General features: G+C 74.2%; 101 protein-coding genes (2 of these 101 only partly in view). 52 read left to right on the top strand and 49 right to left on the bottom strand.

All coding sequences use genetic code 11. The features are described from left to right. From BTM25_RS25810 to BTM25_RS25800, 3 genes are all read right to left on the bottom strand, one after another. On the bottom strand, positions 1-519 hold the 5' portion of the coding sequence (locus BTM25_RS25810) for a cation diffusion facilitator family transporter (RefSeq protein WP_103565613.1). Its footprint begins 420 nt before the window's first position; the window shows 519 of its 939 coding nt (coding positions 1-519); its start codon is at positions 517-519; its stop codon lies beyond the left edge, outside the window. Between the two features lie 3 nt (positions 520-522). Further along, positions 523-1,026, bottom strand: a complete 504-nt coding sequence (locus tag BTM25_RS25805; RefSeq protein ID WP_235828655.1) for a GNAT family N-acetyltransferase — start codon at positions 1,024-1,026, stop codon at positions 523-525. 67 nt (positions 1,027-1,093) lie between these two features. Further along, the gene (locus BTM25_RS25800; RefSeq protein ID WP_103565611.1) at positions 1,094-1,777 is read right to left on the bottom strand and encodes a FadR/GntR family transcriptional regulator; all 684 of its coding nucleotides are present in this window, start codon (positions 1,775-1,777) and stop codon (positions 1,094-1,096) included. A gap of 246 nt (positions 1,778-2,023) precedes the next feature. Here BTM25_RS25800 and BTM25_RS25795 point away from each other — a divergent pair, with 246 nt between their 5' ends. Beyond that, on the top strand, positions 2,024-3,625 hold the full coding sequence (locus BTM25_RS25795; RefSeq protein ID WP_103565896.1) for a 2-isopropylmalate synthase: 1,602 nt from the start codon (positions 2,024-2,026) through the stop codon (positions 3,623-3,625). On the opposite strand, the gene BTM25_RS25790 is transcribed toward BTM25_RS25795, so the two are convergent. Next, a complete protein-coding gene (locus tag BTM25_RS25790; RefSeq protein WP_103565610.1) occupies positions 3,618-4,448 on the bottom strand; it encodes a LysR family transcriptional regulator in 831 nt (276 codons plus the stop codon). The two genes, BTM25_RS25795 and BTM25_RS25790, sit on opposite strands and share 8 nt — an antisense overlap. A gap of 69 nt (positions 4,449-4,517) precedes the next feature. Here BTM25_RS25790 and BTM25_RS25785 point away from each other — a divergent pair, with 69 nt between their 5' ends. Then, the gene (locus tag BTM25_RS25785) at positions 4,518-5,288 is read left to right on the top strand and encodes an SDR family NAD(P)-dependent oxidoreductase (RefSeq protein ID WP_103565609.1); all 771 of its coding nucleotides are present in this window, start codon (positions 4,518-4,520) and stop codon (positions 5,286-5,288) included. Positions 5,289-5,441: 153 nt separating this feature from the next. Here BTM25_RS25785 and BTM25_RS25780 read toward each other — a convergent pair whose 3' ends face one another. Next, on the bottom strand, positions 5,442-6,494 hold the full coding sequence (locus tag BTM25_RS25780; RefSeq protein WP_103565608.1) for a DNA polymerase domain-containing protein: 1,053 nt from the start codon (positions 6,492-6,494) through the stop codon (positions 5,442-5,444). 86 nt (positions 6,495-6,580) lie between these two features. Between BTM25_RS25780 and msrB the strand changes: the two genes are divergently transcribed. Beyond that, positions 6,581-6,982 (top strand): peptide-methionine (R)-S-oxide reductase MsrB, encoded by a 402-nt coding sequence (msrB, locus tag BTM25_RS25775; RefSeq protein WP_103565607.1) that lies wholly within the window; start codon positions 6,581-6,583, stop codon positions 6,980-6,982. A gap of 63 nt (positions 6,983-7,045) precedes the next feature. Here msrB and hemQ read toward each other — a convergent pair whose 3' ends face one another. From hemQ to hemE, 3 genes are all read right to left on the bottom strand, one after another. Further along, entirely contained in the window at positions 7,046-7,744 is a 699-nt protein-coding gene (gene hemQ, locus BTM25_RS25770) for a hydrogen peroxide-dependent heme synthase (RefSeq protein WP_103565606.1), read from the bottom strand. Continuing rightward, on the bottom strand, positions 7,650-9,146 hold the full coding sequence (gene hemG / locus BTM25_RS25765) for a protoporphyrinogen oxidase (RefSeq protein ID WP_103565605.1): 1,497 nt from the start codon (positions 9,144-9,146) through the stop codon (positions 7,650-7,652). The genes hemQ and hemG overlap by 95 nt, the downstream gene beginning before the upstream one ends. 79 nt (positions 9,147-9,225) lie before the next feature. Continuing rightward, positions 9,226-10,302: a uroporphyrinogen decarboxylase gene (hemE, locus tag BTM25_RS25760; RefSeq protein WP_103565604.1), complete on the bottom strand. Its 1,077-nt coding sequence runs from the start codon at positions 10,300-10,302 to the stop codon at positions 9,226-9,228. 350 nt (positions 10,303-10,652) lie between these two features. Here hemE and BTM25_RS25755 point away from each other — a divergent pair, with 350 nt between their 5' ends. The 3 genes from BTM25_RS25755 (at position 10,653) to efeU (ending at position 13,541) form a co-directional block, all read left to right on the top strand. Next, positions 10,653-11,267: a DUF3000 domain-containing protein gene (locus tag BTM25_RS25755; RefSeq protein ID WP_103565603.1), complete on the top strand. Its 615-nt coding sequence runs from the start codon at positions 10,653-10,655 to the stop codon at positions 11,265-11,267. A 19-nt stretch (positions 11,268-11,286) separates the two neighbouring features. Further along, positions 11,287-12,564, top strand: a complete 1,278-nt coding sequence (locus BTM25_RS25750) for a ribonuclease D (protein WP_103565602.1) — start codon at positions 11,287-11,289, stop codon at positions 12,562-12,564. 107 nt (positions 12,565-12,671) lie between these two features. Further along, a complete protein-coding gene (gene efeU / locus BTM25_RS25745; protein WP_103565601.1) occupies positions 12,672-13,541 on the top strand; it encodes an iron uptake transporter permease EfeU in 870 nt (289 codons plus the stop codon). Position 13,542: 1 nt separating this feature from the next. On the opposite strand, the gene BTM25_RS25740 is transcribed toward efeU, so the two are convergent. Then, positions 13,543-13,902, bottom strand: a complete 360-nt coding sequence (locus tag BTM25_RS25740; protein WP_103565600.1) for a hypothetical protein — start codon at positions 13,900-13,902, stop codon at positions 13,543-13,545. Positions 13,903-14,230: 328 nt separating this feature from the next. On the opposite strand from BTM25_RS25740, the gene BTM25_RS25735 reads away from it, so the two are divergent. The 3 genes from BTM25_RS25735 to BTM25_RS25725 are packed head-to-tail and all read left to right on the top strand — an operon-like array spanning position 14,231 to position 19,263. Then, on the top strand, positions 14,231-17,392 hold the full coding sequence (locus BTM25_RS25735) for an RNA polymerase sigma factor (protein ID WP_103565599.1): 3,162 nt from the start codon (positions 14,231-14,233) through the stop codon (positions 17,390-17,392). Between the two features lie 60 nt (positions 17,393-17,452). Next, positions 17,453-18,106 (top strand): response regulator transcription factor, encoded by a 654-nt coding sequence (locus BTM25_RS25730; RefSeq protein ID WP_103565598.1) that lies wholly within the window; start codon positions 17,453-17,455, stop codon positions 18,104-18,106. A gap of 8 nt (positions 18,107-18,114) precedes the next feature. Further along, complete coding sequence (locus tag BTM25_RS25725) at positions 18,115-19,263, top strand: sensor histidine kinase (protein WP_103565597.1); 1,149 nt, start codon at positions 18,115-18,117, stop codon at positions 19,261-19,263. Positions 19,264-19,324: 61 nt separating this feature from the next. Here the strand turns inward: BTM25_RS25725 and BTM25_RS25720 are convergent, their stop codons facing one another. After that, a complete protein-coding gene (locus BTM25_RS25720) occupies positions 19,325-21,037 on the bottom strand; it encodes an AMP-binding protein (protein ID WP_103565596.1) in 1,713 nt (570 codons plus the stop codon). Between the two features lie 226 nt (positions 21,038-21,263). Between BTM25_RS25720 and BTM25_RS25715 the strand changes: the two genes are divergently transcribed. The 5 genes from BTM25_RS25715 to BTM25_RS25695 all read left to right on the top strand — a co-directional run bounded on the left by BTM25_RS25715 (position 21,264) and on the right by BTM25_RS25695 (position 28,185). Further along, positions 21,264-22,466, top strand: coding sequence for a thiolase family protein (locus BTM25_RS25715; protein WP_103565595.1), 1,203 nt, complete (start codon positions 21,264-21,266; stop codon positions 22,464-22,466). After that, positions 22,463-24,577, top strand: a complete 2,115-nt coding sequence (locus BTM25_RS25710; protein WP_103565594.1) for a 3-hydroxyacyl-CoA dehydrogenase NAD-binding domain-containing protein — start codon at positions 22,463-22,465, stop codon at positions 24,575-24,577. Before BTM25_RS25715 ends, BTM25_RS25710 begins: the two co-directional genes overlap by 4 nt. A gap of 171 nt (positions 24,578-24,748) precedes the next feature. Then, complete coding sequence (locus tag BTM25_RS25705) at positions 24,749-26,278, top strand: amino acid permease (protein WP_103565593.1); 1,530 nt, start codon at positions 24,749-24,751, stop codon at positions 26,276-26,278. Between the two features lie 42 nt (positions 26,279-26,320). Further along, positions 26,321-27,670 (top strand): FAD-dependent oxidoreductase, encoded by a 1,350-nt coding sequence (locus BTM25_RS25700; protein ID WP_168212242.1) that lies wholly within the window; start codon positions 26,321-26,323, stop codon positions 27,668-27,670. Between the two features lie 149 nt (positions 27,671-27,819). Beyond that, on the top strand, positions 27,820-28,185 hold the full coding sequence (locus BTM25_RS25695) for a hypothetical protein (protein ID WP_103565591.1): 366 nt from the start codon (positions 27,820-27,822) through the stop codon (positions 28,183-28,185). Positions 28,186-28,223: 38 nt separating this feature from the next. Here the strand turns inward: BTM25_RS25695 and dxs are convergent, their stop codons facing one another. Beyond that, positions 28,224-30,149, bottom strand: a complete 1,926-nt coding sequence (gene dxs, locus BTM25_RS25690) for a 1-deoxy-D-xylulose-5-phosphate synthase (protein ID WP_103565590.1) — start codon at positions 30,147-30,149, stop codon at positions 28,224-28,226. Between the two features lie 153 nt (positions 30,150-30,302). Between dxs and idi the strand changes: the two genes are divergently transcribed. Further along, positions 30,303-30,878, top strand: coding sequence for an isopentenyl-diphosphate Delta-isomerase (gene idi / locus BTM25_RS25685; protein WP_103565589.1), 576 nt, complete (start codon positions 30,303-30,305; stop codon positions 30,876-30,878). A gap of 321 nt (positions 30,879-31,199) precedes the next feature. After that, positions 31,200-31,640: an ASCH domain-containing protein gene (locus BTM25_RS25680; RefSeq protein WP_103565588.1), complete on the top strand. Its 441-nt coding sequence runs from the start codon at positions 31,200-31,202 to the stop codon at positions 31,638-31,640. On the opposite strand, the gene BTM25_RS25675 is transcribed toward BTM25_RS25680, so the two are convergent. From BTM25_RS25675 to acnA, 4 genes are all read right to left on the bottom strand, one after another. Then, on the bottom strand, positions 31,637-32,212 hold the full coding sequence (locus tag BTM25_RS25675) for a mismatch-specific DNA-glycosylase (RefSeq protein WP_103565587.1): 576 nt from the start codon (positions 32,210-32,212) through the stop codon (positions 31,637-31,639). The two genes, BTM25_RS25680 and BTM25_RS25675, sit on opposite strands and share 4 nt — an antisense overlap. Continuing rightward, positions 32,209-32,931 carry a sulfite exporter TauE/SafE family protein gene (locus tag BTM25_RS25670; RefSeq protein ID WP_103565586.1) on the bottom strand — a complete coding sequence of 241 codons (723 nt, stop codon included), beginning with the start codon at positions 32,929-32,931 and terminating at the stop codon, positions 32,209-32,211. The genes BTM25_RS25675 and BTM25_RS25670 overlap by 4 nt, the downstream gene beginning before the upstream one ends. A 49-nt stretch (positions 32,932-32,980) precedes the next feature. Beyond that, complete coding sequence (locus tag BTM25_RS25665; RefSeq protein WP_103565585.1) at positions 32,981-33,919, bottom strand: aldo/keto reductase; 939 nt, start codon at positions 33,917-33,919, stop codon at positions 32,981-32,983. Between the two features lie 119 nt (positions 33,920-34,038). Next, entirely contained in the window at positions 34,039-36,804 is a 2,766-nt protein-coding gene (acnA, locus tag BTM25_RS25660; protein WP_103565894.1) for an aconitate hydratase AcnA, read from the bottom strand. 357 nt (positions 36,805-37,161) lie between these two features. Between acnA and BTM25_RS25655 the strand changes: the two genes are divergently transcribed. Next, positions 37,162-37,869, top strand: a complete 708-nt coding sequence (locus tag BTM25_RS25655; protein ID WP_103565584.1) for a PadR family transcriptional regulator — start codon at positions 37,162-37,164, stop codon at positions 37,867-37,869. Then, positions 37,866-38,366: a DUF1707 SHOCT-like domain-containing protein gene (locus tag BTM25_RS25650; protein WP_103565583.1), complete on the top strand. Its 501-nt coding sequence runs from the start codon at positions 37,866-37,868 to the stop codon at positions 38,364-38,366. The genes BTM25_RS25655 and BTM25_RS25650 overlap by 4 nt, the downstream gene beginning before the upstream one ends. On the opposite strand, the gene BTM25_RS25645 is transcribed toward BTM25_RS25650, so the two are convergent. The 4 genes from BTM25_RS25645 to edd all read right to left on the bottom strand — a co-directional run bounded on the left by BTM25_RS25645 (position 38,363) and on the right by edd (position 42,424). Further along, on the bottom strand, positions 38,363-38,974 hold the full coding sequence (locus BTM25_RS25645; RefSeq protein ID WP_146059151.1) for a response regulator transcription factor: 612 nt from the start codon (positions 38,972-38,974) through the stop codon (positions 38,363-38,365). The genes BTM25_RS25650 and BTM25_RS25645 overlap by 4 nt on opposite strands. 65 nt (positions 38,975-39,039) lie before the next feature. Further along, a complete protein-coding gene (eda, locus tag BTM25_RS25640; RefSeq protein ID WP_103565581.1) occupies positions 39,040-39,660 on the bottom strand; it encodes a bifunctional 4-hydroxy-2-oxoglutarate aldolase/2-dehydro-3-deoxy-phosphogluconate aldolase in 621 nt (206 codons plus the stop codon). Continuing rightward, a complete protein-coding gene (gene glk, locus BTM25_RS25635; RefSeq protein WP_103565580.1) occupies positions 39,657-40,613 on the bottom strand; it encodes a glucokinase in 957 nt (318 codons plus the stop codon). The genes eda and glk overlap by 4 nt, the downstream gene beginning before the upstream one ends. After that, on the bottom strand, positions 40,610-42,424 hold the full coding sequence (gene edd, locus BTM25_RS25630) for a phosphogluconate dehydratase (RefSeq protein WP_103565579.1): 1,815 nt from the start codon (positions 42,422-42,424) through the stop codon (positions 40,610-40,612). Before edd ends, glk begins: the two co-directional genes overlap by 4 nt. Positions 42,425-42,576: 152 nt before the next feature. On the opposite strand from edd, the gene BTM25_RS25625 reads away from it, so the two are divergent. After that, on the top strand, positions 42,577-43,692 hold the full coding sequence (locus BTM25_RS25625; protein WP_103565578.1) for an ROK family protein: 1,116 nt from the start codon (positions 42,577-42,579) through the stop codon (positions 43,690-43,692). Here the strand turns inward: BTM25_RS25625 and BTM25_RS25620 are convergent. Beyond that, on the bottom strand, positions 43,689-44,330 hold the full coding sequence (locus BTM25_RS25620; protein WP_103565577.1) for a mechanosensitive ion channel domain-containing protein: 642 nt from the start codon (positions 44,328-44,330) through the stop codon (positions 43,689-43,691). The two genes, BTM25_RS25625 and BTM25_RS25620, sit on opposite strands and share 4 nt — an antisense overlap. A gap of 174 nt (positions 44,331-44,504) precedes the next feature. Between BTM25_RS25620 and BTM25_RS25615 the strand changes: the two genes are divergently transcribed. Beyond that, positions 44,505-45,587 (top strand): baeRF2 domain-containing protein, encoded by a 1,083-nt coding sequence (locus tag BTM25_RS25615; RefSeq protein WP_168212241.1) that lies wholly within the window; start codon positions 44,505-44,507, stop codon positions 45,585-45,587. A gap of 67 nt (positions 45,588-45,654) precedes the next feature. Here the strand turns inward: BTM25_RS25615 and BTM25_RS25610 are convergent, their stop codons facing one another. The 3 genes from BTM25_RS25610 to BTM25_RS25600 all read right to left on the bottom strand — a co-directional run bounded on the left by BTM25_RS25610 (position 45,655) and on the right by BTM25_RS25600 (position 47,539). Then, positions 45,655-45,963, bottom strand: a complete 309-nt coding sequence (locus tag BTM25_RS25610) for a hypothetical protein (protein ID WP_205648267.1) — start codon at positions 45,961-45,963, stop codon at positions 45,655-45,657. Between the two features lie 152 nt (positions 45,964-46,115). Then, the gene (locus BTM25_RS25605) at positions 46,116-46,877 is read right to left on the bottom strand and encodes a nucleotidyltransferase domain-containing protein (RefSeq protein ID WP_168212240.1); all 762 of its coding nucleotides are present in this window, start codon (positions 46,875-46,877) and stop codon (positions 46,116-46,118) included. Beyond that, the gene (locus tag BTM25_RS25600; RefSeq protein WP_103565575.1) at positions 46,874-47,539 is read right to left on the bottom strand and encodes a nucleotidyltransferase domain-containing protein; all 666 of its coding nucleotides are present in this window, start codon (positions 47,537-47,539) and stop codon (positions 46,874-46,876) included. The genes BTM25_RS25605 and BTM25_RS25600 overlap by 4 nt, the downstream gene beginning before the upstream one ends. 85 nt (positions 47,540-47,624) lie before the next feature. On the opposite strand from BTM25_RS25600, the gene BTM25_RS25595 reads away from it, so the two are divergent. From BTM25_RS25595 to BTM25_RS25530, 12 genes are all read left to right on the top strand, one after another. Continuing rightward, entirely contained in the window at positions 47,625-49,211 is a 1,587-nt protein-coding gene (locus BTM25_RS25595; protein ID WP_103565574.1) for a glycoside hydrolase family 13 protein, read from the top strand. Between the two features lie 57 nt (positions 49,212-49,268). Next, positions 49,269-50,513: an ABC transporter substrate-binding protein gene (locus BTM25_RS25590; protein ID WP_103565573.1), complete on the top strand. Its 1,245-nt coding sequence runs from the start codon at positions 49,269-49,271 to the stop codon at positions 50,511-50,513. After that, positions 50,513-51,400: a carbohydrate ABC transporter permease gene (locus BTM25_RS25585; RefSeq protein ID WP_103565891.1), complete on the top strand. Its 888-nt coding sequence runs from the start codon at positions 50,513-50,515 to the stop codon at positions 51,398-51,400. Before BTM25_RS25590 ends, BTM25_RS25585 begins: the two co-directional genes overlap by 1 nt. After that, positions 51,397-52,221 carry a carbohydrate ABC transporter permease gene (locus BTM25_RS25580; protein WP_103565572.1) on the top strand — a complete coding sequence of 275 codons (825 nt, stop codon included), beginning with the start codon at positions 51,397-51,399 and terminating at the stop codon, positions 52,219-52,221. Before BTM25_RS25585 ends, BTM25_RS25580 begins: the two co-directional genes overlap by 4 nt. Positions 52,222-52,305: 84 nt before the next feature. Then, positions 52,306-52,647, top strand: coding sequence for a hypothetical protein (locus tag BTM25_RS25575; RefSeq protein WP_146059150.1), 342 nt, complete (start codon positions 52,306-52,308; stop codon positions 52,645-52,647). 433 nt (positions 52,648-53,080) lie between these two features. After that, positions 53,081-53,452 carry a DurN family substrate-assisted peptide maturase gene (locus tag BTM25_RS25570; RefSeq protein WP_103565570.1) on the top strand — a complete coding sequence of 124 codons (372 nt, stop codon included), beginning with the start codon at positions 53,081-53,083 and terminating at the stop codon, positions 53,450-53,452. Positions 53,453-53,490: 38 nt separating this feature from the next. Beyond that, entirely contained in the window at positions 53,491-53,733 is a 243-nt protein-coding gene (locus tag BTM25_RS25565; RefSeq protein ID WP_103565569.1) for a cinnamycin family lantibiotic, read from the top strand. 119 nt (positions 53,734-53,852) lie between these two features. Next, a complete protein-coding gene (locus tag BTM25_RS25560) occupies positions 53,853-57,053 on the top strand; it encodes a type 2 lanthipeptide synthetase LanM family protein (protein ID WP_103565568.1) in 3,201 nt (1,066 codons plus the stop codon). 2 nt (positions 57,054-57,055) lie between these two features. After that, complete coding sequence (locus BTM25_RS25555; protein ID WP_103565567.1) at positions 57,056-57,943, top strand: Nif11-like leader peptide family natural product precursor; 888 nt, start codon at positions 57,056-57,058, stop codon at positions 57,941-57,943. Positions 57,944-58,010: 67 nt separating this feature from the next. Further along, positions 58,011-59,852, top strand: coding sequence for an ATP-binding cassette domain-containing protein (locus BTM25_RS30835; protein WP_146059149.1), 1,842 nt, complete (start codon positions 58,011-58,013; stop codon positions 59,850-59,852). A gap of 189 nt (positions 59,853-60,041) precedes the next feature. Further along, positions 60,042-60,875, top strand: coding sequence for a phosphotransferase family protein (locus tag BTM25_RS25535; protein WP_103565566.1), 834 nt, complete (start codon positions 60,042-60,044; stop codon positions 60,873-60,875). Between the two features lie 83 nt (positions 60,876-60,958). After that, complete coding sequence (locus BTM25_RS25530; protein ID WP_103565565.1) at positions 60,959-61,222, top strand: TFIIB-type zinc ribbon-containing protein; 264 nt, start codon at positions 60,959-60,961, stop codon at positions 61,220-61,222. Positions 61,223-61,272: 50 nt separating this feature from the next. Here BTM25_RS25530 and BTM25_RS25525 read toward each other — a convergent pair whose 3' ends face one another. Genes BTM25_RS25525 through BTM25_RS25515 form a run of 3 tightly spaced genes read right to left on the bottom strand, consistent with a single transcriptional unit; the run spans position 61,273 to position 66,368 of the window. After that, positions 61,273-63,813 (bottom strand): polynucleotide kinase-phosphatase, encoded by a 2,541-nt coding sequence (locus tag BTM25_RS25525; protein WP_103565564.1) that lies wholly within the window; start codon positions 63,811-63,813, stop codon positions 61,273-61,275. Then, a complete protein-coding gene (locus BTM25_RS25520) occupies positions 63,810-65,177 on the bottom strand; it encodes a 3' terminal RNA ribose 2'-O-methyltransferase Hen1 (protein ID WP_103565563.1) in 1,368 nt (455 codons plus the stop codon). The genes BTM25_RS25525 and BTM25_RS25520 overlap by 4 nt, the downstream gene beginning before the upstream one ends. A 45-nt stretch (positions 65,178-65,222) precedes the next feature. Then, positions 65,223-66,368 carry a DUF3152 domain-containing protein gene (locus BTM25_RS25515; protein ID WP_168212239.1) on the bottom strand — a complete coding sequence of 382 codons (1,146 nt, stop codon included), beginning with the start codon at positions 66,366-66,368 and terminating at the stop codon, positions 65,223-65,225. A gap of 122 nt (positions 66,369-66,490) precedes the next feature. Here BTM25_RS25515 and BTM25_RS25510 point away from each other — a divergent pair, with 122 nt between their 5' ends. Then, positions 66,491-67,324, top strand: coding sequence for a TIGR02452 family protein (locus tag BTM25_RS25510; RefSeq protein ID WP_103565561.1), 834 nt, complete (start codon positions 66,491-66,493; stop codon positions 67,322-67,324). 34 nt (positions 67,325-67,358) lie between these two features. Here BTM25_RS25510 and BTM25_RS25505 read toward each other — a convergent pair whose 3' ends face one another. Continuing rightward, entirely contained in the window at positions 67,359-68,090 is a 732-nt protein-coding gene (locus tag BTM25_RS25505; protein WP_103565560.1) for a TetR/AcrR family transcriptional regulator, read from the bottom strand. 187 nt (positions 68,091-68,277) lie between these two features. On the opposite strand from BTM25_RS25505, the gene BTM25_RS25500 reads away from it, so the two are divergent. The 6 genes from BTM25_RS25500 (at position 68,278) to BTM25_RS25480 (ending at position 74,053) form a co-directional block, all read left to right on the top strand. Beyond that, entirely contained in the window at positions 68,278-70,002 is a 1,725-nt protein-coding gene (locus tag BTM25_RS25500) for an MFS transporter (protein WP_103565559.1), read from the top strand. 164 nt (positions 70,003-70,166) lie between these two features. Further along, positions 70,167-71,195, top strand: a complete 1,029-nt coding sequence (locus BTM25_RS25495; RefSeq protein WP_103565558.1) for a DUF1906 domain-containing protein — start codon at positions 70,167-70,169, stop codon at positions 71,193-71,195. A 95-nt stretch (positions 71,196-71,290) separates the two neighbouring features. Then, positions 71,291-71,416 carry a hypothetical protein gene (locus BTM25_RS30755; protein ID WP_268877689.1) on the top strand — a complete coding sequence of 42 codons (126 nt, stop codon included), beginning with the start codon at positions 71,291-71,293 and terminating at the stop codon, positions 71,414-71,416. Between the two features lie 78 nt (positions 71,417-71,494). Beyond that, the gene (locus tag BTM25_RS25490; protein WP_103565557.1) at positions 71,495-72,211 is read left to right on the top strand and encodes a CHAP domain-containing protein; all 717 of its coding nucleotides are present in this window, start codon (positions 71,495-71,497) and stop codon (positions 72,209-72,211) included. Between the two features lie 316 nt (positions 72,212-72,527). Continuing rightward, positions 72,528-73,472, top strand: a complete 945-nt coding sequence (locus BTM25_RS25485) for a hypothetical protein (protein ID WP_103565556.1) — start codon at positions 72,528-72,530, stop codon at positions 73,470-73,472. Between the two features lie 104 nt (positions 73,473-73,576). Further along, positions 73,577-74,053 (top strand): SRPBCC domain-containing protein, encoded by a 477-nt coding sequence (locus BTM25_RS25480; RefSeq protein WP_103565555.1) that lies wholly within the window; start codon positions 73,577-73,579, stop codon positions 74,051-74,053. Positions 74,054-74,060: 7 nt separating this feature from the next. Here BTM25_RS25480 and BTM25_RS25475 read toward each other — a convergent pair whose 3' ends face one another. Next, entirely contained in the window at positions 74,061-75,398 is a 1,338-nt protein-coding gene (locus tag BTM25_RS25475) for a class I SAM-dependent RNA methyltransferase (RefSeq protein ID WP_205648266.1), read from the bottom strand. Next, positions 75,391-77,439 carry an APC family permease gene (locus tag BTM25_RS25470; protein ID WP_103565554.1) on the bottom strand — a complete coding sequence of 683 codons (2,049 nt, stop codon included), beginning with the start codon at positions 77,437-77,439 and terminating at the stop codon, positions 75,391-75,393. Before BTM25_RS25470 ends, BTM25_RS25475 begins: the two co-directional genes overlap by 8 nt. 179 nt (positions 77,440-77,618) lie before the next feature. Between BTM25_RS25470 and BTM25_RS25465 the strand changes: the two genes are divergently transcribed. Continuing rightward, the gene (locus BTM25_RS25465; RefSeq protein WP_103565888.1) at positions 77,619-78,284 is read left to right on the top strand and encodes a potassium channel family protein; all 666 of its coding nucleotides are present in this window, start codon (positions 77,619-77,621) and stop codon (positions 78,282-78,284) included. Beyond that, positions 78,284-78,943: a potassium channel family protein gene (locus BTM25_RS25460; protein ID WP_103565553.1), complete on the top strand. Its 660-nt coding sequence runs from the start codon at positions 78,284-78,286 to the stop codon at positions 78,941-78,943. Before BTM25_RS25465 ends, BTM25_RS25460 begins: the two co-directional genes overlap by 1 nt. Here the strand turns inward: BTM25_RS25460 and BTM25_RS25455 are convergent. The 6 genes from BTM25_RS25455 to dut all read right to left on the bottom strand — a co-directional run bounded on the left by BTM25_RS25455 (position 78,940) and on the right by dut (position 83,708). Beyond that, positions 78,940-79,665, bottom strand: a complete 726-nt coding sequence (locus tag BTM25_RS25455) for a DUF3159 domain-containing protein (protein ID WP_407923409.1) — start codon at positions 79,663-79,665, stop codon at positions 78,940-78,942. The genes BTM25_RS25460 and BTM25_RS25455 overlap by 4 nt on opposite strands. 35 nt (positions 79,666-79,700) lie before the next feature. Beyond that, the gene (locus BTM25_RS25450; protein ID WP_103565551.1) at positions 79,701-80,108 is read right to left on the bottom strand and encodes an OB-fold nucleic acid binding domain-containing protein; all 408 of its coding nucleotides are present in this window, start codon (positions 80,106-80,108) and stop codon (positions 79,701-79,703) included. Positions 80,109-80,162: 54 nt separating this feature from the next. Next, complete coding sequence (locus BTM25_RS25445) at positions 80,163-81,491, bottom strand: ABC transporter permease (RefSeq protein ID WP_103565550.1); 1,329 nt, start codon at positions 81,489-81,491, stop codon at positions 80,163-80,165. Further along, positions 81,488-82,261 (bottom strand): ABC transporter ATP-binding protein, encoded by a 774-nt coding sequence (locus tag BTM25_RS25440; protein ID WP_103565549.1) that lies wholly within the window; start codon positions 82,259-82,261, stop codon positions 81,488-81,490. Before BTM25_RS25440 ends, BTM25_RS25445 begins: the two co-directional genes overlap by 4 nt. 139 nt (positions 82,262-82,400) lie before the next feature. After that, positions 82,401-83,210, bottom strand: a complete 810-nt coding sequence (locus BTM25_RS25435) for a DUF3710 domain-containing protein (protein WP_103565548.1) — start codon at positions 83,208-83,210, stop codon at positions 82,401-82,403. Between the two features lie 12 nt (positions 83,211-83,222). Continuing rightward, complete coding sequence (gene dut, locus BTM25_RS25430) at positions 83,223-83,708, bottom strand: dUTP diphosphatase (RefSeq protein ID WP_103565547.1); 486 nt, start codon at positions 83,706-83,708, stop codon at positions 83,223-83,225. A 167-nt stretch (positions 83,709-83,875) separates the two neighbouring features. On the opposite strand from dut, the gene BTM25_RS25425 reads away from it, so the two are divergent. Next, positions 83,876-85,141 carry a cytochrome P450 gene (locus tag BTM25_RS25425; protein ID WP_103565546.1) on the top strand — a complete coding sequence of 422 codons (1,266 nt, stop codon included), beginning with the start codon at positions 83,876-83,878 and terminating at the stop codon, positions 85,139-85,141. A gap of 4 nt (positions 85,142-85,145) precedes the next feature. Here BTM25_RS25425 and BTM25_RS25420 read toward each other — a convergent pair whose 3' ends face one another. Continuing rightward, positions 85,146-86,024, bottom strand: a complete 879-nt coding sequence (locus BTM25_RS25420; RefSeq protein WP_103565545.1) for a metal-dependent hydrolase — start codon at positions 86,022-86,024, stop codon at positions 85,146-85,148. Between the two features lie 250 nt (positions 86,025-86,274). On the opposite strand from BTM25_RS25420, the gene BTM25_RS25415 reads away from it, so the two are divergent. Continuing rightward, entirely contained in the window at positions 86,275-86,958 is a 684-nt protein-coding gene (locus BTM25_RS25415; protein WP_103565544.1) for a TetR/AcrR family transcriptional regulator, read from the top strand. Between the two features lie 7 nt (positions 86,959-86,965). Here BTM25_RS25415 and valS read toward each other — a convergent pair whose 3' ends face one another. After that, the gene (gene valS / locus BTM25_RS25410; RefSeq protein ID WP_103565543.1) at positions 86,966-89,482 is read right to left on the bottom strand and encodes a valine--tRNA ligase; all 2,517 of its coding nucleotides are present in this window, start codon (positions 89,480-89,482) and stop codon (positions 86,966-86,968) included. A gap of 93 nt (positions 89,483-89,575) precedes the next feature. Here valS and BTM25_RS25405 point away from each other — a divergent pair, with 93 nt between their 5' ends. Then, a complete protein-coding gene (locus BTM25_RS25405; RefSeq protein ID WP_103565542.1) occupies positions 89,576-89,869 on the top strand; it encodes a DUF4235 domain-containing protein in 294 nt (97 codons plus the stop codon). Positions 89,870-90,069: 200 nt separating this feature from the next. Here BTM25_RS25405 and BTM25_RS25400 read toward each other — a convergent pair whose 3' ends face one another. Then, entirely contained in the window at positions 90,070-90,918 is an 849-nt protein-coding gene (locus BTM25_RS25400) for a hypothetical protein (RefSeq protein WP_103565886.1), read from the bottom strand. Positions 90,919-90,938: 20 nt separating this feature from the next. Further along, positions 90,939-91,235 (bottom strand): DUF4193 domain-containing protein, encoded by a 297-nt coding sequence (locus BTM25_RS25395; protein WP_019631276.1) that lies wholly within the window; start codon positions 91,233-91,235, stop codon positions 90,939-90,941. 534 nt (positions 91,236-91,769) lie between these two features. Here BTM25_RS25395 and BTM25_RS25390 point away from each other — a divergent pair. After that, entirely contained in the window at positions 91,770-93,479 is a 1,710-nt protein-coding gene (locus tag BTM25_RS25390) for a serine/threonine protein kinase (RefSeq protein WP_103565884.1), read from the top strand. Positions 93,480-93,531: 52 nt separating this feature from the next. Next, a complete protein-coding gene (locus tag BTM25_RS25385; RefSeq protein ID WP_103565541.1) occupies positions 93,532-96,288 on the top strand; it encodes an ABC transporter substrate-binding protein in 2,757 nt (918 codons plus the stop codon). On the opposite strand, the gene BTM25_RS25380 is transcribed toward BTM25_RS25385, so the two are convergent. Both BTM25_RS25380 and BTM25_RS25375 read right to left on the bottom strand, forming a co-directional pair. After that, entirely contained in the window at positions 96,281-97,498 is a 1,218-nt protein-coding gene (locus tag BTM25_RS25380) for a sensor histidine kinase (protein ID WP_103565540.1), read from the bottom strand. The genes BTM25_RS25385 and BTM25_RS25380 overlap by 8 nt on opposite strands. Beyond that, complete coding sequence (locus BTM25_RS25375; protein WP_103565882.1) at positions 97,495-98,148, bottom strand: response regulator transcription factor; 654 nt, start codon at positions 98,146-98,148, stop codon at positions 97,495-97,497. Before BTM25_RS25375 ends, BTM25_RS25380 begins: the two co-directional genes overlap by 4 nt. A gap of 183 nt (positions 98,149-98,331) precedes the next feature. Between BTM25_RS25375 and BTM25_RS29815 the strand changes: the two genes are divergently transcribed. Further along, positions 98,332-98,496, top strand: a complete 165-nt coding sequence (locus BTM25_RS29815) for a hypothetical protein (RefSeq protein WP_168212238.1) — start codon at positions 98,332-98,334, stop codon at positions 98,494-98,496. Here the strand turns inward: BTM25_RS29815 and BTM25_RS25370 are convergent. Beyond that, a complete protein-coding gene (locus tag BTM25_RS25370; RefSeq protein ID WP_103565539.1) occupies positions 98,480-99,703 on the bottom strand; it encodes a DUF3089 domain-containing protein in 1,224 nt (407 codons plus the stop codon). The two genes, BTM25_RS29815 and BTM25_RS25370, sit on opposite strands and share 17 nt — an antisense overlap. Before the next feature lie 57 nt (positions 99,704-99,760). Here BTM25_RS25370 and BTM25_RS25365 point away from each other — a divergent pair, with 57 nt between their 5' ends. Continuing rightward, the gene (locus tag BTM25_RS25365) at positions 99,761-100,411 is read left to right on the top strand and encodes a TetR/AcrR family transcriptional regulator (protein ID WP_103565538.1); all 651 of its coding nucleotides are present in this window, start codon (positions 99,761-99,763) and stop codon (positions 100,409-100,411) included. Here BTM25_RS25365 and BTM25_RS25360 read toward each other — a convergent pair. Genes BTM25_RS25360 through BTM25_RS30830 form a run of 3 tightly spaced genes read right to left on the bottom strand, consistent with a single transcriptional unit; the run spans position 100,408 to position 103,345 of the window. Then, a complete protein-coding gene (locus BTM25_RS25360) occupies positions 100,408-101,217 on the bottom strand; it encodes an inositol monophosphatase family protein (RefSeq protein WP_103565537.1) in 810 nt (269 codons plus the stop codon). The genes BTM25_RS25365 and BTM25_RS25360 overlap by 4 nt on opposite strands. Next, positions 101,214-102,146 (bottom strand): ferrochelatase, encoded by a 933-nt coding sequence (locus tag BTM25_RS25355; protein ID WP_103565536.1) that lies wholly within the window; start codon positions 102,144-102,146, stop codon positions 101,214-101,216. Before BTM25_RS25355 ends, BTM25_RS25360 begins: the two co-directional genes overlap by 4 nt. Before the next feature lie 14 nt (positions 102,147-102,160). Further along, positions 102,161-103,345 (bottom strand): lytic transglycosylase domain-containing protein, encoded by a 1,185-nt coding sequence (locus BTM25_RS30830; RefSeq protein ID WP_328589680.1) that lies wholly within the window; start codon positions 103,343-103,345, stop codon positions 102,161-102,163. Positions 103,346-103,480: 135 nt separating this feature from the next. On the opposite strand from BTM25_RS30830, the gene BTM25_RS25345 reads away from it, so the two are divergent. Beyond that, entirely contained in the window at positions 103,481-104,791 is a 1,311-nt protein-coding gene (locus tag BTM25_RS25345) for a D-arabinono-1,4-lactone oxidase (protein ID WP_103565534.1), read from the top strand. A gap of 4 nt (positions 104,792-104,795) precedes the next feature. On the opposite strand, the gene BTM25_RS25340 is transcribed toward BTM25_RS25345, so the two are convergent. Next, complete coding sequence (locus tag BTM25_RS25340) at positions 104,796-105,722, bottom strand: hypothetical protein (protein ID WP_103565533.1); 927 nt, start codon at positions 105,720-105,722, stop codon at positions 104,796-104,798. A gap of 445 nt (positions 105,723-106,167) precedes the next feature. Between BTM25_RS25340 and sepH the strand changes: the two genes are divergently transcribed. Beyond that, a complete protein-coding gene (gene sepH / locus BTM25_RS25335) occupies positions 106,168-107,655 on the top strand; it encodes a septation protein SepH (RefSeq protein WP_103565532.1) in 1,488 nt (495 codons plus the stop codon). Here sepH and BTM25_RS25330 read toward each other — a convergent pair. Continuing rightward, positions 107,627-109,114, bottom strand: a complete 1,488-nt coding sequence (locus BTM25_RS25330) for a PH domain-containing protein (protein ID WP_103565531.1) — start codon at positions 109,112-109,114, stop codon at positions 107,627-107,629. The genes sepH and BTM25_RS25330 overlap by 29 nt on opposite strands. After that, the gene (locus BTM25_RS25325; protein WP_103565530.1) at positions 109,111-109,674 is read right to left on the bottom strand and encodes a PH domain-containing protein; all 564 of its coding nucleotides are present in this window, start codon (positions 109,672-109,674) and stop codon (positions 109,111-109,113) included. Before BTM25_RS25325 ends, BTM25_RS25330 begins: the two co-directional genes overlap by 4 nt. Before the next feature lie 137 nt (positions 109,675-109,811). Here BTM25_RS25325 and BTM25_RS25320 point away from each other — a divergent pair, with 137 nt between their 5' ends. Together BTM25_RS25320 and BTM25_RS25315 are read left to right on the top strand one after the other, a co-directional pair. Next, positions 109,812-110,786: an ATP-binding cassette domain-containing protein gene (locus tag BTM25_RS25320; protein WP_103565529.1), complete on the top strand. Its 975-nt coding sequence runs from the start codon at positions 109,812-109,814 to the stop codon at positions 110,784-110,786. Beyond that, the gene (locus tag BTM25_RS25315; RefSeq protein WP_103565528.1) at positions 110,783-111,619 is read left to right on the top strand and encodes an ABC transporter permease; all 837 of its coding nucleotides are present in this window, start codon (positions 110,783-110,785) and stop codon (positions 111,617-111,619) included. The genes BTM25_RS25320 and BTM25_RS25315 overlap by 4 nt, the downstream gene beginning before the upstream one ends. A 4-nt stretch (positions 111,620-111,623) precedes the next feature. Here the strand turns inward: BTM25_RS25315 and BTM25_RS25310 are convergent, their stop codons facing one another. Further along, positions 111,624-114,065, bottom strand: the 3' portion of a protein-coding gene (locus BTM25_RS25310) for a BTAD domain-containing putative transcriptional regulator (RefSeq protein WP_103565881.1). It continues 789 nt past the right edge of the window; the window shows 2,442 of its 3,231 coding nt (coding positions 790-3,231); its start codon lies beyond the right edge, outside the window — the gene reads right to left on this strand; it ends in the stop codon at positions 111,624-111,626.

Genomic DNA, 114,065 nt, shown 5'->3' with positions numbered 1-114,065 from the left:
CGTCAGGGCCACGGCGCCGACGGCCGCGACGACACCCACCGACGTCCAGACGTCGGTGAGCAGGTGTTTTCCGTCGGCCTCCAGGGTGATCGAGCGATGGCGGCGGCCCGCGCGCACCAGCAGCAGGCCCACCGCGAGGTTGAGCACGGACGCGACCGCCGACACGAGCAGGCCGACGCCCACCTGGTCGATCGGGTGCGGGTGCAGCAGCCGTTCCACGGCCGTGCCGGCGATCGCGACCGCCGCCACGAAGATCATCATGCCTTCGGCGCCCGCCGAGAAGTACTCGGCCTTGGTGTGGCCGTGCGGGTGCTCCTCATCGGCCGGCTTGCTCGCCCAGCGCAGCGCGCCGAGCGCGACCACGGCCGCGACCAGGTTGACGACGGACTCCAGCGCGTCCGACAGCAGGCCGACCGAACCCGTCACCAGGTAGGCGACGGTCTTCAGCGCGATCGTCGCGACGGCCGCCGCGACCGACAGCCACAGCAGCCGGAACAGCCGGCTCTCCGAACGGTCCATGGCTCAGCCCACGCCCGCGACCGTGCTGCGGCGCTCCAGGTACACGACGTCGCGCCAGACGGACCGGCCGCCGAAATCGTGCCGTCCCATCCGCTCGCGCACGCCGACGTGCCGGAAGCCGAGCCGTTCGTGCAGCCGCAGACTCGCGGCGTTCTCCGGGAAGATCCCGGCGAGGATCGACCAGATCCCGGCGCGCTCGCTGGAGTCGATCACCGCTTCGAGCAGCGCGCGGCCGACGCCCCGCCCGCACGCCTTCGGATGGACGTACACCGAGTTCTCCACGACGCCCTGGAACACCGCGCGGCCGGACGTGGGCGCGAGCGCGACCCAGCCGAGCATCTCCGCGCCGTCCAGCGCGACGAACCGGTGGTCGGGCAGTTTCCCGGCCGAGAACACGGGCCAGTCCGGAGCGGCGTCCTCGAACGTCGCGTTCCCCCCGTCGATGCCGTGCTGGTAGATCGCGAGCACGTCGGGGGCGTGCTCGGGAAGCATGGGCGCAATCTCCACGCCGTTCACTTTACGGAGGTCGGCGACCAGCGCGAACCCGGTGTCCAGACTGTGGATAACTCCTGCCTCACGCGTCCAGCGCGGCCAGCGTGCGGCGGAGTTCGGCCGTCAGGACGGCGCCCGCCGCGGCCGGGTCGCCCGCGCGGACGGCCTCGACCAGGTCCGCGTGCGCGGCGGCCCCGTGGACGGCGTCGTCGGCCCGCGCGTCGATCATCCGGACGAGGTCGAGCAGCCCGTCCCGCAGCACCGGGACGAACCCGGCGAACAGATCGGCGAGCAGCGGGTTCCCGGCCGCCGCGACGACCGCCGCGTGCAGCGCGATGTCGGCGTCGATGAACTGCTCGTCGGTGCCGTCCGCGACGGCCGCCGTCCGGGCCGCGAGGGCGCGGTCCAGCGCCAGGAGGTCGGCGTCCGTGCGCCGCCGCGCGGCCAGTTCCGCCGCCCCGACCTCGATCATCATCCGGATCTCGTAGACCTCGGCGACCGAGGCGCGGCGCAGCCGGTCCTGCCAGCCTTCGTCCGGCTCGGCGGCCAGCACGAACACCCCGGCGCCCTGCCTCGCGCGCACCAGCCCGGCCCCGGCGAGCGCGCGGATCGCCTCCCGGACGGTGGACCGGCCGACGCCGAGGTCGCGGGCGAGCGTCGTCTCGCCGGGCAGTTTCGCGCCGACCGGCCAGTGGCCCGCCGCGATCTGTTCGCGCAGGTGGGCGATGGCCTGTTCGACCAGCGGGCTGGGACGGAGCGGTGCCACCGGCGACCTCTCAGGTTGTCTGAGGAGCTGAGTTGTGCCTATCCTACCGGCGATGTCGCAGCGCGTTCTTCTTCTCGGTCGCCGCGGCGGGGCCTGAACCGACCGGCACCCCGCCGCGGGGTCCGGTGCTGCCGGTCGTCCGATCCGCCACGACCGCGAGGAAGAACCGTGTTCCCCAGCCTGCGCACCCCGGACGGGCCCGTCGCCGACGAAGCGCCCTTCTGGAATCCCCAGCGCGAGAGTTCCATGCCGTCCCACCGGTACCGATCGGTGTACGACCGCGTCCCGGTACCCGAGTTCGAGCGGGCCTGGCCGTCCCGGCGGCTGGAGGCGCCGCCGCTGTGGGTCCCGGTGGACCTGCGCGACGGCAACCAGGCACTGGCCGACCCGATGGACCCGGCCCGCAAGCGCCGCTTCTTCGACCTGCTCGTCACGATGGGCTTCAAAGAGATCGAGGTCGGTTATCCGTCGGCCAGCCGCGACGACTTCGCGTTCGTACGGCACCTGGTGGAGAGCGGCGCCGTCCCGGACGACGTGACGATCGTCGTTTTCACCCCCGCACGACACGACCTCATCGAGCGGACGTTCGCCTCGATCGAGGGCCTGCCGCGCGCGGTCGTCCACCTCTACACCGCGACGGCCCCGACCTGGCGGGACGTCGTCCTGCGGCGCGGGCGCGACGAGCTGCACCGGCTCGTCCTGGACGCGGCGGCGCTGGTCGCGCGGCTCGCCGGGGACCGGCCGGGCGTCCGGTTCGAGTTCTCGCCCGAGGTGTTCAACCAGACCGAGCCCGACTACGTCCTGAGCGTGTGCGACAGCCTGACCGAGCTGTGGGACGCGTCGCCGGACCGTCCCGTCATCCACAACCTGCCCGCCACGGTCGAGATCGCGTCCCCGAACGTGTACGCGGACCAGATCGAGTACATGCACCGCAACCTGGCCCGTCGTGACTCCGTCATCCTGTCGGTGCATCCGCACAACGACCGGGGCACGGGCGTGGCGTGCGCGGAGCTGGCCGTCCTCGCCGGGGCGCAGCGGGTGGAAGGCTGCCTGTTCGGTAACGGCGAGCGCACCGGCAACGTCGACCTGGTGGCGCTGGCGCTGAACCTCCATGCGCAGGGCGTCGATCCCCGGATCGATTTCTCGGACATCGACGTCATCCGCGCGACGGTCGAACACTGCAACCGGATCGGCGTGCACGAACGGCACCCGTACGGTGGCGACCTGGTCTATACGGCGTTCTCCGGAACGCATCAGGACGCCATCGGCAAGGGTTTCGCGCACCACGCCGAGCAGGCCCGCGCCCTGGGCGTCGCACCGGACGAAGCGCCGTGGAACGTCCCGTACCTGCCGATCGACCCGCACGACGTGGGACGTTCGTACGAGGCCGTCATCCGCGTGAACAGCCAGTCCGGAAAGGGAGGCGTGGCGTACGTCCTCGACACCGAGCACGGGTTCGACCTGCCGCCCGGGATGCGGGCCGAGGTGTCCCGGCGCGTCCAGGCGGCGGCCGACGAGAGCGGCGCGGAGGTCCCGGCGAAGGAGATCGGCGACCTGTTCCGCGCCGCGTACGTGGACGTCACCGGGCCGTTCGCGGTGGTCGGCGCCACGGACGCCTCGGTGACCGTGCGGATCGGCGACGCCGAGCACACCGGCACCGGGGACGATCCGGTCGCCGCGCTCGTCCGGGCCCTGCGCGCCGCCGGGACGGACGTCGAGGTCACCGAGCACGTCGTCCGCTCGGGCGTCGCCTACGCCGAGTGCCGCGTGGACGGCCGCACCGCCTGGGGCGCGGCCCCCGCGCCGCACGACGCCGTGCTGAACGCGGTGAACCGCCTGCTCAGCTAGCGGCGGCGACCTCGGCGGCGCACCGGACGAACGCCGCCAGCTCCGGCGACCGCGCGCCCTCGGCCCAGGCCAGGACGAGCGTCGTCGGCGGCGCGTCGGTCACCGGGACGGCCACCAGGTCCCGGCGGAGCTGGTCCTGAAGCGATTCCGGCACGACCGCCACGGCCCGGCCGAGCGCGACGAGCTGCGACAGGTGGCCGGTCTCGGTGACCTCGGGGCCGGTCGCGTCGCCGGGCGACCCGGGGTAGCGCGGGGCCGGCTCGCCGCGCAGGTCGTCCAGCCGGACGGCGGCGCGTCCCGCCAGGCGGTGGCCGGGCGGCAGCAGCACGACCTGCCGCTCGACCAGCAGTTCCTCCCAGGCCAGGCCGGTGAGGTCGTTGCGCGGACGGTGCAGGAGCGCGGCGTCGGCGCGTCCGTCGCGCAGCATCTCGGCCCGCTCGCCGAAGCTGAACCGGACGTCCACCGGGACGGCGCCGGGCTGCGCGCGGTAGGCGTCCAGGACGTCCCGCAGCAGTCCGCCGCCGTCCCCGCCGGGCTTCATCACGAGGACGAGCCCCGGCGCGGCGGCCCGCCGGGCGCGCCGCACGGCCGCGTCGGCCGCGTCCAGAACGGCGCGGCTCTCGCGCAGGAACACCGCTCCCGCGCCGGTCAGCGCGACACGACGGCTCGTCCGCTCCAGCAGCGGGACGCCCACCTGCCGCTCCAGCTTCTGGACGGCCCGCGACAGCGGCGGCTGGGCGATCCCGAGCCGCTCGGCGGCGCGGCCGAAGTGGAGTTCTTCGGCGACCGCGACGAAGTACCTCAGCTCGCGGATCTCGACCATACCTTCAAGGTATCAATCGGTTGCGGATCGGTGTTGGTGCGCGCAGCGGCCCGTGGTGGTCTTGGAGCCGTGATCAGACAACAGGTCGCGCTGGTGACCGGCGCGAACAAGGGCATCGGATACGAGGTCGCGGCGGGGCTCGCGGCGCTGGGCATGACCGTCCTGCTCGGATCGCGGGACCCCGTGCGCGGCGCGACGGCCGCCGCCAAGTTGGGCGACAACGTCCACCCGGTCGCGTTGGACGTCACCGACGACGCGTCCGTCGCCGCCGCCGCGCGGCTGGTCGCCGAGCGGCACGGCGCGCTGGACGTGCTCGTCAACAACGCCGGGATCTCCGGCCGCCACGCGTCGGCGCAGCCGGGCGGCGCGGACGTCGCCGCGCTGCGGGACGTCTTCGAGACGAACGTGTTCGGCGTCGTCCGCGTGACGGACGCGCTGCTGCCGCTGCTCCTGCGCTCCCCCGCCGGACGGATCGTCAACGTCGGCAGCGGCGTCGGCTCCCTCGCCCGGATGAGCGACCCCGCCGACTACCTCGCCCGGATTCCGGCGAACGTCAGCTATGCGCCGTCGAAAACCGCGCTCAACGCGCTGACCGTCCAGTACGCCAAGGAGCTGCGACCGCACGGCGTGCTCGTCAACACCGCCGACCCCGGGCCGTGCGCGACGGACTTCGCCGCCGGCGTCACCCACCACCTCACGGAAGGCTCGTCCGCCGCGCGGCACCCCGGCTTCTCCCGCACCGCCGCCGACGGCGCCAAGGTCGTCCTGCGGCTCGCCACCCTCGACGACGACGGCCCGACCGGCGGCTACTTCAACGAGGACGGTCCCGTCCCCTGGTGACCGGTCGCGCGTGCTCAGTGCTCCCGCGTCCAGTCGTCGGGGCGGGCGTCCAGCTCGACGTCCGGCACGCCGAGCAGGCGCGCGACGGTGGTGCAGTGCCCGGCGCTCGCGGCGGCCATCCGGGACGGCGCCTAGGCCCGGACCCGCGCGTCCCTAGTCGCGGCGGGCCTTGCTCGGCTGGACGCGGCGCGGCTCGCCCTCCATCTTCGGGTAGTTCGGCGGGTAGGGCATGTCGCCGAGGCCGTGGTCGTTCTCGTCCCGGTCGGCCATCGCCAGCAGCGGTTCGAGGGAGAAGGCGCGGTCGTCGATGGCGGCGTGGACGTCGCCCAGCTCGGCGAACCGGGCGGGCATCGTCGCGATCGTGAAGTCCTCGGTGGCGACGTCGGGCAGCTCGTCCCACGTCACCGGCGCCGACACCGTCGCGGCGGGCACCGGACGGACGCTGTACGCCGACGCGATCGTCCGGTCGCGCGCGTTCTGGTTGAAGTCCACGAAGATCTGCTCGCCGCGCTCCTCCTTCCACCACTTCGTCGTGATCTCGCGCGGCGCGCGGCGCTCGATCTCCCGGCCGAACGCCAGCGCCGCGCGGCGGACCTCGGTGAACGTCCAGCGCGGCTCGATCCGGACGTAGATGTGGACGCCGTGCTTGCCCGACGTCTTCACGAACCCGGTGTAGCCCAGCTCGTCCAGCAGGTCGCGGGCGGGGCCGAGCGCGACCCGCACCGCGTCGGCGAAGGTCGTGCCGGGCTGCGGGTCGAGGTCGATCCGCAGCTCGTCGGGACGGTCGACGTCGCCGGCGCGGACGGGCCACGGGTGGAACGTCAGCGTCCCGAGGTTGGCCGCCCACGCGACCACCGCGAGTTCGCCCGGACACACCTCGTCGGCCGACCGGCCGGACGGGAAGTCGATCCGCGCGGTCTCCACCCAGTCGGGCGCGCCCTTGGGCACGCGCTTCTGGTAGAACGCGTCCGCGTTGCGCCCGTCGGCCCGCGTCGCGAGCCGCGCGCCCTCGAACACCCCCGACGGCCACCGCTCCAGCGTCGTCGGGCGGTTCCGCGTGGCGCGCAGGATCCCGTCGCCGACCGCCAGGTAGTACTCCACCACCATCCGCTTGGTGAAGCCGTGCTCCGGGAAGTAGACGCGGTCGGGGTTGCTCACCTTGACGAGCCGATCCCCGACCGGGATCTCGATGAAGGGCGAAGCCATAACGGCACGTTAACCCACGGGTACGACGTTCCCCGGGACCGCCCTCGGCGGCGGCCCGCGACCGCCCGCGAGGTACCGTCGGACGCATGGAGAAGATCCGCAAGACCGACGCGGAGTGGCGGGCGCAGCTCAGCCCGGAGGAGTTCCACGTCCTGCGCGAGGCCGGGACCGAACGTCCGTTCACCGGCGAGTACACCGACACCAAGACCGTCGGCGTCTACCGCTGCCGCGCCTGCGGCGCCGAGCTGTTCCGCTCGGACGCCAAGTTCGACTCGCACTGCGGATGGCCGTCGTTCTTCGAGCCCTCGAAATCCGAGGCGGTCGTCCTCCTGGAGGACAGCTCGCTCGGCATGACGCGCATCGAGGTCCGCTGCGCCCGCTGTGACTCCCACCTGGGCCACGTCTTCCACGGCGAGGGCTACGAGACCCCGACCGACGACCGCTACTGCATCAACTCGATCTCCGTGACCCTGGAACCCGCCGAGTAACACCACCGCCCGCGCCGCAACGACCAGGCACGGTCAGCGGCGCGGGCGGGCGTGGGGCGGGGGTTACGGGAGGGACGCGATGAGTTCGCCGATCTCGCGGCGGCGGCCGGTGTAGAAGGGCACCTCCTCGCGGACGTGCAGGCGTGCGCGGGAGCCGCGCAGGTGGCGCATCAGGTCCACGATGCGGTGGAGTTCGTCGGCCTCGAACGCCAGCATCCACTCGTAGTCGCCGAGCGCGAACGACGAGACCGTGTTCGCCCGGACGTCGGGGTAGCCGCGCGCCATCTTGCCGTGCTCGGCGAGCATCGCGCGGCGCTCCTCGTCCGGCAGCAGGTACCAGTCGTAGGACCGGACGAACGGGTACACGCACACGTACGCGCGGGCCTCCTCCTCGGCGAGGAACGCCGGGACGTGGCTCTTGTTGAACTCGGCGGGCCGGTGCAGCGCCATCTGCGACCACACCGGGTCGCTGGCGCGGCCGACCGACGTCCGGCGGAACCGGGTGTAGACCTCCTGGAGGTCCTCGGCGGTCGGGGCATGCCACCAGAACAGGTAGTCGGCGTCGGCGCGCAGGCCCGAGACGTCGTAGGCGCCGCGCGTCACCACGTCCTTCTCGGCGGCCTGGTCCAGGACGGACTGGACCTCGGCCGCGTCGCGCTCGCCGAACTCACCGGGCGTCCTCACTCGGAAGACCGACCACATCGTGTAGCGGATGACCTGGTTGAGGTCCCGTGCCTTCGGCCTGGCGGGCTGCTCGCTCATGCTCGTCTCCTCGACGTTCCAGGAATTCCAGTATCCGCCCGGCCGCCGCCTCGGCGGACGCCACGCAGGCGGGGATGCCGACCCCGTCGTAGGCGGCGCCCGCGACGGCGAGGCCGGGCTGGGCCGCGACGGCCGAGCGGATCCGCGCCACCCGGTCGCCGTGCCCGACGTTGTACTGCGGGAGCCCGCCGCCCCACCGCGTGACGCGGGCGTCCACCGGCAGTTCGGTCACCCCGGACGTCCGGGCGAGTTCGGCGAGCGCCGCCGCCTTCAGCTCGTCGTCGCCGCGCTGCAGCGTCCGCTCGTCGCCGAACCGGCCGATCGAGCACCGCACCACGACGAGGCCGGGCGCGCGGTCGCGCAGGTGCGGCCACTTTACCGAGTTGTAGGTGACGGCCTTGACCTCGCGCCCCTCGACGGCGGGCACCAGGTACCCGCTGCGGGACGGGGCCTGCGGGAACGCGGTCGGCCGGTAGGCCAGCGTCACGATCGCCATGCTCGCGTACTCGATCGCCGACAGCGCGCGGGCGGCGCCCGGGACGTCGTCGGCCAGCAGCCGCGCGGCGGGCGCGGCGGGCAGCGCGAGCACGACCGCGTCGGCGGTGATCACCTCGGGGTCGCGCGCGGACCCGACGACGAGCCGCCACCCGTCCGGACGGCGGTGCAGCTCACGGACCGGCGCCCCGGTCCTGACGGTCCCGCCGGAGCGCTCCACGGCCGCGGCGACCAGCGGCGGCAGCGTGCCCATCCCGCCCGGCAGCGTCGCGAACACCGGGCCGGGGGACGCGGGCGCGGCGGCCCGCACGCTCCGCACGGCCGTGATCAGCGAGCGGTGGGCGCGGGCGGCGGACGCGACGGCGGGCATCGCGGACTCCAGCGACAGCAGGTCGACGCGGCCCGCGTAGACGCCGCCGAGCAGCGGTTCCACCAGCCGGTCCACGACCTCGCGGCCGAGCCTGGCCCCGACGAACCCCGCGACCGACACGTCCCGGCCGCGCCGGGTGGCGGGCAGCGCGAGGTCGAGCGGGACGCGGGCGAGCCCGGCCGCCGACAGCACCCCCGACGACGCGAGCGCGCCGAGGTCGGCGGGGACGCCCATCACCTGCCCGGCGGGCAGCGGACGCAGCGCGCCCCGGCTGAGGATCGCCGACACGGCCGTCCCGGGATGGACGAGATCCGCCCCGAGCGCACGCGCCAGCCCCGTTCCCTCGGGCCTGCGGGCGAGCATCGACTCGGCGCCCTCGTCCACGGAGAGCCCGGCGATCTCACTGATCCGCAGCTTCCCGCCGACGCGCGGCGAACCTTCCAGGACGGTCACCCGCACGCCCCGCGCGGCGAGCGACCGGGCCGCGGCGAGGCCCGCGATCCCGCCCCCGACGACGGCGACATGCGAGCTGGTCATGCCTCCACCCTCCCAGACGCCGCCGCGATCCGCGCACCGGGTCGCCGGCTGTGGATAACTTCACGGCGGCGGACGGACGTCAGCGGGCCGACAGCTCGTGGACCAGCTCGGTGAGCCGCGTCAGCTTGTCGGGGTCGGTGCCCGGGTGGACGCCGTGCCCGAGGTTGAAGATGTGGCTCTCGGCGGCCTGCCCCTTGGCCAGCACGCGGCGGGCGCGGCGCTCCACGACCTCCCACGGCGTGAACAGCGTGGCCGGGTCCAGGTTGCCCTGGAGCGCCTTGCCGGGGCCGACGCGGCGGGCGGCCTCGTCCAGCGGGACGCGCCAGTCCACGCCGACGACGTCCGCCCCGGCCTCGCCCATCATCGCCAGCAGCTCGCCGGTGTTGACGCCGAAGTGGATGCGCGGGACCCCGTACTCGGCCACCGCGTCGAAGATCCGCCGCGAGTAGGGCAGGATCGACGTCCGGTAGTCCACCGGCGCGACCGCCCCGGCCCAGGAGTCGAAGAGCTGGACGGCGCTCGCCCCGGCCTCGATCTGGAGCCGCAGGAACGTGATCGTGATGTCGGTGAGCCGTTCCATCAGCTCGGCCCACAGCTCCGGCTCCCCGTACATGAGGGCCTTGGTGCGGTCGTGGCTCTTGGACGGCCCGCCCTCCACCAGGTAGGACGCGAGCGTGAACGGCGCCCCCGCGAACCCGATGAGCGGCGTCGCGCCGAGTTCCCCGACCAGCCCGCGCACGGCCTCGGTCACGGAGTCGACGTCGCCGGGCTCCAGCGGGCGCAGCACCGACAGCCCGGCCTTGTCGCGGATCGGGTCGGCGAAGACCGGGCCGACGCCCGGCTTGATGTCCAGGTCGACCCCGACGGCAAGCAGCGGCACCACGATGTCGCTGAACAGGATCGCGGCGTCCACGCCGTAGCGGCGGACGGGCTGGAGTGTGATCTCCACCACCATGTCCGGGCGGCGGCACGCCTCCAGCATGGGCACGCCCTCGCGCACCCGCAGGTACTCGGGCAGGGCCCGGCCCGCCTGGCGCATGAACCAGACCGGGGTGCGGTCGGTGGCCTCACGACGGCAGGCCCGCAGGAAGGGGCTCTGCCGCAGGCTCTCGGACTGCGCGGGCGCGACGGTGGAATCGGCACGGTGATCTGCCACGCACCGATCGTCCCACGGGGCGGCGGGTGTTCGGGTACGACCCCCCGGCGCTGAACGAAGTTCCGGACACGCCGAGCGAAGTCCCGCATTCTGTCGTCCCGGCGTGCGAACGTGATGCGTGTCATAGCGAGGGAGGCCCCCGTGTTCCGCTTCACCTGCGGTGATAACCGCCCCGCGGCGCCCGGTCGGCGCCCCCTCGCACCCACCCCCCGCCCCCTGCCGTGCCACGCCGATCGGGCCGCGGCCTGACGGCCCGGTCCTTGAAACGAAAACCCCGTGTTGTGCCTGCATCCCCGCTCACTCCCCCGATGGCCCCGGCGGTCCGGCCCGTGCCGCCGCCCGGTGCGGCCATGACCCCGCCGACCCCGCCCCCGCCCGACCGCCGCCCCGCCGAGGCGGCCGTCCCCGACGAGTTCCGCCGCGCCGCCGACACGCTGCGCTCCGTCCTGGCCGGCCCGCCGCTGCGGCCCGAGCTGGACCTGGAGGAGATGCCCGCGCCCCAGCGCCTCGCCCCGTTCGCGGCGGCGCTGTCGGGCAGCGTGTGGCGCGACGACGACACCGAGGCCGCCACCGGGCGGCTGATCCTGCTGTACGACCCCGCCGGCCGCGACGGCTGGACGAACGGGTTCCGCGTCGTCGCCTACATCCAGGCCGACCTGGAGCCCGACATCGCCGCCGACGAGCTGATCGGCCCGGTCGCCTGGAGCTGGCTGCTGGAGGCGCTGGAGCCCGCCGGGTACGCGGGCGAGTCCGGGACGATCACCCGGGCCGTCTCCGAGAGCTTCGGCGACAAGGGCGGCGAGCCGTCCACGACCGAGCTGGAGCTGCGCGCGTCGTGGTCGCCCACCGGCGACGACCTCGCGGGGCACGTCGCCGCGTGGTGCGAGGTCATGTGCACGACGGCGGGGCTGCCCCCGGCGGGCGTGAGCGCCCTGCCGGACCGCGAGGGCGGTTTCGGGCGTTGAGCGACGTACGGTAGGAGACGTGGGTAGTACAGCGTCCGAGACCGATGCGGCCGGCGAGAGCACCGCGACGACGCCCGTCGCCGCGGCCGTCGAGGCCGTCCCCCTGCTGGAGCCGCGCGAGGGCGTCCCGCCGGTGCTGACCGCGCCCGCCGAGCTGGAGCGCGCCATCGCCGCGTTCGCGGCCGGGACCGGTCCCGTCGCGGTCGACGCCGAACGGGCCTCGGGCTACCGCTACGGCCAGCGCGCGTACCTGATCCAGCTCCGCCGGGCGGGCGCGGGGACGGCGCTGATCGACCCCGTCGCGCTGCCCGACCTGTCCGGCCTGGACGCGGCGCTGGCCGGCACCGAGATGGTGCTGCACGCCGCGAACCAGGATCTGCCGTGCCTGGCCGAGGTCGGGCTCGTCCCGCACCGCCTGTTCGATACCGAGCTGGCCGGGCGGCTGCTCGGCTACCCGCGCGTCGGGCTCGGGTCGATGGTGGAGAACGTCCTCGGGTTCCTGCTGGAGAAGGGGCACTCGGCGGCGGACTGGTCGACCCGTCCGCTCCCGGAGGACTGGCTGAAGTACGCCGCGCTGGACGTGGAACTGCTGGTCGAGCTGCGCGACGCGCTCCACGAGCAGCTCACGGCGTCCGGCAAGCTGGACTGGGCCGTCGAGGAGTTCGAGGCGATCCTGGAGGCGCCGCCGAAGGCGCCGCGCGCCGACCCGTGGCGGCGGACGTCGGGGATCCACCGCGTCCGCAACCGGCGGGCGCTCGGGATCGTCCGGGAACTGTGGGAGACGCGCGACCGCATCGCGCAGGAGCGCGACCTGTCGCCCGGCCGGGTGCTCCAGGACGCCGCGATCATCGAGCTGGCGACCAATCCCCCGCGCACCCCGGCGGAGCTGCAGGAACTGGCGTCCATGCGGAACCGGGGCGCGCGGCGGCACCAGTCGCAGTGGCTGCGCGCGGTCCACCGGGCGCGGGCGCTGCCCGAGCGGGCGCTGCCCGAGGCGAGCGTGCCGGGGGACGGTCCGCCGCCCCCGCACCGCTGGGCCGAACGCGACCCGGTGGCGGCGGCGCGGCTCACCGCGGCCCGCGCGGTCGTGACGGGCCTGGCGGACGAGCACGGAATGCCCGCGGAGAACCTCGTCCAGCCCGAGGCGATCCGGCGGCTGGCCTGGACGCCGCCCGCCGAGCCGTCGGCCGCGACGGTCGGGGACGCGCTGCGCGGCCTCGGCGTGCGCGGGTGGCAGATCGGTCTGGTCGCCGAGCCGCTGGCCGCCGCGCTGGCCAAGCCGTCGCCCGCGTCGTGACCTGTGACCAACGTCCTGTCGGTCCGGTTTGCCACTGGCCTTGCCCCGGCGCACAGTAATAAGGTTTGGTTTACCTAAGTCTGTCGTCCGGGGAAGGATCCGCGCCGATGCTCGGCAACTATCTCATCGGCCTGCGCGAGGGCCTGGAGGCCGCGCTCGTCGTCACGATCCTCATCGCCTACCTGGTGCGGACCGGACGCCGGGACGCGCTGCGGCCGGTGTGGGCCGGGGTCGGCGTCGCCGTCGCGCTCAGCGTCGGCTTCGGGATCGCCCTGTCGGCGGCGTCCGCGGAGATGCAGTTCAAGACGCAGGAGTTCTTCGGCGGGACGCTCTCGATCCTCGCGGTCGGGCTCGTCACCTGGATGGTCTTCTGGATGCGGCGCACCGCCCGGTTCATGAAGGCCGAGCTGGAGGGCCGCCTGTCGGACGCGCTGAACGTCGGGCCGGTCGCGCTCGCCGTCGTCGCGCTGCTCGCCGTCGGCCGCGAGGGGCTGGAGACGGCCCTGTTCCTCTGGACGAACATCAACAGCTCCGCCGACGGGTCCGCCGTCCCGATCACCGGGGCGCTGCTCGGGCTCGCGACGGCCGTCGTCATCGGCTACCTGCTGTACCGGGGCGGGCTCAAGCTCAACCTGGCGCGGTTCTTCACCTGGACGGGCGCGGCGCTGATCGTCGTCGCCGCCGGGGTGTTCGGGTACGGGTTCCACGACCTGCAAGAAGCCGACGCCCTGCCCGGCCTGACGTCGGTCGCGCTGCGGCCCGGCCTGTTCTTCGCCGACTACGGGACGTTCGGGGACTGGGTGCAGCACCTGCTCCAGGGCGTCCTCAACGTCACGCCGCAGATCACGTGGCTCCAGCTCATCATGTGGGCCGCCTACCTCGTGCCGGTGATGACCGTCTTCCTGTGGAAGTCGGGGTCGTCGGCGCCCGAGCGGCGGCCCGCCGCGCAGCGGACCGAGAGCGCCGCGTCGTCCTGACCTACAGGTCGGGCAGGGGGTCGCGGGGCAGGCTGTCGGGCTCGAACGCCTCGGCGTCGGCGGCGTTGACGACCGGGACGTACTGGTCGTCGATCTCGAAGTACGAGCCGTCGAACTCGAACACGCCGTCGCCCGGCCGCACCGGGCCGATCCGCGACTCGCGCGGATAGGTGCCCCAGACGCTCTTCGGCTTCTCCCGGCCGATCCCGCCGGTGGTGAGGACGCTGATCTGGTCGTCGGTCACCACGAAGAAGTAGCCCGCGCCGCCGCCGCGCGCCGCGGCCGGGAACAGATAACGGATACCGTCCCCGACTCCGAGGAACTCGCGGCAGCGGTCGCGCGCCGGGCGTGACACGGGCATGGCGGACGGGCACCTCCCCCGAAATCGGACGGCATCGGCCAGCCCCATCATGCACCGGACCCGCCGGACGTGACCAGAGTCCGTGAGCGGCAGGTGTCCGGACGGTCCGGGAGGTCCGCGCCGTGTTCCGTTCCTATAACCGTTGCCGGTTGTTCATGGGGCCTCCGGGCGCTTCCGGACGGGCGTTTCACAGCACTCGCCGACGGACTTCCGGCGCGTCGTTCCGGCGTTCTCCGCCGGAACCTGTTGCCCAGGTGACAAACCGGATGCCAGAAGACATGAACCAATCTCAATACAGACGTCCGTACATGCCGCAATAATCCGTTCGGTGTCCAGCCAAACTGGGGCGCCGCCGTCCGACGACGACGTCCGGCTGACCGAAGCCCTCCGCGCACGGCGTCCAGGGGCGGTCGGCCACGTCTACAACGTTTACGGCCCTTGGCTCTTCGCCTACGCCCAGGAGATCATCGGGGACCGCGACCAGGCCGTCGAGGCGGTGCGGGCCGCGCTGCTCACCGCGCGCTCGCAGCCCGACCGCATCCCGCCGCCCGAGCAGTTCCAGCACTGGCTGACCGACCTGGTGCGGGCCGAGTGCCACAAGGCCGTGTCGGCCGCGCCGGAGACCGCCGCCGCGCCGCCGCCCGCGTCCGCCCCGGCTGAGCCGTCCGCGTCGTCCTCTTCCTCGCTCGTGCCCTCCGCGCCGCCCGCGCCGCCGGCCCCGGTGGAGCCGTCCGCGCCCGAGGAGGCGTTCGACGAGCCGCAGGAGCGGCAGAAGCGGCTGCGGATGCGGGCGATGCGCGCCCTGCTGCCCAAGCGGGCCGCGCCCCCGCCGCCCGCGCCGCCCGCCGCGCCCCCGGCCGCCGAGCAGACCCCGGCCGAGCGGGACCCCGCCCCGGACCCGTCCGCTCCCCCGCCGCCGCTGCGGTCGCCGCTGGCGTTCCGTCCGATCCCGGTCGCGCAGCCCGGCCCCGAGTCGCGCCCCGCGCCGCAGGACACGCCGCCCGCCGCGCGCCGTCCCGCGCCGCCGCAGGACACGCCGCGCCGCCCGGCGAGCACGTTCGGCGCGTCCGCGTCCGCGGAAGTGCCGCTGTTCAGCGCCGTCCCCGAGGTCTCCGCCCCCGAGCCCCCCGGCACGGGCGCGTCCCTGTGGGACGACGAGCCCGCGCAGCCCACGGACCGTCCGGACGACCCGCCGTTCTACGCGGCCCCCGTCCCGACGACCCTCCCCTACGCCTACACCGACGCCGACGTGGAGGCCGAAGAGGAACTTCTCTTCGACACGTCCCCGGCCCCCGCGCCGGTCGTCCCAGCCCCGGAGCCCCCGGCCGTCACGGCCTTCGACCTTCCGCTCGCGGCCACACCGCCCGCGGCCCCGGCCCCCGAGGGCACGAGCGACGTCCCGCCCCCGGCCGACACCGTCACCGACACCCCGGTGCCCGACAACGCGGCGGAGACGCCGACGGCCGACAGTCCCGTCGTGGACGCGCCTGCCGCCGAGACGCCCACCGGCACGGAAGTCCCGGCGACCGAGAACTCGCCCGCGACGACGAACACGGAAGGCGCCCCGGCGACTGCCGACACCGTCACCGACGTGCCTGCGGCTGAGACGCCCGCAGACACCGCCCCGGCCGACACCGTCACCGACCTCCCGGTCACCGACGCCCCGGTGGCCGAGCCCGCCGAGGCCGACGCTCCGGTGGCCGACACCGTGACCGACATTCCCGTCGTGACCACGCCTGTCACCGAGACGCCCGCCGACGCGGACGTTGAGGAGTCGCCTGCGACGGCCGACGTCGAAAGCGCCCCGGCGACCGTCGACACCATCTTCGACGTGCCTGCGGCCGAGACGCCCGCCGACGCGGACGCGCCTGCGGGTGAAGACCCGTCCGCGCAGCCTGCCGCCGCTGCGGGCGTCCTGGCGACCGAAGGCGCCGAGGCTGAGACGCCGGTCTCGGACGAGCCCGAGAGCGGAACCCCCGCGCCGGCCGATGAGGACTCGCGCGCGAAGACCGCCGCCGCTGCGAGTGCGGGCGTCCTGGCGGCCGAGGGCACCGAGCCTCCGGCCACGGAAGCGCCCGAAAGCGAGACTCCCGCACCGGCGGAGGACCCGACCGCGAAGACCGACACCGCCGTCGCGGCGGGCGCGGGCGTCGCTGCCGGCGCGCTGGCGGCCGAGGCCGACGCCCCGGCCACGGACGCACCCAAGAACGAGACCCCCGCACCAGCGGACGAGAACTCGGACGCGAAGACCGCCGCCGCTGCGGGCGCAGGCCTCGCCGCCGGTGCCCTGGCTTCCGAGGCCGCCGAGACCGACGCCCCAGTCACGGACACACCCGAGAACGACACGCCCGCGCCAGCGGACGAGAACTCGGGCGCTAAGACCGCCGCCGCTGCGGGCGCAGGCGTCGCTGCCGGTGCTCTGGCAGCCGAAGGCGCTGAGGCCGACGTCCCGGTCACGGACGCGCCCGAGGGCGAGAAGCCCGCGCCAGCGGACGAAGGCTCGGGCGCTAAGACCGCCGCCGTCGCTGCGGGTGCGGGCGTCGCTGCCGGTGCCCTGGCGGCTGAAGGTGCTGAGGCCGACGCTCCCGCTGCGGACGCGCCCGACGGTGCGGCTTCCGTGCCTGCGGACGCTACGGGTGCGGGTGACGCGGGTTCTGGTGCGGCGCCGGAAGCGGCTGGGGCGGGTGAGCGGGGTGAGGACACCGCGCCCGTCACGGTCTTCGATCTGCCCGTCGCGGGTGGTGGGGCCGGGGCGCCTGAGGCCAAGCCCAGTGATTCTCCGGCCGGTGGGACGCCGATCTTCGCGCCCATGCCGTCGGCGGGCGGCGTGGACGGCGACGGGCCGGACGGTGCCACGGCCGTGCTCGCGGTTCCGCCGGGGGACGAGGACAAGAAGCGGCGGCGGCCCGCCGCGCTCGGGGTCGGGCAGGCGCGGCTGCTGCTGGTGGCCGGGGCCGTGCTCGTCGTGATCATCCTCGCGCTCGTCGTGCTGCTGCCCGGCGACGGCGGCAAGCCCCGGCAGGGGGCGGCGAGCCCGGTCGCGACGGCGAGCCCGGACGTGCCGACGTTCACGCCGTCCCCGGCCCCGTCGCCGAAGAAGGCGGAGAAGAAGCCGACGGCCAACAAGAAGAAGCCCGCGCCGAAGAAGAAGAGCGCGCCCAAGAAGAAGCGGTCGAGCGGCGGCGGGCACGGACGGCTGTCGGTCAACTCGGCCGGCTGCCAGGGCGTCCACGCGACGTCGTTCGGCGCGACGTGCCGGATCGTCGTCACCGCGCGCGGCGGGACGGTCCGCTGGTCCGTGCGGGGCGTCTCCGGACGGATGACGGCGTCCGGCGGCGGCACGCTGCGGTCGGGCCAGTCGGCGGGCGTGACCGTCCGGATCTTCGCGCCGGTCAGTTGCGCGTTCGGCGGGAGCGGGCGCGGCACGGTGTCGTTCTCGCCGGGCGGCGCGGGGTCGGTCAGCTACCGGTGCCGTTTCGGCGGATGGTGAGCCTTACCTCCGTTTAACGCCCGGCGCGTCATGCTCGTCCCGGTCAGGGGAGGGGACGACATGCGCGTGCTGATCGTCGAGGACGAGCGGGTGCTCGCGGACGCGATCGCGGAGGGCCTCCGGGAGGAGGCCCTCGCGGTCGACGTCGTGTACGACGGGGACGAGGCGCTGGAGCGCACGTCCCATACCGACTACGACGTGATCGTCCTGGACCGGGACCTGCCGACCGTCCACGGCGACGACGTCTGCCGGGACCTGGCGGAGCGGCGGCACCCGGCGCGGATCCTCATGCTGACGGCGGCGGCGGACGTCACCGAGCGGGTGGACGGCCTGTCCCTCGGCGCCGACGACTATCTGCCGAAGCCGTTCGTGTTCGGGGAGCTGGTGGCGCGGATCCGGGCGCTCGGCCGCCGGTCGGCGCCGCCCGTCCCGCCCGTCCTGGAGCGGTCCGGGGTGCGGCTGGACCCGCACCGGCGGACGGTCCACCGCAACGGCCGGCAGGTCCGTCTGACCCGCAAGGAGTTCTCGGTGCTGGAGGAACTGCTGCGCGCGGAGGGCGGGGTGGTGAGCGCGGAGCTGCTGCTGGTGCGGGCGTGGGACGAGCATCTGGACCCGTTCAGCAACGTCGTCCGGGTCACGATGGCGACGCTGCGCCGCAAGCTCGGCGAGCCCGCCGTCATCGAGACCGTCACGGGAGCGGGGTACCGGCTGTGATGCCGAGGATGAGCGTGCGGACGCGGCTGTCGATCGTATACGGAACGTTGTTCCTGATATCCGCCGGGCTGCTGGTCGGCGTGACGTACCTGCTGACGGTCCGGGCGATCGACAGCACGCTCGGCAAGCCCCTCGTCCAGGTGACCTACGAGCGCGGCGGCATCGAGACCGGCCCGGGGGGCCAGGTCAACATGCTGGCCACGGCGCAGCGCGAGGTCGACTCGGCGCTCGTCGCGCGCAAGGAGGCCGTCCTGGACAACCTGCTGCGCAGCTCGGTGCTGCTCATCATCGCGCTCGGCCTGCTCGCGGTGATCATCGGCTATGTGATGGCGGGCCGGATGCTGCGCCCGCTGCACACGGTGACCGAGACCGCGCGCCGCCTGTCGGAGAGCACCCTCCACGAGCGGATCGCGCTCAAGGGCCCGCAGGACGAGATCAAGGACCTCGCCGACACGTTCGACCGCATGCTGGACCGCCTGCACCGGGCGTTCGACGCGCAGCGCAGGTTCGTCGCGAACGCCTCGCACGAGCTGCGCACCCCCCTGACGATCAACCGGACGGTCCTGGAGGTCGCGCTCGCGGGCCGCCGCAACCCGCCCGAGACCAAGGCCCTCGCCGAGGTGCTGCTCGGCAACACGGCACGGCACGAGCGGCTCATCGAGGGATTGCTGCTGCTGGCCAGGACCGAGCGGGAGTTGGCCACGGCGGCGCCGGTCTCGCTGCCGGACGTCGCCCGCACCGCCGTGGACCAGATCGAGACCCCCGACGGCCTGGAGGTCTCCGCCGAGCTGCGCGCCGCCGAGACGTTCGGCGACCCGGTGCTGCTGGAGCGCTGCGCGGTGAACCTGGTGGAGAACGCCGTCAAGTACAACGTCCCGGACGGCCGCGTCGAGGTCGTCACCGGCCGCGAGGACGGCGCTCCATTCCTGCGGGTGTCGAACACGGGCCGCCCGGTGCCGCCGTACGAGATCGGGCGGATCTTCGAGCCGTTCCGGCGGCTGCGGGGCGACCGGACGGGTTCGGCGGAGGGCGCGGGCCTGGGCCTCTCGATCGTCGCGGCGGTCGTGCGGGCGCACGGCGGGACGGTCCAGGCCGTCCCCCGCGACGGCGGCGGCCTGATCGTCACCCTGCGCCTGCCCGCTCCCCCGTCCGCCTGACGGCGACCGCGCCGCCCCCGCCGACTGCCGCCCGCCGACCCCCAGCCGACGGCCGACGGCGTCAGGCGGACGGGGTTTCGGTGGGCTGGCGGATCACCGGCCAGCTCACCTTGCCCTCGGGCTGCTGCGACTGGCGGGGGCTCGCGACGAGCCACCGGTGGACGACCTTGCCGACGGCGTTGCGCGGCAGCTCGTTGATGAAGTGGACGTCGCGCGGCGCGGCGTAGCGGGCGACGCGGTCGCGGACGTACTGCCGGACGGCCTCGGCGTCCAGTTCGGCCCCGGGCCGCAGGACCACGTAGGCGGCGAGCCGCTGCCCCCAGGTGTCGTCGGGCACGCCGAGCACGGCGACCTCGTGGATCTGCGGCAGTTCCAGCAGCGCGTCCTCGACCTCGCCGGGGACGACGTTCTCGCCGCCGGTGACGACCATGCCGTCCTTGCGGCCGTCCACGAACAGCAGGCCGTGGTGGTCGATGTGGCCGAGGTCGCCGGTGGCGAGCAGGCCGTCCCGGACGGTCACCGGGTCGCCGCTGGTGTACCCCTCGAAGACCAGTTCGTTGGCGGCGTGGATCTCGCCGATCGTGGAGCGCCCGACGGGCTTGCCGGCGTCGTTGAGCACGGCGATCGAGGTGTTGCGCGGCGCCCGGCCCGCCGTCCGGGGGTCGATGCGCAGGTCGCGCGGGGTCGCGATGGACACCCAGGACGCCTCGGTGGAGCCGTAGACGTTGTAGAGGCAGTCCCCGAAGACGTCCATGAAGCGGGTCGCGAGGTCGCCGGGCAGCGCCGACCCGCTGAGCGCGACGATCTTGAGCCCGGACGCGTCGTAGACCTCCCGGACGTCCTGCGGCAGGTCCAGGATGCGCTGGAGCATGACCGGCACGGCGAACAGGACGGTATTGCCGTGCGCGGTGACGGACGCGAGCGTCCGCGACGGGTCGAACCGGCGGTGCAGGACGACCGGTGCCCGCAGCGCCCACGCCATCTGGAGCGCGGCATACCCCCAGGTGTGGAACAGCGGCGCCTCGATGATCATGGTGTGGCGGGCGCGGAGCGGGATCCGGGACGTCATCGACGCGAGCGGCCACAGGCCCGGCCGGGGCGGGCGGCGGGCGCCCTTGGGCCGTCCGGTGGTGCCGGAGCTGAGCATGATCGTCCGGGGCTGCGTGTCCGGAACGGCGATCCGGCTGACCGGGGTCGCGTTGACGATGTCGTTGATCGTCGGGCCCGCGCCGGGGACGGGCGAGCGGTCCGTCCAGACGATCGTGCGGCGCAGCGAGTGCGGGACGGCGCGCAGCAGGTGCGCGAACTCGGCGTCGGCGACGATGAGGTCCATCCGCATCTCGGTGAGCACGTTGCGGACCTGCCCGGCGCCGAAGCCGGTGTTGAGCAGGACGACCTCGACGCCGCGCTTGCCGCACGCGACCAGCGCCTCCACGATGCCCCGGTGGTTGCGGCACAGGATCCCGACGCGCGGACGCGGCCCGGTGAGCGGCAGCCCGGCGGCGAGCCGGGTGGTGCGGTCGTCCAGTTCGGCGAAGGTGAGCGTGCCCGAGTCGTCGATGATCGCGGTGCGCGCGGGGTTGCGGGCGGCGGCCGAGACGACGATGCCCGCGAGCGTCGTGCCCCAGCGGCGCAGTTCGCGGATCTGGCGGACCGCGCCGAGCGGATTGCCGGAGAAGGCGACGCCGGTCCGCAGCAGGAGGGAGAGCACGTCGCGCAGGAGCCACACCCGGCGGCGAGGCCCCGGATGATAGACGGGCCTGGCGTGCGCCACCGCGACCTCCTCGGCGATTGTGCCGACACGTTACCCAGCCAGCGTCCACTGGACAAGAGTCCAAAACCGGACGTAACACGGCTGTCGGTTACCGGTGGGTAGCATCAGCGGTTACCAGCGAGTAGCATCTCCGGTGTGGGTACTCGTGCCGTCCGCTCCGGACGGCACGAGGCTCAACCACTCGATCATCCACAGATCGACCCCATTCCCGAGGGAGGGACGACCCGTGCCTCGCACCGCACGTGACGTCGTGTTCGTCGACGGCGTACGCACGCCGTTCGGCAAGGCGGGCCCGAAGGGCCTGTACGCCGAGACCCGCGCCGACGACCTGGTCGTGCGCGCCATCCGCGAGCTGATGCGCCGCAACCCGTCCCTCCCGCCGGAGCGGGTGGACGAGGTCGCCATCGCCGCGACCACCCAGACCGGCGACCAGGGCCTGACCATCGGACGGTCCGCCGCCGTCCTCGCCGGGCTGCCCAAGAGCGTGCCCGGCTACGCCATCGACCGCATGTGCGCGGGCGCGATGACGGCCGTCACGACGACCGGGGCCGGGATCTCCTTCGGCTCCTACGACGTCGTGATCGCCGGCGGCGTCGAGCACATGGGACGGCACCCGATGGGCGAGGGCGTCGACCCGAACCCGCGGTTCCTCGCCGACCGGCTCGTGGACACCTCCGCGCTGGTCATGGGCTCGACCGCCGAGAACCTGCACGACCGGTTCCCCGGCATCACCAAGGAGCGCGCGGACGCCTACGCCGTCCGCAGCCAGCAGAAGGTCGCCGCCGCCTACGCCGCCGGGAAGATCCAGCCGGACCTGGTGCCGACCGCGATCCGCTCGGTGGAGAAGGGCTACGGCCTCGCGACCACCGACGAGCCGCCGCGTCCGGGCACCACGCTGGAGGACCTGGCCAAGCTCAAGACGCCGTTCCGGCCGCACGGCAACGTCACCGCCGGCAACGCGGCGGGCCTGAACGACGGCGCGACCGCGTGCCTGCTCGCCGCCGAGGACGTCGCCCGCGAACTCGGCCTCGCGCCGAAGATGCGGCTGGTCGACTTCTCGTTCGCGGGTGTCGAGCCCGAGGTCATGGGCGTCGGGCCGGTCCCGGCGACCGAGAAGCTGCTCGCCCGCAACTCGCTGACGATGGACGACATCGGCCTCATCGAGATCAACGAGGCGTTCGCCGTCCAGGTGCTGGCGTTCCTGGAGCACTTCAAGATCGCCGACGACGACGCGCGGGTGAACCCGTGGGGCGGCGCGATCGCGCTCGGCCACCCGCTGGCGTCGTCCGGCGTCCGGCTGATGAACCAGCTCGCGCGGCTGTTCGCCGAGCGCACCGACGTCCGGTACGGGCTCACCACCATGTGCGTCGGCATGGGCATGGGCGGGACCGTCCTCTGGGAGAACGTGAACTGGGAGGGCGCGAAGTGAGTACCGTCGAGACGTGGCGCTCGCTGCTGGCGAGCGAGGATCGCAACGCCGATGAAGTCGTCACGCACGCGCGCGTACGCGATGTCGAGCTGCCGTTCGGCGCGGGCACGCTCGCGCTGATCACGCTGGACAACGGCTTCGACCACACCAAGCCGAGCACGTTCGGTCCGCGCGGCCTGCTCGCGCTGAACGACGCCCTCGACCAGATCGAGGCCCGCGACGACCTCGTGGCGGTCGGCGTCACCGGCAAGCCGTTCATCTTCGCCGTCGGCGCCGACCTCAACGGGGTCCCGTCCGTGCGCGACAAGGACGAGGCCCGTCTCGTCGCCCGGCTCGGGCACGACGTGTTCCGGCGGCTCGGCGAGCTGAGCGTCCCGTCGTTCGCGTACTACAACGGCGCGGCGATGGGCGGCGGCGTCGAGATCGGCCTGCACTGCACCTACCGGACGATCTCGGCGGGCGTCCCGGCGTTCGCGCTGCCCGAGGCGTTCCTCGGGCTCGTCCCGGGCTGGGGCGGGACGTACCTGCTGCCGAACCTCATCGGCGCGGAGAAGGCGATCAAGGTCGTCATCGACAACCCGCTCGCGCAGAACCGCATGCTGCGGGGCAAGCAGGCCCACGAGCTGGGGATCGCGGACGCGATCTTCGAGTCGGCCGACTTCCTGGAGGAGTCGCTGACCTGGACGGCCCGCGTCCTGAAGGGCGAGATCGAGGTCACGCGCCCCGAGGTCGACAAGGGCAAGGCGTGGGACGACGCGGTCGCGCTCGCTCGCTGGAACCTGGACGGCAAGCTGCACGGCGCCGCCCCGTCCTACGTCCGCGCGATCGAGCTGATCGCGGCGGCCAAGGACCGCAGCCGCGACGAAGGCTTCGCCGCCGAGGACGAGGCGCTCGCCGACCTCATCATGAGCGACGAGCTGCGCGCCGGGCTGTACGCGTTCGACCTGACGCAGAAGCGCGCCAAGAAGCCGGCGGGCGCGCCCGCCAAGGAGCTGGCCCGCAAGGTCACCAAGGTCGGCGTCGTCGGCGCGGGCCTGATGGCGTCCCAGCTCGCGCTGCTGTTCGCGCGGCGGCTCGAAGTCCCGGTCGTCCTGACGGACCTGGACCAGGAGCGCCTGGACAAGGGCGTCGGCTACGCGCACGGCGAGATCGACAAGCTGCTCGCCAAGGGCCGCGTGTCGGCCGACAAGGCCAACCGGCTGAAGGCCCTCATCACCGGGTCGCTGACGAAGGACGCGTTCGCCGACGCCGACTTCGTCATCGAGGCGGTCTTCGAGGAGATGTCGGTCAAGCAGAAGGTGTTCGCCGAGGTCGAGGAGCACGTCTCCCCCGAGTGCGTCCTCGCGACCAACACCTCGTCGCTGTCGGTGTCGGAGATGGCGGCCAAGCTCGCGCACCCCGAGCGGGTCGTCGGCTTCCACTTCTTCAACCCGGTCGCGGTGCTGCCGCTGCTGGAGATCGTCCGGGGCGAGCGGACCGACGACGCGGCGCTGGCCACGGCGTTCGCGGTCGGCAAGCAGCTCAAGAAGTCGTCGGTGCTGGTCAAGGACGCCCCGGCGTTCGTGGTCAACCGGATCCTGCTGCGCCTGATGGCCGAGATCATCCAGACGGTGGACGAGGGCACGCCGATCGACGTGGCCGAGCGCGCCGCCGCGCCGCTCGGGCTGCCGATGCCGCCGTTCGTGCTCATGGGGCTGGTCGGCCCGGCGATCGCGCTGCACGTCAACGAGACGCTGCACGGAAAGTTCCCCGAGCGGTTCCCGCTGTCGGAGAAGTTCGCCAAGTTCGTCGCGGCGGGCAAGCGCGGCGTGTACCAGCCGGACTTCACGCTGGACCCGGAGGCGGTCGCGCTGTTCGGCGGCGGGACGAACCCGTCCACCGAGGAGCAGGTGCTGGAGCGGGCGCTGAACGGGCTCGCCGAGGAGATCCGGATCATGCTGGACGAGGGCGTCGTCGCGGCGCCCGAGGACATCGACCTGTGCATGATCCTCGGCGCGGGCTGGCCGTTCCACCTCGGCGGCATCACCCCGTACCTGGACCGGGCCGGGATCGCCGAGAAGGTGGCCGGCGGCCGGTTCCTGGCGCCGGGCGTGGCGTCGGTTCCGCAATAGCGGTCATAGCGCCATCAAAACGGCGCTGATTTGCACGAGAGAGAGGCGTTCCGCCATCAGCGGAACGCCTCTTTCCCGTCATATCGCCGCGTTCCGGTCGTGTCGACGTTTGGCCCTCCTTCCTCGGGTGATCAAGACTGCGACGGCGGTCCCAGGACGAAGGAGGGCGCGGTGCAACTCCTGCGCACCAAGACGGTCGAACAGTCGATCCGCGACACCGAGGAGCCCGAGCACCGGCTCCGCCGCGATCTTTCGGCGCTCGACCTGACCGTCTTCGGCGTGGGCGTCATCATCGGCACCGGGATCTTCGTCCTCACCGGCCAGGTCGCCAAGGAGAAGGCCGGGCCCGCCGTCGCGATCTCCTTCATCCTCGCCGCCGTCGTCTGCGGCCTCGCCGCCCTCTGCTACGCCGAGTTCTCCTCGACCGTCCCGGTCGCCGGGTCGGCCTACACGTTCTCCTACGCCACGCTCGGCGAGTTCCCCGCCTGGATCATCGGCTGGGACCTCATCCTCGAACTGGCCCTCGGCGCGGCCGTCGTCGCCGTCGGCTGGTCCGGGTACGCCGCGTCCCTGCTGGACACCATCGGGGCGCCGCTGCCCGCAGCGATCAGCCATCCGCCCGGCGAGCACGGCGGCGTCGTCAACGTCCCGGCGATCCTGCTGGTCTTCGCCGTCACGATCCTGCTGGTCACCGGCACCAAGGTGTCCTCGCGGGTCAACGCGGTCGTCGTCGGCATCAAGGTCGCGGTGGTCTTCCTCGTGATCATCGCCGGGCTGTTCTTCGTCAAGGGCGCCAACTACAAGCCGTTCATCCCGCCGGAGAAGTCCACCGGTTCGGTGTCGGGCGGCGGGGCGCCGCTGATCCAGGTCCTGTTCGGGATGCCGCCGGTCGCGTTCGGCTGGCTCGGGATCTTCGCCGCCGTCGCCGTCGTGTTCTTCGCCTACATCGGGTTCGACGTCGTCGCGACCGCCGCCGAGGAGGCCCGCAACCCCCAGCGCGACGTCCCGATCGGGCTCATCGGCTCGCTCATCGTCACGGCCGTCCTCTACGCGGTCGTGTCGCTCGTCGTCGTCGGGATGCAGAACTACAAACAGCTCAGCGCGGACGCGCCGCTCGCGGACGCGTTCCGGTCCGTCGGCCACCCCGGGTTCGCGACGATCATCAGCATCGGCGCCGTCGCGGGCCTCACCACCGTCGTGCTCATCCTGCTGCTCGGGCAGAGCCGGGTGTTCTTCGCGATGAGCCGGGACGGCCTGCTGCCCCCCTGGCTCGCCACCGTCCACCCCCGGTTCGGCACGCCCTACCGCTCCACGATCCTCATGGGCGCGGTCGTCGCGGTGCTGTCGGGCTTCATCCCGCTCGCCAAGCTCGCCGAACTCGTCAACATCGGGACGCTCTTCGCGTTCTGCCTGGTGTCGGTGGGCGTGGTGGTCCTGCGCCGCACCCGTCCCGACCTGCACCGGGCGTTCCGCGCGCCGTTCGTCCCGGTGGTGCCCGCCCTCGCCATGCTCGGGTGTCTCTTCGTGATGCTCAACCTTCCCCTGGAGACATGGTTGCGGTTCGTCGCCTGGATGGTCCTCGGGACCGTCCTGTATCTCGCGTACGGCTACCGGCACAGCCGTGTGGGGCTCGCGCGCACCCCCGCCGCCACCCCCGCCGACCCGCTGAGCGGCACGTCTCCCATCGACCCGGTCGGGTGACCCGGGGTGCGGTGACGCTGCGGGCCTGTGCACAATGCCCGCATGGTGGATCCTGTGCGCGTCGCAGTCATCGGGTCGGGCCCGGCTGGGCTCTACTCCGCCGAAGCACTCGTCAAGCAGTCCGGGGGGACGGTCCGCGTCGACGTCATCGACCGGCTCCCGACGCCGTACGGCCTCGTCCGGTACGGCGTCGCCCCCGACCACACCTCGATCAAGTCGATCGCCCGCTACCTCCAGCGCGTCCTGGAGGACAACGCCGTCCGGTTCCTCGGCTGCCTCGAACTCGGCACGGACGTCACCCGTGAGGACCTGCTGAGCTGCTACGACGCCGTCGTCTACGCGACCGGCGCGATGGTGGACCGGCGCCTCGGCGTCCCCGGCGAGGACCTGCCCGGCAGCGTCGCCGCCACCGACTTCGTCAACTGGTACTGCGGCCACCCCGACGCCGCCGACCACGCCTTCGACCTCGACGTGGAGGACGTCGCGGTGATCGGCGTCGGCAACGTCGCCGTGGACGTCGTGCGGATCCTCGCCAAGTCCGCCGACGAACTGCGCTCCACCGACGTGCCCGAGCAGGTGCTCGACGTCCTGGCCGCCAGCCGCGTCCGCCGCGTCCACCTCATCGGGCGGCGCGGCCCCGCGCAGGCCAAGTTCACCACCAAGGAGGCCCGGGAGCTGGGCGAACTGCCCGGCGCCGGGATCCGCGTCGACCCCGCCGACCTCGCCCTCGACCCGGCCGACACGGCGCACGCCGAGCGGGACCGCAAGGTGCGCGGCAACCTCGCCGTCCTCGCCGGGTGGACGGGCGAGCCGCCGGCGGACCGGCCGCGCCGCATCGACGTGCGGTTCTGGCGCGCACCTGTCGAGATCCTCGGCGACGGCCGCGTGGAGGCGCTGCGGCTGGAGCGCACCCGCCCGGACGGCGCCGGGCGCGTCGTCGGCACCGGGGAGTTCGAGACGCTGCCCGCCGGGCTCGTGCTGCGCTCTGTCGGGTACCAGAGCGTCCCGCTGCCGGGCGTGCCGTTCGACGAGCGCGCGTCCATCGTCCCGAACGACGCCGGGCGCGTCCTCGGCCCGGACGGCACGCCCGTCCCCCGCGAGTACGTCGCGGGCTGGGTCAAGCGCGGCCCGACCGGCGTCGTCGGCACCAACAAGTCCGACGCGGCCGAGACCGTCGCCCGCCTGCTCGCCGACCTGGAGAAAGAGCGGCCCGCCGCGCCCGTCCGCACCGTCGAGGACCTGCTCGCCGAGCGCGGCCTCGCCACGGTCGCCTACCGGGACTGGCTGAACCTCGACGCGGCCGAGCAGGAACTGGCCCGCTCGCTCGGCCGCGGAGAGCGCGTGAAGCTCGCCCGCTGGGACGCCATGCGCGCCGCTTGCGCTCCGTCCTGAGCGGCGGACGGCGACACGCCCGCCACCACCGTTGATCGGTCGGCGAAAGGCCCGTCCAGCCGACCGATCCACGGCCGATCACGACCGGACGGGGACGCGCCAGCGCCGAACATGTGACGTGGACCGCACCAGGGCGCTACGGTGCGCGTGTGACCGACGGTCCAGAGCTGTTCGGATTCCCGCCGCCCGCCGCGCTGCCCGACCTGCGCTGGCTCGGCCCGGACTACGTCGCCGTGCTGGTCGGCGACCTGACCCGGGGCCTGCTGCGCCAGGACGCGGGCACGCGCGTCATGGGCGTGCGGTGCGCCGGCGAGCCCGACCTGCGCGCCTCCGTCGACGCGGCCGGGGTGATCCGGTCCCACGACGCCCGCTTCGAGCTGCAGGTGTTCGTCCAGGACGGCGCGGGACGCCCCTGGCGGCTGCGCGGGCACTGGACGTACTCCGGACGCGACCTCGGCACCGCCGCCGCGTCCGTGACCCACTCCTGGCGGCTCAGCGCCGCCGAGGGCGTGTGAGGGGCCCACAGGACGCGTCCGTCCCGCGGGGCACCGGCTCACTCGTGGGCGGCCGACGCGCGCTCGCTGTCCTCCCCGGTGTCGGCGAGCCGGGTGGCGGCCTCGGTGACGTCCCGGGCGAGGCCCTGCGGGGTCAGCCCGAGGTCGGCGAGGATCTGCGCCCGCGACGCGTGGTCCAGGAACTCCTGCGGGATGCCGAACGTCCGGACGGGCACGTCGTTGCCGTGGTCGCGCAGCAGCCGCGCCACCGCGTCGCCGACGGCGCCGGTGCGGCCGTTGTCCTCCACGACCGCGACGAGCGAGTGCTCGGCGGCCAGCGCGACCAGCGCGTCGTCCAGCGGCTTCACCCAGCGCGGGTCGACGACGGTGACGCCGATGCCCTGCGCGGCGATCAGCTCGGCCGCCGCGACCGCCGTCGTCGCCATCGAGCCCGCCGCGACCAGCAGCACCCGCATGCCGTTGGTGCCGTCGTGCCGGGCGAGGACGTCCAGCGCCCCGATCCGCTCCAGGGCGGGCAGGTCGTCGGCGGCGGCGCCCTTGGGGTAGCGGACGGCGGTCGGGCCGTCCGCGACGGCGACGCACTCGCGCAGCAGCTCGCGCAGCCGCGCCCCGTCGCGCGGCACCGCGATCCGCAGGCCCGGCACCAGGTTCAGGATCGACAGGTCCCACATGCCGTTGTGGCTGGCGCCGTCGTCGCCGGTGACGCCCGAGCGGTCCAGCGCGAACGTGACGGGCAGGCGGTGCAGCGCGACGTCCATGAGGACCTGGTCGAACGCGCGGTTCAGGAACGTGGCGTACAGCGCGACGACCGGGTGCAGGCCGCCGGCGGCCAGGCCCGCGGCGGACGTGGCGGCGTGCTGCTCGGCGATGCCGACGTCGTAGACGCGGTCGGGGTAGGCCTCGGCGAAGGGCGCGAGCCCGACCGGGTGCAGCATCGCGGCGGTGATCGCGACGACGTCGGACCGTTCCGCCCCGATCTCGACCATCTCGGCGCCGAACACCGACGTCCAGGACGGGCCGCCGCCCTTGCTGACGGACCGGCCGGTGGCGGGGTCGAACGCGCCGCCGCCGTGCATGCAGTCCTCGGTGTCGTTCTCGGCGGGCGCGTAGCCCCGGCCCTTCTGGGTGATCGCGTGGACGATCACCGGGCGGCCGAAGTCGCGGGCGCGGCGCAGCGCGTCCTCGACGGCCGCCGCGTCGTGGCCGTCGATCGGGCCGACGTACTTCATGCCGAGGTCCTCGAACATCGCCTGCGGCTGCAGGACGTCCTTGAGGCCCTTCTTGATGCCGTGCAGCGCCTCGTAGGCGGCGTGCCCGACGACCGGAGCGCGCGGGACGGTCTTCTTGATCAGGTCCAGGGCCTGCTCGTAGCCCCGGGTGACGCGCAGCCCCGCGAGGTGGCTGGCGAGCCCGCCGATCGTCGGCGAGTAGGAGCGGCCGTTGTCGTTGACGACGATGATGACCGGCCGGTCCACGCCCGCCGCGATGTTGTTCAGCGCCTCCCAGCACATGCCGCCGGTGAGCGCGCCGTCGCCGACGACGGCGACCACGGCCCGGTCGGTCTCGCCGCGGAGCTGGAACGCCTTGGCCAGGCCGTCGGCGTAGGACAGCGCGGTCGAGGCGTGGGAGTTCTCGATCAGGTCGTGCTCGGACTCGGCCCGGCTCGGGTAGCCCGAAAGGCCGCCGCGCCGACGGAGGTCCGTGAAGTCGTGGCGCCCGGTCAGCATCTTGTGAACGTAGGCCTGGTGACCGGTATCGAAGAGGATCTTGTCGTGCGGCGAGGTGAAGACGCGGTGCAGGGCGATCGTCAGCTCGACGACCCCGAGGTTGGGTCCGAGGTGGCCGCCCGTCCTGGCGACGGCGCTCACCAGGGCCTCGCGTATCTCCGCCGCGAGATGAGGCAGTTGCGTGGCGTCCAGTCGTTTGAGGTCGCGCGGACCTTTGATCGACTCCAGCAGGGTCACGCGTTTCAACTCCTCCAGCAGGGCCTCGTCGGCCTCTGTTCGTCGGGCCGTTTCGAGTTTAGTCCGGTCACGTCCGCGCGGTGGCCTCGGCCGTCGCACCGCCGGGATCACCACACATCATCCGCATAACAACGATCAGGTCGGGGAACGCATATGGACGTAGAAGAAATCGTTCTGCTGAACGAGGCGGACGAAGCGGTCGGAACCGCGCCCAAGCTCGCGAGTCACCACCAGGAGACGCCGTACCACCTGGCGTTCTCGGCCTACGTGACGGACCCGGCGGGGCGCGTCCTCATCACCCGGCGGGCGCTCGGCAAGAAGACCTTCCCGGGCGTCTGGACGGGGAGCTGCTGCGGCCACCCCGCGCCCGGCGAGCGGCTGCGCGCCGCGGTCGCCCGGCGGCTCGGCGAGGAGCTGGGCGTGACCCCGGACACGATCACGCCGGTTCTTCCCGCCTTCCGTTACCGCGCCGTGGCGGAGGACGGGACGGTCGAGTACGAGCGCTGCCCGGTCGTGCGCGTCACCACCGCCGGGACCGGCGTCCGGCCCAACCCCGACGAGGTGGAGGACGCCCAGTGGTGGCCGTGGGACGAGTGCGTCGCGCTCGTCGGGCGTCCGGAGTCGTCGCCGTGGTACCGGCTGCAGATGGCCGAACTCGTCCCGCTCGGCCCGCCCGCCCAGTGGCCCGACCCGGGGACGGGGGGCCTGCCGCCCGCCGTCCTGTGGTGAGCGCGGGCTGAGGAGCGGGGGCTTCGCGCCGTCCGTCCGGGGCGCCGGGCGGACGGCCGGGGCCGTCGGTGAATCGACGGCGGGAGCGGCGGGGCGAAGGGTTTTTCGGCACCGCTCGGGGGACGGCGGTGGGGTGCGCCCTCTTGCCAGGGACACGTAAGGTGTGAGAAATCATCTTATGCATGATTTGCCGTTCGGAAGTGATTTTCCGACGTGACCTTTCCCAACGGACACACCGTCCCCGCCGGCCGGAGCGTTTTGCCTTATCTTTCCGGCCCCGTGCCCGTGGACGGCGGCCCGTCCAGCCCCGGAGGTGCCCGCGTGCAGGCGATCAGTGTCCAGCAGCCGTGGGCCTTCGCCATCGCGCGCGGCGGCAAGCCCGTCTCCAACCAGCCGGTGCCGACCGCCTACCGGGGGCCGCTGCTCGTCCACGCGTCCATGCGGGTGGACCTGAAGGCGTGCGACTCGCCGCTGGTGCAGAGCGCGGGCTGGAACCCGCGCGACCCGCTGGCGACGATCGGGGCCGTCATCGCGGTCGCCGAGCTGACCGGCGTCTGCGCCAGCGCGGCGCGGGGGCTCGGCGTGTGCCGGTGCGGGCCGTGGGCCGACGACGACGCCTACCACTGGCAGCTCGGGGACGTCCGGCCGCTCCCCCGGCCGATCGTGGCGCTCGGCCGCACGGACCTCTGGGAGCCGACCGCGACGCTGATCGCCGAGGTCCGGGCGATGCTCGCGGCGGCGGCCGTGCCGCGCGTGCCCTAGCCGGCGGCGGCGCGCAGCCGGGCGAACTCGGCGACGAGCGAGCCGCGGAACGCGCGGGGCGAGGGCTCCAATGTCCAGCCCGCGTTGAGGCCGCTCGGGTTCGGCAGGATCCACAGGCGCGCATTCCCGACGCGCTCCTCCTGCGGGCCGATCTTCGCGCGGGGGCGGCCGAACGCCGTCCGGTAGGCCGTGACGCCCGCGATGGCGATCCAGTGCGGCGCGTGCTCGGCGACGAGCGCGGCGAGGCGTTCGGCGCCCGCGCGCAGTTCCTCGTCGGTCAGCTCGTCGGCGCGGGCGGTGGCGCGCGGCGCGATGTTGGTGATGCCGAGGCCGAGCGGGGGCAGCAGGTGCTGCTCGGCGGGCGCGAACTGGCGGGGCGTGAAGCCCGAGCGGTGCAGGGCGGGCCAGAAGCGGTTGCCGGGACGCGCGAAGTGCAGCCCGGTCGCGGCCGAGTACAGGCCGGGGTTGATCCCGCTGAACAGGACGTGCAGGGGCTCGCCGGGGGCGGGCAGGACGTCCGGGACGAACCGGCCGTGGGCGGCGGCGATCTCGGCCTTGGTGGGGGGAGTCACCCGACCAGGCTACGCACGATCAGGGTCACCGCCGACGTGCCGACCACCACGAGCACGGCGACGCGCATCCGCCCGGCGTCCAGGAACCGCCGGACGGGCCCGGCGACGGCGAACCCGGCGAGCACGAACGGTGTGAGCGCCAGCCCGGCCGTCACCTGCCGCGCCGGCAACTGCCCGACCGCGCCGAGCGTGAGCAGCGAGACGAACGCGCCGACCGTGAAGAAGACCGCGAGCGTCGCGCGGACGCGCGGCCCGCTGTCGCGCTGGTAGAGCAGCGCGATGGGCGGCCCGCCGATCCCCGACGCCGTCCCGGTCGCGCCCGCGACGAGCCCGGCGGCGCCGAGCGTGCCGGGGTTGCGCGGGACGCTCGCCGTCCACAGGGTCGCGGCGAGCGCGGCGAGGACGACCCCGCCGATCATCGCCTCCAGCGCCCGGCCCGGCACCGAGGCGACCACCCAGACGCCGAGCGGCGTCCCGGCGGCGCGTCCGGCGAACGCCCAGCGCAGCCCGCGCAGGTCGGCGTGCCGGACCTCGCGGGCCAGGGTCGCGAGCGGCAGGACGGTCGCGGCGACGAGGATCGCGCCCGGCATCAGGTCGGGGAAGGCGAGCGTCACCACCGGCGTCGCGACGAGCCCGACGCCGAGGCCGACGCTGCTCTGCACGATCGCGCCGAGCAGCGCGGCCAGGCCGCCCACCAGCAGGAATTCCCAAGTCGGCATAACGTCGCAGGACGGTACACCCCCGGCTGAACGACCGGATCACACGGGGTCAGGCGGACGCCTCGGTGAGCGCGTCCACCTCCGCCGCCGTCAGCTCGATCCCGGGGAACCGGAGCAGCGGGCCGAGCTGCCCGACCGTCCGCGCGGACGCGATCGGCGCGACGACGGTCGGCCGCGTCGCCAGCCACGCCAGCGCGATCGACGGGATCGGAACGTCACGGTCGCGGGCGACGGCGTCCAGCGCGGCGAGCACCTTCGGGCCGCGCTCGGTCTCCAGGTACTGGGCGGCGCGTCCGGCGCGGGCGCTGTCCACGGTCTGGCCCGGACGGTACTTGCCCGTCAGGAACCCCGCCGCCAGCGCGAAGTAGGGCAGCGGCACGAGCCCGAGCCGGGCGGCGGTGTCCAGCAGCGGCCCCTCGTAGGCGTCGCGCTCCACGAGGTTGTAGTGCGGCTGGAGCGCGACGTAGCGGGCCTTGCCCTCGGCCTCGCTGAACGCGACGGACGCCGCCAGCCGGTCCGGCTCGATGTTGGACGCGGCGATCTCGCGGACCTTCCCGGCCCGGACGAGGTCGTCCAGCGCCGTGACGATCTCCTCCACCGGGACGTCCGGGTCGTCGAAGTGCGTGTAGAACAGGTCGATCCGGTCCGTCCCGAGGCGCCGCAGCGACGCGTCGGCGGCGGCCTTCAGCGTCTCGGGCTTCAGCCCCATGTAGTCGGGGTGCCGGGCGGCCTTGGTGGCGATGACGACGTCGTCGCGGTTGCCGCGCGCCGCCAGCCACTCGCCGATGATCGTCTCGGACTCGCCGCCCCGGTTGCCGGGGGCGAACGCGCTGTAGACGTCGGCGGTGTCCACGAAGTTGCCGCCGCCCGCGACGTACCCGTCCAGGACGGCGAAGGAGGTCGCGCGGTCGGCCGTCCAGCCGAACACGTTGCCGCCGAGCGCGAGCGGGAAGACGTCCAGGGATCCTATGGTTTTCAGGTCTGCCATACCTGGATCCAATCTCCGGAACCGGCGCGCTTATTCCACGCCCGGCCTACCCGTCCGCCGGCCCGCGAAGCGGAAGGGCCGCCCCCCGCACCGGGGAGGCGGCCCTTCACACGTTGTGGCTACTTGCGCAGCAGGTTCCGCAGGACGTACTGCATGATCCCGCCGTTGCGGTAGTAGTCGGCCTCGCCGGGGGTGTCGATCCGGACGACGGCGGTGAACTCCCTGCCGTCGGCCTTCACCGTCACCGTCTCGGGGACGCCGCCCTCGTTCAGCGCCTCGACCCCGACGATGTCGAAGGTCTCGGTGCCCGTCAGGCCGAGCGACTCCGCCGACTCGCCGGCGGCGAACTGCAGCGGCAGGACGCCCATGCCGATGAGGTTCGAGCGGTGGATGCGCTCGTAGGACTGCGCGATGACGGCGCGGACGCCGAGCAGCGCGGTGCCCTTGGCGGCCCAGTCGCGCGAGGACCCCGAGCCGTACTCCTTGCCCGCGAGGACGACGAGCGGGGTGCTCTGCGCCGCGTAGTTCTGCGCCGCGTCGTAGATGTAGGACTGCGGGGCGCCGTCCTGCGTGAAGTCGCGGGTGTAGCCGCCCTCGACGCCGTCCAGGAGCTGGTTGCGCAGCCGGATGTTGGCGAACGTGCCGCGGATCATCACCTCGTGGTTCCCGCGCCGGGAGCCGTAGGAGTTGAAGTCGCGGACGTCCACGCCGTTGGCCTGGAGGTACTGCGCGGCCGGGGTGCCGACCTTGATCGAGCCCGCCGGGGAGATGTGGTCGGTGGTGACCGAGTCGCCGAGCTTGGCGAGCACGCGCGCGCCGTGGATGTCGGTGACCGGGGCGGGCTCGTGCGCCATGCCGTCGAAGTACGGGGCCTTGCGGACGTAGGTGGAGTCCGGGTCCCACTCGAACGTGCCGCCGGTCGGGATGTCGAGGCCGCGCCAGCGCTCGTCGCCCTTGAACACGTCGGCATAGTTCTTGGTGAACATGTCCTGGCCGATGGACGAGGTGACGATCTCGGCGACCTCCTCCGGCGCGGGCCAGATGTCGCGCAGGTAGACCGGGCCGTCGGCGCCCTCGGCGATCGGGTCGTTGAGGATGTCGATGTCCATCGTCCCGGCCAGCGCGTAGGCGATGACCAGCGGCGGGGACGCCAGGTAGTTCATCTTCACGTCGGGGCTGATGCGGCCCTCGAAGTTGCGGTTGCCCGACAGGACGGCCGTGACGGCGAGGTCGTTGTCGTTGACGGCCTGGGAGATCTCCGGCTGGAGCGGCCCGGTGTTCCCGATGCAGGTCGTGCAGCCGTACCCGACGAGGTTGTAGCCGATCTTGTCGAGGTAGGGCGTGAGGCCCGCGCGCTCCAGGTAGTCGGTGACGGCCTGGGAGCCGGGCGCCAGCGAGGTCTTCACCCACGGCTTGCGGGTGAGGCCCTTCTCGACGGCCTTCTTGGCGAGCAGGCCCGCGCCGACCATCACGTACGGGTTGGACGTGTTGGTGCAGGACGTGATGGCCGCGACGGCGACCGCGCCGTGGTCCAGCTCGAACTCGGTGCCGTCGCCGAGCTTGACGGTGACCGGGTTGTGCGGCCGGGACCCGACGGTCGCGGCGGCGGCGCGCGGCCGGTCGGCCGGGCTGTTCTGGCTGTTGGCGGGCGAGTCCGACGCGGGGAAGGACTCGTCGCTTGCCTCGTCCGCCGGGCCGTAGCCGGTGGTGACGTAGTTGCGGACGTCGCGGCGCCAGGTGGCCTTGGCGTCCGACACCGCGATGCGGTCCTGCGGGCGCTTCGGGCCGGCCAGCGACGGGACGACCGTCGTCAGGTCCAGCTCCAGGTACTCGGAGAACTCCGGCTCGCCGGCCGGGTCCAGCCAGAGGCCCTGCTCCTTGGCGTACGCCTCGACCAGCGCGATCTGCTCCTCGCTGCGGCCGGTGAGCCGCAGGTAGGCCAGCGTCTCGCCGTCGATCGGAAAGATCGCGCAGGTGGAGCCGAACTCGGGGCTCATGTTGCCGATCGTGGCGCGGTTGGCCAGCGGCAGCGCGGCGACGCCCTCGCCGTAGAACTCGACGAACTTGCCGACGACGCCGTGCTGGCGCAGCATCTCGGTGATCGTGAGGACGAGGTCGGTGGCGGTGGTGCCCGCGGGCAGTTCGCCGGTCAGCTTGAAGCCGACGACGCGCGGGATGAGCATGGAGATCGGCTGGCCGAGCATCGCGGCCTCGGCCTCGATGCCGCCGACGCCCCAGCCGAGGACGCCGATGCCGTTCTCCATCGTCGTGTGCGAGTCGGTGCCGACGCAGGTGTCGGGGTAGGCGACGCCGCCCCGGTCGAACACGACGCGGGCCAGGTGCTCGATGTTCACCTGGTGCACGATGCCGGTGCCGGGCGGGACGACCTTGAACTCGTCGAACGCGGTCTGGCCCCAGCGCAGGAACTGGTAGCGCTCCTTGTTGCGCTCGTACTCGACCTGGACGTTGCGCTCGAAGGCGTCCGGCGTGCCGAAGTAGTCGACGATGACGGAGTGGTCGATGACCATCTCGGCGGGCGCCAGCGGGTTGATCTTCGTCGGGTCGCCGCCGAGGTCGCGGACGGCCTCGCGCATCGTGGCGAGGTCGACGACACACGGCACGCCGGTGAAGTCCTGCATGATCACGCGGGCCGGGGTGAACTGGATCTCGCGGCTCGGCTGGGCGGAGGCGTCCCACCCGGCGAGCGCGCGGATGTGGTCGGCGGTGACGTTGGCACCGTCCTCGGTGCGCAGCAGGTTCTCCAACAGGACCTTGAGGCTGTACGGGAGCCTGGCCGAGCCCTCGACGGCGTCCAGCCGGAAGATCTCGTAGGACCTGTCGCCCACCTGCAGCGTGCTACGGCTGCCGAAGCTGTTCGCGGACACGGACTCCTCCTCCGTCACCACCGCGCGGTCCGGTCCGGGACATGACGACGCGGCGCAATCTCTGGCTGTGGCGACCCCTGCGCGCGGCCCGGGTCCCGGGGGGCGTTCCCTCCGGGCCTCGGCCGCAGGGCCTCGTCTCTTCCCTGCATCCTGCCGTAGTCGCGACCCCGGGCATGACCCGGGTCCGCCTAACTTCCGCAGGAATTCTCTTGACGTCAAGCTATCTCTGATTTATCTCGACATCAAGTTACCGGGCCGGGCGGGGATCCCGGGAACTCCCCTTCCGTTCCGAGCGTTGGCGATATATCGTTGCTGTATCGCGAAGGATCACAGACGGATCGAGAGAAGGAGATCACGATGCGCGGATCCCCCGGCCCCGGCCCCGGCCCGTGGCAGGCCCTCGGCGCGTTCGCCCTCGGCGCCAAGGCCGCCCGGCACCTGCACGCCCATGCCCACGGCGACGGACCCGGCGCCCACGAGGGCGGCTTCGGATTCGGGTTCGGCGGCGTCCCGTTCGGCGGCCCGCCCGGCTTCGGCGGCTTCGGGCGCGGGCCCGGACGTCCGCCCAAGGCCCCGCGCGGGAACGTCCGGGCGGCGATCCTCAGCCTGCTCGCCGAGGAGCCCCGCAACGGCTACCAGATCATCCAGGAGATCGAGGAGCGCAGCGGCGGCGGCTGGCGACCGAGCCCCGGCGCCGTCTACCCGGCGCTCCAGCAGCTCGCCGACGAGGGCCTGATCGAGGGCGAGGAGGAGGGCGGGCGCCGCACCTTCCGGCTCACCGACGCGGGCCGCGCGCACGCCGCCGAGCACGCCGACGAGCTGGCCGAGCCGTGGGCGGCGATGACGCCCGCGTTCGGGGAGAACGTCCCGGACCTGTTCAAGGAGGCCGCGCAGACCGGCGCGGCCGTCATGCAGGTCGTCCGGTCCGGCTCGCCCGAGCAGGTCGCGCGGGCCCGCGCGGTGCTCGCCGACGCGCGCCGCGACCTGTACCGCATCCTCGCCGGGGACGCCCCCGCCGACGGCACCCCCGACGCCCCCGCGACGGACCCGGAGGAGCACCCGTGACCACCGACGACCTGCGCGTCGGCGACACCGAGCGCGACGCCGTGGCGACGGCCCTGCACGACCACTTCGCGCAGGGCCGGCTGGACCGGGGCGAGCTGGAGGAGCGGCTGGACGGCGTCCTGTCCGCCAAGACCACCGGGGACCTGCGGCGGCTCGTCGCCGACCTGCCCGGCCCGAACGGCCTGCCCGAGCCGGAGTTCCCGTTCCGGGCCGTCTTCGGGCCGCTCGGCGGACGCGAGATGCAGCACGCGATGCGGCAGGCGATGCGCACGCAGGCACGGGCGCAGCGCGACCTGCACCGGGGCTTCCGGCACGGCCGCCCGCACCACCACCGGCAGCGCGCGGTGTTCCCGCTCCTGGCGCTGATGTTCGCCGCGCTGCTGTGGACGGCCGGGATCGGCGCGGCGTTCGCCGCCGTGTTCACGATCGCGCTGGTGGCCTGGACGGGACGCGCGTTCGTCCACGCCCGGCGCCGCCACGGGTCGCAGCGGGTCTAGAGGCCCGCAGCGAAGGCGAGCAGCCCCGCCTCGACCCGGTCGGCGCACCCGAGCCGGCCGACGACGCGGGCGACGTGCCGGTCGGCGGATCCGCGGCGCAGCCGCAGGCACCGCGCGATCTGCCGGTCCGACAGGCCCTCGCCGAGACAGGCGAGGACGGCGGCGTCCGCCTCCGGCAGCGCCCGCACCCGGCCGAGCGCGGCCGGGCCGGGCGGCTCGCCGGGGCCGAGCACGGTCCGTCCGGCCGCCGCCGCGCGGACCGCGTCGGCGAGCGCGGCCCCGGTGAGCGCGCCGGGCACGAACCCCCGCGCGCCCGCGCGCAGCGCCCGCAGGACGTGCCGGTCGGGCCGCTCACCGGTCAGCACGAGCACGGCGGGCGGCCCGTCCCCGGCGAGCAGCCCGGCGAGGACGGCGAGCCCTTCGCGGGGCGGCCCGAGATCGAGCAGGACGACGTCGGGCGGCTCGCCGGACGTCTCCGCCAGCCCGGCGCCGGTCAGCGCGGCGGCCAGCCGCCCGGCGACCGCCGGGTCGCGCGCGGCGATCCGGACCCGGGGGACGGTCGGTGCAGGCGGTGCGGGCGGGGTGCCGCCCGTACGACGGAAGGCCACGCCGACCACGGTAGACGTCCCGCCGGAGAACACAACCCCTCCGGCGGGGGACGTCCCGGTGACCGTCAGCGCAGCGCGGCGGCGGTGCGGGCCAGCTCCTCGATCCGCGTCCAGTCCCCGGCGGCGATCGCGTCGCGCGGCGTCAGCCACGTCCCGCCGACGCAGCCGACGTTCGGCAACCCGAGATAGCCGGGCGCGTTCGCGAGCGTCACGCCGCCGGTCGGGCAGAAGCGGGCCTGCGGCAGCGGCCCGCCGAGCGCCTTCAGGTAGGGCACGCCGCCCGCCGCCTCGGCGGGGAAGAACTTCAGGGCCGTCACGCCCTCCTCCAGCAGGGCCAGCGCCTCGGACGCCGTCGCGACGCCGGGCAGGAACGGCACGCCGGTGTCGGCCATCGCGGCGCGCAGCGCGGGCGTGCAGCCGGGGCTGACGAGGAACCGGGCGCCCGCCTTGGCGGCCCGCTCGGCGTCCGCGCGGCGCACGACGGTGCCCGCGCCGACGACCGCGTCCGGGACCTCGGCGGCGACGCGCTCGATCGCGGGCAGCGCGGCGGGCGTGCGCAGCGTCAGCTCGATGACCGGCAGGCCGCCCGCGACGAGCGCGCGGGCGAGCGGGACGGCGGCGCCGGCGTCGTCCAGGACGACCACCGGCACCACCGGGGCGAGGTCGAGCAGAGAGTCGGCGTTCACGCGGCCTCCAGGGCGAGTTTGGCGGCGGCCCCGGCCAGGGCCGGGCCGGGATGGACGATCAGCCGCGTCGGGATCGCGGCCAGGTACTCGGCGACCGGCGGCTTGGCCTCGAACCGGGTGCGGAACGCGCTCGCGCGCAGCGCCCCCGCGATGCGCGGCAGGATGCCGCCGCCGAGGTGGACGCCGCCGCGCGCCCCGAGCGTCAGCGCGACGTTGCCCGCGTACGAGCCGAGCAGCGCGCAGAACATCGCGACGGCCTCGGCGCAGCGCCGGTCGTCCTCGCGCGCGCAGATCTGCGCGGCGGTGAGCGGACGGGCCGGGTCGCCGTCGAGCGCCGCCAGATACCGGTACAGGCGGGCGAGTCCGTTCCCGGACAGCAGCAGCTCGGCGGCGCCCGACCCGTGCTCGGCGCGCAGCAGCCGCACGACCTCGATCTCGCGGTCGGTGGCGGCGGGCGCGTCGACCTGGCCGCCCTCGCCGGGCAGCGGCACCCAGCCGGACGGCGTGCGCACGAGGCCCGCCGTGCCGAGCCCGGTGCCGGGGCCGACGACGGCGAGCGGCCCGTCGCCGGACGGGACCGGCGGGCCGATGTCGGCGACGTCGGCGGGGCCGAGGACGGGCAGGGCGCGGGCGAGGGCCTCGAAGTCGTTGATGACGTCCACGTGCGGGATGCCGAGCCGGGCGGCGACGCTGTCGGCGGTGTCGGCGGGCCAGCCCGCGTTGGTCAGCCGGAACCGGCCGCCCGCGACCGGGCCCGCGACGGCCAGGCACGCGGCGGCGGGCCGGACCCCGGACGCGTGCCGCTCCAGGTAGGCGGCGGCGGTCTCGGTGAGCCCGGCATGCCCGGCGGTGGGCAGGACGGCCAGGCGCTCGGGCGGGGCGCCGGGGCCGTCCAGCAGCGCGAAGCGGGCGTTGGTGCCGCCGATGTCGGCGACGAGCCAGGGGCGCGTCACCGGAACGTCCCGGCGCCCAGTTCGGCGGGGCCGACCGCCGCGCGGAACGCGGCGAACAGCTCCCGCCCGGTGCCGGCCGCCGGCCCGGGAGCGCCCCCGGCGGGCTCCCGGGCGGCCAGCTCGTCGTCGGGGACGAGCACTTCGAGCAGGCCCTTGTCGGCGTCGAGCCGGACGACGTCGCCGTCGCGGACCCTGGCCAGCGGCCCGCCCGCCGCCGCCTCGGGCGACACGTGGATCGCGGCGGGCACCGAGCCCGACGCCCCCGACATCCGCCCGTCGGTGACGAGCGCGACGCGGTGGCCCCGGTCCTGGAGGACCGACAGCGGCGGGGTGAGCTTGTGCAGCTCGGGCATCCCGTTGGCGCTCGGCCCCTGGAAGCGGACGACGGCCACGAGGTCGTGCTCCAGCTCGCCCGCCTTGAACGCGCGCTGCAACTCGTCCTGGGACGCGAACACGCGGGCCGGTGCCTCCACGACGCGGCGCTCGGGCGCGACCGCCGACACCTTGACGACCGCGCGGCCGAGGTTGCCCGTCACGGTGTGCAGGCCGCCGTGCTCGTCGAACGGGTCGGCGACGGGACGCAGGACCGTCCGGTCGCCGGACTCGGCGGGGACGGGCGTGTAGGCGAGCGCGTCACCGTCCAGCGCGGGGACCGAGCGGTAGTCGGCCAGGGTGGCGCCGCCGACCGTGCGGGCGTCGGCGTGCAGCAGGCCCGCGTCGATCAGCTCGCCGATGAGGAACGCCGTTCCGCCCGCCGCGTGGAAGTGGTTCACGTCGGCGGTGCCGTTGGGGTAGAGCCGGGTGAGCAGCGGCGTGACGCGGGACAGCTCGTCGAAGTCGTCCCAGGTCAGCTCCAGGCCCGCGGCGGCGGCCATCGCGACCAGGTGCAGCGTGTGGTTGGTCGACCCGCCGGTGGCCAGCAGCGCGACGACGGCGTTGGCGAACGCCCGCTCGTCCAGCAGCTCCCCGACCGGCGTGTACGCGGTCCCGAGCGCGGTCAGCTCCAGGACGCGGCGCCCGGCGGCGTCGGTGAGCGCGTCGCGCAGCGGCGTGCCCGGCGGGACGAAGCTCGCGCCCGGCAGGTGCAGGCCCATGACCTCCATGAGGAGCTGGTTGGAGTTCGCGGTGCCGTAGAACGTGCAGGTGCCCGGCGAGTGGTAGGACTCGGCCTCGGCGGCGAGCAGTTCGTCGCGGCCGATCTCCCCGGCGGCGTGGCGCTTGCGGACGGCGGCCTTCTCGGCGTTCGGCAGCCCGGACGCCATCGGCCCGGCCGGGACGAGGATCGCGGGCAGGTGCCCGAACGTCAGCGCGCCGATCACCAGCCCCGGGACGATCTTGTCGCAGACGCCGAGCAGCAGCGCCCCGTCGAACATGTCGTGCGACAGCGCGATCGCGGTGGCCATCGCGACGACGTCCCGGCTGAACAGCGACAGCTCCATGCCCGCGCGGCCCTGCGTGATGCCGTCGCACATCGCGGGGACGCCGCCCGCGAACTGCGCGGTGCCGCCCGCCGCCGCGATCACGGCCTTCAGCCGGTCGGGGTAGTCCTTGAGCGGCTGGTGCGCCGACAGCATGTCGTTGTAGGCGGACACGATCGCGATGTTCGGGGTGGCGGCGCCGCGCAGCAGCAGCTTGTCGCCGGGCGAGCAGGCGGCGAAGCCGTGGGCGAGGTTGGCGCAGCCGAGCGCGCCGCGCGCGGGCCCGGCGAGCCGGGCGTCGGCGATCCGGTCCAGGTAGGCGGCGCGGGTCGCGGCGCTGCGCTCGGCGATCCGGGCGGTGACGCGGGCGAGGACGGGATGCGGGCTGCTCACGGGTGACGCTCCTCGGGGCGGGATCGGGCGGCGTGCCGCAACCTACCGAGACATCGGCGATCGCGACAAGCGTACTTTCGCAGCCCAGCTGACAAAAGACCCGAACTTCCATCAAATGGACGAACCGAATTCGGCCGTGCTTCACTGGCGGGATGACCAGACGTCCCGCCACCGGTGGCGACCTGCTGCGCCTCGTCCGCGTCGAGGGCGTCGGCACCCGCGCCGAACTCGGCCGCGTCACCGGCCTGTCGCGGCCCGCCGTCGCCGCGCGCGTCGCCGCGCTGCTCGCCGCCGGGCTGCTCACCGAGCGCGCGGACGGGCCGTCCACCGGCGGCCGGCCGCCCGCGCGCCTGGAGTTCGACGCGTCCGGCGGGACGGTCCTGGTCGCCAACCTCGGGCACTCGCGCGGCCAGCTCGCCGTCTGCGACCTCGCCGGACGGGTCGTCATCAGCTCCGACGCCGACCTGCCGCCCGGCGCGTCCCCGGCCGAGGCGCTGCCCCGGCTGCTGGACGGCTGGGACGACCTGCTCGCCAAGCTCGACGCGCCGCTCGTCCCGGTGCGCGGCGCGGGCCTCGGCGTGCCGGACGCGATGGAGGCGGGCCGGTGGGCGGGCTCGGACCCGTCCCCGGCCGTCGCCGCGCGGTTCGGCGTCCCGGCGTTCCTGGACAACGAGGTGAACGCGGCGGCGCTCGGCGAGCACCACGCGGGCGCGGCGCGCGGCGCCGGCGACGTCCTGTTCGTCAAGCTGTCCACCGGCATCGGCGCCGGGCTGATCATGGGCGGCCGGATCCAGCGCGGCGCGTTCGGGGCGGCGGGCGAGATCGGGCACATCGCGGTCGCGGGCGGCGGCGGGACGCCCTGCCGGTGCGGCGCCGCCGACTGCCTGGAGGCCGTCGCGGGCGGCGCCGCGCTGCTGGCCCGCTCCCCCGCCGCCGACCTGGCCGCGCTGTCGGCGCTGGCCCGCGCGGGCGACCCGGACGCGGTCGCGCTCGTCCGCGAGGCGGGCGGACGGATCGGCACCGTCATCGCGGGCGCGGTGAACCTGCTGAACCCGGAGCTGGTCGTGCTCGGCGGCGACCTCACCGGCGCCTACGAGCCGCTGGTCGCGGGCGTCCGCGCCGAGGTCTACCGGCGCGCGACGGCCCCGGCGACGAGCCGGCTGCGGATCGAGCCGAGCGCGCTCGGCGACGCGGCGGGCCTGATCGGCTGCGCGGCGATGGTCCTGGACCGCATCCTCGCGCCCGACGCCGTCGACGCGGCGCTCTAGGCGTTCTCCGACGGGTCGTCGGAGTAGGTGTCGACGTCCGGCGCGTGGTGGGTGATCGCGGCGAGCTGCATCTGGGTGTTGGGGACCGAGACCCGTCCGTCCTTGCTGTCCATCTCGACGTAGAGCAGGCCGATCTGCTGGACGACGCCCACCAGCGGCCCGCCGAGCGGGCCGGACCGGATCGTCACCTGGTCGCCGATCGCGAACGGCCGCGCGTACAGCATGACGATCCCGGCGAACACGTTCGCGAGCGTCTGCTGGCCCGCGATGCCGAGCAGCGCGCCGATGACCGCGCCGCCGAGGATGAGCTGCCCGATCGGCACCCGGACGAGCGTCAGCGCCAGCAGGATGACGAGCATCCCGCCGAGCAGCACCACCGACACGCGGGCGAGCCCGGCGCGGGAGTCGCCGAGCACCGAGAGCGTCACCCGGCGGGTCTCCTCGCCCAGGCGGAACGTCGCCGCGAGCCCGGCCACGCAGAACACGAGCGCGCCGAACCAGGCCAGGATCCGCGTCCAGACCGGGCCCTTCGCCGGGTCCCCGATCCAGGACAGGACCGCGGCGGCGGTCGCGACGGACGCGAGGAGGGTGAACTTGCCGAGGCGCAGCCGCTCGGGGAGCCGGGCCGTCACGTGCATGTCCTGCCCTCCCCGGGGTCGCCGCCGACGCTCCGGGGATGTCCGCGCCCGTGGCCCCGGTAACCCAAGGCATGATCAAGATTGCGCGGCGAGGCTCGCAAAATGGTGGCAACCGGGCATCAGATTCCCGGCCGAACAACGATTAACCGGACGCCAGACGTGTATCGGTACCGCATGGACCTCGCTTTCCTTCGACCGTTGTACGAGTCCGGCGGACCCGTGGCGTCGGCCTGCCTGGACACCACGCGCGACACGCCCGACGCGGAGAAGATGATCGAGCTGCGCTGGCGGGCGCTGCGCGAGGACCTCGCGCGGCAGGGCGCGGACGCCGCGACGCTCGACGCGATGGAGTCGGTGGCCGGGGGCGTCCGGGGCATCGGCGGGCCGCAGGGCGAGGCGGTGTTCGCGGCGGACGGCGAGGTGCTGGCCGTCCACACGATGGCGCGCCCGCCCGTCCGGGACCGCGCGTCCTGGCTGCCCGTCCCCGACCCGTTCGACCTCGTCCTGGACCGCGGCCGGCTGCTCCCCTACGTGGTGGCGGCCGTCGACCGCGAGGGCGCGGACGTGTTCGCCTACGACGTCGCGGTGCCCGACCCGGCGACCGCGCGGTTCTTCAACGGCGGCAGTCTGCACGTCCACAAGGTCCGGGGCGGCGGGATGGCCAGCAGCCACTACCAGCGGCACTCGGAGAACGTGTGGGAGAAGAACGCCGAGCAGGTCGCGCAGGACGTGGCGCGGGCCGTCCGCGACGTCGGCGCCGCCGTCGTGTTCGTGGGCGGCGACCAGCGCGCGATCGGCCTGCTCCGCGCCCATCTGGACGCCCTGGAGCCGCCGGTGGTCGAACTGCCCGGCGGGCGCGCCGACCACGACGCGGCCGGGGCGCTGCGCGAGTCCGTGGACGCCGCGCTGGAGGACGTGACGGCCGGCGGCCGCGAGGACGTCATCGACGACTTCCACGACCGCATCTCGCAGGGCACCGCCGTGGACGACGCGCCCGGGACGCTGCGGGCGCTCACCGACGGCCGGGTGGAGACGCTGCTGCTCGGCGCCGACCGGGGCGGGGAGCCGTGGCTGTACGGGTCGCCGGACGAGCCGCGCGCGCTCGCGACCGTCGCGTCCGCGCTGCCCGCCGCCGACGGCGCCCTGCACGCCCCGGCGACGCCGCTGATGCTGCGCTCGGCCGTCCTCGGCGACGCGGGGTTCAGCGAGCTGACCGGCGGCGCGGGCACCGCCGCCACCCTGCGCTTCGCGCTCTGACGCCGGAGAAAACGGGCGGGGCCGCGGCGAGCGTCGCGCTCGCCGCGGCCCCGTGGCCGGCCGGACGTCAGCGGGTGTTGGGCAGCCCGTGCGGGTCGTGCGGCTTGCCGTGCTCGTGCTTGCCGCCGTCGCGGTGCACGGCGATCTGGTTGTGCTGGTTGGTGACCGACGAGCCGTTGTAGCAGTCGCCGTGCTCGTCCACCACCGAGAGCAGGTTCTTGAGGACCGCCCCCAGGGCCGCGACGTCCAGGTCGCGGCAGAACTGGACGTTGACGAGCGAGTTGGACTTCGGGTCGTCGGCCTGGGCCGGGCCGGCGGTCAGGGCCGTCAGGCCCGCCGCGCCGATGAGGCCCGTGACGAGCAGTCGCTTGAGCACGTGTTCTCCATTCCGCGTTACGTCTCGGACCGGGGGTTGGTCGGCCCACCGGCCACACCCGGAGATCGTGGGGCACACGGCCCGGGAGGATCACGAGATCCACGCGGCCTTTGGACAAACCTTGCCGTCCCGCGACCTCTACTTGCCCTGAGTCACCGTTCCATTGCCAGGCGTATCCGGACAACAAAGGCATGCAGGTCAGGACGGGCGGGCGGTTCGTCGGGCAGCGGAGAACCGTCCCGCTCGTCCTCCAGCCGGTCGGCGAGCGCGGCCACGTCGGCGGCCAGCCGCGCCCGCGACGGCGCATCCGCCGGGAGCGCCCCCTGCTCGGCCTCCCGCTTGGCCGCGATCAGCTCGGGCAGGTACGCCGGGCCGTACACGGGGGCGAGCCGGGTCAGGTCCGCCTCGACCTCGCCGGTCCGCATCAGGTGGACGCCCGTCGTGAGTGCGCGGAACGCGTAGAGCAGCGGCTTCAGCCGTCCCGACTCCTCGAACGCGCGCCACCGGCCGCGCCCGAACCCGAGGTAGTGGTGGGCGAACCGCGTCGTGACGATGCCCGGCAGGTGGCCGAGCAGTTCCTCGTGCAGCGGCGACGACGCGACGACGAGCGGCGAGGTGAGCTGCTCCAGCACGTCGCCGCTGCGCCGCAGCAGCAGCCGGCAGAACTTCGCGAGGTCGTGGGTGACGACGTCGGCCTCGACGCCGTCGTGGTCCCACATGCGGCTGAACGTCTCGGGCGGCTCGGCGAGGCCGACGACGTCCGCGAGCGGCAGCAGGTGCATCCCGCGCAGGTCCACGTCGGAGTCGCGGGACGGGAAGCCGTACAGGTGCGCGCCGCTCACGGTCACGAACGCGCGCGGGTAGGGGTGGGCGCCGGTCAGCGCGTCGACCAGGCCGGACGGCAGGACGTTCACGCGCGCACGCTCCGCCGCCGCACGGACGCCAGCAGGTCGTCCACCCGCGCCCGGTCGGGCTCGGCGGGCAGCGCGGCGCCGTCCGGCCACGCCGTGACGAGCCGGTCCCGCCACGCCTCGACCTCCGGCCAGGGCACCTCGCCGCGCCGCACCGCGAGCAGCCGGTCCCGGTGCGCGGCGACGTCCACGAGCGGTTCGCCGTGCCGCGCGAGGTGGTTCCCGCTGATGAGCAGCCGCAGCATGTGCATGACGTGCTTCCAGCGCGACGCCCCGCCGCCGCGCAGCCCCGCCTTCGCCTTCTGGAACTGCCGGTCGGCGTAGCGCAGGAACGTCTCGGTGGCCCGCCGCGACGGGAACGCGTCCCGGACGGCCAGCAGCTCGGCGCCGACGGGCGTGACGTGCTCGGCCAGCGGCGACCACAGCACCTCCAGCACCGTCGGGTTGGACGCGAGCGCCAGCGCGCAGAAGCGCTCGATCTCCCAGGAGAACTGCTCGGGCCGGGGGCCGTCCAGGTGCGTCGGCGGCTTGTCCAGGCGCCAGAACCGTTCGGCGGGGAGGGCGAAGACGCCGCGCCGGTCCACATCGCTGTCCTCGGTGGCGAGGCCGTACGCGCGGGACCCGACGACGACCGACAGGACCGTGTGGTCGGGGAATTCGAGCATCCGTGCAGAGTCCCGCAACCCGCGCATGGACGACAACTCGGTTCCCGGCGAGGCTGGGGGCGTGCCCCCGACCGAAAGGCCCCCGATGACGCAGCCCCCGTCCGGATCCGCCCCGTCGTGGTGGCGGGACGCGGTGATCTACGAGGTGTACGTCCGCAGCTTCGCCGACTCGGGCGGGGACGGCGTCGGGGACCTGCCCGGCGTCCGGTCCCGCCTGCCCTACCTGCGGCGGCTCGGCGTGGACGCGCTGTGGCTCACGCCGTTCTACCCGTCCCCGATGGCCGACTTCGGGTACGACGTCGCCGACTACCGCGACGTGGACCCGGTGTTCGGGACGCTGGAGGACGCCCGCGCGCTCGTCGCCGACGCCCACGCGCACGGGTTGCGGATCCTGGTGGACCTCGTCCCGAACCACACGTCCGACGCCCATCCGTGGTTCCGCGCGGCGCTGGCCGCCGGTCCCGGCTCGCCCGAGCGCGACCGGTACGTCTTCCGCGACGGGCGCGGGTCCGGGCCGCCGAACGACTGGCGGTCGGTGTTCGGCGGGCCCGCGTGGCGCCGCGTCCCGGACGGGCAGTGGTACCTGCACCTGTTCGCGCCCGAGCAGCCGGACCTGAACTGGGAGAACGCGGAGGTGCGGGACGAGTTCGCCGACGTCCTGCGGTTCTGGCTGGACCTCGGCGTGGACGGCTTCCGCGTGGACGTCGCGCACGGCATGGTCAAGGCCGCCGGGCTGCCCGACGCCGGACCCGACCCGGGCCCGGACGTGCCGTACTTCGACCGGGACGGCGTCCACGAGCTGCACCGCGCGTTCCGGCGCATCCTCGACTCCTACCCCGGCGGACGCGTCGGCGTGGCGGAGGCGTGGGCGCCGACGAACGAGCGGCTGGCGCTGTACGTCCGTCCGGACGAGATGCACCAGGCGTTCAACTTCCACTACCTGACGACGCCGTGGGACGCCGGCGCGCTGCGGGCCGCGATCGACGCGTCGCTCGCCACGGCGGGGGCGGTCGGCGCGCCCGCGACGTGGGTGCTGTCCAACCACGACGTCCACCGGCACGTCACCCGGTACGGCGGCGGGGCGGCCGGGCTCGCCCGCGCCCGCGCCGCCGCGCTGCTGACGCTCGCGCTGCCCGGCTCGGCGTACCTGTACCAGGGCGAGGAGCTGGGGCTCCCCGAGGTGCTGGACCTGCCGCCGGAGGTGTGCCACGACCCGCAGGCCCGGCGCGGGGACGGCGCCGGACGCGACGGGTGCCGCGTCCCGCTCCCGTGGTCGGGCGACGCGCCGCCGTTCGGGTTCTCGACCGGGACGAGCTGGCTGCCGATGCCGCCGCAGTGGCGGTCGCTGACCGTCGCGGCGCAGGAGGGCGACCCGGCGTCCACGCTGTCGCTGTACCGGGACGCGCTGCGGCTGCGGCGCGACCATCCGGCGCTCGGCGACGGCCCGCCGCCGCGCTGGCTGGACGGGCCGCCGGGCGCGCTCGTGTTCGTCCGGGAGGCCGGCGGCCGGGTCCTCGGCTGCGCGGTGAACGCCGGGTCCGCGCCCGTCCGGGTGCCCGCCGGGCCGGTGCTGCTCGCCAGCGGCCCGGTGTCGGCGTCCGGCGGCGTCCTGGAGCTGCCGCCGGACACGGCCGCCTGGTGGGAAGGTGACCGTTCCGTCACGGAGCGTTGACGGCGACGCGGGTCGCGGCCTCTGCTGTGGGAAACGCTCACGCGAGAGGGGCACGCGATGCTCAGGGGACTCGCCGCCGTGGCGCTGCTCGCGGCGGGCTGCGCGCCCGGCGACGGCCGGACGCTCCTCACCGTCGACCTGTTCGGCGAGTTCGGCTACGAAGGGCTGTACCGCGAGTACGAGGCGGCGCATCCGGAGATACGCATCCGGCAGCGTCGTATCTCGGTGCTGGACGACTACGCGCCCCGCCTGCGCCAGCGGATCGCCACCGGCCACGGCGCCGGGGACGTCGTCGCGCTCGAAGAGAGCCTGCTGCCCGCTTTCCTGCGGCGGCCCGAACGGTTCGTGGACCTGTTCGCGTACGGCGGGCGGGCGCTGGAACATCGCTTCCTCCCGTGGAAGTGGCGGATGGGCGTCGCGCCGGACGGACGGCTCGTCGGCCTCGGCACCGACATCGGCCCGCTCGCCCTCTGCTACCGGACGGACCTGTTCGCCCGCGCCGGGCTGCCGACCGCCCGGGACGCCGCCGCGCGGCTCTGGCCCACCTGGGACGCCTACTACCGGACGGGCCTGGCGTTCGCGCGCCGGATCCCGGGCGTCCGGTGGCTCGACGGACCGACCGCCGTGTTCCGCGCGGCCCTGCTCCAAGAGGCGGGCCGCGGGCCCGGCTTCACCTCCTTCGACCGGCGCGGACGGCTCGTGTTCGCGTCCAACCCGGCCGTCCGGACGGCGTTCGCGACGGCCCTGCGGTTCGAGCGGGCCCGGCTGACCGCCGACCTCCAGGTGTTCACGCCGTCCTGGCAGACCGCGCTGCGCCGCGACCGGTTCGCGACCGTCCCGTGCCCGGCGTGGATGCTCGGCGGGCTCGCGGCGTTCTCCGGCGGGCGCGGCCGGTGGGACGTCGCGGCCGCGCCCGGCGGAGCCGGCTCGTGGGGCGGGTCGTGGCTCGCGGTGCCGCGGCAGACCCGGCATCCGGCGCGGGCCGCCGCGCTCGCGGCGTTCCTGACGAGCCCGCACGGCCAGGTCGCGGCGTTCCGGGCGCGGAGCACGTTCCCGTCCTCGCCGCAGGCCGCCCGCGACCCGGCCGTCGCGGGCCGCGTGAACGCCTTCTTCGGCGGGGCGCCCACCGGGCGGATCTTCGGGGCCGTCGCCGCCCGGGTGCGGCCGGTGTTCCTCGGTCCGCGCGACGAGGACGTCCGGGTCGCCGTGGACGACGTCCTGCTCTCGGTCGGGCAGGGCCGGCTCGCGGCGCGCGACGCGTGGCCCCGCGCCGTCCGGGCCGCCGCCAAGGCCGGGCGCTGATGCGCCGGTCCACGCCGTACCTTCTCGTCGCGCCGTTCTTCCTGCTGTTCCTCGCGTTCGGGGCGTTCCCGCTGCTGTTCACGCTGTGGATGGCGCTGCACGACTGGGAACTCGGGTCCGGGACGCGCCGGTGGGTCGGGCTCGGCAACTTCCGCTACCTCGCGACGGACGCCGACTTCTGGCACGCCGTGGTGAACACGCTCGGGATCTTCGCCGTGTCGACCGTCCCGCAACTGCTCGCGGCGCTCGTCCTGGCCGACCTGCTCGACCGGCGGCTGCGCGGGGCGACCGCGCTCCGCGTCGCGCTGGCCGCGCCGCTCGTCACCTCGACGGCGGCGGTCGCGCTGGTCTTCACCCAGCTCTTCGACGCCGACCACGGGCTCGTCAACGCGCTGCTCGGCCTCGCCGGCGTCCCGCCGGTCGACTGGCAGGGCGGGCGCGGCTGGTCCTGGACGGCCCTCGCCGCGATGGTGGACTGGCGCTGGACGGGTTACAACGCCCTGATCTACCTGGCCGCGCTCCAGGCCGTCCCGCGCGAGCTGTACGAGGCCGCCGCGCTGGACGGGGCGTCGCCCGCGCGCCGGTTCTGGACGATCACCGTCCCGCTGCTGCGCCCGACGATCGTGTTCACGGCCGTCGTCTCGACCGTCGGCGGGCTCCAGCTCTTCACCGAGCCGACGCTGTTCGGCGCGGCGGGCGCGCACCGGATGGACGGCGGCGCGCAGCACCAGTTCCAGACCGTCACGATGTACCTGTTCGAGAGCGCGTTCGGGCAGGACCGGTACGGCTACGGCGCGGCCGTCGCGTGGGCGCTGTTCCTGTTGATCGTCGCGTTCGCGCTGCTCAACGCGCTGATCCTGCGGCGCCGGACGGGCGGCGCGCGATGACGGCCCGCCGCGCCGGCCCGCTGACGTGGGCCGCGCTGGCCGTGGCCTCGCTGCTCACGGCGGCGCCCGTCTACTGGATGGTCGTCGTGGCCTCCCGGACGAACGCGGAGGCGGCCGACGTCCCGCCGCCCCTGCTGCCCGGCGGGCACTTCGCGGAGAACGTCCGGCGCCTGTTCGCCAACCCCGACGCCCACTTCGCGCGCGGCCTGCTGAACTCGGTGCTCGTGTCGGGCTGCGTGGCGCTCGGGACCGTCCTGCTCGGCTCGCTCGCCGGCTTCGCGTTCGCCAAACTGCGCTTCCGGGGCCGCGACGCGCTGCTCCTGACGGTGGTCGCGACGATGATGGTCCCGGTCCAGACGGGCGTGGTCCCGCTCTACCTGATCATGCTGCGCCTGCACTGGCAGGACGGCCTCCAAGCCGTGACCGTCCCCTTCCTGGTCACCGGCTTCGGCGTCTTCCTCATGCGCCAGGCCGCCCGCGAGATCCCCGACGCCCTGATCGAGGCGGCCCGCGTGGACGGCTGCACCACCCTCGCCGTCTACCGACACGTCGTCCTGCCCGCCCTGCGCCCCACCGCGGGCGTCCTCGGCCTCCTGACGTTCGCGCAGACCTGGAACGACTTCCTCTGGCCGCTCGTCGTCCTCAGCCCCGACGACCCGACCGTCCAGCTCTCCCTGAACAACCTGGCGACCGCCTACTACAACGACTACGCCCTGATGTTCGCCGGCGCGTCCGTGGCCGTCCTGCCGCCCCTGGCCCTCTTCGCCCTCCTCGGCCCGCGCATCGTGCGGAACGTCCTCTCCGGAGCCGTCAAAGGCTGAGCGCCCGCGTCCACGCGCTCGCCGGGGCGGCCGGTAGTGGTCATGGCCGGTCAGGCGGAAGGCGGGGCGGGCTAAGGTCCGCGCGTGGCAGTGAAGCTGATCTTGTGCGGCGGGGTCGTGGCGGGCGTGCTGACGTTGGGCGGATGCGGCGGCGGTACGGGCGACGCGGCGGGGCAGGGGGCGCTGGACGCGCCCGCCAAGCGCGCGTGCGACGACTTCGCCCACGGGTATTCGGAGGACCAGACGCCCGGGTCGCGGGTGAAGCTCGCGCGCAAGGTCGCCGCGCTGGCGGCGAAGTCCGAGACGGACGACGTCGCCACGACGGCGACGGTACTCGGCGAGGGCGCCGAGAGCGGACCCACGCCGTGGAAGGTCGCGGCAGGCGCCTTCTTGCGGACGTGCCTCGACGACGGCTGGAAGCGCTAAAAGCGGAACTCGTTCCGTGGGCGCGCACCACATCGGCCGCCGCCCGGCGGGGCGCTCGATGACCCTTTTCGCGGTGCCGGTGTGGAACCCCGCGATTTTCCCGGTTTCGCCGACGGCTGTGGACGGCGGGCGGTATCGGCGGGCGAGCCGAAGTGTCAAGGGGCGCTTGTCTGATTTTGTGGGAGTAGAGGGCTTTCCGTGAGCTGATCACAAGAAGGAAATTGCCTTTCTCGTGATCATTTTTGAAACGGACTAAGTGTTCTTGACTAATCCTTGACGTTTATCCGTGGTTGCGTACTGCGACAGCGGACATACAGAGAGTGGCCGCCCGGTCCCACCCCCGACCACGCACGACCGGACCACGACCGGACCGCGGCCCCACTGAGACCACAGGGCTCCGCCCGCCGATCCCCGCCCGGAAGGGGGCATTCGCATGAGGTCTGGACCCAAGCCGGACAGCGATCTCACGAAGCACCGCAACATCGACACCGTGCGCCAGCTCCAGCACCTCATGGTGCTGTGCGAGCTGCTGCCGCCGGGGAGCAGGCTCCACGAAGCGCTCACGATCGCGTTGTCGATCAACGAGCCGAGCCTGCCGGGCCGGATCACGCCGGTCCGCGATCTCCATCCGCTGACCACCAAGACCTGGCTGGAGTCCCTCTGGGACCCCGACCTCATCTCCCCCGAGGAGATGGAGCTGGTCGCGTGGCAGAACAACAAGGCCAAAATGGACGCCGCCGTCGAGGAGATGCAGAAGATCGAGCGGCGGATCGGAATACGTCTGGCCACTGAGAAGATCCAGTAGCCGGCGAACCAGGTAAAAACCGAAAAAGGAGGAAGACCATGTCCCCGAGCACCATTCTGCGGCAGGCCGCCGCGGACGCCGAGTTCCGCGCCGAGCTGCTCGACAACCCCGAGGTCTTCGGCGTCGCCGCCGGCACGGTCCCCGAGTCGGTGGAGCGGCAGGACGAGGCGTCCCTCAACTACTGGACCGAGGGCGTCGCCGCCGTGGACGCCTACGCGTGCTCCAGCACGTGTACGTCCGGGCCGTTCACCTTCGCGTGCGACGGCACCACCAAGGGCTGACGCCAGGTTGACGATCCGCACGACCCCGGCCGCATAGGCCGGGCGCCCCACCCGGTGGGCCGGCCTCGCGTCGGCCCACCGGCCTGTTCTCTCCCCCGCCCACCCGAGGAGCCGCGCGCGTGAACCCGAGCTATCCCGCGGACATCGCCGCCCGGGCCGCCACCCTGGCCGAGCGCACGCAGATCGTGTCCGCGCTGGGCCCGCCCCCCGACACCGGCCCGCTGGAGCCGTTCGACGCCTGGAAGATCGACCGGCTCGCCGCCCGGCTGGCCCAGCGGTTCCAGAAGGAGGGCCGCCGCCAGGGCGGTGCCGCGCGGCACACCGGCGCGTCGCTGACCGACGTCCTCACCGCCTACCGGCGGCACGAGCTGGCGATGGACGGCGCCGACGGGCCGCTCGGCAGCGCCCTCGCCGACCTGCACGGCGACTGGCTGACGGCGTACCGGGGCGCGCTGGACGCGTTCCAGCGCCCCAGCGACACCGCGGCGGGCTGGCGCGAGCCGGACGTCTACTACGGCAGGCTCGCCATCGCGTGCGAGCCGTTCCTGGTCGAGCTGGGCCGCCGCCTCACGCCCGTCCTCGACGCGAGCGGCCTCACCATCGCGCCGCGCGTCGTGGAGGTCTTCCAGGAGCACCTGCTCGACCGGTTCGCGCTCGCGCTGGCCTGGGCCGTGGAGGCCGACGCGAAGGTCTACTGCCGCCTGCGCGACATCGACCCCGAGACCTCCACCCGCGAGGACTACCTCGCCTACCTGGACAAGACGTTCGCCGACGCCGCGTCCTACCACCGCTTCTACCTGGAGTACCCGGTCCTCGGGCGCTGGCTCGCGCACGTCACCGACCTGCTCGCCGCGCACGGCCGCGAGCTGGCCGTGCGGCTGCGGGCCGACGCGGCGGCGATCGGGGACGCGTTCTTCGGCCGCCCGCTCGGCGCCGTCCGCGACGTCCGGCTCGGCGGCTCGGACGCGCACGCGGGCGCGCGGGGCGTCGTCATGGTCGACGCCGAACTCGCCGACGGCTCCCCCGCGCCGTTCGTCTACAAGCCGCGCTGCGTCGGCGGCGAGGCCGCGCTCCAGGGCCTGCTGGCGCGGCTGCGCGCCGACGGCGTCGTGGGCTTCGCCGAGCGCGCCGTGCTGCCCCGCGACGGGTACGGGTACGAGGCGCTGATCCCGCCGGGGCGCAACCGGGTGGCGACGCGCGCCGAGGCGGCCCGCGTCTACACCGAGCTGGGCGGCTACCTGGCGATCTTCTACGTGCTCGGCGGCGGCGACCTGCACTTCGAGAACGTCCTGGTCGCCGACGGCCACGCGTACATCTGCGACTGCGAGACCGTGCTCGGCGCGCTCCCCAAGGGCCAGCCGCGCCCGGCCGGGACGCTGATGGACTCGGTGTTCAAGACCGGCCTGATCGAGTGGCCCGCCGCGCCGGACGCGGACGGAGCCGGGATGCGGCTCAGCGGCTACTCCGGCGGCGACGCCTACGAGATCCCGATGCCGATCCCGAAGATCGACGACCGGCCGCTGTCGTTCACCGCGTCCGTCACGCACCGGACGGGCCTGCGCGTCGAGCCGGGCGCCGCGAACCGCGTGTTCGTCGGCGACGAGCTGACCCGCGCCGAGGACTTCGTGGACGAGATCAAGGACGGCTTCGGCCGCGTCCACCGCTGGTTCCAGGAGGACCCCGAGCGCGCGGCGGAGTGCGTCGGCGGGCTGTTCGACGGGACGCGCGTCCGGTTCGTCAACTGGAGCACCCAGATCTACGTGCAGTTGCTGTCGGCGGCGCGGCACCCCAAGTGCCTGATGGAGCCGCTGGAGGTGGACCTGCTGTTCAACACCGTCCGGACGTTCCCCCGCAACTGGGACCAGGACGGCGTGCTCCCCGCCTACGAGCTGGAGTCGATGTGGCGGCTGGACGTCCCGCTGTTCTGGGTGGACGCCGCCGACGACCGGCTCGTCCACGACCACCGCGCCGTGATCCCGGCGACGCTGGAGGCCGGGCCGCTGGAGCACGCCGCCGCGCGGATCCGGCGGCTGACCCCGGAGAACCGCGCCCAGCAGGACCAGTACATCGCGGCCGGGCTGTCGGGCGGCGACGTCACCAGTTCCGACTTCGCCGCGACGTGCGTGGCGCAGGCGGCGGGCCTCGGCCAGCGGTTGTGCGCGACGCTCCGCGCGCCGGACGCGCCCGCTCCGTGGATCTCCTACATCATCAGGCCGGACGGCCGCGACGAGGTCGACATCGAGGGCGACCTCTACAACGGCTCGGCGGGCATCGCGCTGTTCCTGGCGTACCTGAACGACCTGGACCCGCGTCCGGAGTTCCGCACGGCGGCGCGGCGGGCGTTGGACCACGCCCTGGCCACGGGCGACCGCGACCGCATCGGCGCGTTCCCCGGGCTCGGCGGCCTGATCTACGTGCTGCTGCACCTGCACCGGCTGTGGGGCGACCGGGCGCTGCTCGACCAGGCCGTCGCGATGGCCGAGACCCTGGACGGGCGCATCGAGCGGGACCCGCACCTGGACGTCTTCCACGGCGTCGCCGGGCTCGTCCCGGTCCTGCTCGCCCTGGACGACGCCACCGGCGGCGACCGGGGCACCGCGCTGGCGCACCGCTGCGCGGCCCACCTGCTGCGGCACGCGCGCGACCGGGGCGACGGGCTGTCGTGGTCCAACAGCGATCCCCGGGTCGTCCTGGACGACCTCACCGGCCTGTCGCACGGCAGCGCCGGGATCGGCTGGGCGCTGATCCTGCTCGGCACCCGCACCGGCCGCGACGAGTACGTCGACGCGGGCCGCCGCGCGTTCGCCTACGAGACCCGCCACTTCGACGCCGACGCGCAGGACTGGTACGACCTGCGGACCGTCCCCGGCGGCCCGACGTGGCGCGGACGCCACTACGCCAACGCCTGGTGCAACGGCGCGTCCGGCATCGGCCTGACCCGCATCGCGAGCTGGGCGCTGCTCGGCGGCGACGACGAGCCGCTGCTCACCGAGGCCCACCAGGCGCTCACCGCGACGATGCGCAACTTCCCGCGCCTCGCCAACGACTCGCTCTGCCACGGCCGCACCGGCAACGCCGAGCTGTTCCTGCGGTACGCGCTGCTGCGCGACCAGCCCGCGTTCCGGCTGGAGGCCAACGTCCAGGTGCAGAGCCAGTGGCGGGACCTGGACCAGGCGCGGCCGGGCCCCGAGGCCGGGTTCTTCCCCGGGCTGATGCTCGGCATGGCCGGGTTCGGGCTGCACTTCCTGCGGCTGGCGCGGCCCGAGCGCGTCCCGTCCGTCCTGCTCCTCGACCCGCCGCCCGCCCGAACCAAGGAGTGACCGTGTCCGTCGAGTCCTGTACCGAGTTCCTGCGCGTGGTCGGCGACGATCCGGGCCTGCGGCGCCAGTTGCGCGCGATGACCGGGGTCGCGGAGATGATCCGGCTCGGGCGCGTCCACGGGTTCGCGTTCGACGACCGCGACCTGGTCGCGGCGGCGGCCACCGACGCCGCCGCCCGGCTCGTCCCGCCCCCGCCGCGCCGCGCGGAGCGGCCCGTGCCCGGGTTCCACCACTACGAGTTCGCGCTGGAGGAGATCCCGGGGTTCGCGCCGGTCCTGGACGAGCTGCCGCACCTGAAGATCCGTCCGGACACCGTCGACCTGGACGCGTTCGACCGCGAGTTCCGCGACGACGACCTGCGCTCGACGTCCGCCGCCCCGGCGAGCGCGGAGTTCCGGCGCTGGCGGGCGGGCCCGGACGCCCCGGCGGGCCCGAACGACGCCCGCCACTTCCATCTCGTCAACCTGGACGACCACGTCGACCACCCCGCCTACGACGGCTACCTCGCCGCCAAGAACCGCACGGTGGCGGCGCTGGAGAAGGTCTTCGGCGACGAGGTCCGCTTCTCGGGGAGCATGTGGTACCCGCCGTCGTCGTACCGGCTCTGGCACACCAACGAGACGCAGCCGGGCTGGCGCATGTACCTGATCGACTTCGACGCCGAGTTCGACGACCCGGCCGAGACGTCGTTCTTCCGCTACCAGCGGCCCGGGACGTCGGAGCTGGTCACCCTGGGCGAGCGGCCCCGGCTGGCGCGGTTCTTCAAGATCGGGCAGGAGCCGGAACGGCTGTTCTGGCACTGCATCGTCAACCCGACGCGGCGGCACCGGTGGAGCTTCGGGTTCGTCGTCCCCGACTCCTGGACCGACGCGCTGGAGGCCCGCCGGTGACCGCCGTGCGCCGGACTGAGAGACGTCGGGAGCTTGCGACGAGAGAAGCGCGCTTGCGGGAGGCACCATGAGCGTGCGGCCGGATGCTCCGCCTGCACCTGCGGTCACGGGGCCGCCGGCGATCCGCGCGCGGGGGCTGACCAAGCGGTACCCGGACGTCACCGCCGTGGACGGGCTGGACCTGTCGGTCGCGGCCGGGGAGAGCTTCGGCTTCCTCGGCCCGAACGGCGCGGGCAAGTCCACCACGATCGCGATGCTGTGCACGCTGGCCGTCCCGACCGCCGGGACGGTCGAGATCGACGGCCACGACACCCGCACCGACGCGGTCGCCGCGCGCCGCAGCATCGGCCTGATCTTCCAGGAGTCGACGCTGGACGGCGAGCTGACGGCGGCGGAGAACCTGCGCTTCCACGCCGACCTGTACGACATCCCGGTCGCGCTGGTCCCCGGCCGGGTGGACGAGACGCTGGCGCTGGTCGGCCTGTCCGACGCCCGCGACCGGTTCGTCCGGACGTTCTCCGGCGGGATGCGGCGGCGGCTGGAGATCGCGCGGGCGCTGCTGCACCGGCCCCGGATCCTGTTCATGGACGAGCCCACGATCGGCCTGGACCCGCAGTCGCGCGCGCAGGTCTGGCGCTACCTGCACCGGATCCGCGAGCGCGAGACCGTCACGCTGTTCCTCACCACGCACTATCTGGACGAGGCCGAGCAGTGCGACCGCGTCGCGATCCTGGACGCGGGCCGGATCGTCGCGCAGGGCTCGCCGGCCGAGCTGAAGGCCGTCCTCGGCGCCGACCGGGTGGACCTGCGCACCGACGACGACGCGGCGGCGGCGCGGCTGCTGCGGACGCGGTTCGGGCTGACCGTGGCCGAGGCGCCGGACGGCCTGTCGTTCACCGCCACCGACAGCGCACGGATCCTGCCCCGGCTGTTCGCCGAACTGGACGTGCCCGTCTACGAGGCGCGCGTCACCCCGCCGACGCTGGACGACGTGTTCCTGCACCACACCGGACACCGGATCCGGGCGGAAGGGCCGGCCGACCCGTCCGGCGACGACGCGCCGCCGCCGGTGCCCGCGCCGCGTCCCGCGCCCGAGGTGGCGTCCGGCGGGGTCCGCGCGGAGCTGCGCGCGCTGCGGATGGTGTGGCGGCGGGAGATGCTGCACTTCCTGCGGGACCGGGCGGGCACCGTGATCTCGCTGTTCCAGCCGCTGCTGTTCCTGTTCATCCTCGGCGTGGGGCTGGCGGGGCTGATGGCGGGGCCGAGCAGCCGGTCCTACCAGGTGTTCCTGTTCTCGGGCGCGCTGGTGACGGCGTCACAGGCGCCCGCGCTGCGGGTCGGGTCGGCGCTCCTGTGGGACCGCCGCAGCGGGTTCCTGCGCGAGATGCTGGCCGGGCCGGTGCACCGGGGCACGCTGCTGCTCGGGACCTGCCTCGGCGGGACGACCGTCGCGACGTGCCAGGCCGGGCTGCTGCTCGGCGCCGGGGCGGTGATCGGCGTGCCGCCCGATCCGGGGCTGTTGGTGCTGCTGGCGGCCGAGCTGGCGCTGACGGCGCTGGCGATGACCGTGCTCGGGGTGCTGCTGGCGATGTTCGTCCGGCCGCAGACGTACGGGACGGCGCTGACCGTCCTCATGGCGCCGCTGATGTTCCTGTCCGGGTCGGTGTTCCCGCTGTCGGCGATGCCGGGCTGGATGGAGGCGGTCGCGCTGGTCAACCCGTTCACCTACGCGGTGGACGCGATGCACCGCACGATGGCCGTCTACCTGACCGACGCGCCCGCGTCGCTGTTCGCGCCGGTCGCGTGGGGGTCCTGGCACCCGCCGGTCGTGCTGGAGGCGCTCCTGCCGGCGGGGCTCGCGGCGCTCGGCCTGATGTGGGCCGCGCGCCGGTTCTCCCGGCTGGACTGATCCGGGGCGCGTCCCGCCGGCCCCCGCGCGGCGGGACGCGCCCGGTCGCACCGGGGAGCGGAGGCGGGCCGCGGGGAGGGTCGCGGCCCGCGCTCTCCCGGTGCCGGACCCGACCCTAGAACGATCGTTCTGCGCACGGCAACACTCATGCCGACATAGGCCGCATTGCGGACGCGCCATACTGATCCGATGGACATCGCGCGGCTCGCCGCCCTCGGCCGGGACGCGGGCGGCACCGGCGAGCCCGGCGTCCTCTACGACCGGCACGGCGTGCTCGTCGTCCGGGTCGGCGCGGTCGTCGTCAAGCTGCACCAGGCCGACCGGGAGACGGGCCCGGCGCTGGCGCGGCGGCTGGACGCGGCCCGCGCGCTGCCCGGGATCGCGCTCGCGCCGCTCGGCCCGCCCCGATACGCGGACGGACGGGCCGTGACCGTGTGGCCGTACGGCGAGCCCGTCCCGCCCGAGGCGCCGCCGTGGACCGAGGCCGGACGGCTGCTCGCCGCGCTGCACCGCTCCCCCGTCCCGGCGGACGCGCCGCCGTGGGGCCGTCCGGGGCGCGTCGCGCGCGTCGTCGGCCGCCTCGCCCCCGGCCCCGAGACCGACGTGATCCGGCGGGCCTTCGCGACGCTCCCCGCCTGGATCCGGGACGACACCGCGCCGCCGACCGCCGGGCGAGTCCTCATCCACGGCGACTGGCATCTCGGCCAGATGGTCCGGACCGAAACCGGCTGGCTCCTCATCGACGTCGAGGACCTCGGCGTCGGCGACCCCGCGTGGGACCTCGCCCGCCCGGCGGCGCTGTACGCGGCGGGCGTCCTCGCCGCCGACGCCTGGACGGCCTTCCTCGACGGCTACGGCCCGTCCCCGGACACCGACCTCTGGGCCGCCCTGGACGAACCCGCGCGCGCCCTGGCGATCCAGATCGCCGCCACGTGCGTCCAATCGGCACGGGAGGGGGACCGGGACCTGGACGACGCCGAGACCGCGATGGTGGACGCCTGCGCGCGGATCATCCGCGCGTGAAGCCGCCGCACGGCATGACGTGGTGTTCCGGCTCCCCTACATTTACCCTCAATCTGGGGTTCTGATGGAAGGACGACACAGCGATGCATTGTCCCAAGTGCCGTGGCGTGATGCGGACCTACACCCGTAACGGGGTCCACATCGAGCAATGCGACAACTGCCGGGGGATCTTCCTGGACTACGGCGAGCTGGAGGCGCTGAGCCGGATGGAGGCGACGCACCACGCGCCGCCCCCGCCGCCGTCCGCGCCCGCGTGGGGCGCCCCGGCGGTCCACCACCATCACCACCAGGGCCACCACCGCCCGCACCACGGCGGCGGCGTCTTCCACATGCTGTTCTCGACCTGAGAACCGCGCGGCGTCCCGTCACGCGGCCGTGACGGGACGCCCGGCAGAACTCACAGGCGCGGGTCGACCGGCTCGGACTCCAGCGCCAGCACCCCGAACACCGGCTGGTGCCGCCGCCACAGCGGCTCCCGGGCGACGAGCCGTTCCAGCGCCTCCACGCCGAGCGCGTGCTCGCGCGACGCGAGCGAGCGCTTGCGGCCGAGCGCGCGGCGGCGCAGGATCTCCAGGGTCCCCGGCTCGGTGTAGTCGGGGCCGTAGATGATGCGCAGGTACTCGCGGCCCCGGCACTTCAGGCCCGGCTGGACCGTCCGGCCGTCCGGAACCGGACCGAGCGGCTTGACGACCATGCCCTCGCCGCCGCGCCCGGTGAGGTCGGTCCACCAGGCGGTGGCGGCGGCCTCGGACGCGGGATCGGCGAGGTCCACCACGACGGACGCGGTCGGCGCGAGGAGCCCCGACGCGTCCGCCGCGACCAGCCGCGCCGCGATCTCCAGGTGCCAGTCGTGCTCGCGCGCCACGGCGTGGACGGCGCCCTCCCCGGCGAGGATCTGGAACGGGGCCAGGCGGACGCCGTCCAGGCCGTCCACCGGGGCGCAGTAGCGGGCGTAGGCGTCGCGGAACAGCGCGGCGTTCGCGGCCCGGCGGGCCATGTGCGCGCCGAGGTCGCCGACGTCCACGCCGCGCGCGGCGGCGCGGGCGAGCAGGTCCGCCGCGCGGGGCAGCGCGGCGCGGGCGGCGGCGCCGGTCGCGGCGTACTGGGTCCGGACGAGGTCGAGCGCCTTGGCCGACCAGGGCAGCAGTTCGGCGTCCAGGACGAGCCAGCCGGTGTCCAGCTCGTCCCAGAGCCCGGCCGCGCCGATCGCCGCGCGGACACGGTCCAGTAGCCCGGCGGTGAGATCGGGCGAGCGGAAGAACGCGCGGCCGGTGCGGGTGTAGACGGCGCCGGAGCTGCCGTCGTCCACGCCGAACCGCGCGGCGGCCACGGCGGCGTCGCGGGCGACCACGATGACGGCCCGCGACCCCATGTGCTTCTCCTCGCACACGACGCGCTCCAGCCCGGCCGAGCGGTAGGCGGCCAGCGCCTCGGCCGGGTGCTCCAGACGGCCGGGCAGCCCGGACGTCGCGGCGGGCGCCATCGTCGGCGGCAGGTAGACGAGCCAGCGCGGGTCGATCGTGAAGCGGCTCATCACCTCCAGCGCGGCCAGCGCGTTCTCCTCCCGGACCGCGACGCGGCCGAGCAGCCGGGTCTCGACGCCGCCCGCGTCCAGCACGTCCCCGATCTTGAGCAGCCCGGTCGCGCGGGCCGGGCCCTCGGCGAGCGGACGGACCGGCGCGTACCAGACCTCCCGGGCGGGCCGGGCGACCAGCTCGCGTTCGGGGTAGCGCAGCGCGGTGAGCCGTCCGCCGAACACGGCGCCGGTGTCCAGGCAGATCGTGTTGTTGACCCACTCGGCGTCGGGCACCGGGGTGTGGCCGTAGACGACCGTCGCGGCGCCCCGGTAGTCCAGCGCCCACGGGTACCGGACGGGCAGCCCGTACTCGTCGGTCTCGCCGGTGGTGTCGCCGTAGAGCGCGAACGAGCGCACCCGTCCGGACGCGCGGCCGTGGTAGGCCTCCTTGAGCCCGGCGTGCGCGACGACGAGCCGTCCGCCGTCCAGGACGTAGTGGCTGATCAGGCCGTCCATGAACGCGAGCGCGGCGGCGCGGAACTCCTCGGTCTCGGCGGCGAGCTGCTCCAGCGACTCGGCGAGCCCGTGCGCGACCCGCACCTTGCGGCCCTTCAGCGCACGCACCAGCTTGGCCTCGTGGTTGCCGGTGACGCACAGTGCCGTCCCGGCGGCGGCCATGCCCATGACGAGCCGCAGCACGCCGGGCGTGTCGGGGCCGCGATCGACCAGGTCGCCGACGAACACCGCGGTGCGGCCCTCCGGGTGCCGCGCGCCGCACGGACGGCCGAGCGCGTCGTGCTCCACCGCGTAGCCGAGGTCGCCGAGCAGGTCCACCAGCTCGGCGCGGCAGCCGTGGACGTCGCCGATCAGGTCGAACGGGCCGGTCAGCTCGCGCCGGTCGTTCCACGGCCGCTCGGGGACGAGCACCGCCGCGTCGATCTCGTCCACGCCGGTCAGGACGTGGACGCGCTTGAACTCCCGGTGCAGCGCCTTCAGGCCGCGCCGCAGCTCGCGGCGCTGCCGGGGCACGACGTGCGACGGCAGGTCCCGGTCCGGGCGGGCCGCGTTGCGCTCCACGGCGACGTGCTCGGGGACGTCCAGCACGATCGCGCACGCCAGCGCGTCCTGGTGGCGGGCGACGGCGAGCAGCGCCTCCCGCGACCTCGGCTGGACGTTGGTGGCGTCCACGACGGTGAGCAGCCCGCGCCGCAGCCGCGTCCGGACGATGTGGTGCAGCAGTTCGAACGCGTCGCCGGTCGCGGCCTGGTCGTTCTCGTCGTCGCTCACGGCCGCGCGGCAGAAGTCGGACGAGACGACCTGCGTCGGCCGGAAGTGGCGCCGGGCGAAGTGGGACTTGCCCGACCCGGACACGCCGACCAGCACGACGAGCCCGGTCGCGGGGACCCTCAGTTCCCTGGTCATCGGGTGAACACTCCCATCTGGGTCGGGGCGCCGACCTCGGGGTCGTCGTCGCCGACGGCGACGTGCCGGACGCGGTAGCCGTGCTCGGCCGCGACGCGCCCGCTCCACGCGGCGAACTCCGCGCGCGTCCATTCGAAGCGGTGGTCGGGGTGGCGGAGCGCACCGGGCGCCAGGCCCTCGTAGCGGACGTTGTGCTCGGCGTTCGGCGTCGTCACGACCACGACGCGGGGCCGCGCGTCGCCGAACACCACCTGCTCGACCGCGCCGAGCCGGGGCGGGTCGACGTGCTCGACGACCTCCATGAGCACGGCCGCGTCGTAGCCGTGGAAGCACGCGTCGGCGTAGGTCAGCGCACCCTGGAACACGCCCCGGAACCGGTCGCCGCCGAGCCGTCCGGCGCGCCGGCGGGCGATCTCGACGGCGCGCCAGGACACGTCCGCGCCGCCGACTCCGGTGAACGCGGTGTCGGCGAGCAGACGGGCGAGCAGCCGGCCCGGACCGCAGCCGAGATCGAGGACGGTCGTGGCCTCCTCGCGGCGCAGCTCGTCCAGGACGGCCAGGATCCGGTGCTCGGCGAGCGTCGTCGGCGCCTCGTCCTCGACCGGGTCCAGGGCGTCGTCGGGCGCGTCGTCGGCGTCGGCGAGGCGGCCGAGCGCGGCCCGGACGAGCGTCCGCCGGTTCGCCAGGTAGCGGCGGACGATCGCCTCGCGTTCGGGGTGCGCGGCGAGCCAGCCGTCGCCCGCGCGGATCAGCTTGTCGACCTCGTCGGGCGCGAGCCAGTAGTGCTTGGCCTCGTCCAGAACGGGCAGCAGGACGTAGAGCTGGTTGAGCGCGTCGGCGAGCCGGACGGTGCCGGTGAGCGTGAGCGTCACGTACCGGGAGTCGCCCCACTCGGGGAACTCCGGGTCCAGCGGGACGGGCTCGGCCGCGACCGTCCAGCCGAGCGGCGCGAACAGGCGCTCGGCGCGGGCCGGTCCGCCCCGGCACGGCAGCGCGGGCAGCGCGATCTCCAGCGGGAGCGGCGCGGCGGCCAGGTCCGGCCGGGCGTCGCAGCGTCCGCGCATCGCGGTCCGGTACACGCCCGCCAGCGCGGACGCCAGCAGCGACGACGCTGCGTAGGGCCGGTCGTTGACGTACTGGCCGAGGGAGAAGTCCGGGACGTTCCTGCCGCGCGTCCGGACGAGCCGCACCGGGTCCACGTCGAGCAGGAGCGCGGCGGTGCAGCGTCCGGCGTCGGCCTCGGGGTAGAAGACGTGCGCCGTGCCGTACGCCTGCTCGAACCGCTGGGCCTTGTCGGGATGCTTGTGCAGGAGGAAGCCGAGGTCGGTGGCGGGCGCGGCGGTCGTGGTGATCGTGAGCAGCACGCCGGTCAGTGTGACGGAACCGGTCGCCCGTCTTCACCCGGTTTCTTACGGTTGTTCGGGTCCCGTGGCGAAGCGGCCGTGCGCGTCGTACGGCCAGGCGTTGGCGCGGCAGCCGTTCAGCCCGGCGATCTGGTCCTGCATGACGGGCGCGGGACGGCCGTCGCCCCCGCACGTCCGGTGCCCGGCCCCGAAGTGGTGGCCCAGCTCGTGGTTCAGCAGGAAGGCCCGGTAGTTCTCGGCCGACGACCGGAACGGCGCCGACGGCGCCAGCCAGCGGCCGAGGTTGATGACGACCTGGCGGCCCGCCGCGCAGTTGACGGTCGCGTCCGCCTCCAGCCCGTAGGCGCGGCAGATCCGCTGCGCGGTCGGCGCGGACGCGAGCCGGACGGCGAAGTCCACCTTCCCCGCCGCCACCCGGCGGAACGAGCGCTTGCCCGACGCCGTCCAGCCGCGCGCGTCGGCGAGCACGCGGTCCACCTCGCGGGCGAACAGCGCCGGGCTGAGGCCGAGGCCGCCCTCCACCTCGACCCGGTACCGGACGAGCCGGCCGTGCCCGAACGTCTGCGGCGGCACGGCGGCCGGGGCGCGCACGAACTTGCCGGAGCCGCGCTCGGACCGCGCGACCGGCGCGGACGGCGGCGCGGTGTCGGCGAACCCGGGCGGGCCGCCGGACGCGGCGGGCGAGGCGACCGAGCCGGGCGGGGCCGCGCGGACCGTCCCGGCGCCCTCGAACGGGACGTCGCTCGGCGGGCCGCTGGACATGATCCCCCACGCGACGAACGCGCCGATGCCGGTGGCGGTGACGACGGTCAGCGAGCCGACGCCGAGGACGAGGTTGCGGATGCGGCTGCGCCGGGCCGCGCCGAACGCGCGGTCGAGGTCGCCACCGATGCCGAGGAGGCCGTCGACCGCGAACGAGTCGGTGGTCCCGGAACGGTCCGGGTCGAGCAGCGCGTCGAGCGCGGGGTCGCCGGACTCCCCGTCCGGAGGCTCCCGTTCGTACGGCGGCCGGTCCGGCGGCGGCGCCTCGTAGGACGCCGGGTCGAACGGCGACGGGTCGAACGGGGCCGCTTGGTACGGTGCCGCTTCGTGCGGGGCCTGCTCGCGGGGGGCGAGCGGCTCCGGCGGGGGTGCGCCGCGGCGGTGCGATCGAGCGCGCCGCCGCCCGGGGCGAGGGGCATCTGGCTGCATGGCGCAGCTCAGCATGCCAGAAACCGGGGCGTCCATTGATCAGATCACCCAAGGCGGCACCGGACGCCCGGTGGCATAACACGTGGCCACGGTGTCCGAAAAGCAGCAGAATGAGCCGCACGATGAGCAGAAATCCGCGCCGCGCGATCGCGCAGCAGACCGTCGAAATCCTCGATCAGGGTTCCTACCGCGCCCCGTCCGGGCACGTCGTGGAGCTGGCCGCGCGGGTCGCCGCCGCCGTGGCCGGGACCGTCCTGTACCGCCCGGACGAGCTGGACGAACTGGTGCGCGTCCCGTCCGCCGCGCCCGGCCTGCCGACGCGGATCGAGGTCACCGGCGAGACGACGCTCGCCGCCGCGCACCGCCTGACCGGCGGCGACGCGCCCCCGCTCGCGCTGAACTTCGCGTCCGCCAAGAACCCGGGCGGCGGCTTCCTGCGCGGCGCGCACGCGCAGGAGGAGGGGCTCGCGCGGTCGTCGGCGCTGTACGCGTCGCTGCGCGCGGCCCCGGACTACTACGCGTTCCACCGCGTGCAGGGCGACCTGCTCTACAGCGACCACATGATCTACTCGCCGTCCGTGCCGGTGTTCCGCGACGACGACGGGACGCTCCTGGACGCGCCCTACGACGTCGCGTTCGTCACCTCGCCCGCGCCGAACCGGGGCGCGATCCGTGAGAAGGAACACGCGGCGCGCGTCCCGGCGGCGCTCGCGGCCCGCGCCGCGAAGGTCCTCGCGGTCGCGGCGGCGCACGGCCACGCGCGGCTCGTGCTCGGCGCGTGGGGCTGCGGCGTGTTCGGCAACGACCCGGCCGAGGTCGCGGCGGTGTTCGCGACCCTGCTGCGGCCGGGCGGCGCGTACGCCGGACGGTTCGAGCACATCGTGTTCGCGGTCTGGGACACCGCACCCGGCGCACCGCGCCACGCGGCCTTCGAGCGCGCCTTCGGCGCGGCATAGGGCGCGCCGCAGGCGCGCGGGAGACACAGCTCGGTCAGGAATCGTCCGGGACGTAGGACGCGAGGCCGCGGATGAAGATGTCCAGGCCGAACGTGAAGCGCTCGTCGCCGTCGCCCTCGGTCAGCTCGTCCACCATCGCGACGATGTTGGGGTAGCGGGCGGGCGGGAGCGCGCGGAAGTAGTCGCGGATGGGGCCGATCTTGTCCTCGTACATCCGCTGGCCGTCCTCGGGGCCGAGCGCCCGCGCGGTGTAGATCGTCCCCTCGATGACGTCGGCGTCGATGTACATCGCGAGCGTGTCCAGCGCCATCGCGGCGATCTTGGGCGGGACGCCGCCCGCGAGCAGGATCGCGAGCATCCGCTCGGCGCCGAGCAGCAGGTTCGGGCCGAGCGGGATGGAGCCGAGCGAGACGCGGGCGATGTCGCGGTGCGCCGACATGACGCGGCGGGCTTCGAGCGCCGACTCCTTGATCAGCTCGCGCCAGCGCGCCGGGTCGGGCTCGGGCAGCCGGATCTCGGCGCTGACGCGGTCGAGCATGAGGTCGTACAGCTCGTCCTTGCTCCCGACGTGCGCGTACAGCGACGCCGGGCCGGTGCCCAGCTCCTGGGCGACGCGGCGCATCGTGACGGCGTCCAGGCCCTCGGCGTCGAGGACGCGGATGCCGGTCTCGACGATGAGGTCCACGGTCAGCGGGCGGCGCGGCTCGCGCGTCCGGCGCGGCCGGCGGCCGGGCGGGGTGGGCATCGGAACCTCGACGTCGGACATGCCGGACCTCCAATGTCGCGATACATCTTGATTTTCGCGACTCGCGATATATCGTGTCCCCTGGATCGAGGCCCGGACCCGGGGTCCCGCCCGATCCACTGACGAACATCGTACTTGACACGAACGCTGTTCGTGACTACGAATTACGTTCGTTGACTACGAACACTGTTCCCCCTCGGAGGCAGCCATGACCGACACCGCTTCCGGCGGACCCCCCGCCGTCACCGCCTACCGCTGGCGCTGGATCGCCCTGCTCGTCGTCCTCGCGGGCGAGATCATGGACATGCTCGACGCGCTCGTCACCACGATCGCGTCCCCGGCGATCCGCACCGACCTCGGCGGCACCGCCGCCACCATCCAGTGGCTCGCCGCCGGATACACGCTCGCGATGGCCATCGGCCTCATCACCGGCGGACGCCTCGGCGACCTCTACGGCCGCAAGCAGATGTTCGTCATCGGCGCGGCCGGGTTCACCGTCGGGTCGCTGCTGTGCGGCGTCGCCGCGTCCCCCGGGATGCTGATCGGCGCCCGCGTGCTCCAGGGCCTGTTCGGCGCCGTCATGCTGCCGCAGGGCATCGGCATGATCCGCCGCATGTTCCCGCCCAAGGAGATGGGCACCGCGTTCGGCCTGTTCGGGCCGATCATGGGCCTGTCCTCGATCGGCGGGCCCGTCCTCGCGGGCTGGCTGGTGGACGCCGACCTGTTCGGCACCGGCTGGCGCATGATCTTCCTGATCAACCTGCCGCTCGGCCTCGCCGCCGTGATCGCGGGCATCCTGTTCCTGCCGTCGGGACGGTCGGAGGAGGCCACCCGCCTGGACCTGCTCGGCGCGGTCCTCGCCGCGGCGGGCGCGGCGCTGCTGGTCTACCCGCTCGTCCAGGGCCGTGAGCTGGGCTGGCCCGCCTGGACGTTCGCGATGATCGCCGGCGCCGTCGCCGTGTTCGGCGTCTTCGGCTGGTACCAGGCGCGGCGGCAGCGGACGGGCGGCGACCCGCTCGTCACCCCGAGCCTGTTCCGCAAGCGCGGCTTCACCGGCGGGCTCGTCGTCGGGCTCGTGTTCTTCTCCGGCATGACCGGCTTCGCGCTGACCCTGTCGCTGTACTTCCAGCTCGGGCTCGGCTACTCGGCGCTCAAGGCCGGGCTCAGCCAGATCCCCTGGTCGATCGGCATGGTCGTCGGCTTCGTCGCCGCGCAAGCCTTGGAGCGCTTCGGCCGGCACGTGATCCACGCCGGGACGGCCGTCATGGCGGCGGGCACCGTCGGCGTCGTCGTCACCCTCCAGATCGCCGGCATCGGGATGACGCCCTGGCAGCTCGCCCCCGCGCTGATCGGCACCGGCCTCGGCATGGGCCTGCTCATGGCGCCGTTCTTCGGGATCGTCATCTCCGGCGTCGAACCGCACGAGACCGGCTCGGCGGGCGGCACGCTCACCGCGATCCAGCAGCTCGGCAGCTCGCTCGGCGCGGCCGTCCTCGGGACGATCTTCTTCGGCCTGCTCGGCAGCGGCGTCGCCACCGCCGCCGGCCACGACGCCCCGGAGCTGAAGACGCGGCTCGCCGCCGTCTCGGTCGCCGCCGCCGACCAGGACCGCATCGCGTCCGCGCTGCGCGCCTGCGGGCACGACCGCGCGAGCGCCGACGCCGACGAGGCCGTCCCCGCGTCGTGCGCGCGGCTGGAGCAGACCGTCCGGACCGTCCGGTCGTCGGACCCGGCCGCCGTGCAGCGGATCGTCGGCACCGCCGGGAAGGACGCCGGCGCGCAAGGGTTCTCCGACGCCATGACCGCCACGCTGTGGGTCGTCGTCGGGATGCTCGGGCTGACGTTCGTCGCGGCCTTCCTGCTGCCGATGCACGCCCGTCCCGAGGACGAGGAGGAGAACGCGGGCGCCGACCCCGTCGCCGCCTCGGTGTGACGTCCGGCCGCCGACGGCGCGTCCCGCTTCCGCGCGGGGCGCGCCGTCGCAGCGTTCCGAAGGTCACCCAAATGTCGCCCCGCCGGTGTTGGTCAAACCGCTGCGATCACGGAGGGCAGCGGGTTTTAATCGGAGAGCAACGGATTCCGGCACCGGGAGGGTACATGTCCGTATTCGGCGTGGACTACGCGTGGGGCCGGCCGGGTGTGGCGGCGCTGAAGAAGGCCGGGGTCGACTTCGTGTGCCGCTACCTCTCGCACGATTCGTCCGGCAAGACCCTCACGCGGGCCGAGGCCGAGCAGCTCTGCGAGGGCGGCTTCTGGCTCGTCGCGATCTGGGAGAGCACCGCGAGCCGCGCGCTCCAGGGACGGGACGCGGGCGCCGCCGACGCGAAGGAGGCCGAGCGGCAGGCCGCCGCCTGCGGGATGCCGGACGACCGGCCGATCTACTTCGCGGTGGACTTCGACGCCTCGTCCGGCCAGCAGAAGAAGATCAACGCCTATCTGGACGGCGCGGCGAGCGTCCTCGGCGGCGACCGCGTCGGGATCTACGCGGGCTACGGCCCGGTCAAGCGCGCGTTCGACGCGGGCAAGATCGCCTACGGCTGGCAGACCTACGCCTGGTCCGGCGGCAAGTGGGACGGCCGCGCCCAGATCCAGCAGTACTCCAACGATCACGTGATCAACGGCGTCGGGCTCGACTACGACCGCGCCGTGAAGGCCGACTACGGGCAGTGGCGCATCGGCACCTCGCCCGGAAAGGACGACATGCCTGACTATGTCTCGGTCGGCGCCACCGCCGCCCAGCAGCTCAAGCCCGGCGAATGGACGACCCTCGCCTTCGACAAGGACTACTCCGACGCCGAGCACCAGCACTCCGACGAGGGCGGCCCGAGCATCCTGTGGGGCCCGGCGCGCTACGCGCTCACCGCGAGCCTGACGCTGGACGGCGTCCCGCAGGGCACCCGGATCCAGGCGCGGGCCATCGAGGTCAAGGGCGACGACACGTCCAAGTTCACCGTCGCCGCCACGCAGGACTTCCTGTCGGCGGGCGAGGACACGGCGCTGGTGTTCGCCACGTCCGCCGACACCGTGGACGACGGCTACCGCGTCCGCTTCCAGGTGAAGCAGTTCGGCAAGGAGGCGGCCAAGGTCTCCGCCGCGGGCGCGAAGGTCCTGTTCTGGCGCCTGTGACCGCGCCGGTCAATTGAGGGCGGCCGTCCCGCCGCCGAAACTGGTCCCCAGTGGGCTGGCCGACCGTGCGCCGGCCCGGCACGGAAGGGGATCCGATGACCGACGCACCACCGGACGAGGCCGCGTTGACGGCCCGTGTGGACCGCAGCCCGGACGCGCACCGGGCGACCGAGCCGGACGAGGACGCCGTGCTCGCCGCCCTGTACGGCCCGGGAGCCTGACATGCGACGACGACACGACGACCCCAGCGGAAGCGGCCGGCGAACCCGGCCGCTTCCGCGTTTCCGGGGCGTGGCGCGATGACGGCCGCCGCCCTGCTCGCCGAGGCGCGCCGCTGGCTCGGCACCCGCGGCCGGCCGAACGCCCTGACCCGCGCCTACGCGTCCCGCAACGGCGCGGACTACCTGGCGACGGCCTGGTGCGACATCGCCGTCACCGAGTGGGCGCGCCGCTCGGGCAACGCCGCCGCCGTCCTGCCCGCCGGGGACCGCGCCTACACGGTGTGGCACGCGCGCGACTTCCGGCAGGCGGGCCGCTGGCACGCCGGGACGACCGCGAACGTCGACGCGGCCCGCCCCGGCGACATCGTGTTCTTCGACTGGGGCGCCTCCGACTCCCTCGACGCCATCGACCACGTGGGCGTCGTGGAGGCCGTGCTCGGCGGCGGACGGGTGCAGACCATCGAGGGCAACACGGCCGACGCCGTGCTGCGCCGCGTCCGGTCCGCGTCCGTCATCGCCGGTTACGGACGTCCCGACTACCCGACCACCGCGTCCCCCTGGATGGTGAACACCGTGAAGGACCTGCCCCTGCTGAAGAAGGGCGCGACCGGCGAGCACGTGCAGACGCTGCGCGGCCTGCTGCTCGCCCGCTCCCATCCCGAGATCCGGACCGTGGACGGCTCGTTCGACGAGACCGTCCGCCGCGCCGTCATCGCCGTCCAGAAGTGGGGCGGCGTCGCGGCCGACGGCGAGGTGGGCCCGAAGACCTGGCCCGTCCTGCTCCGCGTCCGGTAGCACCGGCCGCGGAGGCCGCCCGGCCCCCGCCGTGCGCCCCCGGGCGCGCGCCGTCCGGCGTCGCGGGTTCCCGGGGTGACCAGTGGACGGGCGGCCGGGCGGCGGTCGGCGATCGTCGGGCCGAAGATCGCAAACCGTCCCGCACTCTACGACACGGAGCGTCACTCAGCGCGACGATCATTCGGCAAAAGAACCGGCGTGTCCGCACACGGCGAGCCGTGGGTGGCGTTTCCTGTTCCGGTCCGCCACGTCCGCGATCGCTCACCCGGAGCACCCCATGCGCCCGTTCAGCGCAAGAACGACGGCCATTTCGGCTATGACCCTTCTTGTCGTTTCCGTCGCCGCCCCGGCGCACGCGCGGGCGACGCCGCTGCCGCTGGGCAAGGCGAATTACGCGATGGCCATCGGCTCGCTCGACGCCGACTCGACGGAGAACTGGGTGCGCCTGGCGCAGTACACCTTCGCCGGGGACGGCAAGGTCGTCCAGCAGTACTGGCAGTGGTCGCAGCGCGTCCACGTGCCCCGGACCAGCACGGGGATCACCGCGCAGGACTGCGCGGGACGCGACTGCACGGTCCTCACGGCCGCCGGGTGGGAGACGGCCGACGCGTCACAGACGTTGCGCGGAACCTATACGACGAAGAACGGCACCCTGACCATCAATTGGAGCAACGACCATGACGAATCCTGGAAACTGAGCACCGCGTCCGCCGGAAAGCTGGCCGCCGCGGAACTGGCGGGCAATGATTTCGACGCCACGCACGGCTTCGGCAACGGCAGCAATGCGCGCTGGACGCAACGGATTCCGGCGTCCGTCGTGAAAGCCGCCGACTGGACGAAGATGAAACACCGTTACGCCCTGTGGAAGACCGCCTACGACCCCGACCTCGGCTATGAGGGCTACGTCGACCAGGGCGACGGCGAGCCCTTCTGGGCCCGGGAGTGGCACATCTGCACCGACAAACGCTGCCTCGGCGCCAAGACCAACGCGAGCGCGACCATCCACACCGCCTACTACATCGCCCCGGCCAACGCCGCCCCCGCCCATCGCCGCGACACCCTCTGGCACTGGCACACCGAACTCGCCGACGCCCGCGGCGAGATCTGCTACACCGGGAACTCCCACGTCAAACCCATGATCCAGGTCGTGGACGACGACGGGCGCTTCCACGGCTGGGTCGGCGTCGAGGCGTCCCTCAACCAGACCACGCAGGCCGGTCCCAACGACGACGACATCGGCGTCTTCCACATCATCGGCTGACCGCCCCGAATTCCGCCGGCCCGCCCGGTGACTTCGGGGCGGCCGTCCGGTCTTACTCTTCGAGCCCGCCACGGCGGGAAGACCGGACAAGGAGCACAGCAATCGTGGACCAGGAGAGATTGACCGCCACCCGGACGTTCGCCCTGCCCGCCGCGCAGGTGTTCGCGGTGCTGGCCGACCCGGCGGCGCACGCCGCGATCGACGGCACCGGCTGGGTCCGCGAACCCGTCGACCAGGCACCGCTGACCGAGGCCGGGCAGGTCTTCCGGATGAACATGTACCACCCGAACCATCCCGACGGCGGCTACCGGACGGCCAACAAGGTCGACGCCCTGGACCCGCCGCGCACCATCGCCTGGCTGACGGGCCAGGAGAAGGACGACGGGCGCCTGGAGTTCGGCGGCTGGTTCTGGCGCTACGACCTCGTCCCGCTCACCCCGGACACGACGGAGGTCACCCTCACCTACGACTGGTCGGCGGTACCGCCGTCCATCCGGGAGTACCTGAGTTTCCCGCCCTTCGGCCCCGAACACCTGCCGAATTCGCTGCGTCACCTGGCCGAGATCGCGGCGGCCAGGTGACGTCGCATCAGCCCCGGACGAGCGTCGCCAGCAATTCCACGTGCTGGGTCATCGGGAAGGCGTCGAAAGCGCGGAGGGATTCCAGGGTCCAGCCGCGCTCGCCGAAGTAGGAGAGGTCGCGCGCGAGCGTCGCCGGGTCGCACGAGACGTAGGCGATCTTGCGGGTGGCCAGGGCCGCGACGTGGTCGACCACCTCGCGGCCCGCGCCGGTCCGGGGCGGGTCGAGGACGACCAGGTCCGCGCCGCCCGACCGGGCGCCGCCGCGGTGGCCGGTGCCGGACCGCTTGTTCTGTGTGCGGGACGAGCCGTCCGCCCGGCCGAACTCCAGGTCCCCGACGACCTCCTCGACGGCGCCGCGCTCGATCGACACCTGCGGCAGGTCCCGGACGTTGAACCGCGCGTCCCGCACCGCCGGGCCGTCGGACTCGACGCCGACGACCAGGCCGCCGGAGCCGACGCGCTCGCCGAGGAACGCCGTGAACAGGCCCGCGCCGCAGTACAGGTCCACGACGACGTCGCCGGGCTTGGGCTCCAGGGCGTCCAGGACGGCGTCCACCAGCAGCGGCGCCGCGCCCGGGTGGACCTGCCAGAACCCGCCGCCCGTCACCTGGAACAGCCGGTCGCGGACCTGCTCGCGCACGAACGGGACGGTCGTGCCGGGCTCGGGACGGCCCCGGACGAGCCGCACCGGCACGTCCAGCCGCGGGACCCGCGCGGACCGCTTGCCGCGCAGGACGACGACCCGGTCCCCCGTGGCGGCCGACACGACGCCCTCGACCGACGCGGTCCCCGGCCAGCGGCGCCGCTCGATGCCCATCAGTTCGACGCCGGGGTGCGCGATGAGGCACTCGTCCACCGGCTCGACGTCGTGCGACCGGTGCTTGCGCAGCCCGACCGCGCCGGCGTCCACGGAGAACTGGACGCGCGTCCGCCAGCCGAGGCCGGGGGCGGGCACGAACTCGTCGGACTCGGGGTAGGGGACCTCTTCGACCACGACGGTCCGCTCGATCCCCGCGACGCGGCGCAACTGCTCCTCGATCACCGTGGCCTTCAGCGCGCGCTGCGCGGGCAGCGCGGCGTGCTGCCAGTCGCAGCCGCCGCAGCGGCCCGGCCCGGAGAACGGGCAGGGCGCCGGGACGCGGTCGGGGGACGCGACGACGATCTCCTCGGCGTCCGCGCGCAGGAACTTCTTGGAGACGTCCGTGACGCGGGCGCGGACCTTCTCGCCGGGCAGCGCGTGCCGCACGAACACCACCCGGCCTTCGTGCCGGGCCACGCAGAAGCCGCCATTGGCGACATTGCCCACGTCGAGGTCGAGCAGGTCACCGGGTCGCAGATCAGTCACGGTCCGAAACGATACCGGCACCGGGGACCGTCCCGTCCTGGTCGCGCGGCGGGCGCGGCGGACGGCGCGAGGCCCCCGGCGCGGCGCGCTCGGCGCGTCCCTTCAGCCGGTCGGACGAGTGGAGCTGCCACGCCACGCTCGTCACCATGACGCCGGGCTGGAACAGCAGCCGCCCCTTGAGCCGCAGTGCGCTCTGGTTGTGGAGCAGCGTCTCCCACCAGTGGCCGACGACGTACTCGGGGATGAACACGGTCACGACGTCGCGGGGGCTGCGGCGCCGCACGCTCTTGACGTACTCCAGGACGGGCCGGGTGACCTCGCGGAACGGCGAGTCGAGGATCTTGAGCGGGACGGAGGTGTCCAGCGCGTCCCACTCCTCCTGGAGGCGGCGCGACTCGGCGGCGTCCACCGCCACCGTGACGGCCTCCAGCGTGGACGGCCGGGTGACCTGCGCGTACGCCAGCGCCCGCAGCGTCGGCTTGTGGATCTTGGAGACGAGGACGATCGCGTGGTTGCGGGCGGGGAGCGCCACGTCCTCCCCGGACGGCACCAGCTCCGCCGCGACGCGGTCGTAGTGCCGCCGGATCCCGCGCATCATCGCGAACAGCACCGGCATGGCGATCACGACGATGTAGGCGCCGAGCGCGAACTTGGTGATCAGCACGACCACCAGGACGACCCCGGTGAGCGTCGCGCCGAACGCGTTGATCGACCGGGAGACGACCATGCGGCGGCGCTGCGCGGGGTCCCGCTCGGCGCGCAGCAGCCGGTTCCAGTGCCGGACCATGCCGATCTGGCTGACGGTGAACGAGACGAACACGCCGACGGTGTAGAGCGGGATCAGCTTGGTGACCGACGCGTCGTAGGCGTAGATCAGCACGCCCGCCGCCGCCGAGAGCAGGATGATGCCGTTGCTGAACGCGAGCCGGTCGCCGCGCGTGTGGAGCTGGCGCGGCAGGTACCGGTTCTGGGCGAGGACGGACCCGAGCACCGGGAACCCGTTGAACGCGGTGTTCGCGGCGAGGAACAGGATCAGCGCGGTCATCACGGTGACCAGCGCGAACCCGGGGGTGAACCCGCTGAACACGGTGTGCGCGACCTGGGCGATGACGGGGTCGGCGTCGGTGACCTCGCGGCCCGTGCTCGGGTTGATGAGGTGGCTGCCCTGCGCCGGGTCGGCGAACTTGGCGTGGGTGGCGTAGGCGAGGGCGGTGACGCCGCCGAACATCACCGTGGCGACGCCGCCGAGCGCCAGCAGCGTCTTGGCGGCGTTCTCGCCCTTCGGCTTGCGGAACGCCGGGACGCCGTTGCTGATCGACTCGACCCCGGTCAGCGCCGCGCAGCCGGAGGAGAACGCCCGCAGCAGCAGGAAGATCAGCGCGAACCCGCCGACGTTGCTCTCGTTGCCGGTGACCTGGAAGTGCGCGGTCTCGGCGTTCAGGTCCACGCCGAACGCCAGCCGCACCGCGCCCCACATCAGCATGGCGACGATCGCGAACATGAACAGATAGGTCGGGACCGCGAACGCGACGCCGGCCTCCTTGAGCCCGCGCAGGTTCCCGATCGTCAGCAGGACGACGATCACGATCGCGACCAGCACCTCGTGCGGCTGGAGGAACTTCAGCAGCGCGCCCAGGTTCTCCACCCCGGACGACACCGACACCGCGACCGTCATGACGTAGTCGACGAGCAGCGCCGACGCGACCAGCAGCCCCCAGTTGGAGCCGAGGTTGGTGGTGGCGACCTCGAAGTCGCCGCCGCCGCTCTGGTAGGCGCGGACGTTCTGCCGGTAGGAGGCGACGACGGTGAGCAGGATCACCACGACGGCCGCCGCGATCCACGGCGTGTAGTGGTACATGACCAGCCCGCCCGCGGCGAGGGCCAGCATGATCTCCTGCGGGGCGTAGGCCACCGACGACAGGGCGTCGCTGGCGAAGATCGGAAGCGCGATGCGCTTGCGCAGGAGCTGCTCGTGCGCGCTGGCACTGCTCAGCGCGCGCCCCAGCAGGAGCCGCTTGACGAAGTCCGGAACGGTCGGCACGCAGGAGACTCTAGCCGTTGCGTCCGGCGGCGCTCCGGCGCGCCCCGTCCGGCCGCCGGACGGCTGCGCAGGGCCCTTCCCGGGTAGTACTCGCCGGGGTGCATGTGTAGCTTGGCAGGCTGCGAGGAACCAGGGAGCGACGTGCAGGTGCGATGCACGCGTACCGGGAAGGGACGACCGTGCATATCGTGATCATGGGGTGCGGACGGGTGGGGTCGACACTCGCCCACATCCTGGAGGACAAGGGGCACTCGGTGGCCGTGATCGACCAGAACCCGGAGGCGTTCCGCAAGCTGCGCGCCGGGTTCAAGGGCCGTCGCGTCACCGGGTTCGGCTTCGACCGGGACGTGATCGCCGAGGCCGGCATCGAGAAGGCCTCGGCGTTCGTGGCCGTCAGCTCCGGCGACAACTCCAACATCATCTCCGCGCGGGTCGCGCGCGAGACGTTCGGCGTCGACAACGTGGTGGCCCGCATCTACGACCCGCGCCGCGCCGAGGTCTACCAGCGGCTGGGCATCCCGACGGTCGCGACGGTCCGGTGGACGGCCGACCAGATCCTGCGGCGCCTGCTCCCCGAGGGCGCCGAGCCGCTGTGGCGGGACCCGACCGGCGTGGTCGTCCTCGCCGAGGTCGAGACGGGCGCGACCTGGGTGGGCGAGCGCGTCGCGGACCTGGAGGAGGAGGCGCGCACCCGCGTCGCGTTCCTGACCCGGATGGGCGACGCGCTCGTCCCGCGCGGCGACACGGTCATCCAGGACGGCGACATCGTGCACGTGATGGCGCGGGCGGACGAGCTGGAACGGATCAACGCGGCCGTCGCCGCGCGCACGGAGGGGGACGCCTGATGCGGGTCGCGATCGCGGGCGCGGGCGCGGTGGGCCGGTCCATCGCCCAGGAACTGCTGGAGAACGGGCACGAGGTCCTCCTGATCGACAAGAGCCCGAAGGCCATCAAGGTGGAGATGGTGCCGCGCGCCGAGTGGCTGCTGGCGGACGCCTGCGAGATCGCGTCGCTGGACGACGCGGCCCTGGAACGCTGCCAGGTCGTCGTGGCGTCCACCGGGGACGACAAGGCGAACCTGGTCGTGTCGCTGCTCGCCAAGACCGAGTACGGGGTGCCGCGCGTGGTCGCGCGGATCAACCACCCGAAGAACGAGTGGCTGTTCAACGAGTCGTGGGGCGTGGACGTGGCGGTGTCGACGCCGCGCCTGCTGTCGGCGCTGGTCGAGGAGGCCGTGAGCGTCGGCGACCTGGTGCGGCTGATGACGTTCCGGCAGGGCGAGGCGAACCTGGTGGAGCTGACGCTGCCCGAGGACGCGCCGCTCGGCGGTGAGCGGGTCGGGTCGGTGCGGTGGCCGCGCGACACGGCGCTGGTGGCGATCCTGCGGGAGGGCCGGGTCCTGGTGCCGACGCCCGACGACACGCTGGAGGCCGGGGACGAGCTGATGTTCGTCGCCAGCCAGGACGTCGAGGACGAACTCGCCGACCTGCTGAACGCCCGTTAGCCCCGGTCCGGGGCCGGGGTCGCGTCCTCGGCCTCGGGGCGGGCGGCGAGCGGGGTGTTCCCGCGGGCGAGCAGCGCGACCATGAGGGCGAGCGCGGCGACCTGGAGCGGCCAGCCCATCGCGATCTTGGCGATGCCGAGCGGGCCGCTCTGGTCGCCCGACATCAGCCAGACCGGGTACTGGACGACCACGCGCAGCAGGCACGGCGCCATCAGCAGCCACGTCAGCCGGGAGCACAGCCGGACGACGCCGGGGTCGGACCGCCAGGCCGTCGGGTCGCCGGTGACGGACCCGATGATGAACCCGACGAGCGGCCAGCGCACCGCGATGGACAGCAGCATCGCGGCGGAGTAGACGGCGTTGTAGATGATGCCGGGCAGGAACGCGTCCTCGGCCTTGCCGGAGCGGAGCGCGAAGAACGCGGCGATCGCGATGCCGACGAGGCTGTTGAGGACGAACTGCGGGTTGGAGCGCTGCGCGACCCGGAGGGCCAGCAGCACCACGGCGGCGGCGACCCCGGCGATCACGGCCGTCTTGACGTCCTTGGCGACCAGGTAGGTGGCCGTGAACCCGATCGTCGGGACGGCCGCCTCGATCATGCCGCGCACGCCGCCGAGCGCCTTGGCGAGCTGGGCGCGGACGGCGGCCTCGACGGTGTCGTGGGCGCGCACGTCCCGCCGGTCCGCGTCCTGCCGCACGCTCTCGTCCACGCTCTGGTCCACGCCGCCTCCCCCGTCCGGGCCGAGCCCCGGCGCGTTCACGAACCGCCGCGCAGCTCGTACCGGGGGTTGAACATGACCTTGCGCCCGTCCTGGACGCTGACCAGGCCCTCGGCGCGGAGCCTGCGGCCGGGGTCGATGCCGGCGATCCGGCGGCGGCCCAGCCACACCAGGCTGATCACGTCGGTGCCGTCGTACAGCTCGGCCTCCAGCGCGGGGGCGCCGCCGCGCGGACGCAACGTCACGGTACGCAGCGTACCCGCCACGCAGTGCCGTGTGCGCTCACCGCAGGCGGTGATGGGCGTGGCGCCCTCGCGGCCGGACGTCTCCTGCAGCTCGGCGGCCTCCAGCTCGGCGTCCGAGGAGGCCATCCGGCGCAGGAAACGCCGCAGGCCCCGGGGCTCGCGTCGCGTCTCCGGCTCGGCGGCGGCCGGTACGTCGTCCATGAAACGAACTTTAGGCCATCTCGCGCCGTGCTGAACCGCCCGGGACGTCCCGGATCAGGCGACCGCCGCGACGGCGGGCGCCCGCAGCGCCCGGCGGGCGGCGAGCCAGGCCGTCCCGCCGGTGAGGACGACGGCCAGCGCCGCGACGCCCACCAGGATCAGCGGGCCGCCCGCGGGCCGGACCGAGCCCGTCCGGGCGACGGCGAACGGGACGGACGTGAACACCGACGCGACCGTCCCGGCGGCGATCCCGAGCGCGGCGAGCACGGCCGACTCGACGGTCACCGCCGCGAGCACCTGGCGGGGCGTGGCCCCGGCGAGCCGCTGCTGCCCGAACTCGCGCCGCCGGTCGGCGACGGCCGCGACCAGCGTGTTCACCAGCATGATCGCGGTGAACAGGATGATCATCCCGATGACGACCAGGTTCAGCACCTCGACGGACCGGTCGTCGACGCTCGCCGCGCGCCCGGCGGACGCGGCGGTCTCGGTGGCCTGGAGGTGCAGCGTCCCGATGCCGATCCCGGTGAACAGGATGATCGGCAGGACGACCGCCGCGAGCCGCCGGGACCGCCGCGCCAGTCCCGCCAGCACGAGGTCCCCGACGGCGCCGAGGGCGCGCAGCGGCCCGGCCAGCGCCCGCGCGGCCCCGCCGACGAGCGCGGGGGCGAGCAGGGCCAGGGCGAGCGCGGCGAGGATGTCGGCCTGCCCGGACGTGGCCATCGCGTCCAGGCCCTTGCCGCGCATGACCGTGACGGTCGTGATCGCCTCGCCGGACGCGGCGGCCAGCAGCAGGGCGGCGGCGATGATCCGGCCGCGGCCGAGCCCGCCCGCCTCCGCGCCGGACGTGACGGCCGTCCCCCGCACCGCCCGGCGGGCCGCGAACGCGCCCCCGGTCAGCGCGGAGACCAGCGTGACGCCGAGCCCGACGCCGAGGGCGCACGGCCCGAACGCGTAGCCGACCGCGTCCGGGACCATCGCGCCGTCGTGCATCAGCGCGAGGACGCCGTGCCCGAGCGCCCAGCCGGGAAGGACCGCGAGCACGCCGCCCGCGACCGCGACGAGCAGGGACTCGGCGACGATCATCCGGGCGACCTGGCCCGGGGTGGCGCCGGCGCTGCGCAGGAGCGCGATCTCCTCGGCCCGCTGCCGGACCGCGAGCGACTGCGTGGACGTCACCGCGAACGCCACCAGCAGCAGCCCCCAGCCCCCGACGACGAGCCCGACGGTCAGGAGCGTGCTGCGGGCGGTGCCGGTCGCGTCCCCGGCGACGTCGAGCATCGCGCCGAACGACATCAGCAGGGCCGCGCCGAGGAACACGGCGAGGAACGTGGCGGTGAAAGCGCTCGCGCGGCGGCGCAGCGAGCGCAGGGCGAGCCCGGTCACGCGGCGGCCCCCCGCTCGACCGCGGCGGCCAGGCGCGTCATGCGCTCGGCGACGGCCTCGGCGGTCGGGGCGTCCAGGCTCCCGGCCAGGGCCCCGTCGGCGAGGAACACCACCCGGTCGGCGTAGGACGCGGCGACGGGGTCGTGGGTGACCATGACGACCGTCCGGCCGTGGACGCGGACGGTCTCGCTCAGCAGCGCCAGCACGTCCCGGGCGCTGCGCAGGTCGAGGGCGCCGGTCGGCTCGTCGGCGAACACCACGTCCGGGCCGGTGGCCAGGGCGCGGGCGATGGCGACGCGCTGCTGCTGGCCGCCCGACAGCTCGGCGGGCAGCCGGTGCAGCCGGTCCCCGAGGCCCACCCGCACGAGAATGTCGGCGGCGGCGGCCCGGTCGGCGCGGCGGCCCGCCAGCCTCGCCGGGAGCAGGACGTTCTCCAGGACGGTCAGCGTCGGCAGCAGGTTGAACCGCTGGAAGACGAACCCGACGCGCTCGCGCCGGAACCGCGTCAGCGCCGCCTCGCCGCGCCCGGCCAGTTCCGCCCCGGCGAGGAACACGCGTCCCTCGGTCGGACGGTCCAAACCCGCCGCGCACTGAAGCAGTGTGCTCTTGCCCGACCCGGACGGCCCCATCACCGCCGTGAACGTCCCGGCGGCCAGGCGCAGCGACACTCCCGCCAGCGCCCGGACGCGGTTCCCGTCCGTCCCGTGGACCTTCCCGACTCCGTCGAGCCGCAGGGCCTCGCCCCGGCCCGCCTGTTCCCGCCCTGACATCCGCGTCTCCCGCCGTCACGGCGTCCCGCCTCCCGGAACGCCCGATGGCCACGACGCTACGGAGCGGGCGGACCCGTCACGAGGGGTCCAGGACGCCGCCGGAGGTAGGGGAAAGCCCACCCCCTCCGGCGGCGGAGGGTCAGTGGACCTCGGTGATCTCCGGGCCGCGCTCGAACGGGTCGAACGTCTGCTCGCCGCCCTCGCCGTCCTGCTCGCCGGCCTCGTTGAACTCCTTCGGGATCCGCAGCTCCAGCAGGTCGCGGGGCGGCATGGGCTGGTCGCCGCGGTGGATGACCACGCCGCGCAGCACGTCCTCCAGCACCTGCCACTGCTCCTCGTCCTCGATCGCGGCGCCCTGCACCACGACCTGGAGGAACCAGCGCGGGCCGTCGACCCCGAGGAACCGGACGACCTGCGGCGCCCAGCCCTGCTCGACGAACTCCGCCGGGATCTGCTCGCGGACCTCGGCGGGCATCTCGGCCAGCACGTCCTCGGTCAGCGCGGCGGGGACCATCGCGATCAGCTCGGGGCCGAACGGGCCCTCGCCCTCCTGCGTCTGGCCCTGCGCCTGCTCCTCGATGTCCTTGGCGGTCTCGCGCCGGACGTCGTCCCAGATGCCGGACCGCTTGGGCGCGGCGAAGACCTGGAGCTGCATGGCGCTCTCACCGTGCTGGACCAGGACGGCCACCGGACGGCCGTTGACCGGGTTGCCCTCCTCGTCCACCTCGGTCGCCTCGAAATTGACCTGGAAACCGAGCCCCGAGGCCACCGGGACCTGCAGCGCCCCGAAGTCCAGGCGCTGGATCTCCGGGTAGGACTCGGTGGAGTCCCAGGGGCCGCCCTCGGCCGGGTCGGCGGCCTCCGCCTCGGCCTCCTCGACCGCCGGAGCCAGGTCCTCGGCGTCCTTCGCCACCTGCTCGTCGGCCTGCCGGCGACGTCCAAAAGCCACGACACACGCTCCTTATCGACGATCCTCGTTGTCGGCCACCCGGTCCCCTTCCCCGAACCCCCCGGTGGAACCGAAGCCGCCCTCCCCCCGGGCGCTGCCCGGAAGCTCGGCGACCTCGTGGAAGACCGCGTGCGCGACGCGCTGCACGACCATCTGCGCGATGCGGTCGCCGCGGCGCAGCCGGACGGTCTCGCGAAGATCGGTGTTCAGCAGGGTCACCCTGATCTCACCTCGGTAGCCGGCGTCGACCGTACCGGGTGCGTTGACGATGGTCACCCCCAACCTAACCCCCAAACCCGAGCGCGGGTGGATGAAGGCCGCGTAACCGTCGGGCAGGGCGATCGACACCCCGGTCGGGACGCTCGCGCGCTCGCCCGGCGGGAGCTCGACGTCGGCCGCGGCGTACAGGTCGGCGCCCGCGTCACCGGGGTGGGCGTAGCCGGGCACCGGAAGCTCCGGGTCCAGCCGCTTGATCAGGACGTCGACCTTCTCGCTCACGTGCCACCTTCGCCGTCGGGACCGGGGGCCGGGCGGACGGGCGTCGCCGCCCACCGGCCGGTGCGGATTTTACCGGCGCGGGACCTCCCCCGGCCCGCCGCGCGCCGGCCGGGCGCGTCGCCGCGCGGGAGGTTGACGGTGCGCCGGGGCGCGGCTTGCATGGGGGCATGACGCGGGCGGACCTGTCGGACCTGGCCTTCTGGGCGCGTCCCCGGCCGGAGCGCGAGGCGGTGTTCGCGGCGCTGCGGGACCGGGACGCGCCCGTGTTCTTCCCCGAGCTGAAGCTCCCGTTCCTGCGGACCGGCCGCGGCTACTGGGCGCTCGTCCGGCACGCGGACGTGGTGGAGGCCAGCCGCCGCCCGGACGTGTTCAGCAGCGAGCCGACCGCCACCGGCATCGCCGACATGCCCCGCTATTTCGCTCGCTACTTCGGCTCGATGATCAACATGGACGACCCCCGGCACGCCAAGATCCGGCGGATCGTGTCGCGGGCGTTCACCCCGCGCGTCCTCGCCAAGCTGGAGACCGACCTCGCCGCGACCGCGACCGCGATCGTGGACGACCTGCTCGCGCGCGGCCCCGGCGACTTCGTGGGCCGGGTCGCCGCGCGCCTCCCGTTGCAGGTCATCTGCGACATGATGGGCGTCCCGGAGCGGGACCGTCCGATGGTGTACGACCGGACGAACCGCATCCTCGGCATCGGCGACCCCGACTTCACCGGCGGCCGGGAGTTCGCGTCCGCCGGGCTCAGCCGCAGCGCGGTGCTGTACGGGCTGGCCGCCGCGATGACCGCCGGGTTCGAGCTGAACCACCTGGCGATGAGGCTGGCGCGGCGCCGCCGCCGGGAGCCCGCCGACGACCTGATGTCGGCGCTGGTCGCCGCCGAGATCGACGGGGAGTCGCTGACCGACCAGGAGATCGGCTCGTTCTTCATCCTGCTCGTCGTCGCGGGCAACGAGACGACCCGCAACGCCCTCACCCACGGCCTGCGGCTGCTCACCGCGAACCCCGAGCAGCGCGCCCTGCTGCTGGACGACTTCGACGGGCGCGTCGCGGGGGCCGTGGAGGAGATCGTCCGGGTCGCGACGCCCGTGATCCAGTTCCGCCGGACGCTCACCCGCGACCACGCGATGAACGGCCACCGCTACCGCGCGGGCGACAAGGTCCTGCTGTTCTACAACTCGGCCAACCGCGACGCGTCGGTCTTCCCCGACCCGGACGCGTTCGACATCACCCGCTCCCCCAACCCGCACGTCGGGTTCGGGGGGCCGGGCCCGCACTTCTGCCTCGGCGCGAACCTGGCGCGGCGGGAGATCACGGTCATGTTCCGCGAGCTGTTCGCGCGCGTCCCGGACATCCGGGCGGAGGGGCCGCCGTCCTGGCTCTACTCCAACTTCCTCAACGGCATCAAGCGGCAGGACTGCGCGTTCTGACCCGTCAGGACGCGGCACGCGCGGCCGGGGACCCCGCGAGATAGGCGGTGGCGAGACTCGTCGAGCACTCGCGCGACGGGTGGAAGTCGCGCCGCAGGTACCGGCGCGCGGCGGCGATCATGAACCGGTTGCTCGGCAGCAGCCCCTTGCGGACGGCCCGCCGGTAGTCGCGGACGCGCGGCCGGACGCCCTTCAGCGTCGGGTCCTGCGCGCACAGGAACACCGCGCCGAGGTAGACCGCGAGCGGCATCGCGACGACCCCGGCGAGGAACGCGACGAACCGCCGCCAGTACGCGCCGGAGACGTGCTGGTACACGTCGAACGCCACCGACCGGTGCTCGACCTCTTCGGCGCCGTGCCAGCGCAGCAGGTCGAGCATCGTGGGGTCGGCGCCGGCCGCGTCCAGCGCGCGGGCCTCCAGGATCCACTGCCCGAGGACGGCCGTGTAGTGCTCGATCCCGGCGATGATCCCGATCCGGGCGTTCAGCCACGCCCGCCGGGGCAGCGGGACGGGCGGACGGTCGCCGAGCAGCGTCTGGAACAGCCACTCGATCCGCGCGGTGAGCGGGCGCGGGTCCAGGCCCCGGCCGCGCATCTGCCGGTCCAGGACGCCCTGGTGGGAGTAGGCGTGGACGGCCTCCTGCCCCATGAACCCGCGCACCTCGGCGTGCAGCCGCTCGTCGCCCGCGACCAGGGGGAGCGCCTGCTTGTAGACGCGCACGAACCACCGCTCGCCGGCGGGCAGCAGCAGGTGCAGGACGTTGATGAAGTGGGTGGCGACGGGCTCGCCGGGGATCCAGTGCAGCGGGGTGTCCGACCAGTCGAACCGCACCCGCCGGGGCGCGATGACGGGGTGACGTTCGTCCGGTACGGGGTCGTTCATACCGCCTCCTCCGTGTGTTCCGCATCACTCGTCGCGTCCGCCCCGGCACGAACTTGCGTCGCACCGGCGATCGGTCCGACGATCGGGGGGAGCCGCCGGGCGCGGGGGCGCGCCGGTCCCGCCGTACTCACGTGGCGCCGGAACGGCGGCGCGGTTTTTGATCGCTCGCGTCTTCAACCGCGTTCCGCCCGCCAATTAGACTTCCGATCTAATATGAAGACGAGCTGAACGAAAGTCAAGAGAGGACGCGATGACGGCCCAGGCGAGCCAGGACCAGACGCGACCCGTCCGGCGGGGCGAGGCGCGGCGCGGCGCGATCCTGGAGGCGGCGAGCACGCTGTTCGCCGACCGGCCCTACGACGTCCTGTCCATCGACGAGATCGCCGACGCCGCCGGGGTCGCCAAAGGGCTCATCTACTACTACTTCGGCAGCAAGCGCGGCCTGTTCCTCGCGGTCATCGAGTCCGCCGCGTCCGCGCTGGAGGAGCTGACCGAGGAGTACGACGGCCTCTCCCCCGCCGAACGGCTCATCCGCACGCTCGACGGGTTCCTCTGGTGGGCCGACGGGCACCGCTCGGCGTTCCAGACCATCCTCAGCGGCGGCATCGGCGTGGACGACGAGGTCGCCGCGTTCTACCGGCGCGTCCGCACGCGCCTGGCCATCGCGCTCAGCCAGGGCCTCATCGGCTCCCCCGACCCCCGGCCCGTCCTGCGCGTCGCCATCGACGGCTGGATGTCGTTCGTGGAGGGCGCCGCCGTCGCCTGGCTCGAACGCGGCGACCTGGAACGCGACGACGTCCGCGACCTGTCCGTCCGGGTGCTCGGCGGCGTGCTCCAGGCCGTCGGCGCGACCGACCCGGCGTGCGACCGGCCCGCGGCCCCGGTCGCACCGCCCGTGGCGGCCGAGACCGAGGTCGCGGCCGAGACCGCCTGACGGACGGTCAGCCCGCCGCCAGCTCCACCTCCACCGCCAGCTCCGCCGGGCCGTCCTCCAGCAGCAGCTCGGCGATCCGGCCCGCCGCCGCGAGGTCGCCGCGCGCCACCCGGCCCGCCGACGCGCCCCGCACGACCGCCCGCGCCACGTCCGCGCGCATCGACGCCCGCGCCGCCGACTTGGCCCGCCGGACCTCGCGCAGCGCCGCGCCCGTCACCGCGAGCACGTCGGCGTCCCCGGCGTCGCCCAGCTCGGCGGCCTCGGGCCACGGCGCGCGGTGGACCGAGCCCTCTTGCCACCACGACCAGACCTCCGCGGTGACGAACGGCAGGACCGGCGCGAACAGCCGCAGCAGCACCGCCAGCGCCGACCGCAGCGCCGACCGCGCCGACGCCGCCGCCGGGCCCGTCCCGTACGCGCGGTCCTTCACCAGCTCCAGGTAGTCGTCGCAGAACTCCCAGAAGAACCGCTCGGTGCGCTCCAGCGCCCGCGTGTAGTCGTAGTCGTCGTACGCGCGGGTCGCCTCGTCCACCACGCGCGCCAGCGCGGCCAGCATCGCGCGGTCCAGCGGCTCGGTGGCCGCCGCGTCGTCCTCGCCGAACCCGAGGACGAACTTCGACGCGTTCAGGATCTTGATCGCGAGCCGTCGGCCGACCTTGATCTGCCCGGTGTCGAACGCCGTGTCGGTGCCCGGACGGCCGCTCGCCGCCCAGTACCGCACCGCGTCGGACCCGTACTCCTCCAGCAGCGCGATCGGCGTCACCACGTTGCCCTTGGACTTCGACATCTTCTTGCGGTCGGGGTCGAGGATCCAGCCCGACAGCGCGGTGTCGCTCCACGGCAGCCCGCCGTGCTCGGCGTCCGCCCGGACGACCGTCGAGAACAGCCAGGTCCGGATGATGTCGTGCGCCTGCGGGCGCAGGTCGAACGGGTACACGCGGCCGAACAGGTCCGGGTCGCGCTCCCAGCCGCCCGCGATCTGCGGCGTCAGCGACGACGTCGCCCAGGTGTCCATGACGTCCGGGTCGCCGGTGAAACCGCCCGGCTTGTCGCGCTGGTCCTCGTTGTAGCCGGGCGGGGCGTCCGACGACGGGTCCACCGGCAGCTCGGCCTCCGCCGGGACGATCGGCGCGTCGTAGCGCGGCTCCCCGTCGCCGTCCAGCGGGTACCAGACCGGGATCGGCACCCCGAAGAACCGCTGCCGCGAGATCAGCCAGTCGCCGTTGAGTCCTTCGACCCAGTTCTCGTACCGCGCCCGCATGTACGCCGGGTGCCACTTCAGCTCCCGGCCCCGGGCGAGCAGCCGCTCGCGCCGCTCGGCGTCCCGGCCGCCGTTGCGGACGTACCACTGCCGCGTCGTGACGATCTCCAGCGGGCGGCTGCCCTTCTCGTAGAACTTCACCGGCCGGACGAGCTTGCGCGGCTCGCCGTCCAGGTCCCCGGACGCGCGCAGCAGCTCCACCACGCGCTCCTTCGCCGAGAACACCGTCTTGCCGGCCAGCTCCGCGTACGGCCCGGCCGCGACGCCCGGCGGCGGCTCGGCGGCGAACCGCCCGTCCCGGCCGAGGACGGCGCGGGTCGGCAGGTCCAGCTCGCGCCACCACGTCACGTCGGTGAGGTCGCCGAACGTGCAGACCATGACGATGCCCGAGCCCTTCTCGGGGTCGGCGAGCCGATGCGCCAGGACGGGCACCTCGACGTCGAACAGGGGCGTCCGGACGGTCGTCCCGAACAGCTCCCGGTAGCGGACGTCGTCGGGGTGCGCGACGAGCGCCACGCACGCGGGCAGCAGCTCCGGCCGCGTCGTCTCGATGTAGACCGGACGGTCCGCGCTCCGGAACCGCAGCCGGTGGAACGCGCCGGGCTCGTCCCGGTCCTCCAGCTCGGCCTGCGCCACGGCGGTGCGGAACGTGACGTCCCACAGCGTCGGCGCCTCCGACAGATAGGCCTCGCCGCGCGCCAGGTTGCGCAGGAAGGCGCGCTGGGACGCGGCGCGGGCCGTCGCGCCGATCGTCGTGTAGAGGTGGTCCCAGTCGACCGACAGGCCGACGCGGCGCCACATCTCCTCGAACGCGCGCTCGTCCACCTCGGTGAGCCGCTCGCACAGTTCGATGAAGTTCCGCCGCGAGATCGGGACCTGGCGTTTCGCGTCGGGCTTGGCGGGCGGCTCGAAGCCCGGGTCGTAGGGCAGGGACGGCTCGCAGCGCACGCCGAAGTGGTTCTGGACGCGGCGCTCGGTCGGCAGCCCGTTATCGTCCCATCCCATCGGGTAGAACACCGCCCGGCCGCGCATCCGCTGGTAGCGCGCGACCGCGTCGGTGTGGGTATAGGAGAAGACGTGCCCGACGTGCAGGGATCCGGAGACGGTCGGGGGCGGGGTGTCGATCGAGTAGACGTCGGCGCGGGGACGGGTCCGGTCGAACCGGTACGTCCCCTCCTCTTCCCAGACACGTACCCACTTCTCCTCCAGGCCGTCGATCGAGGGCTTGGCGGGAACCTGTGGGGTGAACGTCTGTCCGGTCATGCGGCCATCGTATTGACCGGCGCGGCCCGGACGGCCGGGGATGGGCGATTCCGGTAGCGTCGTGATCAGGATTGGACGATCGGGAGGACGAAGATGGCGGACAAGGGCGACATCGGCTGGCGGCTGATGGCCGGGGCCGCGGCGTTCGCGGGCGGCTGGGCCGCCAAGAAGGCGATCGGCGTCGCCTGGAAGAAGAGCACCGGCAAGGAGCCGCCGGTCAACCCCGAGTCGCCGGACGTGGCGCTGAGCGAGGCGATCGGCTGGGTCGTCGTCGTCGGCATCGGCGTCGAGGTCGCGCGGCTGCTCGCCACCCGCGCCGCCGCGCGGCAGTGGGCGAAGGGAACCGGGGAACTGCCGTCCCAGCTCATGGCGGACGCCGCGCCCTGACGCTGTATTTCAAGAGTCCCGGCCCGCTGCGCTCGCCTGGCGGCTCGCTCCGCGACCGTGCCTCGGCGAGCGCGGCATCGCTCCGCGATCTTCGGGCCGGGACTCGCCTTCGGCGTCGTCCCGGCCCTCAGCCAACGCGCTCGCGCGGTGGTTGAGGCGTCGTGACAGCGCGCTGGGCCGCCCCGTCCGGACGGCGGTGGTCAGCGTTCGTCGGCCCGAGGCAGGCGCAGAACCTTGGCCGGGGACGTCCCCGGAACGGCCGACGACACGACGATGCCGGGTCCCGCGCGGCGCAGGTCGGCGCGGACGGCGCCGGCGAGCCGTCGCGTGGCGGCGCGGTTCAGCGCGGCCCCGGCGGCGGCGCCGGTCAGGAACGGGCCAATCGTGGTCAGGCTGCGCCCGAGCGTCTTCAGCAGCCGTTTGCGGAGGGCGGACTTGGCGGCGGTCCCGAGCGCGCCGGTGAGCGTCCCCTCCTCCAGCGGGTCGATGCCCCGCCGTTTGGCCCAGGCCGTCACGTAGGACGTCGCCCGGACCGTTCCCGAGCCCTCGACGCGCACCCCGTACACCTCGTGCAGCTCGGCGATCATCTTCACCTCGATGGCCGCGACCACCAGGGTCTCGGCGACGAGCTGGGCGGGCGCGGTGAGCAGCAGCGGCGGCGCGGTGAACTGCACCGCCGCGAGCGCTCCGCCCGCCGCCCCGACGGCGGTGGTGCCGTGCCCCGCCATCCGCACCACGCTGTCGGCCAGGGCCTCCCCCGCCAGGCCGTGGTGGTGCTCGCGCAGCGTCGCGAGATCGCGGACGGGGATGTGCGGTGCGGCGGCGACGAGCAGGTCGGCGAGCCAGCGGCCCCCCGCCACCCCTGCCGTCCCGGCACGGCGCGCGTTGGCGCCGAGCAGGCGCGCCAGCCGTGCGAGCAGCCGGCCGCGGGTCTCGCGGTCCATGTCGCCCGGCACGGCGAGGCGCCCGATGAGCGCGCCGATCTCGGTGGAGCCGTCGTCGGGCGGCTCCGCCGCGTCCCGGCCCGTGCCGGTCGTCCCGTCCGTCATCCCGTCCTTCACCGCGCCGCTCAGGCGGCGCACTCGCGGCAGACCAGCCTGCCGTTCTTCTCGCTGGCGAGCTGGCTGCGGTGGTGCACCAGGAAGCACCGGGTGCAGGTGAACTCGTCGGCCTGCCGCGGCACCACGCGGAAGGTCAGCTCCTCGTTGGAGAGATCGGCGCCCGGAAGCTCCGCGACCTCGCCGGCGTCCAGGTCCTCGTCGATGATGCTCGCGGCCTTGTCGGCCCGCCGAGCCTGGAGTTCCTGAAGGCTGTCCTCGTTGATGTCGTCGTCGGTCTTGCGTGGGCTGTCGTAGTCGGTCGCCATCTTGGTGTCTCCATCCCCCTCGATGCTTTATGCGCCCCGTCGCGCGGATCTAACGCGCGAAGGGCCGTTCTTGTGCCCGATCCGGGCGGGAAATTCTGTCACGTGCGGTGAGCTGCGACACACGAGGCGCGACCACCTCCACGGTTGACGGTCGACATCGACATGGCCGCCGATGATGTGGTTTACGTCACCTTCGCGCAGGTTGTCACGGTGTGGAGCAGACCGTGACCTCCGGCTGGGCAACCCACGGCGGCCGGGATCATATCGGTACCCAGTGCCCGGCGCGCACCAACCTCACACGCGCCGCGCCGGTCCGGTTCTCACCGGACCACGGGGACGGGACGCGTCCGGCGGGCGCCGGGGACGGTCCGGAGCGAAAGGACCGAACCACGAGCTTCGGTGAAACGTCCGAACTAACGCGATATCGTGCCCGCCTGAGACCGGGGCGGCCCCGTGGAGGACGGGGCGCGCCGCACGGCCGGGCCGGGCCGGGATCGACGGCGGGCACATTCACTGCGGGTGGAGGAACTGGACATGCCGGATGCCGCTCCCCTGGAGCCAGGGGACCCCCGGGCGCTGGGACAGTACGAGGTGGTCGGGCGACTCGGCGCGGGCGGGCAGGGCGCGGTGTTCCTCGGCCGGGTCCGCGGCGGCGGCGCCTACGTGGCGATCAAGCTGCTGCACACCCAGATGGCGTCCGACCCGTCCGCACGCGCCCGGTTCACCCGGGAGGTCGCGGCGGCGCAGAAGGTCGAGCCGTTCTGCACGGCGCGCGTCCTTGAGGCCGACGTCCAGGGCGACCAGCCCTACGTCGTCAGCGAGTTCATCGACGGGCCGTCCCTGCACGACGCCATCGCGCACAACGGGCCGTTCGGGCGCGAGGAGCTGGAGCGGCTCGCGATCGGCACCGTGACGGCGCTCGCGGCGATCCACGAGGCGGGGATCGTCCACCGCGACTTCAAGCCGAACAACGTCATGCTGGCGGCCGACGGGCCCCGCGTCGTCGACTTCGGCATCGCGCGGACCGTCAACTCGCAGGAGAGCGCGGTCACCGCGACCGGCATGGTCGTCGGGACGCCCGGCTACCTCGCCCCCGAGCAGCTCACCGGCGCGCCGCTGACCCCTGCCGTGGACATCTTCGCGTGGGGCGCGACGATGGTGTTCGCCGCGACCGGGCAGTCGCCGTTCGAGGCCGAGACGCTGCCGGTCATCATCAACAAGATCCTCAACGACGAGCCGGACCTGTCGGCGCTGCCGGCGGGCCATCTGCGCGACCTCATCGGCCGCTGCCTGTCCAAGGACGCCGGGCTCCGCCCGCCCGCCGCGCAGCTCCTGCTGTTCCTGCTGGACGGCGCGGGGGCCGCGCCCGCCGGGCAGGGCGCGGACGCCGAGGCGCTGATGAACCAGGGCACCCGGATCGCGTCCCAGCTTCCGGCGCCGCCCGCCCCGCCCGCACAGCGTGCGCCCCGGCAGCCGCCGCAGCAGGCGATCACGCCGCCGCCGATGCCGCTGAACCAGGCCGGGTACGGGCAGCCGGGGATGGGGCAGCCGGGGATGGGCCAGGCGGGGCCGCACACGCCGCCGCCGCAGCCGCTGACGCCGCCGCCCATGCCGATGTACCAGGGCGGCCCGCCGCCGGGTCCGGGGACGCCGCCGCCGATGCGGGCGCCCGGGACGCCGGGGCCGATGCCGATGAACGTGCCGGGTCCGTACGGCCCGCCGCCGCCCAAGTCGTCCGGGACGAACCCGGGGGTGTTCATCGGGATCGGGTGCGGCGTGCTCGCCCTGCTCGCCCTCATCGCCGTCGTGGTGGTCGTCGTCGTGGCCAACAGCGGCGGGGACGACGACCCGATCATCGACTACTCGCCGACCCCGACGTTCAGTTCGGCGCTCGGCGGCGGGCTCATCGGGACGTACAAGGGCACGGGCTACCAGCCGAACACCTCGTCCGGCGGCGAGTCGTTCACGCCGGCGTTCTACCTGCTCGGCAAGTCCGGCACGGCGACCTACCGCTACACCGACGGGCACAGCACCTGCTACACCAAGCTGACGCTGATGCCGGAGAACACCAGCAGCGTGCGCTACGTGTACCGCGAGGAGTCGCTGCTGTCGGACAAGTCGCAGTGCGCGGACGGGTACGTGAGCTTCCTGCCGTCGTCCTCGACCACCATGCGGTGGGAGTGGCGGCAGAGCACGCCGACGGCGGGCACCGCGCTCGCGTACGGGACGGTGACCAAGCAGTAGCGCGTCTCCCTCCGTCCCCGTCCGCCGTCCTCCCGTCCGGAGGTGTTCCGCCGTGCCCGCCACGTCGTCCCTGCGTCCCGGCGACCCCGAACGGCTCGGCCGGTACCGGCTGACCGGCCTGCTCGGCGAGGGCGGCCAGGGGTCGGTGTTCCTCGCCGCCGCGGCCGACGGGCCGCCGGACGAGCGCGTCGCGGTGAAGCTGCTGCACGCCCGGTTCAGCGGGGACGCGCGGGCGCGGTCGCGGTTCGCCGCCGAGGTCGCGGTCGCGCGGCGGGTCGCGCCGTTCTGCACCGCGCGGATCGTGGACGCCGACGTGGACGGCGACCGGCCCTACATCGTCAGCGAGTTCATCGACGGGCCGTCGCTGCTGGAGGTGCTGCGGATGCGCGGCCCCCGGTCGGGCCCGGAGCTGGACCGGCTGGCGATCGGGACGATGACGGCGCTCACCGCGATCCACGAGGCGGGGATCGTCCACCGGGACTTCAAGCCGGGCAACATCCTGCTCGCCCACGACGGCCCGCGCGTGATCGACTTCGGGATCGCGCGGGCGCTGGACGCGACCGGCACGCTGTCCAGCACGGCCGTCGGGACGCCCGCGTACATGGCGCCCGAGCAGATCTCCGGCGCGGCGGTCGGGCCGGCGGCGGACGTGTTCGCCTGGGGCGCGACGATGGTCTACGCGGCGTCGGGACGGCCCGCGTTCGGCCAGGACTCGATCCCGGCCGTCATGCACCGCATCCTCAACCTGCCGCCCGACCTCGGGCTGATGACGGGCCCGCTGCGCGACGTGGTGGCCGACTGCCTGGCCAAGGACCCGGCGCGGCGCCCGGCGTCCCGCGACGTGCTGCTGCGGCTGCTGTCGCTGGCGGGCGGCGCGCCCGCGCCGGGCGGACGGCCCGCCGACGTCCTCGGCCAGGGCGCCGCCGCCGCGTCCACCTACACCGGCGCGGGCACGCACACGTCCCACGACGCGGCCACGCCCGCGCCGCACGGCGCAGGCACGGCGCACGACGCGGCCACGACGCACAGCGCGGGGGCGCAGGCCCACGGCGCGGCAGGGGCGCACGGGGGCGCGCAGGGCCGGCCGGGGGCGGTGGCGGCGCCGCCGTTGCCGCCGTGGGGCGGGCCGGGGGCACCGCAGCCGTGGGCGACCGTCCCGGCCGGGCAACCTGCGCGGCCGGGACGGCGCAGGGGCATCGCGGTGCTGGCCGGCGGGGGCGGCGCGGCGGTCGTCGCGGTGGCCGTGGCGGCGGTGCTGCTGCTCCCGCACGGCGGCGGGCCGGGCATCAGCGCGTCGACCGGCGCGGGGAGCGTCGGCGGGACGCTCACGGTCTCCGCGTCCGCCCTGGAGTCGTCCGTCGGGGCGATCGACCCGGCCGCCGACCTCGGCGGCCCCACCGAGCGGACGATCACCAAGTCCCTCTTCACCGGCCTCACCGAGATCGCGCCGGACGGCAAGCTGCTGAACCGCATGGCGACGTCCCTGACGCCGAACGGCGACTGCACGCACTGGACGATCGCCGTCCGGTCCGGGACGACGTTCAGCGACGGTGAGCCGGTCGACGCCGCCGCGTTCGCCCGGGGCTGGTCCCGCACCGCGCAGAACCCCAACGGCGGCGCCTCGTTCGTCATGCGCGGCATCAAGGGCTACGACGAGGTCTCGACGGGCAAGGCCGACACCCTGACCGGCGTGACGGCCGACGGATCGACCCTCCAGGTGGACCTGCAGTCCCCCGAGTGCGACTTCCCGCTCCGCGTCGCGGGCCTCCCGTTCGTGCCGGCGCCGAAGAACGCGGGACGCTACAACGACACGTCCTACCGCGTGAACCCGGTCGGGAACGGGCCGTTCAAGCTCGCCGGGACGTCGTCCAGCGCGATCACGCTCGTCCGCAACAAGGCGTGGGCGTTCGGTTCGACTCCGCTGGACAAGGTCACGCTGAAACTGAGCGAGGACGCGACCAGGGCCGGGATGTCCGGCCTGGCTTCGGGGACGCTCGGTTTCTCCCCGCTCAGTTCGTCCGCGCAGGGAACGACGGGCACGCGGCTCACCAGGACGATCCCCGGCTCGCGGTTCCTGCTCCCCCTGACCGCGCGCGGCCCGATGGCCGACCGCAACGCGCGGCTGGCGGTGTCGTACGCGCTGGACCGGCGGCAGGCCGTCGCGGCGGCCGGCCCCGGCTACGCCGCCGCGACGGGCATCGTCCCGGCCGCGACGCCCGGCTACGGCAACCCGGGCGTGTGCCCGTCGTGCGCGCGGCAGGACGTCGCCAAGGCCGTCCAGCTCGCGACGGACGCCAAGCTGCCGAGCGGATCGACGGTCCGGCTCTACACGATGAACTTCCCGTCGCAGCGCAACCTGGCCGAGGTCGTGCAGAGCCAGCTCCGGCAGGTGCTCGGCTGGAACGTCGAGATCAAGTCCTACGACCGGTACCCGGCGCTGGCCAAGGCGGTGTCGGCGGGCGACGCGTCCGGGCTCGTCCTGTACGCGTGGACGGCCGACGTCCCGACCGCCGAACTCCTGCTCGGCCCGCTGCTCGGCGACCCGGCCGTCTACGGCGACGACGGCCTCGGCAACTTCGGGCGCTGGCGCGACGGACCGTTCGACACCCTGCTCGCCGAGGTCGCCCGCACCCCGGACGCGTCCCGGCGGCTCGACCTCGCCCGGCAGGCCGAGAAGATCGCGGCGGACGCCCTGGCGATCGTCCCGCTGGTGGACATCGGCGTCGGCGCCGCCTACGACCCGCAGTACACCGGGCTGCGCCTCGACCTGGACGGCGACCCGACGCTGGCCACCGCCGCGCTCAAGTAGGCGGCGCGAGCGGCAGCCGGATCGTGAGGATGAGCCCGCCGCCCGTCCGGGACGTCGCGTAGAGCGTCCCCCGGTGCGCCAGCACCACCGACCGGACGATCGACAGCCCGAGCCCCGCGCCCTTCGCCGACTCCACCCGGTCGGAGTTCAGCCGCCGGAACGGCTCGAACAGCCGCTCGACCTCGTACGCCGGGACGTTCGGGCCGGTGTTCTCCACCTGGACGGTCGCGAAGCCGTCCAGGACGCCCGTCCGGACCCAGACCTCGCCGCCGTCGTCGTTGTGCTTGATCCCGTTGTCCACCAGGTTCGACACCAGGTGCTCCAGCAGGACCGGGTCGCCGAGCGCGGTGCCCGCCGTCAGCTCCGGGTGCAGGGCGACGTCGTTGTCGTGGTCGCGGCGCCCGGCGTTCTCCAGGACGGTCCGGGCGACGTCCGCGAGGTCGACCGGGGTGCGGGTCGTCAGCTCCCGCTCGCTGCGCGCCAGCAGCAGCAGGCCCTCGATCAGCCGCTCGTGCCGGGCGTTGGTGGCCAGCAGCGTCCGCCCGACGGCGCGCAGGTCGTCGGAGACCTCCTCGTCGCCGAGCGCCACCTCCAGCAGCGTCCGGTTGATCGCCAGCGGCGTCCGCAGCTCGTGCGACGCGTTCGCGACGAAGCGGCGCTGGGAGTCGAACGCCTGCCCGAGACGCTCCAGCATCGCGTCGAACGTGTCGGCCAGCTCCTTGATCTCGTCGGCCGGGCCCTGGAGCGCGATGCGCTCGTGCAGGGTGCTCTCCGACAGCCGCCGCGCCGTCGCCGTCACGCGCTGGAGCGGGCTGAGCGCCCGGTCCGCGACGAAGTAGCCGAGGACGACCGCCAGCACCGCCACGCCCGCGAACGCCACCAGCGACCGCGCGACGAGCTGCCGCATCGTCTCCTCGACGAACCGGCGCTGGAGCTCGGCCGCCTCCTCGTCGGTGATCCCGAACCCGATCACCTTGATGTTGCCGAGGATGTTCGCGACCAGCACCGACATCACGAACAGCAGCAGCGCGCCCGCGAGCAGGAACAGCAGCCCGTACAGGGCCGTCAGCCGCAGCCGGACGCTCACCCGCCCGAACGGGCCGCGCATCCCGCCCGTCCGCAGGCTCCGGCCGCTCTGCGCGGGGCGCGGGAACTGCTGCGGCCCCGGCCCGCGCCACTCCTTCTGCTCGGGCTCGGTCTCCTGCGTCACAGCCGGTACCCCACTCCCGGCACCGTCTCGATCACGGCGGGCTCCCCGAGCTTCTTGCGCAGCGTCATCATCGTCACGCGGACCACGTTCGTGAACGGGTCGATGTGCTCGTCCCACGCCTTCTCCAGCAGGTGCTCGGAGCTGACCACCGCGCCGTCCGCGCCGAGCAGCACCTCCAGCACCGCGAACTCCTTGCGGGTCAGGTCCACCGGACGGCTCTCGCGCCACACCTCACGCCGCGCCGGGTCCAGCCGGACCCCGGCGCGCTCCAGCACCGGCGGCCGGGGCGCCGCCGCGCGCCGGCCGAGCGCCCGGACGCGCGCGATCAGCTCCTTGAACGCGAACGGCTTGGCCAGGTAGTCGTCGGCGCCGAGGGTCAGGCCCTCGACGCGGTCGTCCAGCTCGCCCGCCGCCGTCAGCATGATGATCCGGGCCGGGTACCGCTCGTCCACCAGCCTGCGGCACACCTCGTCGCCGTGGACCTTCGGCAGGTCGCGGTCCAGCACGATCACGTCATAGGCGTTGACCGAGGCCCGTTCCAGCGCGCCCGCGCCGTCATAGGCCACGTCCACCGCCAGCGCGTCGCGGCGCAGGCCGGTGGCGATGGCGTCGGCGAGCACCCGCTCGTCCTCGACGACCAGAACACGCACGTCCCGTTCCCCCTCCTCGCGGACCCGTCCTCCCAGGTATCCCACGCGGCCCGTAAGACGTCCGTAAGACGTTCACCTGCGGTTCTTATCGTGTTGCCGGGCGACAGGGCAAAATCCTCATTAGAACAGGTTTAGCTTAAGGAAAGATCTGGGTACCGAAAGCCTGATTCCGGGAGGAGGCCCATGGGCGAGTTGACCCGCACCATCCAGCAGCGCCTCGACGACGCCTACGCGTCCCTGCGCACCGCCCGCGCCGACGGCGACACCTATCTGGCCGACATCCGGCAGGAAGAGATCAACGAGCTGCTGCGCATCGCGGCGAACAACGACATCAGCCTGCCGGACTGAGCTTCGGACGAGCGCCCAGGTAGGCGTTCGTCTGGAGCGCCGCCAGGCGTTGCAGGTCCCCTTGGACGAGGTCGTAGTCGGCCATGTGAAGCCCCATGACGTTGCGGGGCGTCGGGACCACGTAGTAGGCGAAGGGCGTCATGTCGCCGCCGATGTCGTCCACCCGGGGGTCGGCGGGGTCCCGGTGGACGGTGATCTCGAAGAAGCTGTAGCCCTCCCGGTGGACGCAGCGGCCCGTCACGAAGCGCGGCGTGCGGACGAACGCGGTGGTGACCGTCCCGTGGTCGGCCCGGACCCAGGGCCCCGGGGCCTGCCACGTGAAGTACGGGTACTGGCCGAACGGGAACCGCGCCGGGAAGTAGGAGTCGAGCCAGGTGCTCGCGGCCGGATCGGTGCCGGGCTTCAGGAGCGTCGCGGGGTTGACGCAGGGGAAGTGCGTCCCGTCGGCGGGGTCGCGCCCGAACAGCGACGGGAGCAGGGCGTTCGCGGTCGGCGCGCGGTCCGCGCGGTAGGACGCCCACGTCGCGACGCAGCCGATCTGCCGGTAGCGCGAGCACAGCGGCGTGGTGCGCGAGACTCCGGCGGCGGACGGCATGTAGGCGCCGATCAGCCGGGCGTGGAGCCGCGGGTCCGGGTCGATCTGCTCGTGCAGGAGGCGTTCGACCATGCCGGCGCCCTGGGAGTGGCCGAGCAGCAGGAACCCGCGTCCGCCGTTGTCGTGCGCGAGGTAGTGCTTCCAGGCGCGCAGCACGTCGGCGTAGGCGAAGGCGTCCGCGGCGCGCTGCTTGGCGGTGTCGGACGAGCGGCCGTCGATGATGGCGGTCAGCGTGATCTGCCGGTACGCGGGGGCGAAGACGCGGCAGGTCGACCCGAACCTGGCCGCCTGCTGGCGGGTGATCAGGCCCTCGGCGTCGGGCGACCAGTTCATGTCGCTGTTCATGCCGGGGTCGCCGGACACGGTCGGGTAGACGTAGAAGCAGTCCACGGGCGGAGCGGTCGCGCGCCGGGCGTGTTCCACCGACAGCCGTCCGTCGGCGGGGACCACGGTGGCGTCCAGGTCGTCGCCGCACGGGCCGCGCACGCCCGGCCGGCAGATCCAGGACCGGGCCTGCCCGTAGTCGGGGTCGCCGTCGGCGCGGGCCGCCGGGGCGATCAGGAGGGCCAGCGCGCTCGCGAGCGCGAGCGTGATGAGGGGACGTGCGCGCATGTTCGGCCTCCCGGCCGCGCGGTGATGGAACGGCCGATAATATACAGATCCAGGATCATGTCTACTTTTTCCGAAGACCGGAGTCCACGTCCGGCCAAGCGCAGGGGACGGCCCCCCGGCGGCGGCCTCACCCCGGCGCAGGCGCGGGCGGCGCTGCTGGACGCCGCCGAGCGGTCCGTCCTGGAGTCCGGCGCGACGGCGACGACGATGGAGGCGATCGCGCGGCGGAGCGGGTACACGCGCGCCGTGCTCTACCGCCATTTCGCAAACCGCGACGAGGTCGTCGGCGCGCTCGCGCTCCGCGCCGCCGAGCGGTCCGTCGCCGAGGCCACCGCCCGCTACGTGGGCCCGCTCGACCCGCAGGAGGTGATCACCGAGTCGCTGGTGTTCGTGGCGACCGAGGTGGCCCGCGACCCGCTGCTCGCCCGGCTGACGGGCGACGGAGGCTTCGCGCGCCTGGTCACCGCCCATCCGGAGATCGCCGCGCTGCTCACCGAGAGCTACGAGTTCGGCCTCGCGAACTGCTCGCCGGAACGCCTGCGGCCGGGGCTCACCGCCACCGAGGCGGCCGGGTACGTCCTGTCCATCGCGCTGGCCCTGCTCATGGGGGCCGTCCCGCACGCCGACGACCCCGAGGCCGTCCGCCGCTACGTCCGGGCGTTCGTGCTGCCCGCGCTGTTCACCGACCCGCCGCCGCTGCCCGGCTAGTCGTGCGCGGGGTCCAGCGGGGCCAGCAGGGCGTGCAGGGACTCGAAGGTGCCGGGGCCGGCGGCGAGCGTGAACTCCGGGCTCATCGGGGCGCCGTCCAGGCCCGCGACGCGTCCGCCCGCCTCGGCGACGATCAGCGCGCCCGCCGCGACGTCCCACGCCTGCGTGCCGCGCTCGTAGTAGGCGTCCACCCGGCCCGCCGCGACGGCGCACAGATCGATGCAGGCCGAGCCGCCCCGGCGGATGTCCCGGACGTTCGGCAGCACGCCCCGCAGCACCTCGGCCTGGTGGGCGCGGCGGCCGGACGCGTAGCCGAAGCCCGTCGCGACGAGCGCCTGCGCCAGCGGCACGTTCTCGTTGACCCGCAGCCGCCGCCGTCCGCCCGCCGTCTCCAGGAACGCGCCGCCGCCCCGGCTCGCCGTGTAGACCTCGCCCCGGCGCGGGATGACGATCGCGCCCGCGACCGGGACGCCGTCGGCCTCCGCGCCGATGCTCACCGCCCAGTCCGGCAGGTCGTACAGGTAGTTGACGGTCCCGTCGATCGGGTCGATCACCCAGCGGACGCCGGAGCCGCCGCCGGTCTCGCCGCCCTCCTCGCCGAGGAACGCGTCGCCCGGCCGGGCCTCGGCGATCCGCTCCACGATCAGCTTCTCGGCGGCGCGGTCCATCGCGGTGACGACGTCGGTCGGGCTCGACTTGGTCTGGACGACGTCGGGGCCCGCGGCGGGCCGCTCCTGGACCAGCATCCGGGCCGCCTCGCGGGCGGTCGCGACGGCGAGTTCGAGCAGGTCCTCGGGGCGGGTCATCGGTCGTCTCCGGTGCGGTCGGCGAGCAGCGTGCGGGGCAGGGTCGCGAAGCGGGGGTCGGCGCCCGGCGTGGCGGCCCGGACGAACGCGAGCCCGAGCTTGTCGGCCACGTCCGCCGCCTGCACGTCCAGGTCGTACTTGACCTCCATGTGGTCGGACACGAACCCGACCGGCACGACGACGACCGCGTCGTGCCCGGCGTTGTGCAGCCGTTCCAGGTGGTCGCCGACGTCGGGCTCCAGCCACGGCTGGCTCGGCGGCCCGCTGCGGCTCTGGTAGACGAGTTCCCACGGGTGGCCGGGCGCGGCCCGCTCGGCGACGCGCGCGGCGACGACCGCGAGTTCGGCCGCGTAGGTCTCCCGTCCGGGCTGCGCGAGCGGGACGCTGTGCGCGGTGAACGCCAGCGGGGCGCCCGCGCGCAGGTGGGCGGGCAGTTCGGCGAGCGCGGCGCGGACGGCGTCCACCAGCGGCTCCACGAACCCCGGCCGGTCGTAGTAGACGGGCAGTTTCTCGATCTCGGGCGCGCCGGGCACCTCGGCCCGCGCCCGCTCGATCGCCTCGACGTACTGGTCGCACGCCGAATAGCCGCTGTAGGCGGACGTGACGAACGCGGCGGCGCGGCGGATCCCGTCGTCGCGCATCGCGCGGACGGCGTCGGCGAGGAACGGGTCCCAGTGCCGGTTGCCCCAGTAGACGGGGAGGTCGAGGCCGTGCGCGGCGAAGTCCGCCTCGATCGCGGCCTTCAGCGCGCGGCAGTGGCCGTTGATCGGGCTGACGCCGCCGAACAGCATGTAGTGCTCGCCGACGACCGCGAGCCGTTCGCGCGGGACGTTGCGCCCCCGCGTGACGTTCTCCAGGAACGGGATCACGTCGCCCGGCCCCTCGGGGCCGCCGAACGACACCAGGAGCAGCGCGTCGTAGGACGTCATGCCCCCATCCAACCTCACGAGAAGCGGGCGGCGTACGCGTGGGCCAGATTGAGCACCTTCTGGACGTACCAGTCGGCGTGGTTGTAGTGCCAGATCGCCTGGTAGAGGGACCGGCCGCCCTTTCCGGCGCCGTTGGCGCACAGGTACTTGGCCGCGCCGGGGATGGCGTCGTAGGGGTTCATGATGTCGGCCTTGCCGTCGCCGTCGCCGTCCACGCCGTAGGACTTCCACGTGGCGGGCATGAACTGCATCGGCCCGTAGGCCCCGGCGCTGGACCGTCCGGCGTTGCGCCCGTGGTCGCTCTCGACCTGGCCGATGGCGGCGAGCACGGTCCACGACAGGCCGGGGCAGCTCGTCGCGGCCTGCTTGTAGAGGTCGAGGTAGTTGCCGGGCCGCTGCCCGCCGCCGGACGGCTGGTACCGCTTCTCGTGCAGGTTGACGCCGCTGACGCCCGTCCCGAGCGCCTTCTGGACGGCCGCGGCGAGCTTGGCCGGGTCCACGCCGGGCGCGTTGACGAGCACCGCCACGTTCTGGACCAGGCCCATGTCGGTCCCGGTCTTGCGGCTGACGAGCATGTCGATGCCGGGCAGGCCGAGGTCGCCGGACCCGCCCATCGTGACGTGCGGAACGGTCTTGGCGACGATCGGGTACGGCTGCCCGGGGCTCAGCCCGAGCTGGGTCGCGGCGGACTTGGACGTGACGAACCGGTCCCCGGCGAGGGCCGTCCACAGTTCGGTGTTCTTGGCGGTGCCGGGCGGCGTCCAGGAACGGAACGCCGACGGATCCACCGCGAAGGTGTTCACCGCCCGCCCCTGCAACTGGACGGCGCCGCCCGCGACGGAGATGACCGAGTTGATGCGCTTGACTCGGCGCAGCCGGTCGATGCGCTCCTGCGGGATCGGCTGCCCGCTGGAGACCGCGAGGACGTCCGGCGGGACGACCCGGCGCAGCGGCGCTAGTTGCCCGGTGTCGTCCACGGTCGTGACCGGCGAGCCCGCGACGCGCGGCGGGTCGCTGTGCCGGCCGCCGCCGTCGCCGCCGTTCCGGGCGAGGACGGCGTACGCGCCGCCGCCGAGCGCGGCGGCGGCCAGCGCGGACGCGGCGGCGACCGCGACCACCGGCCGGACGCGGCGGCGCGGGGCCTTCGGCGTCCCCCGGCGCGAGCGACCGGTGTCGCGGGGCGGTGAAGACGGAGACACGGCCAATCCCCTGCAAGAGTCGGTACGGGTGAGACGAGACTAACCGCCCGGTCCGGACACATGCCCCGCCGGTCAGCCCGCCCGGACTGGAACGTGAACTTTCCTCATGAACACTCGGACGAGTAGCATCCCCCCATGTCTCCCGCGAGCACCGAGAACTGGCGGAACTGGGCCGGAAACCAGCACGCGTCCCCGCGCCGCGCGACGACCCCGCGCACGACCGCCGAGGTGGCCGAGGCCGTCCGCGCCGCCGCCGACGACGGCCTGACCGTCCGCATGGCCGGCGCCGGCCACTCCTTCACCGGCGCGGCCGTCGCCGACGGCGTCCTGCTGCGCCCGGACGGGCTGACGGCCGTCCGCTCGGTCGACACCGCCGGCGGGCTCGTCACCGTCGAGGCCGGGCTGCCGCTGCACCGGCTCAACGCCGTCCTCGCCGACCACGGCCGCGCGCTCGCCAACATGGGCGACATCCAGGAGCAGACCGTCGCGGGCGCCCTCCAGACCGCCACGCACGGCACCGGACGCGACGCCGCCGGGCTCGCCTCCCAGGTCGCGGCGCTGGAACTCGTCCTCGCCGACGGCAGCGTCGTGACCTGCTCGCCCTCCGAGCGGCCGGACCTGTTCGACGCCGCCCGCGCCGGGCTCGGCGCGCTCGGGATCGTCACCGCGATCACGTGGCGGACCGTCCCGGCGTTCCTGCTGCGCGCCGAGGAGGCGCCGATGCGGTGGGACGAGGTCCTGTCCCGCATCGACGAGTTCGACGCCGCCAACGAGCACTTCGAGTTCTACTGGTTCCCCCACACCGAGGGGTGCAGCACCAAGCGCAACAACCGGACCGACGGCCCCGCCGCGCCGCTGTCGCCCGTCAAGTACTGGCTGGACGACAAGTTCCTGTCCAACACGGTGTTCGGGTGGATCAACCGGGTGACGCACCGCGTCCCGGCGGCGGCACCGGCCATCAACAAGGTGTCGGCCAAGGCGCTCGGCGCGCGTACCTACACCGACACGTCGTACAAGGTGTTCACCAGTCCGCGGACCGTCCGGTTCAAGGAGCAGGAGTACGCGATCCCGCGCGAGCAGCTCGTCCCGGCGCTCAAGGAGCTGCGGGCGCTGTTCGACAGGCGGGACTGGCGGATCAGCTTCCCGATCGAGGTCCGGATGCTGCCGGAGGAGGACGCCTGGCTGTCGATGGCGCACGGCCGCCGGAGCGCGTTCATCGCCGTCCACGTCTACAACCGCGACCCGCACGAGGACTACTTCGGCGGAATCGAGGACCTGCTGACCGGAATGGGCGGGCGCCCGCACTGGGGCAAGCTCCACACGCGTGACGCCGCGTACCTGGAGTCGGTCTACCCGCGCTTCGGCGACTTCCGCGCGCTGCGCGACGAGCTGGATCCCGACCGCCGCTTCGCCAACCCCTACACCCGGCGCGTCTTCGGCGACTGACCGGTCAGGGCGTCGTCCGCTCGATCCCGCGCGGGGTCTCGGCGCCCCCGGCCGGCTGGGACGTGCTCGGCGCCGTGCTCGGCCGGGTCGTCGTCGGCGCCGGGGTCGTGGGCGTCGTGGTGCCCGGCGTCGGGGACGGGGTCGTCTCCGGCTTGGTCGTCGGCGTGGGCGACGTCGGCGCCGTCGGGGTCGGCGTGCCCGTCGGCTTCCCGGACGGCTGATGCGTCGGCGTGTGCGACGGCTTGCGCGCCTCTCCCCCGCCGAAGACCCGCACGACCGTGGGGCCGCGTCCGCCGTCCTTGCCGATCCCGCCCGCCGCGACCTCCCACAGCGTGATCCCGCCGATGACCAGCGCGAACACGACCGCCGACGACGCCGCGAGCTTCATCCAGTGGCGCCGCGTCCAGTCCCGGGTGTCGACGAGCGCGGCCCGCCAGGACGCCCGGCGCAGCGCGTCCTCGCCCGCCGCGTCGGCGAGCGCGCCCGCGACGGCCGCCGGGCCGTCCAGCCGGGTCGCGCCGGGATCGCCGCCGGGACCGCCGCCGGGCGGGAGCGGGACGTCGCGGCGGGTGGCGCCGGGGTCGAGCGCGGACGGGTCCAGGAGGGTCGCGTTCGGGTCGAGGCCCGTCCGCGCCGCCCAGGGCGCGGCCCGCGCCGGGTCGGCGGACGTCACGGCCGCCGCCGCGCGCTCGGCCTCGTCCCGGGCGAGGACGGCCGACACCAGGTGCGCCCGCTCCTTGATCTGTTCTTTGCCCCGGTCCAGGTAGTGCTTGGCGACGATGCCGCCCGCCGTGGACGCCACGCTCATGAACGCCGCGCCGATGATCGTCCCGTAGACGCCGAGGTAGGACGCTCCGACCGCCGCTCCCATGGTCGCCAGCCCGCTGGCGATCAATTGGGTGGTGCTCAGCTCCGGCAGCTTGCCCGGCATCGACGAACTCTCCCATCACGGTTGACCAGCAGGAATCCCGACAACAGGAACTAACGGGACGGCAAGGCTGTTCCAGTACCCGGACGTGAGGTTCGCAACCCGTCGGGACTGGAGTCCCCCCAAACCTTCGGGCACAGTGGGGTAAGGATCCAGGAAGAAAGCGCCGGGCGTCCCCGGACGGACGCCCGGCCCCCGGCAAGCTGGGCCGCAGCCGTCTTTCGGCTCGTGACGAGCGCTGCGGAGCGGCGATGTTCGGACATGCCGGGTACGGTGCTGGCAGCAGGTGTGTCCGGAAGACAGACTCGGGAATCCGGGGGAGGGCACGCATGCGCCCTCGGCAGGGGCCGGACGTCCGGCCGGTGCGAGCACGGCCCGGTCCGGGCTCGCGGCGGCGGGTGCCCGCGGCGCCCTCCGTGCCGTCAGGGACAGGGCAGGAAGGACACGCATGCAGGAGCTGCGCCTCGTCGCGGTCAGCGAGGACGGTACGTACCTCGTCCTGGCCACCGCGGGCCGAGGCACCCGGTTCACCCTGCCCGTCGACGACCGTCTGCGGGCGGCGGTCCGCGGGCACTTCTCCCGGCTCGGCCAGTTCGAGATCGAGGTGGAGAGCCCGTTGCGCCCGAAGGAGATCCAGGCCCGCATGCGCTCCGGCGAGACCGCCGAGGAGATCGCCGAGTCCGCCGGGATCCCCGTCGAGCGCGTCCGCTGGTTCGAGGGCCCGGTCCTGCAGGAGCGCGAGTACATGGCCCAGCAGGCGCGGCGCGTGGCGGTCCGCCGTCCCGGCGACTCCGCGCCCGGCCCCGCGCTCGGCGAGACCGTCGAGGAACGGCTCGCGCGCGGCGGCGTGGACCTGGAGGAGGCCGAGTGGGACTCCTGGAAGTGCGAGGACCGCACCTGGCGCATCCGGCTGTCGTTCTTCGAGGGCGGCCGGCCGCACGCCGCCGAGTGGGTCTTCGACCCGCGCCGCCGGCACGTGTCCCCGCTGGACGAGATCGCCGCGCGGCTGACCGCCGTGGACTGGGACGACGAGCCCGCCGCCGACCGGGTCACGCCGCTGCGCCGTCCCACGATGACGGTGGTGCCGGACGGGCGTGACGCCGCGCCGCCCGCGCGGGGACTGCCCGAACCGGTCCGGCCGCCGGCTCAGGAGCGTCCGCGCGTGCCCGAGCCGCGTCCCGAGCCCGCGCCCGAGCCGGTGCGGGCGCCCGCCGCGCCGTCCGCCGAGGACGACGCCGAGCGCGAGTACATCGTGGAGCGCGGCCGGATGGTCGACGCGCGCCCGGCGTTCGAGCCCGAGCCGGATTTCGACGACGAGATCACCGACGAGCCCGAGGTCGCCGACGAGGTCGCCGACGAGCCCGAGCCCGCCTTCGCGGACGAGCCCGAAGCCGAGATCGAGGCCGAAGCCGAGCTTGAAGCCGAGCCCGAGCCCGAGCCCGAGGCGGCGGACGAGCCGTCCGCGCCCGTCGCGGCCGAGCCCGAGGCCCCCGCACCCGCCGAGGAGCGTGCCGAGGAGTCGCGCGAGGACGTGCCGGAGGTCCCGGAGGAGGCCCCGGCCGCCGAGGCGCCCGCCGAACCCGAGCCGGAGCCCGAGCCGGAGCCCGTCGCCGAGGCGGAACCGGAGCCCGAACCCGAGCCGGTCGCGGAGGCCGAGCCCGAGCCCGAGCCGGTGCCCGAGCCCGCCCCCGCTCCGCAGGAGGAGCCGCCCCGGGTCGCCGCGCCGCAGCGTCCGCAGCATCCCCGGCCTGCGCAGAAGAAGAAGCCGACGACCCGTCCGTCGATGCCGGCGGCGTCCGACAAGCCGGTCGCCGCGACGGCGGCGTCCGACACCCCGGCGCAGCGCGCGGCGCGGGGGCGCCGCAAGCCGAAGGGCAAGCGCGCGTCCGTCCCGTCCTGGGACGAGATCATGTTCGGGGCGCGCCGCCCGGAGTAGCGTCCGGCGGCTCCAGGAACGGCAGCACCCAGTCCGGGGTGAGCGCGGCGGCGAACGCGACGGCGTCCCGCGCCGCCATGTCCAGCCCCGCGTAGCCGCCGTCGCCCGCGCCGACGGCGGCGTCCAGCGTGGCGAGCCCGGCGCGCCGCTGGAACAGCGACTGCCGCACGCGCCAGCCGACGACGGCCGTCCGGTCCACGACGACCTGGCGGCGCAGCAGCGACCCCGACCGCAGCGTGAACCGGGTCGCGTCGGCGGCGTGGCCGAGCTGCCGGTACCGGTCCAGCCCGAGCGGCACCGCGAGCACCGTGAGGACGGCGCACAGGACCGCGACGCCGCCCTGCCCGACGGAGGCCGCGACGACCCCGACGCCGAGCGGCGGCGCGGCGGCCCGCACGACGCGGCGGCCCCGCGCGGCGCGCGGATGCGCGGTGAGCGGCCCGGGGACGGGCCCGAGCACCCGTTCGGCGACCTCCGCCGCGTAGCCGCGCGGCGCGGCGGGCAGCAGCCGCCCCCGGTGCGCGGCGTCGCCGAGGCCGGTGACGAGCGCGCCGAGCCGCACGACGCGCGCGGCCCGCTCGAACGGGTTGTCGACCAGCTCGACGCCCCGGACGCGGCGCAGCTCCAGCGCCACGCTGCGGCGCGTGACGAACCCGCGCTCGGCGACCAGCGACCCGTCCCGCTCCCGGACGGTGAAGTCCCCGTTGAACAGCGTGAACACGATGACCGACATGACCGGCATGGCGACCAGCAGGACGGCCGCCGCCGCGACCACCGCCGCGCCGGGCAGCCCGGCGACGTCGTGTCCGAGCCGGGCGATCCGGTCGCGGGTGACGAGCCCGAGATCGTCCCCGACGTCGTAGAGGAAGCCGAGCAGGCTCCCCGCCAGCGCGAACGGCGTCAGCAGGTAGGCGCCGCTGAGCGGGGCGTACAGGTACCAGCGGCGCCGCATCCGGGCGAGGACGCGGACGCGCGGCGGCGCGTCCACGGCGGTCCGGGCCAGCAGGACGCGCCGCAGCCGGGCCGCCTCGCGCCGCGACACGGCGTTCAGCTCGCCCTCGCCGCCGTCCGCGCCCGCGTCCACGCGCACGACCGCGAGACCGAGCAGCCGGTGACCGAACGACGTGGTGACGTCCACGCCCCGGATCCGGTCGCGGGGGATGCTCTTGACCGTCCGGCGGATCAGCGACCGGCGCAACTCGATCCGGTCGTCGCGGACGGTGTAGGTGAACGTCGCCCACACCGTGACGTGGAAGGCCAGCCCGAACGCCATCCCGATCAGCGTGAAGTAGAACGCCGTGGACACGCCGCCGACGAGCAGCCCGGTCGCCCCGGCGGCCAGCAGCGCCATCAGCTCGCGGGTCGCGCCGACGACGAACGTCAGCGGGTGCAGGCGCTGGCGCCCGGCCGGGGCGACGGCCCCGCGCTCCCCCGGCGGGCGCGTCGCCGGACCGGTCACGTCGCGTCGTCGCGCAGGTCGTGGGCGCGGTGGGCGAGGTCGGCGGCGAGCCGGACCGCGACGTCCACCGGCAGCCCCGTCAGCTCCGACGACCCGGTGTGCGACGCGGTGTTGATCTCGACGGTGGCCAGCCCGAGCAGCCGCTCCAGCCAGCCCTGCCCGGCCGTCGCGGTCTGGATCCGCCCGACCGGGACGAGCAGCCACTCCCGGTCGAACCAGCCGGTGCGGGTGTAGACGACGTCGGCGCTGACCTCCCAGCGGTGGACGCGGTACCGCCAGACGGGCGCGATCGCGGCGGTGAGCGTCCCGGCGACGCCGATCACGACCGGGAGCAGGGCCGCGTGCCGGGCGAGGAGGCCGGGGGTGCCCGTCCAGTCCGCCGACCCGGCCCAGGCGGCGACGCCGAGCGCGAGCCCGAACGCCAGGCCGAAGACCAGGACGTACTCGATCGTCCAGTGCGCGATGGCGCGGCGGGAGACGTGGTGGGCGGGCGGGCGCAGGCGCGGCGCCGGGGGGACGTCCCCGCCGTCGTCCCGAGGGGCGCCCCGAACCGCCGTCACGGGACGAGTCTACGGGGGCGCGCCCGCCGGGCCGCGTGTGCGCGCCCTGTCAGCGCCGTGTGCGGGAACTGTCAGTGGCGTGGAGCACACTTGGGGCATCGGGCGGCGAACCGCCACGCATCACAGAAGGAGGGGACATGTCCCACGCGATCCGGGCCGACGGCCTGGAGAAACGCTTCGGCGAGACCGTCGCGCTCGCCGACGTCTCGCTGAGCGCCGAGGCCGGCACCGTCCTCGGGGTCCTCGGCCCGAACGGCGCCGGCAAGACGACCACGACGCGCATCCTCGCGACGCTGACCGCCCCGACGGCGGGCCACGCCGAGGTCGGCGGCTTCGACGTCACCACGCACGCCCACCAGGTGCGGCGGCTCATCGGGCTCACCGGCCAGTACGCCGGGGTGGACGAGATGCTGACCGGCGCGGAGAACCTGCTGCTCATCGGGCGGCTGCTCGGGATGTCCCGCAAGGACGCCAAGGCCCGCGCGGCCGAGCTGCTGGAGCGGTTCCGGCTGTCCGACGCCGCCGAGCGCGCCGCCAAGACGTTCTCCGGCGGCATGCGGCGCCGCCTCGACCTGGCCGCCAGCCTCGTCGGACGGCCGCAGATCCTCTTCCTGGACGAGCCCACCACCGGTCTCGACCCGCGCAGCCGGGGCGACCTGTGGGAGATCGTCCGAGGGCTGACCGGCGACGGCGTGACCGTCCTGCTCACCACGCAGTACCTGGAGGAGGCCGACCAGCTCGCCGACGACATCGTCGTCATCGACCGGGGGCGCGTGATCGCCAGCGGCACGCCGGACGCGCTGAAGTCCCAGGTCGGCGGGCAGGTCCTGGAGGTCTCGCCGGTGGACGCGGCCGACCGGGAGGCCGCCGCCAAGATCGTCGGCGAGCTGGCGGAGGCCGAGCCGGAGATCCGCGACGCGCTGGTCTCGGTGCCCGTCGCGGACACGGGCGTCATGCCCGCCGTCGTCCGCCGCCTCGACGACGCGGGCATCGCCGTGGCCGAGCTGTCCCTGCGCCGGTCCAGCCTGGACGAGGTGTTCTTCGCCCTGACCGGCCACCACACCGACGACGCGGCCGGGGACCCCGCCGCGCGAGAGGAGGTCTCGGCATGACGACCGCGACCGCCGCCCGGCCGGGGCTCGCCACGCGCGTGACGCCCGTCGAGGCGTTCCGCCAGACGTTGACGCTGACCTGGCGCAACCTGGTGCAGATCAAGCACAACCCGATGGAACTGGTCGACCTGAGCATCCAGCCGATCATGTTCGTGCTGCTGTTCGCCTACGTGTTCGGCCCCGCGATGGCCGGGAGCGTGTCGGCGTACATGCCGATCCTCATCCCGGGGATCATCGTGCAGAACGCGCTGTTCGCGTCCATGACGACGGGCACCGGCCTGAACGCCGACGTCGGCAAGGGCGTGTTCGACCGGTTCCGCAGCCTGCCGATCGCGCGGAGCGCGCCGCTCGCCGGACGGATCCTCGCCGACACGGTGAAGCAGGTCTGGTCGATGGCCATCCTGCTCGGCGTGGGCCTGCTCATCGGGTTCCGGATCGAGACGTCGTGGCTGAACCTCGTCCCGGCGTTCCTGCTGCTCCTGGCGTTCGCGCTGCTGTTCTCGTGGGCGTCGGTGTTCATCGGGCTCGCCGTGGACGCGCCGGAGAAGGTCCAGATCTTCGGGTTCACGGTCATCTTCCCGATCACGTTCCTGTCGAACGCGTTCATCCCCGTCTCCGACCGCTACCCCGGCTGGATCCGGACGATCATGGAGAACAACCCGGTGTCCAAGCTCGGCGACGCGCTGCGGGGCCTGCTCGTCGGGCACCCGGTCGGGAACCCGGCGGGCGACCAGCCGGTCGGCGGCCCGGCCCTGACCGCGCTGCTGTGGGGCGTGGCGATCGCGGCCGTGTTCATCCCGCTGTCGCTGCGGATCTTCCGCCGCAACGTGTGAGCCGTCAGCCGGCCGCGCCCGCCCGCGCCGGGCCGGACGCGGCGGCGACCTCGGCGAACGTCACGGCGCGGCCCCGGTCGCGGGCGGCGGTGAACGCGGGCCCGCCGAGGGCGGCGCGGACGGCGCTCTCCACGGCCGTGACGTCGGCCAGCGCCAGATCGGGCCCGCCGCGCAGCGCCTCGGCCGTGCCGAGCAGTTCGGCGGCCCGGACGGCGTCGCCGTCGTGCAGGGCCAGCGCGGCGGCCCCGCCGAGGGCGTAGGCGAGGACGGGGTAGTCCGTCGCCGCGACGGCCGCGCGCAGGGCCCGGTCGCACCGGTCGCGGGCGGCGGCGCCGTCCCCGTCGGCCAGGTCCAGCAGCGCGCCGGACGTCAGCACGGTCGCGTGGAACTGCGGCGGCCCGGTGAGCCGGGCGGCGGCGGCCTCGGCGGCGGCGAACCGGGCGCGGGCCTCGTCCCGGCGGCCGAGCCGCAGCGCGAGCACGCCGAGCCAGTAGGTCATGAGCGCGGTGGCCTCCGGGGCGCCCGCGCGCTCGGCCCGGCGCCGCCCGTCGATGAGGACGGCCGTCGCGCGGTCCCGCTCGCCCGCCAGGAACAGGGAGTTCGCGAGCTTGGTCCGGGAGAACGGGTTCACCGCCTCGCCCTCCCCGAGGCCCTCCTGGAGCCGCAGCGCCTCGGTCAGCAGCCGCGCCGCCGCCCGGTGCGCGCCGTCGCGGGCGAGCAGTTCGGCGCGCGCGTCGAGGGTGAACGCCAGGCCCCAGCGGTCGCCCGCCGTCCGGAACGCCTCCTCGGCGCACGCGTAGTGCTCGGCGAGCCGGGCCGTCCGGCCGAAGTTCCCCGCGACCTGCCCGCACGCGAACGCCGCCACCCCGCGCACCCACGGGTCGGGGTCGGCGCGGAGGGCGCGCAGCGCCGGGATGTCCTCGCCGTCGGGGATCATCGCCTCGCTCCACCCGCTGCCGAACAGCTCGTACATCACGGTCACCAGCCGCAGCACCGGGTGGGCCGGCGTCTCCCCGGACGCGGCCACGATCGCGTGGGCCTCGCGCAGCCAGGCCAGGGCGTCGGCCGAGTGCTCGCCGTCCATCAGCGGCATCGCCGAGACCGCGAGCGCGAGCGCGGTCGTCGCGTCGCGCGGGACGTCCGGCAGCGCCAGCGCCTGCGCCATGTGCTCGCGGGTCTCGGCGGCCCGGCCGCGCAGGTACCAGTACCAGCCGAGCGCCGCGCAGAACCGGACGGCGCTCCGGGCGTCCCCGGCCGCGACCGTCCCGCGCAGCGCCGCGTTCAGGTCGTCGTGCTCGGCCGTGAGCCGGGCCAGCCAGACGAGCTGGTCCGCGCGGTGCAGGTGCGGCGCGGCCGTCTCGGCGAGGTCCAGGAAGTAGGCCGCGTGCGCCCGCCGCACCGCCGCCTCCTCGCCGGACTCGGCCAGCCGGTCCAGCCCGTAGGCGCGGATCGTCTCCAGCATCCCGTAGCGGGGCGTGCCGCCGGACGCGTCCACGGTGACGAGCGACTTGCCGACCAGCGCGATCAGCACGTCCAGCACGTCCGCGCCGTCCAGCCCGGCTCCCGCCCCGACGGTCTCGGCGGCGTCCAGCGTCGCGCCGCCGTGGAACACCGCCAGCCGCCGCCACAGCGCCCGCTCGGGCGCGGTGAGCAGGTCGAAGCTCCAGTCCACGACGGCGCGCAGCGTCCGGTGCCGGGGCAGCGCCGTCCGGCTGCCCGCGCGCAGCAGCCGGAACCGGTCGTCGAGCCGGTCGGCGACCTGCGCCGGGGTCAGCGCGCGCAGCCGCGCGGCGGCCAGCTCGATCGCCAGCGGCACGCCGTCCAGCGCCCGGCAGATCCGCAGGACGCCCGCGGCGTTCTCGTCGGTGACCGCGAACCCCGGCGCCGCCGCTGCCGCCCGCTCGGCCAGCAGCCGGACGGCCGGGTACCCGAGCGCCGCCGCCGCGTCCACCGGCCCCGGCGGCGCCGCCAGCGGACCGACCGGCCACAGCGCCTCGCCGGTGATGCCGAGCGGCTCCCGGCTGGTGGTGAGGATCCGGACGTCCGGGCAGCCCGCCAGCACCCGGTCGGCGAGCCGCGCCGCCGCGTCCAGCAGGTGCTCGCAGTTGTCCAGGACGAGCAGCAGCCGCCGTCCGCGCAGCGCCCGGACGAGCCGGTCCAGCGGGTCCCGTGCCTCCCGCGCGGGCAGCCCGCCGCGCACGCCGGGCCCGAGGCCCGCGCCGGGCAGCCGCAGCGCCGCGAGCACGGCCGGGACGACTTCGCCCGGGTCCTCCACCGGCGCCAGCTCGACGTTCCAGACGCCGTCGGGGAACCCGGCCGCCCGCGCGCCCGCCTCCAGCGCCAGCCGCGTCTTGCCCGCGCCGCCCGGCCCGGTGAGCGTGACGAGCCGTCCGGCGGCCAGCAGCCCGGCGACGCGCTCCAGGTCGCGGTCGCGGCCGACGAAGCT

Source organism: Actinomadura rubteroloni (assembly GCF_002911665.1).
In the GTDB taxonomy this organism is placed as follows: domain Bacteria; phylum Actinomycetota; class Actinomycetes; order Streptosporangiales; family Streptosporangiaceae; genus Spirillospora; species Spirillospora rubteroloni.
This window is presented reverse-complemented; position numbering and strand designations above follow the sequence as displayed.

What these genes read in the sequence shown, in the direction of transcription:
- BTM25_RS25795 (WP_103565896.1), top strand. Translation starts at nt 2,024, where the DNA reads ATGCCGTCCCACCGGTACCGATCGGTGTACGACCGCGTCCCGGTACCC.
- BTM25_RS25790 (WP_103565610.1), bottom strand. Translation starts at nt 4,448, where the DNA reads ATGGTCGAGATCCGCGAGCTGAGGTACTTCGTCGCGGTCGCCGAAGAA.
- BTM25_RS25780 (WP_103565608.1), bottom strand. Translation starts at nt 6,494, where the DNA reads ATGGCTTCGCCCTTCATCGAGATCCCGGTCGGGGATCGGCTCGTCAAG.
- msrB (WP_103565607.1), top strand. Translation starts at nt 6,581, where the DNA reads ATGGAGAAGATCCGCAAGACCGACGCGGAGTGGCGGGCGCAGCTCAGC.
- hemQ (WP_103565606.1), bottom strand. Translation starts at nt 7,744, where the DNA reads ATGAGCGAGCAGCCCGCCAGGCCGAAGGCACGGGACCTCAACCAGGTC.
- hemG (WP_103565605.1), bottom strand. Translation starts at nt 9,146, where the DNA reads ATGACCAGCTCGCATGTCGCCGTCGTCGGGGGCGGGATCGCGGGCCTC.
- BTM25_RS25755 (WP_103565603.1), top strand. Translation starts at nt 10,653, where the DNA reads ATGACCCCGCCGACCCCGCCCCCGCCCGACCGCCGCCCCGCCGAGGCG.
- efeU (WP_103565601.1), top strand. Translation starts at nt 12,672, where the DNA reads ATGCTCGGCAACTATCTCATCGGCCTGCGCGAGGGCCTGGAGGCCGCG.
- BTM25_RS25740 (WP_103565600.1), bottom strand. Translation starts at nt 13,902, where the DNA reads ATGCCCGTGTCACGCCCGGCGCGCGACCGCTGCCGCGAGTTCCTCGGA.
- BTM25_RS25730 (WP_103565598.1), top strand. Translation starts at nt 17,453, where the DNA reads ATGCGCGTGCTGATCGTCGAGGACGAGCGGGTGCTCGCGGACGCGATC.
- BTM25_RS25725 (WP_103565597.1), top strand. Translation starts at nt 18,115, where the DNA reads ATGAGCGTGCGGACGCGGCTGTCGATCGTATACGGAACGTTGTTCCTG.
- BTM25_RS25700 (WP_168212242.1), top strand. Translation starts at nt 26,321, where the DNA reads ATGGTGGATCCTGTGCGCGTCGCAGTCATCGGGTCGGGCCCGGCTGGG.
- idi (WP_103565589.1), top strand. Translation starts at nt 30,303, where the DNA reads ATGGACGTAGAAGAAATCGTTCTGCTGAACGAGGCGGACGAAGCGGTC.
- BTM25_RS25670 (WP_103565586.1), bottom strand. Translation starts at nt 32,931, where the DNA reads ATGCCGACTTGGGAATTCCTGCTGGTGGGCGGCCTGGCCGCGCTGCTC.
- BTM25_RS25665 (WP_103565585.1), bottom strand. Translation starts at nt 33,919, where the DNA reads ATGGCAGACCTGAAAACCATAGGATCCCTGGACGTCTTCCCGCTCGCG.
- BTM25_RS25655 (WP_103565584.1), top strand. Translation starts at nt 37,162, where the DNA reads ATGCGCGGATCCCCCGGCCCCGGCCCCGGCCCGTGGCAGGCCCTCGGC.
- BTM25_RS25625 (WP_103565578.1), top strand. Translation starts at nt 42,577, where the DNA reads ATGACCAGACGTCCCGCCACCGGTGGCGACCTGCTGCGCCTCGTCCGC.
- BTM25_RS25620 (WP_103565577.1), bottom strand. Translation starts at nt 44,330, where the DNA reads ATGCACGTGACGGCCCGGCTCCCCGAGCGGCTGCGCCTCGGCAAGTTC.
- BTM25_RS25615 (WP_168212241.1), top strand. Translation starts at nt 44,505, where the DNA reads ATGGACCTCGCTTTCCTTCGACCGTTGTACGAGTCCGGCGGACCCGTG.
- BTM25_RS25600 (WP_103565575.1), bottom strand. Translation starts at nt 47,539, where the DNA reads ATGCTCGAATTCCCCGACCACACGGTCCTGTCGGTCGTCGTCGGGTCC.
- BTM25_RS25595 (WP_103565574.1), top strand. Translation starts at nt 47,625, where the DNA reads ATGACGCAGCCCCCGTCCGGATCCGCCCCGTCGTGGTGGCGGGACGCG.
- BTM25_RS25590 (WP_103565573.1), top strand. Translation starts at nt 49,269, where the DNA reads ATGCTCAGGGGACTCGCCGCCGTGGCGCTGCTCGCGGCGGGCTGCGCG.
- BTM25_RS25585 (WP_103565891.1), top strand. Translation starts at nt 50,513, where the DNA reads ATGCGCCGGTCCACGCCGTACCTTCTCGTCGCGCCGTTCTTCCTGCTG.
- BTM25_RS25580 (WP_103565572.1), top strand. Translation starts at nt 51,397, where the DNA reads ATGACGGCCCGCCGCGCCGGCCCGCTGACGTGGGCCGCGCTGGCCGTG.
- BTM25_RS25570 (WP_103565570.1), top strand. Translation starts at nt 53,081, where the DNA reads ATGAGGTCTGGACCCAAGCCGGACAGCGATCTCACGAAGCACCGCAAC.
- BTM25_RS25565 (WP_103565569.1), top strand. Translation starts at nt 53,491, where the DNA reads ATGTCCCCGAGCACCATTCTGCGGCAGGCCGCCGCGGACGCCGAGTTC.
- BTM25_RS30835 (WP_146059149.1), top strand. Translation starts at nt 58,011, where the DNA reads ATGAGCGTGCGGCCGGATGCTCCGCCTGCACCTGCGGTCACGGGGCCG.
- BTM25_RS25535 (WP_103565566.1), top strand. Translation starts at nt 60,042, where the DNA reads ATGGACATCGCGCGGCTCGCCGCCCTCGGCCGGGACGCGGGCGGCACC.
- BTM25_RS25530 (WP_103565565.1), top strand. Translation starts at nt 60,959, where the DNA reads ATGCATTGTCCCAAGTGCCGTGGCGTGATGCGGACCTACACCCGTAAC.
- BTM25_RS25525 (WP_103565564.1), bottom strand. Translation starts at nt 63,813, where the DNA reads ATGACCAGGGAACTGAGGGTCCCCGCGACCGGGCTCGTCGTGCTGGTC.
- BTM25_RS25515 (WP_168212239.1), bottom strand. Translation starts at nt 66,368, where the DNA reads ATGCAGCCAGATGCCCCTCGCCCCGGGCGGCGGCGCGCTCGATCGCAC.
- BTM25_RS25510 (WP_103565561.1), top strand. Translation starts at nt 66,491, where the DNA reads ATGAGCAGAAATCCGCGCCGCGCGATCGCGCAGCAGACCGTCGAAATC.
- BTM25_RS25505 (WP_103565560.1), bottom strand. Translation starts at nt 68,090, where the DNA reads ATGTCCGACGTCGAGGTTCCGATGCCCACCCCGCCCGGCCGCCGGCCG.
- BTM25_RS25500 (WP_103565559.1), top strand. Translation starts at nt 68,278, where the DNA reads ATGACCGACACCGCTTCCGGCGGACCCCCCGCCGTCACCGCCTACCGC.
- BTM25_RS25495 (WP_103565558.1), top strand. Translation starts at nt 70,167, where the DNA reads ATGTCCGTATTCGGCGTGGACTACGCGTGGGGCCGGCCGGGTGTGGCG.
- BTM25_RS30755 (WP_268877689.1), top strand. Translation starts at nt 71,291, where the DNA reads ATGACCGACGCACCACCGGACGAGGCCGCGTTGACGGCCCGTGTGGAC.
- BTM25_RS25490 (WP_103565557.1), top strand. Translation starts at nt 71,495, where the DNA reads ATGACGGCCGCCGCCCTGCTCGCCGAGGCGCGCCGCTGGCTCGGCACC.
- BTM25_RS25485 (WP_103565556.1), top strand. Translation starts at nt 72,528, where the DNA reads ATGACCCTTCTTGTCGTTTCCGTCGCCGCCCCGGCGCACGCGCGGGCG.
- BTM25_RS25460 (WP_103565553.1), top strand. Translation starts at nt 78,284, where the DNA reads ATGCGGGTCGCGATCGCGGGCGCGGGCGCGGTGGGCCGGTCCATCGCC.
- BTM25_RS25450 (WP_103565551.1), bottom strand. Translation starts at nt 80,108, where the DNA reads ATGGACGACGTACCGGCCGCCGCCGAGCCGGAGACGCGACGCGAGCCC.
- BTM25_RS25440 (WP_103565549.1), bottom strand. Translation starts at nt 82,261, where the DNA reads ATGTCAGGGCGGGAACAGGCGGGCCGGGGCGAGGCCCTGCGGCTCGAC.
- BTM25_RS25425 (WP_103565546.1), top strand. Translation starts at nt 83,876, where the DNA reads ATGACGCGGGCGGACCTGTCGGACCTGGCCTTCTGGGCGCGTCCCCGG.
- BTM25_RS25420 (WP_103565545.1), bottom strand. Translation starts at nt 86,024, where the DNA reads ATGAACGACCCCGTACCGGACGAACGTCACCCCGTCATCGCGCCCCGG.
- BTM25_RS25415 (WP_103565544.1), top strand. Translation starts at nt 86,275, where the DNA reads ATGACGGCCCAGGCGAGCCAGGACCAGACGCGACCCGTCCGGCGGGGC.
- valS (WP_103565543.1), bottom strand. Translation starts at nt 89,482, where the DNA reads ATGACCGGACAGACGTTCACCCCACAGGTTCCCGCCAAGCCCTCGATC.
- BTM25_RS25405 (WP_103565542.1), top strand. Translation starts at nt 89,576, where the DNA reads ATGGCGGACAAGGGCGACATCGGCTGGCGGCTGATGGCCGGGGCCGCG.
- BTM25_RS25400 (WP_103565886.1), bottom strand. Translation starts at nt 90,918, where the DNA reads ATGACGGACGGGACGACCGGCACGGGCCGGGACGCGGCGGAGCCGCCC.
- BTM25_RS25395 (WP_019631276.1), bottom strand. Translation starts at nt 91,235, where the DNA reads ATGGCGACCGACTACGACAGCCCACGCAAGACCGACGACGACATCAAC.
- BTM25_RS25390 (WP_103565884.1), top strand. Translation starts at nt 91,770, where the DNA reads ATGCCGGATGCCGCTCCCCTGGAGCCAGGGGACCCCCGGGCGCTGGGA.
- BTM25_RS29815 (WP_168212238.1), top strand. Translation starts at nt 98,332, where the DNA reads ATGGGCGAGTTGACCCGCACCATCCAGCAGCGCCTCGACGACGCCTAC.
- BTM25_RS25370 (WP_103565539.1), bottom strand. Translation starts at nt 99,703, where the DNA reads ATGCGCGCACGTCCCCTCATCACGCTCGCGCTCGCGAGCGCGCTGGCC.
- BTM25_RS25365 (WP_103565538.1), top strand. Translation starts at nt 99,761, where the DNA reads ATGTCTACTTTTTCCGAAGACCGGAGTCCACGTCCGGCCAAGCGCAGG.
- BTM25_RS25360 (WP_103565537.1), bottom strand. Translation starts at nt 101,217, where the DNA reads ATGACCCGCCCCGAGGACCTGCTCGAACTCGCCGTCGCGACCGCCCGC.
- BTM25_RS25355 (WP_103565536.1), bottom strand. Translation starts at nt 102,146, where the DNA reads ATGACGTCCTACGACGCGCTGCTCCTGGTGTCGTTCGGCGGCCCCGAG.
- BTM25_RS25345 (WP_103565534.1), top strand. Translation starts at nt 103,481, where the DNA reads ATGTCTCCCGCGAGCACCGAGAACTGGCGGAACTGGGCCGGAAACCAG.
- BTM25_RS25340 (WP_103565533.1), bottom strand. Translation starts at nt 105,722, where the DNA reads ATGCCGGGCAAGCTGCCGGAGCTGAGCACCACCCAATTGATCGCCAGC.
- sepH (WP_103565532.1), top strand. Translation starts at nt 106,168, where the DNA reads ATGCAGGAGCTGCGCCTCGTCGCGGTCAGCGAGGACGGTACGTACCTC.
- BTM25_RS25320 (WP_103565529.1), top strand. Translation starts at nt 109,812, where the DNA reads ATGTCCCACGCGATCCGGGCCGACGGCCTGGAGAAACGCTTCGGCGAG.
- BTM25_RS25315 (WP_103565528.1), top strand. Translation starts at nt 110,783, where the DNA reads ATGACGACCGCGACCGCCGCCCGGCCGGGGCTCGCCACGCGCGTGACG.